Annotated in this window: 100 protein-coding genes, 1 pseudogene and 1 riboswitch (2 of these 102 only partly in view); of the genes and pseudogenes, 38 read left to right on the top strand and 63 right to left on the bottom strand. The window is 65.3% G+C overall.

Going from position 1 to position 115343, the window contains the following annotated elements:
• A protein-coding gene (gene glmS / locus BLU88_RS07005; RefSeq protein ID WP_092011728.1) for a glutamine--fructose-6-phosphate transaminase (isomerizing) crosses the window boundary here: on the bottom strand, window positions 1-234 show its 5' end (the start). The gene continues 1641 nt to the left of window position 1, outside the view; the window shows 234 of its 1875 coding nt (coding positions 1-234); its start codon is at window positions 232-234; its stop codon lies off the left edge, out of view.
• Between the two features lie 187 nt (window positions 235-421).
• On the opposite strand from glmS, the gene coaA reads away from it, so the two are divergent.
• The 3 genes from coaA (at window position 422) to BLU88_RS06990 (ending at window position 5484) form a co-directional block, all read left to right on the top strand.
• Window positions 422-1459, top strand: a complete 1038-nt coding sequence (coaA, locus tag BLU88_RS07000; protein ID WP_092011725.1) for a type I pantothenate kinase — start codon at window positions 422-424, stop codon at window positions 1457-1459.
• Window positions 1460-1696: 237 nt separating this feature from the next.
• Entirely contained in the window at window positions 1697-3559 is a 1863-nt protein-coding gene (locus BLU88_RS06995) for an ABC transporter ATP-binding protein (RefSeq protein WP_092011722.1), read from the top strand.
• A gap of 188 nt (window positions 3560-3747) precedes the next feature.
• Window positions 3748-5484, top strand: a complete 1737-nt coding sequence (locus BLU88_RS06990) for a BTAD domain-containing putative transcriptional regulator (RefSeq protein ID WP_167356877.1) — start codon at window positions 3748-3750, stop codon at window positions 5482-5484.
• Here the strand turns inward: BLU88_RS06990 and BLU88_RS06985 are convergent.
• The 5 genes from BLU88_RS06985 to rplM form a co-directional block, all read right to left on the bottom strand.
• Window positions 5417-6844, bottom strand: coding sequence for an FAD-binding oxidoreductase (locus tag BLU88_RS06985; RefSeq protein WP_197678234.1), 1428 nt, complete (start codon window positions 6842-6844; stop codon window positions 5417-5419). The two genes, BLU88_RS06990 and BLU88_RS06985, sit on opposite strands and share 68 nt — an antisense overlap.
• Window positions 6845-7249: 405 nt before the next feature.
• Window positions 7250-8257, bottom strand: a complete 1008-nt coding sequence (locus BLU88_RS06980) for a PDDEXK family nuclease (RefSeq protein WP_157689016.1) — start codon at window positions 8255-8257, stop codon at window positions 7250-7252.
• A gap of 137 nt (window positions 8258-8394) precedes the next feature.
• Window positions 8395-9747 (bottom strand): phosphoglucosamine mutase, encoded by a 1353-nt coding sequence (gene glmM / locus BLU88_RS06975; RefSeq protein WP_092011713.1) that lies wholly within the window; start codon window positions 9745-9747, stop codon window positions 8395-8397.
• Window positions 9748-9988: 241 nt separating this feature from the next.
• Entirely contained in the window at window positions 9989-10498 is a 510-nt protein-coding gene (gene rpsI / locus BLU88_RS06970; RefSeq protein ID WP_025779545.1) for a 30S ribosomal protein S9, read from the bottom strand.
• A gap of 32 nt (window positions 10499-10530) precedes the next feature.
• Window positions 10531-10974, bottom strand: a complete 444-nt coding sequence (gene rplM, locus BLU88_RS06965; protein ID WP_092011710.1) for a 50S ribosomal protein L13 — start codon at window positions 10972-10974, stop codon at window positions 10531-10533.
• A 319-nt stretch (window positions 10975-11293) separates the two neighbouring features.
• Between rplM and BLU88_RS06960 the strand changes: the two genes are divergently transcribed.
• From BLU88_RS06960 to BLU88_RS18600, 3 genes are read left to right on the top strand one after another with little or no spacing between them, the layout of a single operon-like run.
• A complete protein-coding gene (locus BLU88_RS06960) occupies window positions 11294-13693 on the top strand; it encodes a hypothetical protein (RefSeq protein ID WP_092011707.1) in 2400 nt (799 codons plus the stop codon).
• The gene (locus tag BLU88_RS18605) at window positions 13690-15006 is read left to right on the top strand and encodes a hypothetical protein (protein ID WP_231939661.1); all 1317 of its coding nucleotides are present in this window, start codon (window positions 13690-13692) and stop codon (window positions 15004-15006) included. Before BLU88_RS06960 ends, BLU88_RS18605 begins: the two co-directional genes overlap by 4 nt.
• Window positions 14985-15887: a hypothetical protein gene (locus tag BLU88_RS18600; protein WP_231939660.1), complete on the top strand. Its 903-nt coding sequence runs from the start codon at window positions 14985-14987 to the stop codon at window positions 15885-15887. The genes BLU88_RS18605 and BLU88_RS18600 overlap by 22 nt, the downstream gene beginning before the upstream one ends.
• Window positions 15888-15975: 88 nt before the next feature.
• On the opposite strand, the gene BLU88_RS06950 is transcribed toward BLU88_RS18600, so the two are convergent.
• The 3 genes from BLU88_RS06950 to BLU88_RS06940 form a co-directional block, all read right to left on the bottom strand.
• Entirely contained in the window at window positions 15976-18624 is a 2649-nt protein-coding gene (locus BLU88_RS06950) for a bifunctional metallophosphatase/5'-nucleotidase (RefSeq protein WP_092011704.1), read from the bottom strand.
• A 218-nt stretch (window positions 18625-18842) separates the two neighbouring features.
• Window positions 18843-19697 carry a tRNA pseudouridine(38-40) synthase TruA gene (truA, locus tag BLU88_RS06945; protein ID WP_092011701.1) on the bottom strand — a complete coding sequence of 285 codons (855 nt, stop codon included), beginning with the start codon at window positions 19695-19697 and terminating at the stop codon, window positions 18843-18845.
• Window positions 19694-20320 carry a LemA family protein gene (locus BLU88_RS06940; RefSeq protein WP_092011698.1) on the bottom strand — a complete coding sequence of 209 codons (627 nt, stop codon included), beginning with the start codon at window positions 20318-20320 and terminating at the stop codon, window positions 19694-19696. The genes truA and BLU88_RS06940 overlap by 4 nt, the downstream gene beginning before the upstream one ends.
• Window positions 20321-20570: 250 nt before the next feature.
• Between BLU88_RS06940 and BLU88_RS06935 the strand changes: the two genes are divergently transcribed.
• Entirely contained in the window at window positions 20571-21752 is a 1182-nt protein-coding gene (locus BLU88_RS06935; RefSeq protein WP_231939659.1) for a glycosyltransferase family 4 protein, read from the top strand.
• A gap of 17 nt (window positions 21753-21769) precedes the next feature.
• On the opposite strand, the gene BLU88_RS06930 is transcribed toward BLU88_RS06935, so the two are convergent.
• From BLU88_RS06930 to BLU88_RS06890, 9 genes are all read right to left on the bottom strand, one after another.
• Window positions 21770-22339, bottom strand: coding sequence for a cysteine hydrolase family protein (locus BLU88_RS06930; RefSeq protein WP_231939658.1), 570 nt, complete (start codon window positions 22337-22339; stop codon window positions 21770-21772).
• A 192-nt stretch (window positions 22340-22531) separates the two neighbouring features.
• Window positions 22532-23182: an energy-coupling factor transporter transmembrane component T family protein gene (locus BLU88_RS06925; RefSeq protein WP_092011692.1), complete on the bottom strand. Its 651-nt coding sequence runs from the start codon at window positions 23180-23182 to the stop codon at window positions 22532-22534.
• Window positions 23179-23907 (bottom strand): energy-coupling factor ABC transporter ATP-binding protein, encoded by a 729-nt coding sequence (locus BLU88_RS06920; RefSeq protein WP_197678204.1) that lies wholly within the window; start codon window positions 23905-23907, stop codon window positions 23179-23181. Before BLU88_RS06920 ends, BLU88_RS06925 begins: the two co-directional genes overlap by 4 nt.
• Window positions 23904-24560 carry a biotin transporter BioY gene (locus BLU88_RS06915; protein ID WP_092011689.1) on the bottom strand — a complete coding sequence of 219 codons (657 nt, stop codon included), beginning with the start codon at window positions 24558-24560 and terminating at the stop codon, window positions 23904-23906. Before BLU88_RS06915 ends, BLU88_RS06920 begins: the two co-directional genes overlap by 4 nt.
• Before the next feature lie 181 nt (window positions 24561-24741).
• A complete protein-coding gene (gene guaA, locus BLU88_RS06910; protein WP_092011686.1) occupies window positions 24742-26325 on the bottom strand; it encodes a glutamine-hydrolyzing GMP synthase in 1584 nt (527 codons plus the stop codon).
• Window positions 26326-26502: 177 nt separating this feature from the next.
• A complete protein-coding gene (locus BLU88_RS06905; RefSeq protein WP_092011683.1) occupies window positions 26503-26940 on the bottom strand; it encodes a DUF3817 domain-containing protein in 438 nt (145 codons plus the stop codon).
• Window positions 26941-26942: 2 nt separating this feature from the next.
• On the bottom strand, window positions 26943-27893 hold the full coding sequence (locus BLU88_RS06900) for an SURF1 family protein (protein ID WP_231939657.1): 951 nt from the start codon (window positions 27891-27893) through the stop codon (window positions 26943-26945).
• Window positions 27894-27924: 31 nt separating this feature from the next.
• Window positions 27925-29058 carry a GuaB3 family IMP dehydrogenase-related protein gene (locus BLU88_RS06895; protein ID WP_092011681.1) on the bottom strand — a complete coding sequence of 378 codons (1134 nt, stop codon included), beginning with the start codon at window positions 29056-29058 and terminating at the stop codon, window positions 27925-27927.
• A gap of 135 nt (window positions 29059-29193) precedes the next feature.
• The gene (locus BLU88_RS06890; protein WP_092011678.1) at window positions 29194-30096 is read right to left on the bottom strand and encodes a LysR family transcriptional regulator; all 903 of its coding nucleotides are present in this window, start codon (window positions 30094-30096) and stop codon (window positions 29194-29196) included.
• A 196-nt stretch (window positions 30097-30292) separates the two neighbouring features.
• On the opposite strand from BLU88_RS06890, the gene BLU88_RS06885 reads away from it, so the two are divergent.
• The gene (locus BLU88_RS06885) at window positions 30293-31015 is read left to right on the top strand and encodes a LysE family translocator (protein WP_092011675.1); all 723 of its coding nucleotides are present in this window, start codon (window positions 30293-30295) and stop codon (window positions 31013-31015) included.
• Window positions 31016-31150: 135 nt separating this feature from the next.
• On the opposite strand, the gene BLU88_RS06880 is transcribed toward BLU88_RS06885, so the two are convergent.
• From BLU88_RS06880 to panB, 3 genes are all read right to left on the bottom strand, one after another.
• Window positions 31151-32488 (bottom strand): mechanosensitive ion channel, encoded by a 1338-nt coding sequence (locus BLU88_RS06880; protein ID WP_092011673.1) that lies wholly within the window; start codon window positions 32486-32488, stop codon window positions 31151-31153.
• 212 nt (window positions 32489-32700) lie between these two features.
• Window positions 32701-33573: a pantoate--beta-alanine ligase gene (panC, locus tag BLU88_RS06875; RefSeq protein WP_092011670.1), complete on the bottom strand. Its 873-nt coding sequence runs from the start codon at window positions 33571-33573 to the stop codon at window positions 32701-32703.
• Window positions 33573-34523 carry a 3-methyl-2-oxobutanoate hydroxymethyltransferase gene (gene panB / locus BLU88_RS06870; RefSeq protein ID WP_092011667.1) on the bottom strand — a complete coding sequence of 317 codons (951 nt, stop codon included), beginning with the start codon at window positions 34521-34523 and terminating at the stop codon, window positions 33573-33575. The genes panC and panB overlap by 1 nt, the downstream gene beginning before the upstream one ends.
• Window positions 34524-34922: 399 nt before the next feature.
• On the opposite strand from panB, the gene nadA reads away from it, so the two are divergent.
• The 6 genes from nadA (at window position 34923) to BLU88_RS06840 (ending at window position 40776) form a co-directional block, all read left to right on the top strand.
• Window positions 34923-36206, top strand: coding sequence for a quinolinate synthase NadA (gene nadA / locus BLU88_RS06865; RefSeq protein WP_092011664.1), 1284 nt, complete (start codon window positions 34923-34925; stop codon window positions 36204-36206).
• Complete coding sequence (gene nadB, locus BLU88_RS06860; RefSeq protein WP_092011661.1) at window positions 36206-37771, top strand: L-aspartate oxidase; 1566 nt, start codon at window positions 36206-36208, stop codon at window positions 37769-37771. Before nadA ends, nadB begins: the two co-directional genes overlap by 1 nt.
• Window positions 37765-38616 (top strand): carboxylating nicotinate-nucleotide diphosphorylase, encoded by an 852-nt coding sequence (nadC, locus tag BLU88_RS06855; RefSeq protein ID WP_092011658.1) that lies wholly within the window; start codon window positions 37765-37767, stop codon window positions 38614-38616. Before nadB ends, nadC begins: the two co-directional genes overlap by 7 nt.
• A 1-nt stretch (window position 38617) precedes the next feature.
• A complete protein-coding gene (locus tag BLU88_RS06850; protein ID WP_092011655.1) occupies window positions 38618-39793 on the top strand; it encodes a cysteine desulfurase family protein in 1176 nt (391 codons plus the stop codon).
• Between the two features lie 152 nt (window positions 39794-39945).
• Entirely contained in the window at window positions 39946-40161 is a 216-nt protein-coding gene (locus BLU88_RS06845) for a hypothetical protein (RefSeq protein ID WP_092011651.1), read from the top strand.
• Between the two features lie 90 nt (window positions 40162-40251).
• Window positions 40252-40776 carry a DUF1648 domain-containing protein gene (locus BLU88_RS06840; protein WP_092011646.1) on the top strand — a complete coding sequence of 175 codons (525 nt, stop codon included), beginning with the start codon at window positions 40252-40254 and terminating at the stop codon, window positions 40774-40776.
• A gap of 110 nt (window positions 40777-40886) precedes the next feature.
• On the opposite strand, the gene BLU88_RS06835 is transcribed toward BLU88_RS06840, so the two are convergent.
• The 15 genes from BLU88_RS06835 to BLU88_RS06765 form a co-directional block, all read right to left on the bottom strand.
• On the bottom strand, window positions 40887-41627 hold the full coding sequence (locus BLU88_RS06835; RefSeq protein WP_092011641.1) for a TenA family protein: 741 nt from the start codon (window positions 41625-41627) through the stop codon (window positions 40887-40889).
• A gap of 66 nt (window positions 41628-41693) precedes the next feature.
• Window positions 41694-42644: a bifunctional hydroxymethylpyrimidine kinase/phosphomethylpyrimidine kinase gene (gene thiD, locus BLU88_RS06830; protein ID WP_231939655.1), complete on the bottom strand. Its 951-nt coding sequence runs from the start codon at window positions 42642-42644 to the stop codon at window positions 41694-41696.
• The gene (gene thiE, locus BLU88_RS06825; RefSeq protein WP_092011638.1) at window positions 42559-43317 is read right to left on the bottom strand and encodes a thiamine phosphate synthase; all 759 of its coding nucleotides are present in this window, start codon (window positions 43315-43317) and stop codon (window positions 42559-42561) included. The genes thiD and thiE overlap by 86 nt, the downstream gene beginning before the upstream one ends.
• Complete coding sequence (locus tag BLU88_RS06820) at window positions 43314-44228, bottom strand: hydroxyethylthiazole kinase (protein WP_092011635.1); 915 nt, start codon at window positions 44226-44228, stop codon at window positions 43314-43316. Before BLU88_RS06820 ends, thiE begins: the two co-directional genes overlap by 4 nt.
• Window positions 44216-44334: riboswitch (TPP riboswitch) on the bottom strand. It overlaps the preceding gene by 13 nt.
• A gap of 137 nt (window positions 44335-44471) precedes the next feature.
• Complete coding sequence (locus BLU88_RS06815) at window positions 44472-45683, bottom strand: sugar ABC transporter permease (RefSeq protein ID WP_092011632.1); 1212 nt, start codon at window positions 45681-45683, stop codon at window positions 44472-44474.
• The gene (locus BLU88_RS06810; protein ID WP_092011629.1) at window positions 45680-46504 is read right to left on the bottom strand and encodes an ATP-binding cassette domain-containing protein; all 825 of its coding nucleotides are present in this window, start codon (window positions 46502-46504) and stop codon (window positions 45680-45682) included. The genes BLU88_RS06815 and BLU88_RS06810 overlap by 4 nt, the downstream gene beginning before the upstream one ends.
• 99 nt (window positions 46505-46603) lie before the next feature.
• On the bottom strand, window positions 46604-47698 hold the full coding sequence (locus BLU88_RS06805) for a substrate-binding domain-containing protein (protein WP_092011626.1): 1095 nt from the start codon (window positions 47696-47698) through the stop codon (window positions 46604-46606).
• A 70-nt stretch (window positions 47699-47768) separates the two neighbouring features.
• Window positions 47769-48887: a LacI family DNA-binding transcriptional regulator gene (locus tag BLU88_RS06800; protein WP_092011623.1), complete on the bottom strand. Its 1119-nt coding sequence runs from the start codon at window positions 48885-48887 to the stop codon at window positions 47769-47771.
• Between the two features lie 133 nt (window positions 48888-49020).
• Window positions 49021-49368 (bottom strand): TfoX/Sxy family protein, encoded by a 348-nt coding sequence (locus tag BLU88_RS06795; protein ID WP_092011620.1) that lies wholly within the window; start codon window positions 49366-49368, stop codon window positions 49021-49023.
• A 116-nt stretch (window positions 49369-49484) separates the two neighbouring features.
• The gene (locus BLU88_RS06790) at window positions 49485-52010 is read right to left on the bottom strand and encodes a GNAT family N-acetyltransferase (protein ID WP_092011616.1); all 2526 of its coding nucleotides are present in this window, start codon (window positions 52008-52010) and stop codon (window positions 49485-49487) included.
• Window positions 52007-53473 (bottom strand): lysine N(6)-hydroxylase/L-ornithine N(5)-oxygenase family protein, encoded by a 1467-nt coding sequence (locus tag BLU88_RS06785; RefSeq protein WP_092011613.1) that lies wholly within the window; start codon window positions 53471-53473, stop codon window positions 52007-52009. The genes BLU88_RS06790 and BLU88_RS06785 overlap by 4 nt, the downstream gene beginning before the upstream one ends.
• Window positions 53470-54981, bottom strand: coding sequence for a pyridoxal phosphate-dependent decarboxylase family protein (locus BLU88_RS06780; RefSeq protein WP_167356941.1), 1512 nt, complete (start codon window positions 54979-54981; stop codon window positions 53470-53472). Before BLU88_RS06780 ends, BLU88_RS06785 begins: the two co-directional genes overlap by 4 nt.
• Window positions 54982-55602: 621 nt before the next feature.
• Window positions 55603-57129, bottom strand: coding sequence for an IMP dehydrogenase (guaB, locus tag BLU88_RS06775; RefSeq protein WP_092011609.1), 1527 nt, complete (start codon window positions 57127-57129; stop codon window positions 55603-55605).
• Between the two features lie 184 nt (window positions 57130-57313).
• Window positions 57314-57976 carry a GntR family transcriptional regulator gene (locus BLU88_RS06770; protein WP_025776861.1) on the bottom strand — a complete coding sequence of 221 codons (663 nt, stop codon included), beginning with the start codon at window positions 57974-57976 and terminating at the stop codon, window positions 57314-57316.
• Window positions 57977-57985: 9 nt separating this feature from the next.
• Entirely contained in the window at window positions 57986-58987 is a 1002-nt protein-coding gene (locus BLU88_RS06765) for a pseudouridine synthase (RefSeq protein ID WP_092011606.1), read from the bottom strand.
• Window positions 58988-59143: 156 nt separating this feature from the next.
• On the opposite strand from BLU88_RS06765, the gene BLU88_RS06760 reads away from it, so the two are divergent.
• Window positions 59144-59677 (top strand): hypothetical protein, encoded by a 534-nt coding sequence (locus tag BLU88_RS06760; RefSeq protein WP_092011603.1) that lies wholly within the window; start codon window positions 59144-59146, stop codon window positions 59675-59677.
• 95 nt (window positions 59678-59772) lie between these two features.
• Here the strand turns inward: BLU88_RS06760 and BLU88_RS06755 are convergent, their stop codons facing one another.
• Together BLU88_RS06755 and BLU88_RS06750 are read right to left on the bottom strand one after the other, a co-directional pair.
• Window positions 59773-61494: an acyl-CoA dehydrogenase family protein gene (locus BLU88_RS06755; RefSeq protein WP_092011600.1), complete on the bottom strand. Its 1722-nt coding sequence runs from the start codon at window positions 61492-61494 to the stop codon at window positions 59773-59775.
• The gene (locus tag BLU88_RS06750; protein ID WP_157689014.1) at window positions 61491-62093 is read right to left on the bottom strand and encodes a TetR/AcrR family transcriptional regulator; all 603 of its coding nucleotides are present in this window, start codon (window positions 62091-62093) and stop codon (window positions 61491-61493) included. The genes BLU88_RS06755 and BLU88_RS06750 overlap by 4 nt, the downstream gene beginning before the upstream one ends.
• A gap of 151 nt (window positions 62094-62244) precedes the next feature.
• Here BLU88_RS06750 and BLU88_RS18595 point away from each other — a divergent pair.
• From BLU88_RS18595 to BLU88_RS06735, 4 genes and pseudogenes are all read left to right on the top strand, one after another.
• Window positions 62245-63284: pseudogene (locus BLU88_RS18595) on the top strand (class I adenylate-forming enzyme family protein); the annotation flags it as partial.
• A 45-nt stretch (window positions 63285-63329) separates the two neighbouring features.
• Window positions 63330-63761: a class I adenylate-forming enzyme family protein gene (locus BLU88_RS19130; RefSeq protein ID WP_407922851.1), complete on the top strand. Its 432-nt coding sequence runs from the start codon at window positions 63330-63332 to the stop codon at window positions 63759-63761.
• A gap of 91 nt (window positions 63762-63852) precedes the next feature.
• On the top strand, window positions 63853-65067 hold the full coding sequence (locus BLU88_RS06740) for a lysophospholipid acyltransferase family protein (RefSeq protein ID WP_092011594.1): 1215 nt from the start codon (window positions 63853-63855) through the stop codon (window positions 65065-65067).
• A gap of 107 nt (window positions 65068-65174) precedes the next feature.
• Window positions 65175-67934 (top strand): PEP/pyruvate-binding domain-containing protein, encoded by a 2760-nt coding sequence (locus tag BLU88_RS06735; protein WP_092011591.1) that lies wholly within the window; start codon window positions 65175-65177, stop codon window positions 67932-67934.
• Window positions 67935-68062: 128 nt separating this feature from the next.
• Here BLU88_RS06735 and BLU88_RS06730 read toward each other — a convergent pair whose 3' ends face one another.
• The 12 genes from BLU88_RS06730 to BLU88_RS06670 form a co-directional block, all read right to left on the bottom strand.
• Window positions 68063-69484 carry an FtsX-like permease family protein gene (locus tag BLU88_RS06730; protein ID WP_092011588.1) on the bottom strand — a complete coding sequence of 474 codons (1422 nt, stop codon included), beginning with the start codon at window positions 69482-69484 and terminating at the stop codon, window positions 68063-68065.
• Window positions 69481-70257: an ABC transporter ATP-binding protein gene (locus BLU88_RS06725; protein WP_092011585.1), complete on the bottom strand. Its 777-nt coding sequence runs from the start codon at window positions 70255-70257 to the stop codon at window positions 69481-69483. Before BLU88_RS06725 ends, BLU88_RS06730 begins: the two co-directional genes overlap by 4 nt.
• Before the next feature lie 440 nt (window positions 70258-70697).
• Complete coding sequence (gene groL / locus BLU88_RS06715; RefSeq protein ID WP_092011582.1) at window positions 70698-72290, bottom strand: chaperonin GroEL; 1593 nt, start codon at window positions 72288-72290, stop codon at window positions 70698-70700.
• A 36-nt stretch (window positions 72291-72326) separates the two neighbouring features.
• Window positions 72327-72620 carry a co-chaperone GroES gene (gene groES, locus BLU88_RS06710; protein ID WP_039209993.1) on the bottom strand — a complete coding sequence of 98 codons (294 nt, stop codon included), beginning with the start codon at window positions 72618-72620 and terminating at the stop codon, window positions 72327-72329.
• A gap of 478 nt (window positions 72621-73098) precedes the next feature.
• On the bottom strand, window positions 73099-74307 hold the full coding sequence (locus BLU88_RS06705) for a resuscitation-promoting factor (RefSeq protein ID WP_092011579.1): 1209 nt from the start codon (window positions 74305-74307) through the stop codon (window positions 73099-73101).
• Between the two features lie 278 nt (window positions 74308-74585).
• On the bottom strand, window positions 74586-75572 hold the full coding sequence (locus tag BLU88_RS06700; RefSeq protein ID WP_092011576.1) for a TatD family hydrolase: 987 nt from the start codon (window positions 75570-75572) through the stop codon (window positions 74586-74588).
• Window positions 75572-77287 (bottom strand): methionine--tRNA ligase, encoded by a 1716-nt coding sequence (gene metG / locus BLU88_RS06695; protein ID WP_092011572.1) that lies wholly within the window; start codon window positions 77285-77287, stop codon window positions 75572-75574. The genes BLU88_RS06700 and metG overlap by 1 nt, the downstream gene beginning before the upstream one ends.
• A gap of 460 nt (window positions 77288-77747) precedes the next feature.
• Window positions 77748-78830 (bottom strand): hypothetical protein, encoded by a 1083-nt coding sequence (locus BLU88_RS06690; RefSeq protein WP_157689013.1) that lies wholly within the window; start codon window positions 78828-78830, stop codon window positions 77748-77750.
• Window positions 78831-79227: 397 nt separating this feature from the next.
• On the bottom strand, window positions 79228-80079 hold the full coding sequence (rsmI, locus tag BLU88_RS06685) for a 16S rRNA (cytidine(1402)-2'-O)-methyltransferase (RefSeq protein WP_092017258.1): 852 nt from the start codon (window positions 80077-80079) through the stop codon (window positions 79228-79230).
• A gap of 131 nt (window positions 80080-80210) precedes the next feature.
• A complete protein-coding gene (locus tag BLU88_RS06680) occupies window positions 80211-80642 on the bottom strand; it encodes a DUF4190 domain-containing protein (RefSeq protein WP_092011566.1) in 432 nt (143 codons plus the stop codon).
• Window positions 80643-80785: 143 nt separating this feature from the next.
• Window positions 80786-81247 carry a DUF4190 domain-containing protein gene (locus BLU88_RS06675; RefSeq protein WP_092011563.1) on the bottom strand — a complete coding sequence of 154 codons (462 nt, stop codon included), beginning with the start codon at window positions 81245-81247 and terminating at the stop codon, window positions 80786-80788.
• 245 nt (window positions 81248-81492) lie between these two features.
• Window positions 81493-82245 carry a DUF4190 domain-containing protein gene (locus BLU88_RS06670; RefSeq protein WP_231939652.1) on the bottom strand — a complete coding sequence of 251 codons (753 nt, stop codon included), beginning with the start codon at window positions 82243-82245 and terminating at the stop codon, window positions 81493-81495.
• Between the two features lie 267 nt (window positions 82246-82512).
• Between BLU88_RS06670 and BLU88_RS06665 the strand changes: the two genes are divergently transcribed.
• From BLU88_RS06665 to BLU88_RS06650, 4 genes are all read left to right on the top strand, one after another.
• On the top strand, window positions 82513-83421 hold the full coding sequence (locus tag BLU88_RS06665) for a phospholipid carrier-dependent glycosyltransferase (protein WP_092011558.1): 909 nt from the start codon (window positions 82513-82515) through the stop codon (window positions 83419-83421).
• Window positions 83418-84509 carry a dolichyl-phosphate-mannose--protein mannosyltransferase gene (locus BLU88_RS06660; protein ID WP_231939651.1) on the top strand — a complete coding sequence of 364 codons (1092 nt, stop codon included), beginning with the start codon at window positions 83418-83420 and terminating at the stop codon, window positions 84507-84509. Before BLU88_RS06665 ends, BLU88_RS06660 begins: the two co-directional genes overlap by 4 nt.
• A 432-nt stretch (window positions 84510-84941) precedes the next feature.
• Window positions 84942-86396, top strand: a complete 1455-nt coding sequence (locus BLU88_RS06655; RefSeq protein ID WP_092017254.1) for an acylneuraminate cytidylyltransferase — start codon at window positions 84942-84944, stop codon at window positions 86394-86396.
• Window positions 86393-87280, top strand: a complete 888-nt coding sequence (locus BLU88_RS06650; protein ID WP_092011555.1) for an N-acetylneuraminate synthase family protein — start codon at window positions 86393-86395, stop codon at window positions 87278-87280. Before BLU88_RS06655 ends, BLU88_RS06650 begins: the two co-directional genes overlap by 4 nt.
• Before the next feature lie 142 nt (window positions 87281-87422).
• On the opposite strand, the gene BLU88_RS06645 is transcribed toward BLU88_RS06650, so the two are convergent.
• The gene (locus tag BLU88_RS06645) at window positions 87423-89192 is read right to left on the bottom strand and encodes a polysaccharide pyruvyl transferase family protein (RefSeq protein ID WP_092011552.1); all 1770 of its coding nucleotides are present in this window, start codon (window positions 89190-89192) and stop codon (window positions 87423-87425) included.
• Between the two features lie 142 nt (window positions 89193-89334).
• Between BLU88_RS06645 and BLU88_RS06640 the strand changes: the two genes are divergently transcribed.
• Genes BLU88_RS06640 through BLU88_RS06625 form a run of 4 tightly spaced genes read left to right on the top strand, consistent with a single transcriptional unit; the run spans window position 89335 to window position 94141 of the window.
• Window positions 89335-90306, top strand: coding sequence for a glycosyltransferase family 2 protein (locus BLU88_RS06640; protein ID WP_092011549.1), 972 nt, complete (start codon window positions 89335-89337; stop codon window positions 90304-90306).
• Window positions 90306-91760, top strand: a complete 1455-nt coding sequence (locus tag BLU88_RS06635) for a polysialyltransferase family glycosyltransferase (RefSeq protein ID WP_092011546.1) — start codon at window positions 90306-90308, stop codon at window positions 91758-91760. The genes BLU88_RS06640 and BLU88_RS06635 overlap by 1 nt, the downstream gene beginning before the upstream one ends.
• Complete coding sequence (locus BLU88_RS06630; RefSeq protein WP_231939650.1) at window positions 91753-92868, top strand: hypothetical protein; 1116 nt, start codon at window positions 91753-91755, stop codon at window positions 92866-92868. Before BLU88_RS06635 ends, BLU88_RS06630 begins: the two co-directional genes overlap by 8 nt.
• The gene (locus BLU88_RS06625) at window positions 92855-94141 is read left to right on the top strand and encodes a DUF6716 putative glycosyltransferase (protein ID WP_231939649.1); all 1287 of its coding nucleotides are present in this window, start codon (window positions 92855-92857) and stop codon (window positions 94139-94141) included. Before BLU88_RS06630 ends, BLU88_RS06625 begins: the two co-directional genes overlap by 14 nt.
• A 281-nt stretch (window positions 94142-94422) precedes the next feature.
• Here BLU88_RS06625 and BLU88_RS06620 read toward each other — a convergent pair whose 3' ends face one another.
• From BLU88_RS06620 to BLU88_RS06605, 4 genes are read right to left on the bottom strand one after another with little or no spacing between them, the layout of a single operon-like run.
• On the bottom strand, window positions 94423-94974 hold the full coding sequence (locus BLU88_RS06620; protein ID WP_092011543.1) for a hypothetical protein: 552 nt from the start codon (window positions 94972-94974) through the stop codon (window positions 94423-94425).
• Window positions 94971-95555: a signal peptidase I gene (locus tag BLU88_RS06615; protein WP_197678203.1), complete on the bottom strand. Its 585-nt coding sequence runs from the start codon at window positions 95553-95555 to the stop codon at window positions 94971-94973. The genes BLU88_RS06620 and BLU88_RS06615 overlap by 4 nt, the downstream gene beginning before the upstream one ends.
• Window positions 95556-95592: 37 nt before the next feature.
• On the bottom strand, window positions 95593-96249 hold the full coding sequence (locus BLU88_RS06610; protein WP_157689011.1) for a SipW-dependent-type signal peptide-containing protein: 657 nt from the start codon (window positions 96247-96249) through the stop codon (window positions 95593-95595).
• The gene (locus tag BLU88_RS06605; RefSeq protein WP_092011537.1) at window positions 96246-96878 is read right to left on the bottom strand and encodes a SipW-dependent-type signal peptide-containing protein; all 633 of its coding nucleotides are present in this window, start codon (window positions 96876-96878) and stop codon (window positions 96246-96248) included. Before BLU88_RS06605 ends, BLU88_RS06610 begins: the two co-directional genes overlap by 4 nt.
• A 188-nt stretch (window positions 96879-97066) precedes the next feature.
• Between BLU88_RS06605 and BLU88_RS06600 the strand changes: the two genes are divergently transcribed.
• Both BLU88_RS06600 and BLU88_RS06595 read left to right on the top strand, forming a co-directional pair.
• Window positions 97067-97756, top strand: coding sequence for a response regulator transcription factor (locus BLU88_RS06600; protein WP_092017246.1), 690 nt, complete (start codon window positions 97067-97069; stop codon window positions 97754-97756).
• 17 nt (window positions 97757-97773) lie between these two features.
• The gene (locus BLU88_RS06595; protein ID WP_157689009.1) at window positions 97774-98967 is read left to right on the top strand and encodes a sensor histidine kinase; all 1194 of its coding nucleotides are present in this window, start codon (window positions 97774-97776) and stop codon (window positions 98965-98967) included.
• 36 nt (window positions 98968-99003) lie between these two features.
• Here the strand turns inward: BLU88_RS06595 and BLU88_RS06590 are convergent, their stop codons facing one another.
• The 3 genes from BLU88_RS06590 to BLU88_RS06580 are packed head-to-tail and all read right to left on the bottom strand — an operon-like array spanning window position 99004 to window position 102176.
• A complete protein-coding gene (locus tag BLU88_RS06590) occupies window positions 99004-99516 on the bottom strand; it encodes a GtrA family protein (RefSeq protein WP_092011531.1) in 513 nt (170 codons plus the stop codon).
• A gap of 21 nt (window positions 99517-99537) precedes the next feature.
• Window positions 99538-101091 carry a hypothetical protein gene (locus BLU88_RS06585; RefSeq protein WP_092011528.1) on the bottom strand — a complete coding sequence of 518 codons (1554 nt, stop codon included), beginning with the start codon at window positions 101089-101091 and terminating at the stop codon, window positions 99538-99540.
• The gene (locus tag BLU88_RS06580) at window positions 101088-102176 is read right to left on the bottom strand and encodes a glycosyltransferase (protein WP_092011526.1); all 1089 of its coding nucleotides are present in this window, start codon (window positions 102174-102176) and stop codon (window positions 101088-101090) included. Before BLU88_RS06580 ends, BLU88_RS06585 begins: the two co-directional genes overlap by 4 nt.
• A 351-nt stretch (window positions 102177-102527) precedes the next feature.
• Here BLU88_RS06580 and BLU88_RS06575 point away from each other — a divergent pair, with 351 nt between their 5' ends.
• The 3 genes from BLU88_RS06575 to BLU88_RS06565 all read left to right on the top strand — a co-directional run bounded on the left by BLU88_RS06575 (window position 102528) and on the right by BLU88_RS06565 (window position 105169).
• Window positions 102528-103496, top strand: a complete 969-nt coding sequence (locus BLU88_RS06575; protein WP_092011523.1) for a methionine ABC transporter ATP-binding protein — start codon at window positions 102528-102530, stop codon at window positions 103494-103496.
• Window positions 103496-104170, top strand: a complete 675-nt coding sequence (locus tag BLU88_RS06570; RefSeq protein ID WP_092011520.1) for a methionine ABC transporter permease — start codon at window positions 103496-103498, stop codon at window positions 104168-104170. The genes BLU88_RS06575 and BLU88_RS06570 overlap by 1 nt, the downstream gene beginning before the upstream one ends.
• 162 nt (window positions 104171-104332) lie before the next feature.
• Window positions 104333-105169, top strand: a complete 837-nt coding sequence (locus BLU88_RS06565; RefSeq protein WP_092011516.1) for a MetQ/NlpA family ABC transporter substrate-binding protein — start codon at window positions 104333-104335, stop codon at window positions 105167-105169.
• Window positions 105170-105272: 103 nt separating this feature from the next.
• On the opposite strand, the gene BLU88_RS06560 is transcribed toward BLU88_RS06565, so the two are convergent.
• Entirely contained in the window at window positions 105273-106172 is a 900-nt protein-coding gene (locus BLU88_RS06560) for a serine hydrolase (protein ID WP_092011512.1), read from the bottom strand.
• Complete coding sequence (locus tag BLU88_RS06555) at window positions 106169-107164, bottom strand: LysR family transcriptional regulator (protein ID WP_092011509.1); 996 nt, start codon at window positions 107162-107164, stop codon at window positions 106169-106171. Before BLU88_RS06555 ends, BLU88_RS06560 begins: the two co-directional genes overlap by 4 nt.
• A gap of 176 nt (window positions 107165-107340) precedes the next feature.
• Between BLU88_RS06555 and bla the strand changes: the two genes are divergently transcribed.
• Window positions 107341-108273 (top strand): class A beta-lactamase, encoded by a 933-nt coding sequence (gene bla, locus BLU88_RS06550; RefSeq protein ID WP_092011506.1) that lies wholly within the window; start codon window positions 107341-107343, stop codon window positions 108271-108273.
• Between the two features lie 21 nt (window positions 108274-108294).
• On the opposite strand, the gene BLU88_RS06545 is transcribed toward bla, so the two are convergent.
• Window positions 108295-109080 carry an SDR family NAD(P)-dependent oxidoreductase gene (locus BLU88_RS06545; protein ID WP_092011503.1) on the bottom strand — a complete coding sequence of 262 codons (786 nt, stop codon included), beginning with the start codon at window positions 109078-109080 and terminating at the stop codon, window positions 108295-108297.
• Between the two features lie 103 nt (window positions 109081-109183).
• Between BLU88_RS06545 and BLU88_RS06540 the strand changes: the two genes are divergently transcribed.
• The 4 genes from BLU88_RS06540 (at window position 109184) to BLU88_RS06525 (ending at window position 111737) form a co-directional block, all read left to right on the top strand.
• Window positions 109184-109702: a MarR family winged helix-turn-helix transcriptional regulator gene (locus BLU88_RS06540; protein ID WP_092011498.1), complete on the top strand. Its 519-nt coding sequence runs from the start codon at window positions 109184-109186 to the stop codon at window positions 109700-109702.
• Between the two features lie 96 nt (window positions 109703-109798).
• Complete coding sequence (locus BLU88_RS06535) at window positions 109799-110581, top strand: NAD(P)-binding domain-containing protein (protein WP_092011494.1); 783 nt, start codon at window positions 109799-109801, stop codon at window positions 110579-110581.
• 79 nt (window positions 110582-110660) lie between these two features.
• The gene (locus tag BLU88_RS06530) at window positions 110661-111128 is read left to right on the top strand and encodes an SRPBCC family protein (RefSeq protein WP_092017244.1); all 468 of its coding nucleotides are present in this window, start codon (window positions 110661-110663) and stop codon (window positions 111126-111128) included.
• A 48-nt stretch (window positions 111129-111176) separates the two neighbouring features.
• Window positions 111177-111737, top strand: a complete 561-nt coding sequence (locus BLU88_RS06525; protein WP_092011491.1) for an antibiotic biosynthesis monooxygenase — start codon at window positions 111177-111179, stop codon at window positions 111735-111737.
• Between the two features lie 89 nt (window positions 111738-111826).
• On the opposite strand, the gene BLU88_RS06520 is transcribed toward BLU88_RS06525, so the two are convergent.
• Window positions 111827-113629, bottom strand: a complete 1803-nt coding sequence (locus BLU88_RS06520) for a formate--tetrahydrofolate ligase (RefSeq protein WP_092011488.1) — start codon at window positions 113627-113629, stop codon at window positions 111827-111829.
• A gap of 181 nt (window positions 113630-113810) precedes the next feature.
• Between BLU88_RS06520 and BLU88_RS06515 the strand changes: the two genes are divergently transcribed.
• A complete protein-coding gene (locus BLU88_RS06515) occupies window positions 113811-114560 on the top strand; it encodes a class I SAM-dependent methyltransferase (protein WP_092011485.1) in 750 nt (249 codons plus the stop codon).
• 16 nt (window positions 114561-114576) lie between these two features.
• On the opposite strand, the gene BLU88_RS06510 is transcribed toward BLU88_RS06515, so the two are convergent.
• Window positions 114577-115343, bottom strand: the 3' portion of a protein-coding gene (locus BLU88_RS06510; RefSeq protein WP_092011482.1) for an FAD-dependent oxidoreductase. Its footprint extends 379 nt past the window's final position; the window shows 767 of its 1146 coding nt (coding positions 380-1146); its start codon lies beyond the right edge, outside the window — the gene reads right to left on this strand; it ends in the stop codon at window positions 114577-114579.

Genomic DNA, 115343 nt, shown 5'->3' with positions numbered 1-115343 from the left:
GATTCCCGTCTGCGCCGCCGGCAGCGGGTTGGCCTCGATCTCTTCGATCAGGGCGGAGAACTTTCCGGCCTTCTTCGCCGAGGCGAGCTGCCCCTCGGGCGTCACGAGCGCGACACCGGCCGAGTCATAACCGCGGTACTCAAGCCTCTTCAGGCCGCCGAGCACGACATCGAGCGCCGTGTGATCGGCGTTGTCAACGGGGGCCTGGGATACATAGCCAACGATTCCACACATGAGGGAGATTTTACGCACTGTTGGCCGATCTCGGGTATTTCGGCGAGTCACGATCGGGTCAACGTGACGAACTGCACGCGCACGCGGGCGATGGAGAGGGCTATAAGGCTGAGGCCGCCTCGGTGAGGGTGGGGCCGGTGTCCGCCCTGGCGCCGGCGACGAACATGACGCATGACACAATGGTGGAATGAGCCATGTCGACCCTCAGTTGGACCGTGCGCGCAAGCTCGCCGGCCTCAATACCGCTCGGCGCAGCGAACCGGACACGACGTCTCCGTTCTGGGAGTTCGATCGGGAGGTGTGGGGTACGCTCGCCCAGGCCACTCCGCTGCCGCTGAAGCAGCGCGATATCGAACGGCTGCGTGGTCTCGGGGATCGGATCAACCTCGACGAGGTGGCCCAGGTCTATCTGCCCCTGTCACGGCTGCTCAACCTCTACGTGTCCGCACGGCGGGCGAAACACGACCTGACCAGGGAATTCTTCTCTCCGCTGCACGATCGCGGATTGGAACCGCAGGACGCCAAGCGCACGCCCTTCGTCATCGGCGTCGCCGGATCGGTGGCCGTGGGCAAGTCGACGACGGCACGTGTGCTGCGCGAACTGCTCGCCCGCTGGCCCGATACTCCGCGCGTCGAACTCATCACCACCGACGGATTCCTCTACCCGAATGCCGAGCTCGACCGTCGCCGCCTCAACGGGCGGAAGGGTTTCCCCGAATCCTACGACCGGCGCAAGCTGCTCAAGTTCATCTCCGCCGTGAAATCCGGGGCCCCCGAGGTCCGCGCCCCCGTGTACTCGCACCACACCTATGACATCGTTCCCGGCGCCGAGGTGGTCGTGCGCTCCCCGGACGTGCTCATCGTCGAGGGCCTCAACGTCCTCCAACCCGCCCGTCCCCGTCAGGACGGAACCGTGGGCTTGGCCATCAGCGACTACTTCGACTTCTCCGTCTACGTCGACGCGCGCTCCCGTGATATCCGCCAGTGGTACATCTCGCGGTTCCTCAAACTCAAGCACGGTGCATTCCAGGACGAGGACTCCTACTTCCACCGGTACTCGCAGCTCGACGATGACGAGGCGGTCACGCTGGCCACGGAGATCTGGGACTCCATCAACTTCCCGAACCTGCGCGAGAACGTCCAGCCCAGCCGCGGCCGAGCCGACCTCGTGCTCCACAAATCCTCCGACCATACGATCCGGAAGGTGCAGCTGCGGAAGCTGTGACGGAGTCGTCGGGGCCCGGGGCCTTGGACGGCACGGCCGCCTCGGCGAGGTTGTGAGGGGACTCGCGTGGTGCTGAGGAAATAGTTTCACCCCTCCGACGGTTGCACAGTGTGCACTGACCTACTCACCGCCGGCAGGCCACCCGGCTGCGGCGGCGACCGGATGCGAGCGATCCTCGCGCCGCCACGGGAACCCCCGTGCATGCTCGGTCGTTTCGACAGCAGAAAGGGACCCGCTATGAGTGTGCCGTCCGCACATCACCTCATGTACTCCTCGGTCAAGAGCAAGAAGACTCCCGAGACGCGCATCCAGCCTGGCATCTACAAAAGGATCGCCGGCTACGCGGCCAGGCACAAGCGCAAGCTCATCGTCTTCCTCGTCCTCTCCGTTCTCACAGCCGCCATCGGCGTGCTCAACCCGGTGCTCGCCGGCGACGTCGTCAACGCGATCACCGGCGGCGGCCCCGTCTCCACCGTGGTGTGGCTGGCCGTGGCCATCGGCGGGTTGGCCATCGCCGATGCGGCCATCTCGATCACGAACCGGTACCTGTCCGCACGGATCGGTGAGGGACTCATCTTCGACCTGCGCACAGCTGTCTACGACCATGTGCAGTCGATGCCGATCGCGTTCTTCAACCGCACGCGCACCGGCGCCCTGGTCTCCCGACTGAACACGGATGTCATCGGAGCGCAGCGGGCGTTCTCGAACACGCTGTCGGGAATCGTGTCTAACTTCGTCTCCCTGGCACTGACCGTCGGCGTCATGGTCACGATCTCCTGGCAGGTGACCGTGATGTCGATCCTCCTGCTGCCGCTGTTCATCGTCCCCACCCGCATGCTCAGCGGAAAACTCGCGTCCCTGCAGTTCGAGGCCGCGAACAACTCTGCCGACATGTCGACGAGGATGACCGAGAGGTTCTCCGCGGCCGGGGCCACGCTGATCAAGCTCTTCGGCAACCCCCGCAAGGAGAACGAGGAGTTCGCCGACCGTGCGGGTCAGGTCCGCGACATCGGGGTCAAGGTGGCGATGCTGCAGTCGACGTTCGTCTCCTCGCTGACCCTCGTCTCCGCCCTGGCACTGGCTCTGGTCTACGGCGTCGGCGGTGTGCAGGCAGTCCTCGGCAACCTCAACGCCGGTCAGGTCGTGACCCTGGCGCTGCTGCTGACCAGGCTCTACACGCCGCTGACGATGCTTGCCAATGCACGCCTGGACATCCAGAGCGCGGTCGTGTCGTTCCAGCGCGTGTTCGAGATTCTCGACCTCGTGCCCTATTTCAAGGAGCCCTCGCAGCCGAAGTCCCTGCCTGCCGGCGGACTGGATGTGCAGTTCGATCACGTCGACTTCGCCTACCCCAGTGCTTCGCAGGTCAGCCTCGCCAGCCTCGAAGACGTCTCCGTGCTCGACAGTCGCGGCGGCGATCAGGTTCTCCATGACCTGAGCTTCATGATTCCCGCCGGGCACACCGTCGCCCTCGTCGGCTCCTCGGGTGCGGGAAAGTCGACGATCGCGTCCCTGCTGCCGCGGCTCTACGACGTCACGGGCGGAAAGATCACCATCGGCGGAGTCGATGTCCGCGATCTGTCGTTCGCCGACCTGCGGGAGGCCGTCGGCGTTGTCACCCAGGACGGTCACGTCTTCCACGAATCGATCCGCGCCAACCTCCAACTCGTCAGCCCCGATGCCACCGAGGAGCAGATGCTCGACGCCATCGACCGAGCGCAGCTGACCGGAGTCATCGAAGCGCTGCCCGATGGACTGGACACAGTCGTCGGCGAGCGCGGGTACCGACTCTCCGGCGGCGAGCGCCAGCGGCTGACCATCGCCCGGATGCTGCTGGCGTCTCCGGAGATCGTCGTGCTCGATGAAGCCACCTCGGCGTTGGATTCGACGAATGAGGCCGCGATCCAGCGGGCCTTGGCTCAGGCGATGCACGGGCGGACGGCTCTGGTCATCGCGCACCGTCTCTCGACCATCCGGCAGGCCGACACGATCCTCGTCGTCGAGGCCGGTCGCATCGTCGAGAAGGGCACCCATGACGAGCTTGTGGGCAGCGGCGGCCGCTATGCCGAGCTCTACGCCACCCAGTTCGCCTCGAGGTGACGAGGTCGCTCCCGCTCAGTCAACGCGAAACTCGAAAAAGACGTCACTGGCGGCGACTTTTCTGAGTTTCGCGTGACATGAGCGGCGACCGCCGGGCCGACTGGCCGGTCGTGGCCGCGACCCGCCGGAGATTTCGTGAGGTTCGTCGAGGTACTCCGCTTGATTTCGCGGGACTCTACGATGGCCGGATGGAATTGCGCGTAATGGGGCGCGTGGAGATTCTCCATGATGGTGTGGCCCGTGGGGTCCAGGGACGCACACAGCGAGCCCTTCTGTCTCTGTTGGTCCTCCGGCTCCGAACCTGGACGCCGGCGTCGCTCATCGTCGAAGCGCTGTGGCCGGATGAACGGTCCGAACGTGTCGCCACTCGCCTGCACGTCCAGATCCACCGTCTGCGCAAGCAGCTGGGCAACGGCGTTCTGCTCAGTTCTCCGAACGGCTACCGACTCGATCTCAATCAGAACTCCATCGACGTGTGGTGCTTCGAGCACAGCGCCCGGACCGCCCTCGCCGAGGATATGCCCGACCATGACCTCGAGACGCTGCGCTGCCTCGAAGCAGCCGCGGCCCAATGGGGCGGGGAACCGTTTCCCGACGTCGACCTGCCCGGTACGGCGGACTGGCAGTCCGAGCTCCGCGCTCTGTATGCCCGGATTCGGGAAAGATCCGCCGAATTCCATCTGGAGTTCGGCGACGGGAGCGCTGCCCTCAGGCTGCTCACTCGCCTGACACATGAGCATCCGGAGAACGAACATGCTCAGGTCCTCAGGCTCTCGGCCCTGCAGCACACGGGGCAGGGCACGGAACTGCCCCGCGCATTCGTCGAGGTGCACCGGGCCCTCGAGGAACTGGGGCTCGACCCGAGTCCGGACCTGCTCCACACTCAGCGAGCGCTCGTTCGCAATCGTGAGGAGGAGATCCGGTCCGACCTCGCCGTCGTCGATCCCGCTGGTGAGCTCATTCCCGACACCGAGGATGAGGCGGATCCGACGATGCGCGGATCGGTTCTGCGCCGCGAACTCGCCTATATCCTCATGGCGAAAGGGCGCCACAGCGAAGCACTGTCGCTGTTGGAGCGTTTGGAAGCGCTCCACTCCGGGTTGGGACACGAGAACCTGTGTGCGATCCTGCTCCGCGACATGGTGGCCGTCATGGCACTGACAGGAGACCTCCGCCGAGCCTTGCGCCTCCTCGGTGAGGCGTCGAGGCTCGACCAGCGAACGACGGGAACCGATGCGATGCTCCACATCATCCGTGCCCTCGTCCTCACTCATATGTCGCGCCTGCACCGGGCAGAGGAGGCGCTGGCAGCTGTGGGCGAATCAACTGGGCCCACGGCGCGCCAAGTTATGTGGTGGCGTACCCGCAGCCAGATCGACCGACGGACCGGTCGACATCACGACGCAGTCGTCGGCGCACTCACGGCCTGGAACCTTGCTCGACACGACTCCGCCGAGGCCGATGTGGGTCCGATCCTGCTCGATGTGGCCTGTTCCCTTCGTGATGACGGCAATGCGGAATGCTTCGAATGGTACCGCTCCGCACTCCGGTTCGCCCACGAGGACATGCGCTTCCCGCTGGCGGCCAGTACCCATGCGTCGATGGCGAAGGCACAGCTTCTGTGGGGCAGACCGCAGACTGCGATCGTGCACTCGCGCGCGGGCCTCGAACTCGCCCAGTGGTCAGGCTGCTGGTTGTTCGCCGGAAAGGCCGCCGCGCGCCTCGCTGAGGCAGAAGAGCAGATGGGAGTCTCCTCCTCCGCTCTCCGCCACCGGCAGGAAGCGCAGTCCTTCTACCGTCGCATCGACTTCCCGACGCCGCTCCCGGTCCGCAGCGGACAGGATGACGGTGCGTCGTTCAAGGCTGGGCAGGCGGCACAGGATGGTTCGCAGCGAATACGTTCTCCGGATCATATGCGCTCTTGACCCGGGTCAGCGTCAGCCACTCGCGATCGCCGTAGTTGTCGCCGACGTCGCCCGGTTCCTCAGCGAAGTTGAGATACTGACGACCGGTGCTCCACGGCGACATGGCCCGGACCAGATCGTTCGCATCTTTCTTTCCCCGAGCTTCGTTCTCAGGGGTGTCGGCGATTGCCGCGCCGAAGAGCAGGAAGTTCCCATCCATCCGGCTGAGCGCTCCGCCGTCGGGATGCTTCCTGGCCAGGGCGCCTCCGAGCTGTCGCAGTTCTGCCGAGAGCAGAGAGTGCTCCGTCCCGGCACCGACCTGGGCGAGGAACGCATCGACAGCCTCGCTCGTCAGTCGTCCCAGCAGCGCGGTGTCTCCGGTGACCGGGGTCGGCCCCTCTGGGTCCATGTGGAGCCGGGTGATCGAACTCGACGGCACCTGTGCGAAGGTGTCGACCCGCGGAGACAGGTCCCGCATCGGCGCTAACACGCGTCTCGCACTCTTCTGATCGGCCAGGACCGCACCGTCCATGCAGACGGCGGGGCGGCCTGCCACGGACTCGGGTATCCCCGGTATGTCGGGAAGATTGAGGATGCGCATCGATGTGGTGATCTCATGCGGCGCGGTCGGAGCCCATTCGGCCCAGGCCCGCAGCACTCGGTCGGCGTCGTCGATGTCCCAGACCATCATTCCCGCGTGCACCGTCTCCAGCGGATAGAGCGAGAATTCGAAAGCGGTGACTATGCCGAAATTGCCGCCGCCTCCGCGCAGCGCCCAGAACAGCGACTGATGCTGAGTGTGGTCGGCGCGGATGAGTTCGCCGTCAGCGAGGACGATCTCCACAGCGGTGAGGCTGCTGGTGGCCATGCCCAATCGGCGCGAGTAGAGGAAGATTCCTCCACCCAGCAGGTACCCGCCCACGCCGACGTCGGGCGACGATCCGTGCAGGCAGGCCAGTCCGTGTCGGCCGGCCGCCTCGGTGACATCGCCCCACAGCGCACCTCCTTGGACTCTCGCCATGGCCGTCGACGGGCTGATCTCGACCCCGTCCATGGCGGAGAGTTTGACCAGGACAGTCGAAGCGAGGTCGTGCTGGATGAGCGGGCCGGCGTTGTGACCGGTGCTTACCGGTGCGACTTGGAAGCCGAGCTGGCTGGAAGCCGTGACGACGGCCGACACCTCGGCGGCGGTGGTCGGTTGGGCAACGGCAACTGGATGCAGATCGACCGCAGTGTTCCACAGCGTCCGCGCCTCGTCATAGCCCGGGTCGCCCGGCAGGTGGATCACTGTCGAACCGACCATTGCCGCAAGACGGGCCGCAGAACTGACGGATTCCTCACGCCCGGCGTCGGTGAGGACCGGTTGGGATTGCAGAGTCATAGATCTCCGATCGTTGGAAGAGATGAGGTTCTCATCCGACGACAGTCGACTCTGATCCGCCGTCGGATGCCTCGATGCTCCCAACCGACGCTTACATCTCACTTACGTCTGCGCGCTCACCGACATCTGAGCCCCTAACTGACGCCCTGAGCCCTCAGCAGCGAATGCGTGATGCCGACGGGCCGCTGCAGGTCTTCCGGAGGCAACTTTTGCCTGATCCGTCGCTCAGTCAACGCGAAACTCGGAAAAGTCGTCGCTAGTGACGACTTTTCCGAGTTTCGCGTTGCCCGACGGATGCCCGGTGCGCATCGACGGACTGCGCGCCATCACTTCCCTACCCCACATCTCTTCCTGCAGGCACGTCACCACCCCACGGAGGTCCGCAGGATTCCCGCTTGAGACCGTTCATCGGCTGCGTCGTTTGACGGTGTCTTTGATCCGCAGAAAGAGGTCGCCTCGGAAAAGGTCCTTCCAAGTGATCCTGAAGACTTGAAAGCCAAGATTGCGCAGGGAATACTCCCTGCGGCGTTCAAGCTCGAAGGCGCGTTTCGGGTCGGCACCGTCGAGGTAGTACTTCCCAGCCCCGTCGAATTCAGCCACGACGTGCGCTTTGGGATTGGCAAAGTCGGTCCGCGCGACGAAGTCCCCTTTCTCATCTCGAACGACCACTTGCGGCTCGAAACCCGCAATCGAGTATTCGACGAATCGGACTGCAGCGATCGATTCGGCCACGGATTCCCGTCGCGCGTCAGCATTCGCGATGACTGCATCAACGCGCCCCTGCCGCGTTCTCACCGGATTGTGGGCACAGTAATCCGCGAATTCTCGAATCGAAATGAGCTTTCTCCGAAGCGCTTCGTCCACTGCTGCGACGGAGAACGCCAGTGGGTAGTCACGGGCGACGTCCAAGAGTGTCTGAGGCAAAGTGGTGACTCGAAAGTCGTTGACGACTTCGGTGTTTCCATCGAGCGGCCTCTTCCTGATGTGGGCGGATGAACGGCGCACTCCGAACTCCGGATGGACGAACTCCACGCAGAGAGGTGCACCGTTGTCGAAATACGGGATCGGCAAGCCGTGAATGATCAGGGCGCTGCGGTGAGAGAACGCCGCTCCATCGGGACAATCATCGACATAGGATCGTACGAGGATGTGCAGATCCTCATTGCGCTTCATAGCCCCTGCCGACTCGCACGGCAGTGTCGTCCCCGCTGCTGCACCGATATCGGCGATGAATCGATGTGTCGGTTCATCGCAGACCGACGTCACAACGTAGACGCCCCGTCGGACTCTTCTCAGACAGCAGCGCTCAGCAATTCGCAACTGGTGGGAACTCAATCCGGCTGCACTGAGCTCGGCGGAAGACAGACACGCGAACATCCCACAAGCATTCCGGAGCGGCGCGACCCACCACAACGGTCATTTCCTGGCCTGTGGATAACGGCCGACTCAGTTCCACAGGCTCAGTCAACGCGAAACGCGAAAAAGTCGTCGCTAGTGACGACTTTTTCGCGTTACGCATTGACTGACGCAGGCAGAAGCCGAAAGAGGCGTTACAGCGCGAGGTGCTCCTTGACCGACGCGGCCAGGCGCTCGGCTTGGGCGGTGGCGGCATCCTCGGTGGAGGCTTCGACCATGACGCGGATCAGCGGCTCGGTGCCCGAGGCACGCAGCAGCACGCGACCGGTGTCGGCGAGCTCGGCCTCGACCGCGGCCACCTCGGCGGCGACCAGCGGATGATCGACGTTGTTCTTGTCCACGCCCTTGACGTTGACGAGCGCCTGCGGCAGCTGCGGGATCTCTGCGGCGAGGTCAGCCAGGGTGCGCTTGGCGTCGGCCATGCGCTTCATCAGGTGCAGGGCAGTCTGCACACCGTCGCCGGTGGTGCCGTGGTCGAGCATGAGCACGTGTCCGGACTGCTCCCCGCCGAGGGAGTACCCGTCCGCGATCATCCGCTCGAGCACATAGCGGTCGCCGACGGCGGTCTGCACGGTCTTGATTCCGTACTTGCCCATCGCCTGCGTCAGCCCCAGGTTCGACATGACTGTGGTGACCAAGGTGTTCCCGCGCAGCTCACCGAGCTCCTTGAGCCCGATCGCCAGGATGCCCATGACCTGGTCGCCGTTGACGACGCGGCCCAGGGAGTCCACGGCCAGGCAGCGGTCGGCGTCGCCGTCGAAGGCCACGCCCAGGTCGGACTGGGTCTCGACGACGAGGCGCTGCAGCGGTTCGAGGTGGGTCGAGCCCACACCATCGTTGATGTTGAAGCCGTCGGGTTCGGCGGCGGAGACGATGACTTCCGCACCGGCCTGGCGCAGTGCGGCGGGTCCGACGATGGAAGCGGCACCGTGAGCGCAGTCGACGACGACCTTGAGCCCGGACAGCGGACGCACGTTGTCAGCGTCGACGCAGCGCACGAGGTGTTCGGTGTATTCGTCGGCGGCGGCCGGGTAGCGGGAGATGCGACCGACTGCCGATCCGGTCGGACGATCCCAGTCCTGGTCGAAGATCGCGAGGATCTCGTCTTCGACCGCGTCGTCGAGCTTCGTTCCGCCAGCGGCGAAGAACTTGATCCCGTTGTCGGGCATGGGGTTGTGGGAGGCGGAGATGACGACGCCGAAGGCGGCACCCGTGTCCTTGACGACCTGAGCGATGCCCGGGGTAGGCAGCATTCCCGCGTCGAGGACGTCGACTCCGGTCGAGGCGATGCCGGCGCTCAGTGCGGCGGAGAGGAATTCGCCGGACACACGGGTATCACGTCCGACCACGGCGAAGGGGCGCTTCTCGCCCGTCCAGCCGCGGCTGAGCACGCGTGAACCTGCGACCGAGAGCTGGAGCGCGAGTTTGGCCGAGATGTCGCGATTGGCCAGTCCGCGCACTCCGTCGGTGCCGAAGAGTCGTGACATGTTGGGAATCCTTTCGTCAATGTCGGAGTCGATCTTAGTCGATCCGTCGGAAGCGCCTCGGCATCCTCGCCGAGGCGGCCGGCCCTGCTGGGGGCCACGTCAGTGACCGTGTGAAATGAGTCCGGATATGAGAAATGCGGCCCCGAACCTGGTTCGGGACCGCATTCTCATGTTCATGAAGCTGAACTGTCGATGACCGCGACTCAGTGGCAGACCAGCCGCAATCGGTTCGCCAGCGAGATCAGCGCTTCGAGAACTGAGGTGCCTTACGGGCCTTCTTGAGACCGGCCTTCTTGCGCTCAGGAACGCGAGCGTCGCGGCTGAGGTATCCGGCCTTCTTCAGCTCGGCGCGGTTGGACTCCGCATCGATCTGGTTGAGCGAACGAGCCACGCCCAGGCGGACGGCGCCGGCCTGGCCGGAGGGTCCACCGCCGGAGATCCGGACGATGACGTCGAAACGTCCGCCCAGGTCCAGCAGGGTGAAGGGCTCGTTGACGAGCTGCTGGTGCAGCTTATTCGGGAAGTACTCTTCGAGAGTACGTCCGTTGATGGTCCACTCACCGGTGCCGGGAACGAGGCGCACGCGAGCAATTGCCTGCTTGCGGCGGCCGACTCCGTTGCCAGGAGCGGTCAGGGACTGTCCACGTCCGCCGGCAGTGCTTTCGCCCAGGCCAGCGGATGCGGGAGTCTCGGAAGTGTATTCGGTGATCTCTTCTTCGACAGTTTCTGTCGCGTTGGTGGTATCAGCCACGGTTCTCCTCGGGATATCTAGAGCTCAGGCGCTTACTGCGCGACCTGGCTGAGTTCGTACGGCTGCGGATTCTGAGCGGCGTGCGGGTGCTCGGCACCTGCATAGACCTTCAGCTTCTGCATCTGGGCACGTCCGAGACGAGTCTTCGGGACCATACCGGCGACAGCCTTCTCGACTGCACGCTCGGGGTGGGTGGCGAGGAGCTCGGCATAGTTCACGCTCTTGAGGCCACCGGGGTATCCGGAGTGGCGGTAAGCGCGCTTCTTCTCGAGCTTCGCACCTGTCAGCGCGACCTTGTCGGCGTTGATGATGATGACGAAGTCACCGGTGTCCGTGTTCGGAGTGAACGTGGTCTTGTGCTTGCCGCGCAGGAGGCGTGCAACCTGCGAAGCAAGGCGACCGAGCACCTGGTCAGTGGCGTCAATGACGTGCCACTGGTGCTCAATGTCACCGGGCTTAGCTGTGTACGTACGCAAAAGTAGCCTTCTTTTCGTATCTTGTTCAGTACAGCGCCGGATCCTCATCGGGTCGTGAGTCCAATAGGTCTCAAGCGCTGGTTGTCTTCAATCGGGTGAACCTATCGACGCATTCCCCTCACCTACGGGCCTGCAACGCATGAGGCTATGTAAGGGAGTGCGACAAGCACACACAACGACAATCAAATATACATGGCCCCGGGCCCAGGGAGCAAACGCCCAGAGCGGTCTCAGGACCAGCTGAAACCTGAGCCGATAGTATTGATCTGTGCCGACTCACTCCAGCCTGCCCTTCCGACTTCCCGCATTGAGAATCCTGATGCTGGGTCTCCTGGTCGGGCTCCTGATGGCAGGCCTCGGACTCGGCCCCGCCTCGGCGCGGGAATCAACGACGGGATCGTCCTCGGAGGACTCCGCGACCGGCACAGCGATCGGCACGAGCGCCTCGGCGGACGAGACACGAGCCCCGGACGGTCAGACGGTCGTCTTCGGCATTCCGGGCCTGACCATCAATGATATCGATCGCGAGCGCACTCCGAACCTCTACCGACTGCTCTCCGAAGGCGCGGCCGCGAACCTCAACGTGCGCACGATCGGCTCGGCCACCTGCCCTGCCTCCGGTTGGCTGTCCTTCGGTGCGGGCGCGCGTGCGCAGGCCGGGCCCTCCCCCGTCGCCGAGGATGCCGACCCCGATGACCCGGCCCGCTGCCCGACGATGATCGCCCCCACCACGAACGTCGACCACGATTCCGCAGACTCCGAGGCCGCCTCGGCGAAAGAGGCGGCGAAGAGTGACGAAGCTCATGACGGCGATTCCGCTGCCCGAACGACTACGGCTCAGATCGAGGACTTCGACGCGGTCAAGGAACCCAACATCGGCTCCGGGTACTCCGTCGACTATGGGATGCTCGCACGCACCATCGCCGAATCCGGCGAGGACTACCCCGCCGGCACCGACGCAGCCGATGCGGATTCCCTGCTCGAACCCTGCGTTGCGGCCGAAGGTCCCGGCGCGGCCTATGCCGCCGCGAACGAAGACGGGGTGGTGTCGAACTTCACGGAAGATGCGACCGCCACGGGCTGCCGCCTCGGCGTCGTCGACCTCGGCGCCATCGGAATCCGCTCCTGGCTGTACGATCCGATCCCGAACTACTCCTATACCGTTCCCCCGAATTTCGACCGCGAGACCCGCGTCGCCGAAGCCGACCGCCGCCTCGGTGTGCGTCTGAAGGAGGTGCGGGAGAACGCGAAGGACGGGGCCGCCGATCCGACGATCATCGTTGCGGGCCTCGGTGACAGTTCCGGTCTGCCGCAGCTGCGGGCGTTCATCGCCGCAGGTCCCGGATTCGAACCCGGGTCCCTGTCCTCGGCGACGACCCGCACCCCGGGGCTGTTGCAGATCACCGATCTGGCACCGGGCATCCTCGATGTCCTCGACGTCGATTCCCCGCGCGCCGTCGGGTTCGACTCCGCCCCCACCGATGATCACCCGCAGCAGCGCATCGACGATCTCGTCGCCGAGGCGCAGAAAGCGACGACGATCCATCAGAACCTCTCGACGTTCTCCATCACCCTCGACGTCATCTTCTACGTCCTCTTCATCGCGAGCGCGATTCTGCTCAACCGCTCTATCCTCGGTCGCCGAGGCGGCGCCACCCGGGCTCCATACGTCCACCGATTCCTCGGCCTGGTGTCCTTGGCCGTCGCGGCCCTGCCGATGGGAGCGTTCCTCGCCGGTCTCGTCCCCTGGTCGCGAATGGACGAGCCCGGACTCGGTCTGTTCCTCTCGGTCATCGGCACCGCCGCCGCTCTGTTCGTCCTCGCCTTCATCCCGCCATGGGGTAGGACCTGGCGAGGGCGAGTCGGCGCCCTGGCCGGGGCGAACGTGGTCGTCCTCGCCGCCGATCTGGCCACCGGCTCCCATCTGCAGTCGAACTCGCTGCTCGGCTACAATCCGATCGTCGGCGGCCGCTACTACGGACTCGGCAATCAGGGTGCGGCGATCTTCATCGTCAGCCTCTTCATCTTCTTAGGAATCGTGGTCTCCTGGCTGCGGACGCGCGGCCACCGCCGAGCCGTGATCATAGTGCCCGTCGTCGTCGGCCTGGCCGCAGTATTCGTCTCCGGCAACCCGTCCTGGGGTGCTAAGTTCGGCGGCACGATCGCCATCCTCGCCGGCCTCATGGTCCTGCTCGCACTGCTGTCGAAGATCCGCCTGACCCTGTTGCGCCTCGCGCTGATCGGCGTGGCATCGTTGGCGATCCTCATCGGCATCGCCTTCCTCGACTGGCTGCGCCCGACCGGGGCACGCTCGCATTTCGGCACGTTCTTCGACCAGATCGTCACGGGTGAGGCCCTGCAGGTCGTCGGCCGCAAGCTCGGCGCGAACCTCCACATCATCCAGATCAACCCGGCTCTGGCCATCGTCACCCCGCTCGCGGTCATCGCGATCCTCGTCTTCCTCCGCTACCTCCTCCACTTCCCCCGCGTCCACGCCGGCAGCCGCACCGGACGCCTGGTCAACAAATGGCGGGGACGGCTCCCCCAGATCTTCGCCGATGCCGATCTGCACTTCGGCTTCCTCGCCGCCGCCACTGGGCTCGGCGTCGGGCTCGTGCTCACCGATTCCGGTGTCGCCGTGCCCTCGACCGGAGCCATGGTCCTCCTGCCCTTCCTGCTGGCGCTCAGTGCTGAACACGCCGAGGAGGCTCACCGATGAGAGCCCCCGTGACCTCCCCCACCGCCCGGGTCCTCCTCGGGATCCTGGCTCTCGCCCTCTTCGTCCTCGGTCTCCCCCAGGCCGGGCAAGCCGCCCCGGCTGCGGGACAGGACGACGGCGAGGCCGCCTCGGCGAAATCCGGGGTCGTGTCGATCAACGTCTCCGGATTCAGCTTCGAGGACCTCGACCCGCGCACCACACCGAATCTGTGGGTGATGATGAAGGGCGGGCAGATCGGGACGATCACGCCTCGCAGCGTGCACACAACGAGCTGCCCGGTCGACGGCTGGCTGGGACTCGGATCCGGACGTCGTGCCGCCGACGAACCCCGCGACCAGTGTCGCGAACCGGCATCCCCGCTCGACGGATGGGTCGCCGATTGGGACGTCTACGCGCAGGTGGCCCGCGGCGACAACTACGATGCGTCCCTCGGAGCGCTGGCCGAGGCGGTGCCCGCTATCCGCGCCTTCGGCAACGGTGCCGCGATCGCCGCAGCCACCCCCTCCGGCCACGTCGAGAACTGGTCGCCCGTCGGCTCCGACCTGGGCGCGGACGTGGCGGAATCCGCCGAGGACGGTGAACTCACCCTCGTCGACCTCGGCAATACCGCCGCTGACGGCTACTCGTTGAAGCACCTCGATGCGCAGGTCGGGGACGTCCTCGAATCGACCGGGTGGATGAGCGCGGATCGGCCGAACCGCCTCGGCGAGGGTCGCGTTCCCGTGGTGTTCTCCTCGATCTCCGACGGCGCGCACAAAGGCTCGTCGATGCAGGCGACGATGATGGTCGAGCCGGGAGAACAGGCGGGACTGCTCACGTCATCGTCGACGCGGCAGCCCGGATTGGTGCAGGTGCCCGATCTGGCGCCGACGCTCGTGGCTCTGTCCGGGGCCGAGGAGATGGACAATGCGGCCGGGGCGCCGATGACCTCCGGGTCGCATGGGTCCGATTGGAAGGCACGCTACCAGGCGGTGCTCGACCGGCAGGTGGCGGTGAAGACGCAGAACGAGCTGTCGACGTGGTTCTTCCCCGTCGTCGCGGTGCTCATGGTCGGGTTGCTGGGGCTGGCGTGGTTCATGCGGAAGAATCACCGAGAGCTCGTCCATTCCGGGGCGTACCGCCTCGGCGTCGTGTTCGCGGCGATGCCGATCTCGACGTATCTCGTCAATACGGTGCCGTGGGAGCGAGCGACGAACCCGGACATTGCGATGCTCGGAGCCCTAGCCGGGTGGGCGCTGCTGCTGGGGTGCTGGGACTGCTCGGCCCCTGGCGGCGGCACAAGTTCGGGCCGGTGCTCTTCGTATCCACCGTGACCGTCGCCGTGCTCGCCTATGACGTCGTCACCGGGTCACAGCTGCAGATGTCGACGCTGTTGGGTGAGCCGCTGCTCATCGCCTCCCGGTTCTATGGGATCGGGAACTCAGCGCTGGCGCTCTACTGCTGTGCGCTGCTGTTGGCGGTTGCCGGGTTCGCGTCTCTGGTGACCAAGCCGCTGCATCGCGTCCTCATCGTCACTCTTCCCGTGCTCGTCTCCTGCGTCATCCTCGCCGCACCGGGGCTGGGCACGAAGTTCGGCTCGGTGCCCACGCTCATCATCGGAGTCGCCTACCTCGTGCTGACCGCAGCGAGCATCCGGTTCTCGCTCAGACGACTTGGGCTGACGGTGGGCATCGCCGGTTTCGTCATGCTCACCGTGCTGTTCCTCGACTGGCTGCGACCGGCCGATCAGCGCACGCACTTCGGGCGGTTCTTCGATTCGATCATCAGCGGTCAGGCGCTCAGTGTCCTGGCCCGTAAGATCGGGATGAACATCGACATCCTCACTCAGTCGTGGATGACTCTGGTGCTGCCGCTCATCATCATCGGCGTGTTCTGGATGGCACTCGACCCTGCGCGCTTCCGCCTGCACGGGCTGCAGGAGACCTATCGGCGGATTCCGCTGCTGCGCGCGGCGATGATCAGTCTGGCGATCCTGCTGGGAGTCGGCACCGTCATCAATGACTCAGGCATCGTGGTGCCGGCCGTCGGCATCCTCTTCCTCGTCCCGGTGCTCACTCACCTCGAGACCTTCCGCGCCACCCTCCCGCAGGCTCCCGCAAGCGGAACTGAGGCCCACGCCAAAGCCGACGAGGCTGGTGAAGCCGCCAAGGTTGAGGTCTCAGACGCCGACGATGACGGCATCACACACCAGTAGCCTCAGCACGCACTTGGGAAGAACAACGGGGCCGGAGAGAAGAACTCTCCGGCCCCGCTTGTCTGGCATCGACCTCGCTCAGCTGGAGTCAGCCTTGAAGGCTGAGCTTGCGGCGGCGGACGATCGTGACCGCTGTGGCGCCTGCGACGATGAGTGCCAGTGCCGCAGCGACGATGTTGAAGGTCTCGAAGCCGGTGCGCGGCAGGTCACCGCCGTCCTTGGAACCGTTCGCATCGGCCCCGGAGCCATCGGCCGAACCACCGTCGGACGAAGCATTCGCACCGTCGGCGTCGCCGCCGGCATTCGACGAACCATCCGATCCACCAGCCGCGTCGTCCCCGCCATCGGCGACGCCCCCGGCTGCGCTGTCTCCGCCGTCAGCGGCACCACCGTCAGCGGCACCGCCATCAGCGGAACCGCCGTCGGCCGAACCGCCATCGCCGGCCGACGCATCCGCGTCGTCACCGACCGCAGCGGTGGCTTCGAACTCGTGTGCCAGCGGCAGCGGGTTGTCGTCCCACCACGGACCTTCGGCATTCGCCTGCACGCTGACCTTGACGGTCACCTCACCCGAGGCGTCCTTGGGCGCGGTCACAGTCACAGGAGTCTCGGCCTCCCCCGCCGGGATCGAGTCGAGAGTGATCGTCTTCGCAGCCGCCTCGGCGCTGACCTCGGGGGCTTCGTCCTTGGTGGCATCGGCGGAAGCCGACTGGGCCTCGGACTGTGCGGCCGCCTCGGCGGTATAGCCTTCGGGCAGGTCGACGGTGATGTCGATGGGACCCGACACCTCGGACTTCGCATCCGTCTTGAGCGTGAACTCGGCGCTCTCACCCGGCTTGATGGTCTTCGGAGCAGTCAGCTCGGCGCTCAGCTCACCATTGTCGATGACGTCCTTGGCTGAGTCGGCCTGTCGTTCGTTCTTGTCCGGGGTGACGTCCTCGCCCTCGGCCTGGTGCTTGTTGAAGTAGTTCTCCCAGGTCTCGAAGTCGGTCAGTCCCGACTGTTCGAAGTCGCCCTTGGCGAAGGAGGAGAAGTTGTCACCACCGGCCGCGAGGAAGCTCAGCGTCGCAACCCGGTAGTCCTTGTTCGGGTCGATGTCTTTGCCATCGACCTTGACGGACTTCACGTGCTCGCCCTTGTCGGCTTCAGTGTCGTAGACGACGTCGAGGTCATCGGAGATGCCCAGGTGGAGGAACGGTCGGGACGCACCGTCGGGCTGCCACTGTTCTTCGAACAGGCCGATGACGTCTTCGCCCTTCATCGTCACGACGCCGTGGTCGTTCGCGAAGGGAAGCACGCTGTTGAGTTCGGCAACGGTGACTTCGCACTTGTCTTCAGTGTTGTAGATGTCGTCGCAGAGCAGGTCGGTGCGCAGTCCACCGGGGTTCGTGATACCGAAGTCGGCCTCCTCCAGCTGGGTCTCCTCGACGCCCTCTTTGAGTGCATCGGCGACGAGGTTGCCGAGCGTGGACTCGGCACCGCGATCCTCTTCGCCGTCCTTCTTGGCCCGGGTGATGTCCTCGCTGATCGTGCCGGTGACCTCGGAGCCGAGTTCCTTGGCCTTGTCCTCTGCGTCGCTGACGATGCCGGCGACCTTGTCGACGACCTCGGAGTCATAGCTCTTGCCCTCGGTCTCGATGAGGTCGATGCCGCTGGCCTGCCAATTGCTGTTGCCGTCGACGCGCATTGTCACCTGCCCGACGTATTCGCCGTAGCTGCCGGCCTCGATGACGGGACGGGTTCGGTCGGGCTCTCCGGGCACGGGTGCTTCGAAGGAATACGGCATGTGGGTGTGGCCGGTGAACATGGCGTCGACCGAGGCGTCGGCCTCCGTGACGAGCTTCTTGAACTCGGCATTCGACGCTTTCGCGTCCTCGAGGCTCTCGGTCGACGACGCGCCGAGGTGGGCCTCGACGACCGTCATATCCGGCTGTTCGTCTTCGGGCAGCTCCTCGAGATCCTCGGCCACGCGGTTGACTGCGTCCGTGGGGTCGCCGAAGTCGAGGTCGGCGATTCCGTCCGGTGAGACGAGCGAAGCGGTGTCCTTGGTGACGACGCCGATGACGGCGATCTTGACTCCCGCCACATCGACGATGGAGTACTCGTCGAGGCCGTCGACGACGTTCTCCGTTCCCTTGTCGTAGACGTTGGCTGCCGAGTACGGGAAGTCGGCTTCGTCGCTGACGCGTCCTGTGAGGTCGTCGATGCCTTTGTCGAATTCGTGGTTGCCGACAGCCGAAGCCTCGACGCCCATGGCGTTGAGGACGTCGAGGGTGGGCTTGTCGTTCTGCGACGAGGACGTGTAGGTCGAAGCTCCGATGTTGTCACCGGTCGACAGCAGCGCGGTACCTGCATTGTCGCCGCCCGTGCCGAACTTCGCACGCTCCTCTTCGACCACCGAGGCGACCTGAGTGCCGGCCTCGGAGATGCGTCCGTGGAAGTCGGTGACATTGAGCAGCTGGACCTTGGTGCCCTCGGGTGCCGACTGCGCTTCGCTGCCCGAGTCCTGATCAACGTCGGCATCATCCTGCGACTTCGCAGAACTGCCGCCGGCTGTCGAATCATTCGCCGTCTCATCGGGGTTCGCGGGAGCCGACTCACTCGGTGCTGTGGCGCTGCCTTCGGTCGAGTTTCCGTTTCCCAGGGAAGGCGCCGCAATGGCCGGCGAGAGCCCCGGCAGTGTCAGCATCGACACTGCGGCGCCCGTGGCCAGCACTTTGGTCACAAGTTTCGACATGTATTCAGTTCCTTCGATCGGTCAGTCAGGCGCACATCAACCGTGCTGGTGGGGATGGAGACGGATTCCATCCTGCAGTGCCAATGCGAACTAAGAGTTACTTAAGTGTGAATCTACACAGGATTCTCACACCTGGAAAGAGGAATTCTCACATAATTACGACAGGCGTCCTGTTCGACCAACCGACGCACCGGGCCGTTCAGGGCCGCGACGCCGGATTAATCCTGGTCGCGGCGGGCCATCGTCTGGGCATTCCGAGCCGCAAAATCCTCGGGTGCCGGGTAGCCGACCTCGGTGAGGACGAGGCCTTCGGCGGGGGTGACGAACATGGGCACATCCGGGGTCAACCCGGCGTCCGCCTCGGCGATGAGTTCGGCCGGGCGGGTCACCGCCCAATTGCCGGATCCGACCTTGATCAGTCCGCCGACCAGAGCCCGGACCATGTGATGACAGAATGCATCGGCGCGCAGATCGATGGTGATGACAGCGTCCTGATCACGTTCGACCCGCAGTTCGTGGAGAGTGCGGATCGTCGTCGCTCCCTCCCGGGGCTTGCAGAACGGCAGGAAGTCGTGGAGTCCCTGGACCTCGCTCGCGGCCTCGGCCATGGCTTCGGCATCGAGCTCGCCCTTATGGCGCGGGGTCACCTGGGTCAGCAGCGGATCGATGAAGGATCGGTGATCGGCCAACCGGTACTGATATGACCGCCACAGGGCGGAGAACCGCGCGTCGAAGTCCTCGGGCACCTCGGTCACCGCGTGAACGACGATGTCGTGGAACTCACCGGCGGCGAGAACTCCGCGCAGACGGGACAGGAGAGCCGCCTCGGCGGGTCGATTCGAGCGTCCGACAAGCTTGGAGATCGCCGCCTCGCTCAGATCGATGTGGACGACTTGTCGTCGAGCGTGGACGCCGGCATCGGTGCGGCCGGCGACGACGGTGGCCGCCTCGGTGCCGGTGATCCTCTCCAACCCGGACTCGACAGCGGCCTGTACGGTGCGCAATCCCGGCTGCTTGGCCCAGCCGTGGAAATCCGTGCCGCGGTAGCCCAGATCGATACGGAAACGGGTCACGGGGTCATCCTCGCCGAGGCGGGGCCTGCCGCACCGGGGCCGCCATCGCCATCGATCGCAACGGTGAACGGGTCGCGGGCTTTGAAGACTCCGCCGAAGAGGCGAGCGATCGGGCGCATCCGCTGCCGGTGATAGCGTTCGACGTTCGTGTTGTAGAAGCGGGCGCCGGCGAGGATCCGTTCGGTGAGCACCTGCAGCTGGCCGTGCAGGAGCTGGATCGTCGTGTCGATCTCTTCATTGACCGCCGCCTGCTGGGTCCGGGCATAGTCCGAGGTCAGGGACCTCTCGGTCAGCGCTGCGGGGATGAGCGCGGCATCATTGACGGCGTCGGTCAGGGCGTTCTCGGCCGCCGCACCGCGGTGGTCGAAGGGAGCCCGTTCGGCGGAGGCGAGCGCGAGTTCGAGCCTGGACAGGTCCTGTCCGGCGATCTGCTGGAGGGTGCCGATATAGGCGGGCACGAGAGCGTGGCGGGCGCGGATCTCGCCGATGAGCTGGCGTTTGGCTTCGTCGCACAGCGACCGAGCCATGGACAGCTGGTTGAAGCGCAGGACGGTGAGGACGACGAAGAGGACGATCAGGGCGGCGAGTACACAACCGCCGACGATGAACCAGACCACGGTCATTCCCCTCGTTCCATGTGCTGCGCGAGCATTTCCGACACCTCAGTTTACGCGGGGTTCAGACTCGTCGCGAACAGGTCATCATCCGGACACCGAGGTGACCGTGTGCGGTCACTGAGACGGGCTGCCACCGGTCACTGACACCGGCATTCAGCGATCACCGAAGCGGCGATGGGCCGATTTCGGCCAGATGTCGCCGACATGTCGCCTTCGGGTCATGCATTCGTCACTCGGCGGGCCTTAGCTGGAAGCCGTGAGAGTAGCGATCATTGCAGAATCCTTCCTCCCCAATATGAATGGGGTCACCCACTCACTCCTGCGGGTCCTCGACCATCTGGCCGACCGCGGCGACGAGGTCCTCGTCATCGCTCCGGGCACGCGCAGGGACGGTCCGAAGGAGGTCGCTGGCACCCGCATCGTCCGGGTCCCCTCGATCGCTTTGCCGAAGTATCGGCGCATCCGCGTGGCTCCCGGCGGCGTCACCCGCATCCGCCGGCTGCTGCAGCGTTTCGCTCCGGACGTCGTCCACCTGGCCAGCCCGTTCGTCCTCGGCTGGCGCGGGGTCCTCGCCGCCCAGACGCTCAATCTGCCGACCGTGGCGATCTACCAGACCGAGGTTCCCGCCTACGCCGCCCGGTACGGAATGCACGGCATCGAGGCCATGCTGTGGAACCACGTCCGCAATATCCACCAGCATTCCTCCCTGACGCTTGCCCCGTCGTCGTACACGATCAATCAGCTGGAAGGACTAGGTGTCGCCGAGGTGGCTCTGTGGGCCCGTGGGGTCGATTCCTCCCGCTTCGACCCGGGTCACCGCTCCGAGGCCTGGCGTCGATCCGTGGCCCCGAATGGGGAGAAGATCATCGGCTTCGTCGGCAGGTTGGCGGCGGAGAAGCAGGTCGAAGACCTTGCCGCGCTCACCGATCTGCCGGGCGCCAAGGTCGTCATCGTCGGCGACGGGCCGTGGCGGATGCGTCTGCAGCGGCTGCTGCCGGATGCCCATTTCACCGGGTTCCTCGGCGGGGATGCTCTGGCCCAGGCGGTGGCGAGCTTCGATGTCATGGTCGCTCCGGGTGAGCTCGAGACCTTCTGCCAGACGATCCAAGAGGCCATGGCCTCCGAAGTGCCGGTCATCGCTCCCGCCCGAGGCGGCCCGCTCGATCTCGTCGACTCCTCACGCACCGGGTGGCTCTACGCTCCGAAGGATCTCGGTGCCATGCGAGCGCATGCGGCCGACCTCCTCGGCGACGAGTCGAAACGGCGGGCCTTCGGAGTCGCCGGTCGTGAGCAGGTGCAGGCGCGCAGCTGGAAGAGCGTCTGCTCGCAGCTCGTCGGCCATTATTCGCGGGCGATCGAGAACCCGGCCCCGCAGGTGCTCGGCCGCGGCTTCAGCACGATGGTCAACTCCGGGCTGGAGAACCCTCTGCCCTACTGACGCAACCGCGCTGACACTCAGCCGAGACTTGACGTCCAGTCGGCGACGGTGAGGACGCTCGCCTGTTTGGGGAACACCTTCTCTGTGAGCACGGTGTGGACCTCGGGGTCGCGGTCAGCGCAGGCGTCGGAGAGCACAGTGAGTTCGAAGTCGAGGTCGGCGGCCTCACGCACCGTCGACAGGACTACTCCGCTCGTGGCCACTCCGGCGAGCACGAGGGACGATACCCCATAGCCGCGCAACAGCACCTCGAGGTCGCTGCCGGTGAAGGCGCTGATGCGCCGTTTGGTCACGATCGGCTCACCCTGACGGCGGTCGAGAGTCTCATGGATACTCGTCGAGGCATGCGTCTCGTCGATGTCTCCGTGGGCGGCGATCTGTGCGAATGAAGCTGTCGCCGCCAACTCGGGGTGTCCTTCGCGCAGCGCCACCCGCACCCAGACGACGGGGATGTCGTGGCTGCGGGCGGCAGCGACAGCGTCACGTGCGCGTTCGAGCACACCGGTCGAGGCGAAAGCGTCGTCTCCGGCGATGCCGTTCTGGAAGTCCATGGCCAACAGGACAGTGTTCTCGGCGCCGGTCATCATGTCTCCTTCGGTTCGGATGGGGTTCGTCCCCTCTTGCGCCGAGGCTACTCCTCCCACCAGGTGTTCTGCTGAGTCCCGGCTCACAACCGGCTCAGACTCCCGGAGGCGAATCGTCGACCGCTCAAGTTGGCGTCGTTGTATCAAGCTATGCGATGAGCGATCGACGGCAACTCGAGCGGTCGGTGGAGAAGTTCAGTCCACGATGCCGCGGGCATCGAGTGCCCGACCGGTGTCCTGCGCATATTTGACCGACCGCAGGATCGCCGGCACGACCCGAGCCTTGATGCTCGAGTCCAGCCCTCTGGCGCGGGCGGCGCGCTCGGCTTCCCCGAGCAGACCGGAGATATGCGAGATCGCCCGGACCATGAGGCCCGCGGTCAACGCGATCGCCTCCGTGTTCACCCCGAAGAACCGCAGCGGTGAGACGATCACAGTGAACGCGTCGAGCAGCTGCCCCACCGAGGTGGTCAGGGTGAGCATCAGCGCCGCCTGCACGCAGGCGAAGATGGTCCCGGCGACGGCCAGGCCCGAACCGGTGGACCTGAAGATGAACTGCAGCCCCATGAGGAGCGCCACGAGCACCGCGACGTAGATCCACGTGAGCAGGAAGTTCCGCAGCCGCAGCCGAGCCGTGAATCCGATGACCACAAGGACCGCGAACATCGACCAGTTCGTCGCCGCGTCCCGGAAGATGAGCGCCACGATGCCGATGACGGCGATCGCCGACAGCTTCACTCCCGTCGGCACATCATGCAGCCATCCCCGAGGATGGGCCACCTTTCCGAAGAGCTGCGGGCGGGATTTGATGCCCGCCTTCTTCCGCCATGCCTCCTGCCCGGTCATGGCGTATCGCTCATGATGATGTTCCGGTAGGCGGCGACCGCCTCGGCGGGGGTGGAATCGGCAACGATCCGACCGTCGTCGACGACGATCGCTCGCTGGGCGATCTGCGCGAACTCGAGGTCATGGGTGGTGAGGATGATGCGCACCCCGCGCCTGGCCACGAGTTCCTGCAGATGCAGTCGCAGGCGCTCCTTGTTGCGTAAGTCGAGCAGGGTCGTCGGCTCGTCGAGGACGAGGATCTGGGGATCAGCCGCAAGCACCGCGGCCAAGGCCACCAGCTGCCGCTGCCCGCCGGAGAGTTCGTAGACGCTGCGTTCGGCGAGGTCGGCGATGCCGAGTTCGTCGAGCACCGCCAGCGCCGCGGCCCGCCGCTCACGCTTGGGCACGGACTTGCGCAGGGAGAGTTCGATGTCCTCGATCGGGGTCGGCATGACCAGCTGGGCGGCCGGATCGGTGAAGACGAAACCGACGCGCGAACGCACCTTCGCCGCCTGCAACCGCGGGTCGAGACCATCGACGAGGACTTCACCGGCATTCGCGGTGACCAGGCCGTTGATCAACTGCAGCAGAGTCGACTTCCCCGAACCGTTGGCACCGATGACGGCGACGACATCCTCGGTGAGGGTGAGACTGACGCCCCGGAGGATCGGGCGCACGACATCGCCGTCGGGTCCCTCATCGAGGACTCCGACGCCGACGTCGCTCAACCGGATCTCACGTGTCACTTCGCGTCCTGCTCCTGACCGGCCGACACCGATTCGACGCTGATGCTGCGACGGCGCAGCACATCGGGGAACGCGCGGTGGATGAGCACCGCCACCGAGGCGGCCAGGATGTTCTTCACAATGTCACCGGGCCAGTAGGCGAGATCCGCGACCGCAGCCACGCCGAGCGGCAGATCGCCGTTGATCGACATGCCGAGAATGCCCAGCGGGTGGTTGAGCAGGAGGCTGCCGCCGAAGCCGCCGAGGAACAGCACCACACCGAGCTTCATTCCGCTGAAGCGACGCACAGCCCAGCGGGCGATGAGCCCGGCGAGGAGGGCGTAGAGCGCGAAGGAGAGGATGTAGCCGGCGCTCGGGCCGGCGAGGACGCCGATTCCGCCGCGCATTCCCGAGAAGATCGGGAGTCCGACGAGACCGAGGACGACGTAGAGCAGAGTGGCTGAGAATCCGCGCCAGGGACCGAGCACCATTCCGCACAGGGCGATCGCGAAGGTCTGCAGGGTGATCGGCACACCGAGAGGACCCACTGGAACAGGGGGCATCATCGCAAAGGCCGCGAGCATCGCTGCGAAGACCGCAACGAGGGCGATATCGCTGCCGGCCGAGCGAGGACGGGTGATTCCCGCCGAGGTGGTGGTGTGGGCCTGTGTCATGAGTACTCCATTGGTCGTGATCCTCCCCGATTGGGATCGGGGACGCCCGAGGCGGCCTCGAGCACCCCTCAACTGTAACTGAACGGTGTTCAGGAACAGTATTCGGGGGTCTCATTCGAGGCCGCCTCGGCGAGGGCTTCCGCACGGTCACGCGCGGGGACCCATCAACGGTCGCGGAGGATCACTCCCATTCGATGGTGCCCGGAGGCTTCGAGGTGACGTCGAGGACGACGCGGTTGATGTCATCGACCTCATTGGTGATGCGATTGGAGATCACGGAGAGCACATCGTAGGGAATGCGCGTCCAGTCAGCGGTCATCGCGTCCTCGCTGGAGACCGGGCGCAGCACGACGGGATGACCGTAGGTGCGCCCGTCGCCTTGGACGCCGACGGAGCGGACATCGGCCAGGAGAACGACAGGACACTGCCAGATCTCTCCGTCGAGGCCGGCCTTCGTCAGCTCTTCGCGGGCGATGGCGTCGGCCTTGCGCAGGATGTTCAGACGCTCTTCGGTGACCTCTCCGATGATGCGGATGCCGAGTCCTGGGCCGGGGAACGGCTGGCGGGAGACGATGACCTCGGGCACGCCGAGTTCGCGTCCGATGGCGCGGACCTCGTCCTTGAACAGGGCGCGCAGTGGCTCGATGAGCTGGAACTGAATGTCATCGGGCAGCCCGCCGACATTGTGGTGGCTCTTGATGTTCGCGGTGCCCGATCCCCCGCCGGATTCGACGACGTCGGGGTAGAGGGTGCCCTGGACGAGGAAGGCGATCTCTTCGCCTTCGCCTTCCTGAGCCTCGAGGACGAGCTCGGCGGCAGCGGTCTCGAAGGTGCGGATGAACTCGCGGCCGATGATCTTGCGCTTCTCCTCCGGGTCAGTGACGCCGGCGAGCTGGGACAGGAACTGCTCGCGGGCGTCGACGGTGACCAGGCGAACGCCGATCGAATCGACGTAGTCCTTCTCCACCTGGACGCGTTCGTCCTGACGCAGCAGACCATGGTCGACGAAGACGCAGGTGAGCTGGTCGCCGATGGCCTTGTGGACCAGGGCGGCGGCTACGGAGGAATCAACGCCGCCGGACAGGGCGCAGATGACCTTCTTGCTGCCGACGCGGGCGCGGATGAGTTCGACCTGTTCGTCGATGACGGATTCGTTCGTCCAGTCGGCGGTGAGTCCGGCGACGTTGAACAGGAAGTTCTCGAGGATCTTCTGCCCGTTCTCCGAATGGAGGACCTCGGGGTGCCACTGCACTCCGGCGAACTTCTTCGCCGGGCATTCGAAGGCCGCGACGGGGGTGTCCGGGGTGGAGGCGAGGACGTCGAAGCCGGCGGGCGCCTCGGCGACGGAGTCCCCGTGGGACATCCAGACCTTGTAGTTGTCCGGGGTCTCGGCCAGCAGTGCGCCGGTCTGGGACACGGAGACCGGGGTCGATCCGTATTCGCGCTTATCGGTCTTGGCCACGCGGCCGCCGAGTGCGGTCGACATGAGCTGGAAGCCGTAGCAGATGCCCATCGTGGGCACTCCGAGGTCGAACACGGAGGTGTCGAAGCTCGGGGCGGCGGCGTCGTTGACGCTGGACGGTCCGCCGGAGAGCACGATGGCCACCGGTTTCTTCGCCGCGAACTCGGACGCCGGCGCGTCGTGGGCGATGATCTCCGAGTACAGACCGGCTTCGCGGATGCGGCGCGCGATGAGCTGGGCGTACTGGGCGCCGAAATCGACGACGAGGACAGGGGGCACCTGCGTGCTCTGGGATTGCGTCATGATCCAATTCTAAGCGTCGGCGACCGAACGCCCGAATTCGGGGCGAACAGCCGCCTCAGCACGGTTGCGCACGTGCCGGTGGGTCGCCTCGGGGAGGACGAGGAGACGATGACCCGGCTGCCTCGGCGAGGGCGAACCGGGCCGGTCTGGCCGCCTCGGCGAGGGTGGGTTTACGTCTTATGACTTGGGCGCGACGACGACGGCGGCTTCGAGCTCCGCGTCGACCTGGCGGTGGATGCGGCGCTCGAGGATGAACGACATCACGGGCACGACGCCGGCCAGCGCGAGGATGAGGTAGCGGCCGAGCGTCCAGCGCATCTGCTGGTTGAGCCAGAAGCAGCCGATGAGGTAGACGACGTAGCACCAGCCGTGGCAGATTGCGATGGCTGCGGCGAGGTTGAAGCCGCCGAAGTTCAGGGCGGTGGCCGGGTCGGCGGCGATGAGGTACTTATAGATCATCTCGACCGTGAGGATGAGCAGCATCGTACCGGTGATGAGGGCCATCACGCGGTAGAACTTCAGCGCATTGCGCGCCGACGTGAAGCGTTTGACGCTCCACACGTCCTTCTCATCGAAGTCGGGGCGGGAGTCCAAGGACTCGTGTTCTTCGCTCACGCTCAGTTTCCTCCGGTCGTGGAAGTGTCGGTGTCGGTCGATTCGAGTTTCGTCCCGGTCTTCTTCCCGGGCTTCTTCCCACCGTGTCGATGGGTCGGCAGTCCGGTCAGTCCGGACATCACCTCGGGGTCGATAGTCGCATCACCCGCGGGCTTGACGACAACATACTCGACGCTCTTCTCCGAATCCTGGGAATCCTCGTCGAGGCGGCGCCGGACGAAGTCATCGCGCAGCAGCTGGAACCACATGTAGAGGGCCATAGCGGCGAAGAAGATCCATTCGACGGCGTAGACCGCCGACTTCAGATCGAATCCGCCTTCGTCGCGCGTCGTCGTGGTCGGAACCTGTTCGAGGCCGTCGGTGCCCACCGAGGCGGCCGCCCCGTCCGCAGTTTCGGGGATGAGGAAGCCGGAATAGGTGAGCAGGTCGGGGAACAGGTTGATGATCTGCGAGGTCGAGACCGTGTGCACCTGTCCATCGGGCAGGTCGTTGCCCTCGACGGGGCCTTCGATGGGTCCGATCCGCGCGGTCAGCTCGACCTGACCGTCCCGTGCCTCGGAGGTCATCGCCGTGTCCTCGTCGGCGGTGAAACCGCGGACAACGGGGATCGCGATGGTCTTTTCGTCGGCGTTCGCAACTTTGACGTCCTCACCGAGGTGGGCTCCGTCGGGGGCGAACATCGTCACGACCCAATACCCGGAATCCCCGTCCTGGACGCGTCCGGGGACGACGATCTGAGCATCGGGAATCCAGTGTCCTGACAGGCTGACCCGCTGATCGGCGAGAATGCCGGGCATCGGGGCCTGGGCATCCATAACGTCGTTGAAGTCCTTGAGTTCATTGACTCCGGCGGATTCAGCGACGTCATTCTTGTGTTGGGCCCGGTCGACCTGCCACGCGGAGAGACCGACGAAGCAGGTGACGAGCACCAACACGAGGAGCAGGGACCCCAACCATCTGGGGGTCAGTGCCAGGCGGAACAGATCAGACCACCGAACCAGTCTGGTAGGGCGAGACGGTGACGTCGACGCGCTGGAATTCCTTGAGGTCGAGGTAGCCGGTGGTAGCCAGCGCTCGACGCAGGGCACCGGCGAGGTTGAGTTCGCCGATCGCGGTGCGGCCGGGACCGAAGAGCACCTGCTCGAGGCTGCCGACTGTGCCGAGCTCCACGCGGTGGCCGCGCGGCAGGTCCGGGTGGTGGGCTTCGGCGCCCCAGTGCATTCCGCGGCCGGGGGCTTCGGTCGACCGGGCCAGAGCGGTGCCGAGCATGACGGCGTCGGCGCCGACCCCGAAGGCCTTGACGATGTCGCCGCTGGTGCCGAGTCCGCCGTCGGCGATGACATGGACGTAGCGGCCGCCGGATTCGTCCATATAGTCCCTCCGGGCGGCGTGGACGTCGGCGACAGCGGTGGCCATCGGGGCGTGGATGCCCAAGGTCTTGCGAGTGGTGGCAGCCGCTCCCCCGCCGAAGCCGACGAGGACGCCGGCGGCACCGGTGCGCATGAGGTGCAGCGCTGCGGTGTAGGTGGCGGCTCCGCCGACGATGACGGGCACATCGAGTTCGTAGATGAACTGCTTGAGGTTGAGCGGTTCGGTGTGGGTCGAGACGTGCTCGGCAGAAACCGTGGTGCCGCGGATGACGAAGATGTCGACTCCGGCGTCGATGACGGTCTTGTAGAACTCCTGAGTCCGCTGCGGGGTCAGGGCACCGGCCACGGTGACTCCGGCTTCACGGATCTGCTCGAGGCGAGCGGTGATGAGTTCGGCCTGGATGGGTGCGGAGTAGAGCTCCTGCATCCGGGAGGTCGCCATCTCAGCCGGCAGCTGGGCGATTTCGGCCAGCTGCGGAGTGGGATCCTCATACCGGGTCCACAGTCCTTCGAGGTCGAGGACGCCGAGGCCGCCGAATCGACCCAGGGCGATGACCGTCTCCGGGGACATGGCCGAGTCCATGGGAGCGCCGATGAAGGGCAGCTCGAACTGGTAGGCATCGATCTGCCAGCTCAACGACACGTCTTCGGGGTCACGGGTGCGCCGAGCGGGGACGATGGCGATGTCGTCGAGCGAATAGGCGCGACGGCCGCGCTTGCCTCTGCCGATTTCGATTTCAGAACTCACCCCAACAGCCTATCCCACCACCCTCCGCGCCCGGTCTCAGCCCACTATGAGGAACGGCGCATCTCCCCTCCCAGGACTACCTGACGGCGGCTCAGCAACCTGGCGCGAGGTTGCTGGGCCCCCGTCAGGTAGCAATTAGGGGGTGGGGTGGGTGTCGGCGGCGGTCTGGGTGGCGGCGGCGAAGGCGCGGACATGCGGCAAGTGGGCGACCTTGTCCCGCACGTGCATGACGACTCGACGCATCGGCACGGGGTCGGACAGGTCGACCGCGACGAGTCCCGGCGGCAGCTGCAGAGTCGAGAGCCGCGGGAGGACTGTGATGCCCATGCTCGAGGCGACGAGAGCCAACGCCGCAAAGTCGTCCTCGCAGGCAGCGAAGCTGCGGCGTTCGAATCCGGCCGCGGCACACGCATGGTCGACGACCTTGCTCGAGGGCCCGGCCCACATGTCGTAATCGACCCAATGCTCATCCTCGAGGGCGCCGAACGGCACTGACTCACGGCCTGCGAACCGGTGGCCTTCGGGGACCACGACGCGATAGTCGTCGTCGAAGAGCGGGATCCGCGTCATCTCCGGCAGGTGGATCTCACCGTCCTGCGGGACTTCCGCCCGGATCTCGATGAGGCAGTGCCCGCGCCGGTTCTTCGCCGGCTCATTGAGCTGGATGTCGAACCGCAGATTCGGATGATCCTGGGCGACGGATTCGATGATGCCCGGCAGCAGACGCGCATTGAACGAGGTGAATGCCGCGATCCGCAGGCGGGGCCTGCTGACGTTGCGGAAGCCTTCGACCAGATCGTCGAGGCGGCCGACGGCGGTGAAGACCTCCGCCGAATCGTCGGCCAGGCGCCGACCGAGCTCGGTGATCTCAATGCCGCGGCCCGAACGCTCGTAGAGCGGCGCCCCGACGGCCTTCTGCAGGGTGGTGATGTGCTGACTGACGGTCGCCGGGGTGTAGTTGAGGCTCCTCGCCGCAGCGACCACGGAACCGGTGGCCGCGACGGCGCGCCAGACCCGCAGACGATTGAGATCCCACATGCCCTCAAGAGTAGCCGCAGACGACCGGGGAAATCATTAGACACCACCTGATGATCATTCATAATCAGTTGCTTTTACCGATTGATCGATTCCGGCAGAATGGTGATCGTCTCTGTCGACGTCGGAGACCCCCTTGTGCTTCATCCCCGTTGACTGTTCGCATCTTCTCAATCACCCCACCTTTCGAAGGAGTGCCGTGACCGGACCCGAGATCCTCACCATCACCGGCGCCGCAGCCGCGCTTGCCGTCACACCCGGCCCCGAGACGATCCTGACGATCCGCCTGTCCTCGCTGCGCCGCAAGGCCGGACTCGTCTATGCCCTCGGCACTGCCACTGGCACCGTGATCTGGATGGTCCTCGCGCTCACCGGCGTCTCTGCTCTGCTGACCGTCTACCCCGCTGCCGTGCAGCTGCTCAAGATCGGCGGCGGCCTCTACCTCTGCCTCCTCGGCGTCCTCGCCGGCCGCCAGGCCCTCCGCCTGCGCCGTGAGCTGAGGGCCACCGAGACGACAGGCGAGCCCGCCGAAGTTTCCCCCGCCCCGTCGACCGGCTCCGATTCCCTCGACGGCCCCGTCTCCGAGATCGCCCATGTCATGGAATCGACCTCGTGGGGCCATCTGCGCTCGTTCGTGTCCTATCGCCGAGGCATCATCTCCTCGCTGAGCAACCCGAAGGTCGGCCTGTTCTTCCTCGCAATCCTGCCGACCCTCGTGCCCGCCTCCCCGACCGGCATCGACTACACCGTGCTCGTCGCCCTGATCCTCGGCGTGCTCCTGTCCTACCAGCTCGTCCTCGCGTGCGTGGCCAGCCTCGCCGCCTCCGCAATGGCCCACCGCAGCGCCGACTTCTTCATCGAAGCCGCCTCGACCGTCATCCTGCTCATCATCGGCATCGCCGTCATCGCGATCCCCATCTGAACTGCGGTCTCCCCGAGCTCAAGAAAGGGGCGGGGCACCGAGGTCGATCCTCGGCTGCCCCGCCCCTTCGTTTCGGTGCGCAGCCCCTCCCTCAGCTCTCATTCGCCGAGGAGGCTCCCCGCTTCCGCTGCCACCTCAGTTTCCAGTGGTGTGCGTTCCGGATCCCGGGGTGCCGCCGTCAACGGTGTCGGGATTCGTCTTCTCAGCCGCCTCGGCGAGGTCGACCTTGTTCAGCATCTTCGCGGCCGCCTCACGTCCGCCGAGGCCGAAGGCCAGAGCGGCCGCCGCCGCGCCGCCGATGACGACGGCGCCGAAGGCGAGGTTGATGATCGAATCGGCCAGACCCATGTAGCGCAGGCCCATCGCGATGAACAGCGCGATCGCCGAGTAGCGCAGCACCTTGCTGGCAAGGTTGTTCGTGATGAACTTGCCGATGAGCGCGGCGATGAGGAATCCTGCGGCGATGATCGCAGCGCCGAAGAGCACGCTCCCGCCGAGGTCGAGGATCTCATTGAGGATGTTCGTGATCTCCGGGAATCCGAGCATCTTGGTGGCCATGATCGCGAAGAAGATCATGATGGCCACCTGCACGATGCGGGTGATCACGTTGGAGGCGCTGGTGCCTTCGGGCACAATACCGATCTCATTGATGGCCTTGTCGGTGCCGATGCCCTGGAGGATCTGCTCGAGCAGATTGCCGAGGAACTTGGCGATGACGAAGCCGATGGCCAGCAGGATGCCGGCGGCGATGATGAGCGGGATCGCGTTGAGGAAGATCTGGAGCATCTGTTGGGCAGGATCCGAGATCGCCTTGATGCCGAGGACCTGCAGCGCCGAGATCGCGACGACGATGATGATGATCCCGAAGACCAGGTTGCCGACGAGGTTCGAGATCTTCGCGTTCGCCTCAGCGTTCGGGTTCTGTGCATGACCGGGATGGCCGCCCTGTGGAGGCATGCCCTGCTGACCCTGCGCAGCGTACTGCTGGGTGGCTTCGGGATGCGGCTGAGCATTTCCGGCGCCTTCGGCCACTCCGGTGGCCTTGTCGCCGAGCGATCGGAACTTTGAAGTCAGCTTCGTCAGATCCACGGCATTGAGCGCGGTCTGGACGAGCTGCTTGGCGATCTTCGCGAAGACGTAGCCGATGAAGAAGATGAATCCTGCGCCGATGATATTCGGCAGGAACCCGAAGATTCCATCTAGGAGACCCTGCAGCGGAGTCAGAACCTGATCGAGGTTGAACAGCTGGAGAACGGCGATGAGTCCAAGCAGCCAGATGACGAGACCGGCGATCTGCCCGACCGATTTCCCGATCTGCTGACCATTGCTTCCGTCACGCTGAAGTGCCGGAACCTTTGTGACCAATTTGCCTATCGCCCATTTGACGATGGCGGCGATAATCCAGGTGACAATGAGAATGACGATTGCCAGCCCGACTTTCGTCAGGACCGACCAGATATCCATACCTTGCATGTCGCTTATCTCCTTCGAACTCAACGAATCGGCAAGCTTCATTTGCTCTTGCTGATTTTGAGTCTATTCTCAGCGAACACCGAGAACAAGAGTCCAGCAATCAATTGCAGACAATTGAAATCATAGATATCGACATAATCTCTGTCGATTACATATTTATATGTCGATCGCTCATCAGAATCTTCATAAACCAATCACAATTGCATATCGCGTCAGAATTCCAGCGGCAGATTGTCGATGAGATGAGTCCCGCCGACCGTCGCGGAGACCAGCAGCAGAGCCGGTCCCGTGAAGTCCGGCGGGCACGGCCGCAGGGTCGCGGACTCGACGAGGCTGCAGTAGACGATCTCGAGGTCCCCGCGTTCGGCGGCGGGTTCCAACTCGGCAAGCGCGGCCGCCTCGACGGCGGCGGACAGCCCCGCACCAGCACCGGAACCCGCCGTTCCGCAGCCTCGCTCGGCCACCTCGGCGGCGGCATTGAGAGCCCGCGGAATCGCCAGGGCACGGGCACGCTCATCCGGGGCCAGGTAGGAGTTGCGGCTCGACATGGCCAGGCCGTCGGCATCCCGAACCACGGGCAGGCCGATGAGCTCGATATCGAAGTTGAGGTCGGCGATCATGCGTTTGACCAGGACGAACTGCTGGATGTCCTTGAGCCCGAACACCGTGACATCGGGGTCGATGAGGGTGAAGAGCTTCGCCACGACGGTGAGCACGCCGTCGAAGTGCCCGGGCCTGGCCGCGCCCTCGAACACGGCTCCCATGCGCCCGGCGACGACCCTCACCTCCGGCGCGGACGGATACATCTCTGCCAGCGCCGGCGCGAAGACGAAGTCGACCCCAGCCTCCTCGCACTTCTTCAGATCCTCCTCGATCGGCCGCGGGTACTGGACGAAATCCTCGTCGGCGCCGAACTGGAGCGGATTGACGAAGATCGAGGCCACGACAAGGTCGGATTCTGAGCGAGCACGGGTCATCAGCGCCTGATGCCCCGAATGCAGGGCTCCCATCGTCGGGACGAGACCGGTGCGGCCTGGCTGACCTGCCCGCCACCGACGCAGCGCCTGGATGCCGCCGACCTCCATCAGTCGAAGCTCCTCTCCGGTTCGGGGAAGGCCCCGGACTTCACTTCTTCGACATAGGTGCCGACCGCCTCGGTGAGCACGGAATGCAGGTCGGCGTAGCGCTTGACGAAACGCGGGGCGCGGCCCGTGCGCAGGCCCGCCATGTCCTGCCACACGAGGACCTGGGCGTCGCAGTCCGCACCGGCACCGATGCCCACGGTAGGGATCGTCAGCTCGGCGGTGACCTGGCCGGCCAGTCCGGAGGGCACCATCTCCATGACCACGGAGAAGGCTCCGGCCTCGGCCACGGCACGGGCGTCGTCGAGCAGCGCCTCCCCTGCTTCGCCGCGGCCCTGGACCTTGTAGCCGCCGAGGTTGTGCTCGGCCTGCGGAGTGAAGCCGATGTGCGCCATGACGGGGATGCCCGCCGTCGTGATCGCCTTGATCCGGGCGGCCATCCGTGCCCCGCCTTCGAGTTTGACCGCGTGGACTCCTGATTCCTTCATGAAGCGCACGGCCGTGGCCACAGCCTGCTCGTCGGAGACCTCGTAGCTGCCGAAGGGCAGGTCGGCGACGATGAGTGCGCGGCTCGTGGCTGAGGAGACAGCTCGAGCAAGAGGGATGAGCTCATCGACGGTGACCGGCAGGGTGGTCGCGTGGCCGTAGACGTTGTTCGCCGCCGAATCGCCGATAAGCAGGGCCTCGACGCCGGCCTGCTCGAACAGGGCCGCCGTGTACTGGTCGTAGCTGGTCAGCATCGCCCACCGCCGGCCTTCCGCCTTGGCCTTGATGAGGTCGAGGGTCCGGATTCGCCGGGGCGGCGCCGCGTGTGCCGAAACCGGACCGCCATACGGGGCCGGCTGTTCCGCCGAGGCGATACCCGCCGTGGCATTGCCGCCGCCAGTCGCGTTGTCGGCTGGGGTGGTACTGGAGGTAGACGTGAACTGGTTCGTTTGTGCCGCTTCGGGCATGAGAATCCTTCGGATATGCGATGTCGTCGGTGCCGGCGCGGGCGGGGCGAGATCGATGCTCCGGTCCGAAGCCTCGGTGTCTCTCACGGGGGCGCCCACCGCAGCGCGCATCGACTCGGATTGCGAGCCAGACCACAGCCTATTGCATCCTCCGGCGCAGAGCCATCGACAGCGATACGACCTGGGCTGCAGCACCGCCCTCCCACCGCTCGCAGTCTGCACATTGATCACTTCCGACGCCGCGCTCGCGTTAAGAGAGTTGTACATTGCCCGCCCACAGGATTAAGCTCAAATCTGCGCAAAGAAATAAACGCACGAATGCGCAAAAGATTTCGGGCGGCTCGCACCATCGGTGAAGCACCTCAGGAACGGGCGCCGCCCACCGAGCGAAGGACGATGATGACCACGACAGCTTCGATCGAACTCACCCTCAAAGACATCTCTGCCTCGGGCGCGAACGACGACATGTGCACGACGGAGCTGCTCGATGCCCCATGGGACGTCGACGAACGACCCGGCTACGGCCCCGGCTCCTCGATGGCCGACCCGATTCCGGTCGCCGCCCCACGTCAGGGCGACATTCCCGACGAATACAAGCAGGCATCGCCGGAGGAGCTCGATGCCCGCATCCGTGCCGCCAAGGCCACCCTCGGCGATCGCGTCGTCATGCTCGGCCACCACTACCAGCGGGTCGAGGTCGTCGAACACGCCGACTACATCGGCGACTCGTTCATGCTCGCCCGGGCCGCCCAGAACCATCCGGAGGCCGAGGCGATCGTCTTCTGCGGCGTCCACTTCATGGCAGAGACCGCCGACCTGCTGTCGAAACCGGAGCAGTCGGTCATTCTGCCCAACCTCGCCGCTGGCTGTTCGATGGCTGATATGGCCAGCATCGATCAGGTCGAGGACTGCTGGGAGCAGCTCGCGGAGATCTTCGGCACCGAACCCGACGCCGACGGTCGCGTCCCGGTCATCCCCGTCACGTACATGAATTCCTCGGCCGCGATCAAAGGCTTCTGCGGTCGCAACGGTGGAATCGTGTGCACCTCGTCGAACGCCGAGGTGGTCCTGGAATGGGCGTTCGAACGAGGGCAGCGGGTCCTGTTCTTTCCCGACCAGCACCTCGGTCGCAACACTGCGGTGAACATGGGCATCGGACTCGACGAAATGCCGTTGTGGAATCCCGCACGACCGCTAGGCAACAACGACGAGCAGACGCTGACCGATGCCCGTGTCATCCTGTGGCAGGGCTTCTGCTCCGTGCACAAACGCTTCACCCCCGCTCAGATCGACAAGGCCCGCGCCGACCACCCGGACGTGCGCGTCATCGTCCACCCCGAATGTCCGCGTAAGACCGTCGAAGCCGCCGATGAGTCCGGGTCGACCGCGTACATCACGAAGGCAATCGCCGAGGCCGCCGAACCGACCACGTTCGCCATCGGCACCGAGATCAACCTCGTCCAGCGGCTGGCTGCCGAGCACCCGCAGCACGAGATCTTCTGCCTCGATCCCGTCATCTGCCCGTGCTCGACGATGTACCGCATCCATCCCGGCTATATCGCATGGGTCCTCGAATCCCTCATCGACGGTCAGGTCGTCAACCAGATCTCAGTCGACGCCGAGGTGGCCGATCCCGCACGTGTGTCCCTGGAGCGGATGCTCACCGCAAGGCCGCGCACCTGATGAGCCGCGTCATCGTCGCAGGCTCCGGTATCGCGGGGCTGACCACGGCACTGCGCCTGTCCGGCCGCCACACGGTCACTCTCGTGACGAAGGACCGCCTCGGCGAGTCGAATACCGAATGGGCGCAGGGCGGCATCGCCGGTGTCATCGGCCCCGATGACACGGTCGCCTCCCATGTCTCCGATACGCTCACGGCAGGTGCCGGGCACTGTGACCCAGAGTCCGTGCGCATTCTGTGCGAGGCAAGTGGGGACGCGATCGTCTCCCTCGCCGAGGCGGGGGTGGACTTCGACACCGATGCGACCGGGGTCTGGGCCCGCGGAATGGAGGGGGCGCATTCATTTCCGCGCATCTTCCATTCCGGAGGCGATGCGACCGGTCGGGCGATCAGCACCGCGCTGGCGGAGAAGCTGCGCGCCGAAGTTGCCGCAGGTCGCGTCACTCTGCTCGAAGACACGATGTTCGTCGACATCCTCACCAGTGACGACGAATCCCGAGCGGTTCGAGCCACGGGAATCACTGTGCTCAGTAATGGAATTGCCAAGACCCTGAGCGCCGATGCGATAGTGCTGGCCACCGGCGGGGCCGGGCAGGTCTTCGCGCACACGACGAACCCGGCTGCCGCGACCGGAGACGGTCTGGCCGCCGCCATCCGCGCCGGTGCCGAAGTCGCTGATCTCGAGTTCTTCCAGTTCCATCCCACCACCCTTTCTGGTCACGGCTTCCTCATCTCCGAGGCCGTTCGCGGGGCCGGCGCACTGCTGCTCGATGAGCGGGGTCGCCGGTTCATGTGTGGGGTCGACGATCGTGCCGAGCTCGCCTCCCGAGATGTCGTAGCTCTTGCCCTGCATCGCCGCCAGGCAGCTCAGGACGGACGTCCCTGCTTCCTCGATGCGCGGGCCATCCCGGATGTGGCGGCCAGGTTCCCGAGCATCACCGCAGGACTGGCCGCGCATGGCCTCGATCTGTCCCGGGATCTCATTCCCGTCACTCCCGCCGCCCACTACTTCATGGGCGGGGTGGCTGCGGATCGCGATGGTCGCACGAACGTCGAAAGGCTCTTCGCCATCGGCGAGGTCGCGTGCACCGGAGTGCACGGCGCCAACCGGCTGGCCTCGAACTCCCTGCTCGAGGGCGCAGTCTTCGCCACCCGCGCCGTCGCAGCGATCGACGCACTGCCGGACCTCGACTTCGAGGATTCCGATTCCATGGACCATGAGCTCCCACTCCCCCAGTTCGGTTCATTCCATCAGACGGCACTGACACGGACCGAATTGCAGGCTCTGACCTGGGCTCATCTGGGGGTCGAGCGCACGGCCAAGGGTCTGCGGACCCTGCTCGACCGCCTCGGCGACGGTGCCCGCAACACCGCCCCTTCTGCGACCAACGTCGAGGCGTTCGAGACCGCGAACCTCGCGCTCATCGCCGAGCACATGGCTCGGCATGCGCTGGCCCGGGAGCACAGCCTCGGCGCACATACCCGCACCGACGCTCGCACCAACACGCGCACCGACACCACGCTCGCTAAGCCCACCGCTCTGCTTCAGGAGGCCACCGCATGCTGACCGCTGCGACCATCGATTCCGCGCTGCGCACTGCCCTCGACGAGGACGCTCCCTGGGGCGACATCACCGGCGAGGTGTTCATCCCCGCCACCGCCTCGGCGAAGGCCGATCTGCGTGCCCGCGAAGACGGAGTGCTCGCCGGGATCGAGGTCTTCGCCCGCGCCTTCACCCTCGTCGACCCGAGCGTCACGGTCGATCCCGTCGCCGCCGATGGTGCGGCTTTCACCGCAGGTCAGGTGCTGGCCACGGTTGCCGGTCCCGCTCGCGCGGTGCTGCAGGCCGAGCGGATCGCGTTGAACTTCTGCCAGCGGATGAGCGGAATCGCCACCCAGACCCGTGCCTTCGTCGATGCTGCGGCCGGGCGAGCGCGCATCGTCGACACTCGCAAGACGACTCCGGGCCTGCGGGCGTTTGAGAAGCACGCCGTGGTCTGCGGCGGCGGGCACAATCATCGCTTCGGACTCTCCGATGCCGCCATGGCCAAGGACAACCACCTGGCCGTGCTCACCGGCGAGGGGCTCAGCGTCGCCGAGGCGATCCGGTCCGCCCGTGCCCGACTGCCGCATACGACGATGATCGAGGTCGAGGTCGACCGGCTCGACCAGGTGCCCGCTGTGCTCGACGGCGGCGCCGATATCGTCATGCTCGACAACTTCACTCCGGCTCAGCTGCGCGAAGGGGTCGAACTCGTGGGCGGCCGCGCCGTCGTCGAAGCCAGCGGCAATGTCACGCTGGAGACGATCCCGGAGATCTCGGCCACCGGCGTCGACGTCATCTCATCCGGCGCGCTGACCCACAGTGTCCGTTCGATCGATCTCGGCCTCGATCTTTCCCTCGAGGCTTGAGATGACCGGTCGCCTCTACCTCGACACCGCGGCCGCGGCCCCCGTGCGCAGGGAGGCACTCGAGGCAGCCTGGCCATATCTGGCCGGTGCGTTCGGCAACCCGTCGAGCCATCACGAATTCGGGCGCGGACCAGCCGACGCCCTCGCCGACGCCCGCGCCCGGGTGGCGAAGGTGCTGGGCATGCGGGCCACCGACATCACGTTCACCAGCGGCGGCACCGAGGCGGACAACCTCGCGATCATCGGTATGGCCCTCGGGCGCCGGACTCAGGCTCGGGCCGGGAGCGCGGCGCCGCCTCAGCGACATATCGTCACCTCGCCCATCGAACACGAAGCTGTGCTCGCCGCGGTGGAATTCCTCACCCGCGTCCACGGATTCACCGTCACCGAGGTGGCCCCGACCTCCGATGGGACCGTGACCGGAGAGGCCCTGGCCGCGGCCGTGCGACCGGATACCGTGCTCGTGACCTTGGGTTATGCGAACAATGAGATCGGCACCGTTGCCGACATTCCGACCCTGGCCGGAATCGCCCATGAGGCCGGTGCCCTCTTCCACACGGATGCGGTGCAGGCGGCCGGGTGGCTGCCGCTGACAGGGCTGGGCGTCGATGCACTCAGCTTGGCCGGGCACAAGGTCGGAGCACCGAAGGGCATCGGCATCGCCGCGATCCGCGCCCGCGTCCCCGTCGAGCCCCTCATCCACGGCGGCGGTCAGGAGTCGGGACGGCGCTCGGGCACGGAGAATGTGGCCCTGGCCGTCGCGTTCGCCACGGCCCTCGAACTCGCCGAGGCGGAGCGGACCGGAGCCGCCGATCGTGTCCGGGCCATCCGCGATGAGTTCACCACCACAGTGCTCGAAGCCGTGCCCGGAGCGTTCCTCACCGGCAGCGCCGACGCACGGACTCCGAACCACGCGTCATTCTGCTTCTCGAACACCTCCGGTGAGGCGGTGCTGCTCGAACTCGAACACCGCGGAGTGACGGCTTCGAGCGGCTCGGCCTGCGCGGTCGGCTCCGACGAACCCTCGCATGTGCTCACGGCCCTGGGCATCGCCGACGAGATCGCGCAGACGAGTGTGCGCTTCACCTTCCCGTCCTCGATCACCCTCGAACAGGGAAGAGCGGCCGCGCAGTCAGTCATTGCTGCGGCCGAGAGTCTCGCCACAAGCTTCACCTGAGACCTCTCGAGCCTGCGAACGCGAGCTTCGTCTCACACCTAAGTTGATTTTGATCACCTTTGCGCTCACCAGATGGGATACCCCTTTCATTCTCCGTATTTTGGGGCGAGACTGAAAGAGAAGCATTCGCATCAGAGTGTGAGGGGGCCGCCATGGATCTGCTGATTCTGTTCATGATCGCAGTGATGTTCTCGACGATCGTTTTCTTCATCGGACGATACGCCTGCCCGAAGCATGATCGAGTGCCCCTCATCGAGGTCGACCACGTGCTCCTGTGGACCACCCTGCGCCGCGGCTGGCATGTGCTCGGATCCTTCGGTCCGCTCACTCACTACCCGGACGGTCCTGCGGGAGCCTCCCACGCCTGAAGCTGGACCGACGGCGCCGGACGGAGTCGGTTCGAGTCGAAACGCAGCGGGACCACTGCTGCTGACTGCCGCTGTTGTTAGAGTGGCAGGGTGACTTCCTCCGAACCTATTCGTCAAAGCCCTTTCGCGTCCTTCGCGGCGCTCGTGTTCGCAGTCCTGTCGATCCTTATTTTCATCGGCACTGCCGTGTGGTTTTGGATCCAGGCTCCAGACACTGTGGCCAGCCACTTCGATTCCTCGGGACAGCCCGATGACTGGTCCTCGAAGGCGGGCACGCTGGGCTGGCTTGTGCCGATCGGCGTGGGAATTCCCGTGCTCTTCTCGATCCGCTGGATCTGGGAGAAGCTGCCGATCAGCCTCATCAACATTCCGTTCAAGGACTATTGGCTCGAACGCGGGGAGCGCGCCTATCTCTTCGACTGCGTCATGGAATTCATGCGCATCGTCGGCGGGACTACGGCACTGCTGTTGACGTCAGTACTCGTGATGATCATGCGCGAGGGACGCGGAGCGACAATGCCGACGGGGATGACGTTCCTTCCCACAGGTGTATTCCTCATCATCACCGCCGCATCCCTGATCAACCTCGTCCGCCGCCTACGCCCGCCGAGGTGACCGCGCGGTCGGAGACGAATGCAGGGTCGGGAATGCTCCCGCCCTTTCACCGACGTGACCGACTCAAGGTCAGGGTCGCCTCGGCGAAGGAGATCTGATGATCCCTGGGATCAGACGGTGACGTTCTCGGGGAGGAACACGGAAACGTCCCAGTTCTGCATGGCGTGTGCCGAGGCCCAGAAGTGGAGCTCGAAGACGCAGGCCTGTTCGAAGGCGGCACGCATGCGGGCAGCTTCCTCACTCGGGGCCTTCGCGAGCTCCTGTTCGAGGACCTGCACGGCGTGGCGGGTCGATTCGTCGAAGTCCGGTGAGTCGTAGGTCTGCACCCAGGTGCGGTAGGGGTGGTCGTCGGCCATCTGGCCTGCCTGGTCGACAAGCACCTTGCCCATATGGGCGTAGACCCAGAAGCAGGGCAGGACGGAGGCAACTCCTTCGCCGTAGGAGCGGCTGGCGGCCGTGGCGACGAGGAATGACACATAGCCCAGCGTCGTCGGGGAGGCCTTGAAACGAGAACCTTCCGCGGTGAGTTCCTCGAGCGCCGAGGCGAGTCGGGTGTCGGCGAGCAGCTCTCCGTGCATCTCCTCTTCGACGGTGATCGCCTCGGCCGCGGATCCGGCCCAGAATCGGGATTCGTCACGGTCAACGGTCTTCGCGGCGAGGAACGACATCGCCTTGGCATAGCCGTTGAGGTACAGGCTGTCCTGCGAAATGTAGTTGACGAACGCCTTCGGGTCGAGGCTGCCGTCGGCGAGCTGGGCGAGGAAGGGCAGAGCCTCGATCTGCTTGACGATGGGGCGGACGCGGTCCCACAGCTGAGTGGTCAGAGGGCCTGCAGCGAAATTGACGGTCATGGGAACTCCTTTGTGCTCGTGTGATGTCGCGATTCGTGTGACGTTGCGGTGCGTGCGAAGCAGCGGTCAGGCTGGTCGGCCGCGGACGATGTCGACCTGGTGATCGACGGGCCCGTGGGCGCCTTCCGGATCCAGGCTCAGCTGCCAGTCCGCAGCCGAGTTGAGTGCGCGGGCGAGGAAGTCGAGGGCATTGCCGACGGCATCGCCGAGGAGGTCGGACCCGATCGCTGCGCGTTCGCGGGCGAGGACGGCCACCTCGGCGGTGACAGCGGCCGACAGGGTGCACCCGGTTCCGTGCGTATTCGTGGTGATCACGCGGGGGTGGGTGAACTCTCGGACCTGGCCGTCGGCGGTGGCGAGGATGTCGACGACCTCGTCCTCGCTGCCGTGTCCGCCCTTGAGCAGGACCGCGCCGGGGCCTCGTTCAAGGAGGCGTCCGGCCTGGTCACGCATGGCTTCAGCCGTCTGCGCTTCGGGTTCGTCATCGGAGATCAGCAGGGCCGCCTCGGGGAGGTTGGGGGTGATGAGATCGGCGACGGGCAGCAGCCGGTTGCGAACGGCGTCGATCGCCTCGGTCTCGAGGAGGCGGTGGCCGGAGGTCGCGATCATCACAGGGTCGACGGTATAGAAGCCGAGACGACCTTCGGCGGCACGGGCGACGACGAGTTCGACGAGTTCACGGCTGCCGAGCATCCCCGATTTCGACGCGTCGACGGGCAGATCGTCGAGTACGGAGTCGAATTGGTCGGAGACGAAGTCGACGTCGATCGGGTAGACGCGAGACACCCCATGTGTATTCTGTGCGACGAGGGCCGTGATGACGGTCGTGCCCATCGTCCCCCGCGCGGTGAAGGTCTTGAGATCGGCATGGATTCCGGCACCGCCGGAGGGGTCGGTGCCGGCGATGGACAGGGTGATCGGGGGCGGGCCGTCACTGATCGCTCCCGGTGAATGCGGTGAGCAGCTCCTCGGCTGCCGCCTGCGGGTCGTCGGCCATGCAGATCGCCGAGACGACACAGATCCCGATCAGCCCACGCCCTCGCAGGTCAGGGGCGCGCCCGGCGTTGATGCCGCCGATTGCGACCGCGGGGATGCCGGCTTCTTCGACCAACTCGCCGAGGCGGTCCGGTCCGATTCCGTCGGGTGCGTCGGCTTTCGTGGAGGTGTCATAGACGGGCCCGATGCCGACGACGTCGACGACTCCGGAGTCACGGGCGGCGGCGAATTCGTCGCTGTTCGCGGCTGAGAGCCCGATGAGCGGTGCCGCACCCAGGGCGGCACGCACCTCGGCGACGGTGGCGTCGGTCTGGCCGACGTGGATGTGCACGTTCTCGCCTTCGTCGATGAGGCGGCGGGCCACCTCGACGCGGTCGTTGAGGACGACGGGGACCGTGCGGTCGGTGCCGCGGGTGGCGGCGTCGACGGCGGCGATGACTTGGCGGGTGAGCGAGTAGAAGTCACCGTCGTCGATGTCCTTGTCGCGGACCTGGACGATGCCCACTCCCCCGGCGACGGCGGCCTGCGCAGTCTCGGCGACGCTGCGCCCGGCTGCTTCGCATTGGGCGGAGTCGGTGACGAGGTAGAGGCGCGTGTCGATTCCGGCGAAGCGGTCGGTCGCGCCGTCTCGGTCGTTCACGGTCGCGCCGTCGTCAGCCGGGTTGTCAGCGATGTGCGCGGATCCGGCGGTCATGCCTGGACGCCTTCGCCGAGAGGAAGGGTGTCGAGGCTGATCGCGGCCCGTGCGAGTCGGTCGCCGTCGACGGTGTGGAGTGCGTCGAGGAAGTTCACCGAGTAGCTGCCCGGTCCCTTCGCGCCGTCGGCCGCGAGTTCCCCCGCGACAGCGAAGTGGGCGTGGGCTGCGACGACGGCCTCGAACCTCGCCGAGGCGGCTCCACCGTTCGCGGACTGTTCAGTGGCGTTGACGGTTGAGGCATCGGCTGCGGGGTCGGCGAGGCCCGCGCGGACGGAGGCCAGGTAGGCGACGGTGACGGCGCCGAGTGAGCAGCCGGTCCCGATGACCAGCGGCATGAACTCGTGGCCGCCTGAGATGCGGGCGACGTGGTCGGTCCCGTCGATGTGGGCGACGACGGCGTCGGTGGGTCCGGACACGGCAACGATGGCGCCGGTTTCTCGTGCCAGCTTTGCTGCGGCGGGAAGGACGGCATCGACATCATCGGTGGAGTCGACTCCGCGTCCGCCGAGTCCGACTCCGGCGAGCGCGGCGACCTCGGAGGCGTTGCCGCGGACTGCGGTGGGGTGATCGGCTGCGGCGCGGCGGATGCGGGAGGTGCGGAAGTCGACGGCGCCGATGCTCACGGGGTCGAGGACCCAGGGTTTGCCGGCGGCATACGCGACGTCGATGGCGGCGTCGGCGGCGAGCAGCTGGTGGTTCGAGGCGGTTCCGAAGTTGACGAGGACTCCGCTGGCGATGCCGGCGAACTGTCCGGCGTCGGCTTCATGGTCGAGCATCGCCGGGGAGGCGCCGATGGCCAGGAGCACATTCGCGCTGAACTGCTGCACGACGGTGTTCGTGATGCATTGGATGAGTGGATTGCTGGCGCGCAGTCGCGCATTCGCAGAACGCAGGTCGAAGTCAACCATGACGATCCCTTCGCTAGTATGGCCCAGATCAGGTTCGATGGGTGTTCTCTCAGCCTCGCCGATCTCCGCCTGGGCGGATCCTCATGAGGCACCCCATGTCAATGGCTCCGACTGTATCAGCCCGCCCGGACACGGGCGACTCCTCCAACCTGCAGAACCGCCGAGCGGACCCCGTCGCGGTGAAACCACCTCCGGTTCACGGTGGTTTCACCGCGACGGGGTCCGCTGAGCGAAGAGTCACCGCTACCCCCGCCCGACGTACCTCTGGCCGCGGCGGCTGAGCGCATCGATGACGACGGCGGTGAGCAGGACGAGTGCGGTGATGATCTGCTGCGCATCGGAGTTGAAGCCGATGAGGTAGAGACCGTTGTTGATCGCGCCGACGACCAGAGCACCGAGCACAGCAGCCCAAGCGGTACCGCGACCGCCGAAGAGCGAGGTGCCGCCGATGACGGCTGCGGCGATCGCGTTGAGCAGATCCTGCGTGCTCACCAGCGTCGATCCCGCATTCGTCGTCACGCCGGTCTTGATGAATCCGAACAGCGCGGCCAGCACACCGGCGGCCATGAACACGCTGATGCGCACCCACGTGACGCGGATACCGGCACGCCGAGCGGCTTCGACCTTGCCGCCGACGGCGTAGATCGAACGGCCGTAGCGGGTCTTGCGCAGGACGAGGTCGATGATGATCGCGATGACGATCATGAGGAAGAACGGCATCGCCAGACCGAAGTCCTGGTTGACGAGGATGAGGAAGCCGAACACGATCGCGGCCAGCAGCACGATGCGCACGATCACGGAGGTCCAGCTCGGAGCGTTGAGACCCTCGCGGTGGCGGCGCATCTTCGAATAGATGATTCCGCCGCCGAAGCCGATGATCGCGATCGCTCCGAAGATATAGGCCCAGATCGCTGGGAAGTAGAAGCTCGCGAAGTCGAAGGCGAAAGTGTCCGACATCGACAGGTTCTTCTGCGTGCCCAGGGTCGTCAGCGTCAGACCGGTGAAGGCAAGCAGACCGGCTAGGGTGACGACGAAGGCGGGAATGCCGACGACTGCGAAGAACCAACCTTGGATCGCGCCGACGATCAGCCCGAGCAGCAGCATGATGATCAGAGCCATCACCGGTGGCACACCTTGCCGCACCACCAGGACACCGAGCAACGAGGCGGCCAGACCACCCAACTGCGCCAAGGACAGGTCGATCTCACCGAGGAGCAGGATGAGGTTGATGCCCAGTGCGAGGATCGCAAGGAACGCGACCTGGGTGGAGAGGTTGACGAGGTTGGCCGGTGAGATGAAGTTCGAGTCGGCCGATTGGAAGACGATGACGATGACGACGAGGGCGAGGATGACGGGGAACGAGCCCAGCTGCCCCTCTTTGACCCGTCGGACGAACGTCCCCACGATGCCTTCGGACGAGATCCGCTCATCGGTGATGAAGGAATTGCGGGTCATCGGCGCTCACCCCTCCGTGCGGCGCGTTTGGTCACGACATTGTCGCTGGCTCCGGTGATCGCGGCGACCAGCACATCGGTTCGTTCGTCTCCGGGGAAGTCACCGGCGTCCTTGCCCAGGCGCAGCACGTGCACCCGGTCGCACACGGCCTGCACATCGGCCATATTGTGGCTGACGAGCAGCACGCCGAGATCCCGTTCCTTCAGCCGTTCGATGAGGTTGAGCACCTCGGCCGTCTGGGCGACACCGAGGGCGGCCGTCGGCTCATCGAGCATGACCAAGGACGGTTCGCCGAGGAGGGACCGGGCGATGGCGACGGTCTGACGTTGGCCGCCGGACAGGGCCGCGATCGGTACGCGCACGCTCGGGATCTTCGCCGACAGACTCCGCAGCAGCTCCCATGATTTGGCTTCCATCGAGACTTCGTCGAGCACCCCGCCGCGAGTCTTCTCATGCCCGAGGAACAGGTTGGCCACGACGTCGAGGTTCTCGCACAGTGCCAGATCCTGGAACACGGTGGCCACTCCGGCCCTCTGCGCATCCTTCGGGGACGAGAATCTCTGCGCCGTCCCGTTCATGATGAGCTCGCCATCATCGGCGGCGTGGACTCCGGCGATGACCTTGATAAGTGTCGATTTGCCGGCGCCGTTGTCGCCGACGAGGCCGACGACTTCGCCGCGACCGACGCTGAGGTGGATGTCGGTCAGTGCTTGGACGGCGCCGAACCGTTTGTTGATTCCGCGCAGTTCGAGCACTGGCTCGCTGTCACTGCCCGGCGTCCGCGTCGCTGCGGATTCCGGGTCGGGTGTCTCTGATGTCATCTGTTCCTACTTGTCGCAGTCGTTGAACCCGGCAGCCGGCGACCGGTGAAGGTCGCCGGCTCAAGGTCGGTCACGTCAGATCATGAACGCGCATGCGCTCTACTTCACGCCGGCATCGGCACAGAGCTTCTCCACCTTGCCGGTGCAGATGTCCTCGGCCTTGATCTGATCGCCGACGATGTCCTTGATGGTGTCGGTGGTGACGACCTTGGCTTCGACGAAGTCCGTGGGGGTGTCTTTGTAGGTCGTTCCTGCATCGACCTCTTCACCCGCGGCCAGTGCCACGGCGGCCTTGGCTGCGAACTCGGCCTGCGGCGGAATCGACTTGTAGATCGTGGCGTACTGGTCACCCTTGAGGATGTTCTGCAGTCCGTCCACCTCGGCGTCCTGACCGGTCACGACGGGGTCGACCTTGGCCTTCTTCGTTGCGGCGATGACACCGCCGGCGGTGCCGTCGTTGGCCGAGTAGATCGCGATCGGCTTCTCACCCTTGCCCTGCAGCTGACCTTCGACCCACTGGCGGGCGTCGTCGGGGTTCCAGTCGAGGGTGTCATGGCTGGCGGCGATGTCGACGCCTGCACCCTTGAGCGTCTCTTCCGCGCCGGCCTTGAAGTCCGCGGCGTTCGGGTCCTTCGGATCGCCGTTGACCATCCAGACCGGTCCCGACTTCGGATCGACCCCGGCGTCCTTGAGACCGTCGAGGACCGCTTGGCCCTGGAGGTTGCCGATCTTCTTGTTGTCGAACGAGGTGTAGTAGTCGGCGCCTTCGAAGAAGCGGTCGTACGAGATGACCGGGATCTTCTTCGCTTCGGCCTTCGACAGCGCGGATGAGACGGCGGAGGCGTCGACGGGGTCGAGGACGATGGCATCGACGCCCTCGGTCACGGCTGCCTCGACCTGTTGCTGCTGTTGGGTCGCATCCTGATTCGCGTTGCGGTATTCGACCTTCGCATCCGGGTTGGCCTCTTTGACGTATTTCTCGAAGTTCGGTTTGTCGAGCGACTCGTACCGGGTGGTCTTCGACTCGGGCAGGAGCAGCGCGATGGTGACGTCCCCGTCGCCGCCGGATCCGCTGTCGGCCTCGTCGTTACCTTGGCCTTTCTGATTGCCGCAGCCGCTGAGCGCAAGAGCGCCGATCGCGACGGAGGCACCGAGGAGCGCCAGCTTCTTGTGGGACGTAAGGTTGTGCCTCATTGTGAACCTTTCACTCATTCTGACAACGTTGTCAGGCTGTTGAATATGATTCGCTGAACGTCGCCTGCTGTCAACTGTTTCGGCAAAAGTTTTCAACGGGTGTCTGGAGGCTCCTCACCGCTGCCACGAGCGATGACGCGCAGCTCATAGTCGAAATCGGACGCTCCCACTTCGATACGATCGCGCCCGCTCGGCCCCGCCGCGGTCGACCCCTTCCCCTCGCCGAGGCGGCCCCGCTTCTCCCGGAATTGCTGGGTTCCGCGCCGGCCCTCAGTCGTCGGACCGCCGCGGCGGCGAGGGATTCGACGTTGCGATCGACGACGGTGACGTCGAGGAGTTCGGCCGTGGGGAAATCGTCAATACCCACCAGGGCCGGCCATTCGCCGAGGCGGCGGCAGGCGTCGATGGCACCTTGGGTCACAGTGGACGACAAGGTGATGAGGGCGCCGGGAGCGTTGCGAGTTCCGAGCCAGGCGGCAACGACGTTCTTCGCGCTGGCTTCGTCGTGGGTGTCTTCGCGCATATAGGCGCGCCAGCCGACGCCGCGGCGACCGGCGATGGCGTCCTGGATTCCCTGCAGTCGGCGGGTGGTGATGAGGCTGGGCGAATGGTCGCCGATGACGCCGAGTGCCATGTGTCCGTGAGCGAGCAGCTGTTCGGCCGCGAGGCGTCCCGCTTCACGGTCGTCACCTGCAACGATGCTGATTCCGGGGCCGTCGACGGCGGGGTCGAGGGAGACGATCCGGGTACCCGGAGCCGAGGCGGCTCGGGCGTAGGTCTCGGCCGCCTCGGGGTGGGCGCGGATGACGATGAACCCGGTCAGGTCATTGGCGAGGCATTCGTCGAGGAAGGCTTCCTCCCGGTCGGGGTCGTCACCGACCACTGTCACCACCGGGCGCAGATCGAGGGCCGCAAGCTCGGCTTCCACGGCGGCGAAAGCACGCGCCTGGAAGGCGTCCCCCGCATCGGAGAGGACGACGCCGATATAGGGTGAGCGGCCCCCGGCACGCAGGCGCCGGGCCGTGGAATTGAGACGGAATCCGAGTTCCTCCGCGGCGGTTTCGACCTTCTCAGCGGTCGAAGCGGCCACGTGCTTTTCGCCGTTGAGGACGCGGGAGGCGGTCTTGATGCTCACACCGGCACGTTCGGCGACCGTGGCCAGGGTCGGCCGGTCGTTTCGCTTCGCCATGTGCGCACCTTTGAGTCTGAGAACCGGTCCGTGGGTCTGCGCCTCGACGCGCAGGCAACCGTTGGAATGATACTAACCGCTGAAGTGAGGGATGAACGCAGTCACCGAGGCGAGGTTCAGTTCCGCTGGCCCGTCACCGCCCGGTTGAAGTCACTTTCCGGTTGAAGTCCATCGCTGCCTCGACCCAGAACGCCAATGCCACTTCGTCCTCGATGGCCTCAGCGGAGGCCTCGATCCAGCCCGGTCCCATCTCACGCCCGGTTCCCATCTCGGCCTGACGCGCACCCGGTGACTCAAGAAGTTCATCGTGCCGATCTGCATCGACTCGCACCAGCAGATCGCCCGTCTTGCCCGCGCTGACGATCATCTTCCCGTTGACCATGACTGCTCGGCCGCCGAACATCGAGACCTCTCGGACACCTGGCTCGTCGGCAACGAGCGCACGAACGCGTTCGACGAGGTCAGACTGGGCAGGAGTCATTGCGTGCTCTTCTCTGGTCTGTGCTGCAGCAATGGTCGACTTCACTGTGAATAGTACTCGCCGAGGTGGGACATCCTTCCGGAGTCCCACCTCGGCGAGGTTGTTGTCAGTTCGGCTCAGCCGGCCACGGGGTTGGGCATGGTGCCCGCGTAGAGCAGAGATTCAGCTTGGTTGCCGATGTCGACCATCTGCTTCGTGTTCTTCAGCTGCAGCCGGTTGAGGCACGAATGAGCAAAGTGTTCGGCGTGCAGATCGACGTCGCCGCTGACCCCGCGTGCAGACTCCGGGTGCTCTGCTTCGTAGTCGTCGAGGCTCTCGGCGACGATCGCCCAGAACCGATCGACCGGCAGCAGTCCGTCGGTGTCGAGGATGCCCGACAGGTGGCGCAGCACCCCGTCGAACATGTCGGTGAAGACCGACAGCGCTTTCTCTTCCCCCGACACCACGGCGCGGATGCGTTCGACGTCGGCAGGCAGTTCGCGATGGCCGAGCACGGCGACCTCCTCACCGATGTCCTTCATGAATGCCCCGGTCACCGTGTGTTCGTCGAGGACGAGGATGAGGTTCTCCCCATGCGGCATGAACACTAGATCGTGCGCGAGCAGAGCATGTACAAGCGGCTTCAGATAGGCCCGCAGGTAGCTGCGCACCCACGCCGCGGCGCTCAACCCCGAGGCATTGATCAGCTCGGAGGCCAAGGACACGCCTTGGTGATCCCGATGCAGCAGCGCAGCCATTGTGATGAGCCTCTGGCCTGGAGCGATCTTCTCGACGGGGTTTTCCCGCCACAACGCAGCGAGCATCTTCCGGTGCGGGTTCGTCTCCTTCGTCCGGTGGTACACATCGCCGGTGTAGCCGAGTGCCGCACGCTCCCGCAGCACTCGGAAGCCGGCCGCGGTGAAGGTGTCGTCGGAGGCGATGAGGTCAGCGACCCAGTCGTTGATGGCCGGGGTGTCGCGCATGTACTTCGGCGACAGCCCGCGCAAGAATCCCATGTTCTGCACGGCGAGCGCAACCTTGACGTAGGGCGCCCCGGTCCGCGAATGATTGAAGAACGTGCGCAGGGACTGCTGCGCCTGGTGCTTGTCGAGCCCCTCACCGAGCGGCAGCAGATCACCGCGGGCGATGTCAGCGGCGAAGGTGATCGCCAGTCGGTGATCGGCCTGCCACGGGTGTATCGGCATGAGGTGGAAGTCCGCCGGGTCCTGCCCCGCCGCCCGGATCCGGGAACCGAAGAGGTCCCTTTCGGCTTCGCTGAGCGCCTCACCGAGGTGGCCCTCCTCGTCGAGTCCCGAACCTAAGGAGAGATGGCTGAGTTCGCGCCGCACCGCCACCCATTCGATGCGATTGAGTTCGCCGTTCTCCGGTGCCCACGTGCGGAAGTCGCTGAGGCCGAAGCCGATCCGACCGTTGTTCGCGAGGAACCCGGGGTGGCCTTCGGTCATGGCCGCCTCGGTGGTCTGGAAGTCCGCGTCAACGAGTGTCTGTGCATCCGGTCTGCGCCCGGCTCGGGCGTCTTCGAGTTTGAACGCGGCCCCGGCCAGGGTCGATGCGAGTTCCTCGAGGTAGGTGGAGATGAGGTCCTCTGGGATGGAGAGTGCGTCTTGGAGTTCGACGACGAGTTCCTGCGCGTCGAGCGGAATCTCGGATCCGTCGCGCCACCGGGTGATGCTGGCTTCGTCGATGACCCAATGTTCGAGCGGCAGCACACGCGCGGTGAAGCTGTATCGGCTGGCCCCGTCGATGCTCAGTTCCCAGGTCTGGTCTTCCTCATTCGCCGAGGCTGCTCCCCCGCCCGCATGTGCGTGGCCGTTCGCGCCGGCTCCCTCACTCGCGCCCACGCTCACCGGATGGATGAGTCGTTCGTGGGCGAATTCGGACAGGGCTTTGGCGACGAGGTGGCGCTGCACGACGGCGAACGCATCGGAGTTGAGATGGGCGTACGGTGCCGGTGGCGTTGCGGACTTCCGGCCCGGGCGCGGTCCGGTGGGCCCCTGGACACTGTCCGATTCCCCGGCCTCAGCGACGAACGGCGTCAGTGCGCTGGCCTCGAAATCCGCGCGGGTGCATACGCTGACGAGCGCGCGTTTCTCGATCTCGCCCATCATGATGGTCGCCTCGGTGATAGGAGTGAATCCAGCTGCCCGGTTCTTCTCAATGATCGCGTCATTTCGCGCATCGGGTTCGACGACAACGCACTCGGCACCTCGTCCTCCCTGGTCAACGGGCTTCAAGCAGAAGTCGATGACCTCTGCCATGATGCGGTCGGTGAGTCCGTGCACGGCAGGCCCTGCCGGTGGCGCGACGAGCAGGTGCATCCCGATGTCGCCGGGCCCGGTAGCCAGGACGTTCTGCGGGATGAGGCTGTCGGGAGTGTAGGTCTCGACGTAGAAGCAGTCGTCTCCGTCGACGGATCCGACCCAGCCGGCGTCGTCTGCGGAGTCTCGGATGCCTTCCAGGTAGGCTCGGATTTCGGCCTCGTCGAGCTCGGTCATCATCCAGTAGTGCGCACGCGGATGAGTCAGCCATTCGTGGATTCGGGCGGCGTCCCGGTCGACGTCGAGCGCGCGGATGGACACTGTCGCCGAGGCGGCCGTGAGCTTCACGTCGGTGCGCGATTCGGTGATGAGTTCGGTGGTCATGCGTGTGTCATCTCCTTGGAGTCGTCGAGTGCGAAGGCGGCGGAACCGGCCGCGGAATCATGGTCGATTGAACCAGCCGCGGAGCCGGCGTCAGTCGAGTCCGCGGCTGTCAGCGCGGAGGCGTCGGATTCGTCGGCAGGCACTCCGAAGGTCTGGAAAGCGATGGTCCGTTCGATCGGATAGGGTTCTCGACCGGTCACCGCGGCCAGCACCACCGAGGCCCTCCACGGCCCGAAGCCCAGGTCAGGGGCGGTGACGCCGTGGGTGTGCTCTTCGCCGCCCACGACGTGGATGGTGCCCTCGTCGTTGATCGTGTAGTGGCGGCTGACGTCGAGGCGGCCTCGGGAGTCCAGACGGATATCGTCGCCGAGGGGGCTGAGGAAGTCAGGCACCTGCGACTTAAACCCGGTGGCCGCGACGACCGATCCGGACCGCCTGGTGAAGGTCTTGTCCAGCGCCGTGTTGCGGAAGCCGAGCAGAAATTCGCCGCTGATCGGATCGATGTCGGCGGTTTCGAGTTCGGCTTCGGAGATGAGGTTCGTCAGCAGCCGCCGACCGCATCGGCTGAGTCGATAGAGAGTGTCGTGGATGTCGTCGACGAGGTCGGCCGAGATGCCTTTGTACAGGGTGCGCTGTTCCCGACCGACGCGTTCGCGCAGCTCATCGGGCAGGGCTCGGAAGTGGTCGGTATATTCCGGGGAGGTCATCTCCAGCGTGAGCTTCGTGTACTCCATCGGGAAGAACCGCGGCGAGCGGGTCACCCAGTCCAGCCGCACGCCTCTGTCTTCGGCATCGTCGATGAGGTCGCGGTAGATTTCGGCGGCGGACTGGCCGCTGCCGACGATCGTGATCGCCCCCGATTCGAGCAGCGCCTCTCGATTCTCGAGGTAGTCGGCGGTGTGGATGAGCGGGCCGGCCGTGTCAGCGTTGCCGTCTCCGCTCACCCCCTGCAGCGCGGGCGGCAGCACCGGCTGCGTTCCCACTCCGAGAACAAGGTGCCGGGCTCGGTAGGTCTCGGTCGTCACGATCGATCCGGAGTCGTCGGCCACCTCGGTGAGGGCGGTGAACACACCGTCCTCCTTGGTTACGGACACGACGCGGCGGTTCCATCGGAGCGAATCCAATTGGGCTGCGACCCACCGGCAGTACTCGTCGAATTCGGCGCGCAGGGGGTAGAACGATTCGCGGATGTAGAAGGGGTAGAGTCGCCGGCGTTCCTTGAGGAAGTTGAGGAATGAGTACGGCGAGGTGGGATCGGCCATGGTGACGAGGTCGGCGAGGAACGGCACTTGGATGGTCGAGCCTTCGATCATCATTCCCGGATGCCAGCGGAATTCCGGCCGCTGGTCGACGAAGATCGCGTCGACGTCGTTCAGCGGTTCCGACAGTGCAGCCAGGCCGAGGCCGAAGGGCCCGATGCCGACTCCGAGGATGTCGTGGATGTGCGTGGAATCTGCGCTCATGCTGCGCCTCCTTCTGTTGCTGCACACTCGACGTCCGCGGCGCCCTCGAGTTCTCGGCCGGCGAGGATGCCGTGACCGGTGGCGCGGACGAGGTCGAGCACGGCGGTGATGTCATCGATGCTGGTGTCGGGGTTGAGCAGAGTGAGTTTGAGCCATGGTCGGTCGTCGATGACGGTGCGGGCGATGGCGGCGCGGCCGGAGCGGAAGAGGACGCGGCGGATGAGTGGCACGAGTTCGTCGCAGGTGACCTGGTCCGCGGTCGCCGGGGTGAATCGGAAGAGCACCGTGGACAGGTCCGAGGCGCCGAGCACCTCGAAGTCCGGCTGGTCTTCGAGCAGCGCCCGGACGTCGGTCGCGAGATCGCAGACGGTGTCGATCATCGCTCCGATCTCGCGTGCGCCACGGGCCCGCAGCGTCGTCCAGAGCTTGAGCGCGTCGAAGCGCCGAGTGGTCTGCAGCGACTTGTCGACTTGGTTCGGTTCGGCGTCGGCGGTCTGCGCTTCGGCTTCGGGATTGAGGTAGTCGTGGTGGTGGATCGTCGGTGCGAACAGGCTCGCGTCCCTGATCAGAAGCGCTGAGGAGGACACGGGCTGGAAGAACGTCTTGTGGAAGTCGATGGTCACCGAGGTGGCTTCGGAGATCCCGTCGAGCAGGTGGGCTCGTTGTGGGGCCCAGAGCAGTCCGCCGCCGTATGCGGCGTCGATGTGCAGCCACACGTTCGCCGATGCGCAGACTTCGGCGATGGCCTTCAGCGGGTCGATGACTCCGAGGTCGGTGGTTCCGGCGGTGGCGACGACGGCCATGGGGATCTGGTCGTTCGCTTCGATGGCGAGCAGGCTCGCGTTGAGCGCTTCGGCGTCCATGCGGCCGGCCTGGTCGGTCGGGACGGTCACGACCGCCTCGACATCGAGGCCGAGGAGGAATGCTGCGCGGGACACGGAGAAGTGGGCCTGATCGGTCGCGAGGATCCGTAGCCGGGACAGTTGGTCACGGCGAGTGGGCCCGCCCAGGCCAGAGCCGCCTCGGCGAGGTTCGGAATCGTCGGGTTCGTTGGCGCGATCGGTCAGCCCGGCGAGGACGTTTTCGCGGGCGAGGAACAGCGCCTGGAGGTTCGACTGGGTGCCTCCAGAGGTGAAGATTCCGTCGCCGCCGGCGAAGCCGAGGTGCCCGCAGGTCCAGTCGATGAGGCGGCGTTCCATGAGGGTGGCGACTTCGGATTGGTCGTAGGTGTCGACCGAGGTGTTGATGGCGGCGAGCATCGCTTCAGCGGCGACAGCGGGCACGGCCACGGGGCAGTTGAGGTGGGCGACGTAGCTGGGGTGGTGGAACCACACGGCGTTCTCGGCGTAGAGGGCGTCGACTTCGCGCAGGGCTTCGGCGTTGCCGACTCCGGCGGTGTCGAGGTCGACGGCGTCGACTGCGGCCTGCAGTCCGGAGCGATCCTTCGCCGAGGCGGCGCGCTCAGTGGTGCGGAACCGTTCGCCGAGTGCGTCGACGACGTTGTGCATGAGCGACGTGTATTCGTCTGCGCTGTGCGCGCCGAGGAGCGCATCAGTGTGGGGAATTTCGGGGGCCTGAAGGGGTGCTGAGGTGGGTGTCTCTTCGGTGTCGTAGAGCAGAGAAGTCGTCACTGTGAGGTTTCCTCCTTCGATGATGCGCACCGCGAAGCGCGGCTCGCATTAGGGAAACCTACCCTAACTTTCTGCACTGACGAAGAGAGTATTCGCAGGCACAACGACTACGGGCATCGTGTCTTCACCGGGCCGGGCAGTGCCCGCGCCCAGGTTTCACGCGGCAAGGAGGCTGTTCGCACTACGGGTGTATCGGACCGAATAGCATCGAGTGGTCTTCGTCACATCGGGGCGTGTCATCCAGCATCGTGAGACAACCGAGGGCGATCGCCGCCCGAGCAAACATAGGTCACCTTCGGATACTTCTGTCGCCGGAAAGTATCCGATAGCGACCTATTCTCGGCTCCCCAGTGTCCGAAAACGACCGACTCTCCACACACTCCGCCACCCACACCACCGGCCAGAGACCTCCACAGCAAAGCCACACACCAGAAAAGCCGCAGCCTCCGCGCACTCGCGGAAACTGCGGCTTCTCACTGACTGGAGAACCTCCCTACGTCACTTCACGACGTAGTTCGGGGCCTCAACGGTCATCTGGATATCGTGCGGGTGGCTTTCCTTCAGCCCTGCCGTGGTCAGACGGACGAACTTGCCCTTGGCCTTGAGCTCATTGACGGTGCGTGCGCCGACGTAGAACATCGTCTGGCGCAGACCGCCGGTGAGCTGGTGGGCGACCTGCTTGAGGTGACCGCGGTAGGCGACGCGGCCTTCGATGCCCTCGGGAATGAGGTCCGTGTCGGTGGCGATATCGGCCTGGAAGTAGCGGTCTTTCGAGTACGACTTGCCCTTGCGCGGAGCCATGGCTCCCAGCGAGCCCATGCCACGGTAAGCCTTGTACTGCTTGCCGTTGACGAAGATGAGTTCGCCCGGTGATTCGTTGCAGCCGGCCAGCAGGGAGCCGAGCATGACGGTGTCGGCACCGGCGACCAAGGCCTTGCCGATGTCACCGGAGTACTGGAGTCCGCCATCGGCGATGACCGGAACTCCGGCGGCACGGGCGGCCTGAGCTGCAAGGTGGACGGCTGTGACCTGCGGGACGCCGACACCGGCGACGACGCGGGTGGTGCAGATCGATCCGGGTCCTACGCCGACCTTGACGGCGTCGACTCCGGCTTCGACGAGCGCCTGCGCGCCCTCCTTCGTAGCGACGTTTCCACCGATGATCTGCACGGCGGAAAACGCCGGGTCTGACTTGATCTTCTTGATCATGTCGGTGACTCCGCGGGCGTGACCGTTGGCGGTGTCGACGACGAGGACGTCGGCTCCCGCCTCGGCGAGCATTCCCGCACGCTCGTAGGCGTCACCGTAGAAACCGACGGCGGCGCCGACGCGCAGACGACCCTCGTCGTCCTTGGTGGCCAGCGGATATTCTTCGGTCTTGACGAAGTCCTTGACGGTGATGAGGCCCTGGATGACGTTGTTGTCGTCGACCAGGGGCAGCTTCTCGACCTTGTGTTCGGCGAGCAGTTCGAAGGCCTTCTCGGCGGCCACGCCGACGGGTGCGGTGACCAGCGGCATCTTCGTCATCGTCTCGGCGACGGTGCGAGTGGGGAATTCGCTGCGGGTGACGAAGCGCAGGTCGCGGTTCGTCACGATGCCGACGAGCACATTGTTCTCATCGACGACGGGCAGGCCGGAGATGCGGTACTTGCCGCAGATCTCGTCGAGTTCTTCGAGCGTCTTGTCCGCGGTGATCGTCAGCGGGTCGTTGATCATGCCCGATTCGGAGCGCTTGACGTAGTCGACCTGGTTCGCCTGATCTTCGGCGGAGAGGTTGCGGTGGATGATGCCCAGGCCGCCGATGCGGGCCATGGCGATCGCCATCCGGGATTCGGTCACGGTGTCCATCGCCGCGGAGACGAGCGGGATGTTGAGCTCGATCTCCTTGGTCAGTCGGGAGGCCGTGGAGGCTTCGGAAGGGATGACATCGGTGTCGCCTGGCAGGAGGAGGACATCGTCATACGTGAGTCCCGTCAGCGAGAACGGATCGTTTGCGGCCTGTGATTCCTGCTCGAGGTTTCCCATGAAGACAGCCTTTCGACGCGAAGATACGGTGGCTCAATGTTATCGGAGCGAGAGAGTCGACCGCTATGGGTTCAAGCACCGGGCACTGTGAGACTGGCTACACAGGACGTGCTGTCGGATTCGCCTTGGAGCAGGGCGTCAAGGCGCTTGGGGTTCGAAGCGAGATGGCGTCGACCGAAGCGCTTCAGCGCCCTTCCCCCACTGACCGTGCGAGGTCGAGCGTCGAGGCTTCGGAGTCGTCGAGGTGGATGCGCAGCAGTCCTTCGGCACCCTGGCGATCTCCGGACTTCATCTTCTCGAGGATGTCCCGATGCGGATTCGCCCAGTGCGAGTGGTACTTGCCGGGCTCGGGCGAGCGGGAGAACGTCGTCGACAGCCGGGCCATGAGGTTGAGGTAGAACTCGTCGAGCAGCGGGGAGCCCAGCAGTCCGACGATCGCCCGATGGAACGATGCCGAGTGCTCCTGGGCGTCGGCCCAGGTTTCGTTCTTCGGTGCGGTTTCGGCTCGGACCACGGAGGCTTCGACGGCGGCCATCGCCTCGTCGGTGGCGTCCTGCGATTCCTGGACGGCGCGGATCTCGAAGACTCGACGGGCACGGTAGAGGTCCTTGAGTTCGTCGATGCCGAAGGTGGAGACGAAGAAGCCTCGGTTGGGTTCCTGAGTCAGCAGCCCGGCGTGGCGCAGCAGGCTCAGCGATTCGCGGGCGGTGTTGCGCGAAACGTTGAACTCCTTGGCCAGGGCACCATCGCGGACCGGGCTTCCTGCCGGGTACTCACCGTCGGTGATGCGGGTGCGGACAAGGGCGACGATGGCCTCTGATGTGCATCCGGGGGCGTGTGGACTCATAACACCAGGCTACCGGGTTTCGCCTGGATCGGAGCTGACCGCGGCGGGATCGAGCTCGAGTCCGGTCTCGAATCGTCGGCTCAGCCCGGTGAGCGGATCGTCGAATGAGATCTCCGCGGCCAAGAGCTGCAGCGGTGATGTGAAGTCGTAGGGGTCCGGGGCGAGGTCGACCGGGTAGACCGGATCACCGAGGATGGGCAGCCCAAGCGCGTTCATGTGCACCCGCAGCTGGTGTGTCTTCCCTGTGACCGGCTCGAGCTCATATTCGGCAACCCCTCCCCGAGGCGGCGCCGTGGTATCTGTGTCACCGTGCGGTGGGGAGATGATCCGGAGGAGGCGGATCCGGCTGTTCGCGTTCGGTTCCCCTGCGACTTCGAGGACTTGGCGTCCGCCGACCGGCTTGACCAGACGTGATTCGCGGACGACGGGAAATTCCATGCCTGCAGGTGGTGCCGGGGCCAGAGCGCGGTAGGTTTTGTGCACTTTGCGGTCTTGGAACAGGCGCTGGTAGCGGCCGCGTGTCTCGGGCCGTTTCGACAGGACCAGCAGACCGGCGGTGATCCGGTCGAGGCGGTGGATTGCGACGAGATCGGGCTGGTCGAGGTCGACGCGCAGACGGGTGACGACGCATTCGCGGACGAAGCGTCCGTTCGGAGTGCTGGCGAGGAAATGGGGTTTGTCGACGACGAGGAGGTCCTCATCCTCGAACACGATGCCGACCTCGAACGGGATCCGCTCTTCGGGTGGGACGGGGCGATGGAAGAAGTAGAACCCGCCGGGGACGACCGGATCGCCCCAGGTCACCGGGCGCCCTGCCTCGTCGCGCAGGTCCCCGTCGGTCAGCAGCGCCCGTCGAGATTCGGGGGCCGCCTCGGGGAATTCGGATTCGAGCCACTGACCGATCGAGTCGGGAACGGGCAGGTGATTCTTCGCGTGGGTGGCCTTGCCGCCGGGGGCGCGCAGCGCGGTCGCCGAGATTCCCTCTCGAGGCGGAAGCGGACTGCGGGGCATGGGACCAAGTCTATGCGGTGCCGCTTTCGTCGCGGTCGCGAGAGGGCTGGCGCGGGACCGCACGAAGTCCGCCGGATACCGCAGGTCGGCCGCAGTTTCCGCAAAACTCCGAGACGCCTTCGAATTCCCGGCGGATGAGGACCTATGGTGGGAGTTATGAACCGCATCGAGCTCACGCAGGATGTCCTCTGCGAGAAGGTCGTCACGCCGATTGTTCTCGGAATGTTCGCCAACTACGAGTGGGAAAGCATAGCGATGCTTCGCGACACCGACGATGAGCGCCGACTCATCGCACGGATCGTCGTCGCCGGGGAGGCCATTGAAGTCCTCCTCGATTTCCCCGGCAATGATGAGAGCCTCTATGACATGCAGGAGCGACTGGTCGAGGAGTTCCGGGCATTCATCGAAACGTCCGAATTCGGAGCGCGCCGCACCCCGAGTGGGAGGCCGACTCGTTCGCCCTCGAGCAGAAACCGGCAGTCGTCACCCGCACTCCGCGACCGGACTTCGACGGCCCACCTGACTGCGTTCAGCGGCACCTGCGCAACCGCGGCCGGGTCATGCGCGTCGACCGCCGCCGCTGCGTCTCCGCCCACCGCCGCAGCTGAGTCCACAGGTATTCCGAGGACTGCCGCACTTCCCATCGCGCCCCAGCCGCCGGCCGGCCGACATTGGTATCGTCCTCTCTGAAATGCCCGCCTTCCTCGCTGTGTAATTCAGAGAAACCTATACCGAAACCTGGAACGAATGCGCTACGGTCAATGCGCTTCGCCGCGCGTTGCCGCTCACGCCCGGTTGATGAGGAAGTCGATGTCGACTCCATCCGGCAGGGCGCCGTATTCGCGGCCCCGGTCGGCACCGAGCCGGGCCGCGGCAAAGCTGGCCGCCACCTCGTCGGGGGCGGATTCGAAGAGGATCGCCGCCTGCATGAGCAGCGCCATCTTCTCCACCAGCACTCGTCCACGCACCTGCAACTTCGCCTGTGCGGCCGCATCCCCGGCATCCAGGTCCTGCACCGCATCCTGCAGAGACCGGGACAGCGACTCATAGGCCGCATCGAAGTCCGCGTGCTTGCCCAATCCGGTCTCGAGGAAGCCGAGGAACGTCTTGGCACTCCGCGGTTCGCGGCCAAGGGCGCGCAGCACATCGAGGACGATGACGTTGCCGGAGCCTTCCCACACCGCCATCACCGGCTGCTCCCGGTAGCGGCGGGCCAGGGGGAAGGACTCGGTGTAGCCGTTGCCGCCGAGGCATTCGAGCGCCTCGTAGGCATGCTCGGGTCCGCGTTTGCAGATCCAGTATTTGGCGACGGCCGTCGCCAGACGGCGGAAGTCGGCCGACTCGGCGCTGTCATCGTCGTACGTGGCAGCCAGGTGCAGCGCCGTATAGGCAGCCGCTTCGGCCTCGAGCTGGAGGTCGGCGATGACAGCACGCATGAGCGGCTGGTCGATGAGCGTGGCACCGAACGCCGCGCGCCCACGGGCATGCCAGGCCGCTTCGGCGACGCATTGGCGCATCCCCGCGGCCGAACCGAGAACACAGTCGAGGCGAGTCTGGGCCACCATCTCGATGATCGTGCGCACGCCCTTGCCCGGCTGACCGAGAAGCCATCCGTGTGTGGCGTCGAACTCGACCTCCGAGGAGGCATTGGACTTGTTCCCGAGCTTGTCCTTGAGCCGCTGGATCCGGAACGTATTCCGTTCTCCGCCAGGCAGAACACGGGGTACGACGAAGCAGCTCGGGCCCTCATCGAGTTGGGCGATGACGAGGAATGCGTCGGACTGCGGAGCCGAACAGAACCATTTGTGGCCGGTGATGAGGTAGTGGTCGCCGAACACAACCGCGTACGTGGTGTTCGCGCGGATGTCCGATCCACCTTGTTTCTCCGTCATGGCCATGCCGAAGGTCACGGCCGACTTCATCGCCGGGTCGATCCGCCGCGGATCGTAGCCGGCGGCGGCAGCACGCGGCTCCCAGAAGTCGGCAAGCGCGGGGTCGGCGCGCAGGGACGGCACGACCGCGTGCGTCATCGACACCGGGCAGGCGTGACCGGGTTCGATCTGGGAGAAGAGCATGAACCGCACGGCACGTTCGACATTGGCCCCCGGCCCGGGATGAGTCCAGGCGTACGAGTGCGCTTCCGCGTCGAGCGCGTCGCCGATGATCCGGTGGTAGGCCGGGTGGAATTCGATTTCGTCGATGCGGTTGCCCCAGTCGTCGTGGGTGCGCAGCACGGGTCCGTGGACGTTGGCCAGGCGGGCGTCGTTGATGAAGTCCGCACTGCCGACGAGCGCTCCGATACGTTCGAGTTCGTCGTGAGAGGCGCTCGGCGCATAGTGGGCGAGCGCATCCTTCAGTGCCGTATTCAGCGCGAATTCGTTGATATCACGCCGAGGCGGCGCTTGGTTGAACACCAAATGCGTCGTCCGCGGGGACGACGGTTCCGAAGCGGGCCCTGCGAAGTGAGTGACCGCAGTTTTCGCGGCGGTGTCGGGTGTCGTGGTCATGGTTCTCCTAATGCGGATCGGGTGAACGTGGTCAGTGCCTTGATGAGAGTCGCGATCTCCGTCGGACTCGGAATCGGGGTGGCCGGGTCGAGGATGTCGACGAGGTTCTCTCCGACGCTTCCGACGATCGACCGGGCGACCACCTCGGCGGGGATCTGCGTGCCGCCCACCCGGTCCAGGGCTGCCGCGATGGCGGCGACATAACCGCGACGCAGCCGCAGTCGCTCGCTCTGGACAGGTTCGGGAACCTCTTCGAACAGCAGGGCATGGGCGAGCCTGCGACCGGCCACGGCGCGCCGAACGAAGACTTCGACAGTCGACTCCGCGACCTCGGAGGCGGTGGCCGCCTCGGCGACGGTGCCGGCGATGACGTCCAATTCGTGACCGGCGGCCTGAGCGAAGACCAGCCGCAGCAGCTCGTCACGGTTGCTGAAATACGTGTAGATCGACCCGGCGCTGCAGTCGGCCTCGGCGGCGACCGCGGCCACACTCGCCGCGGCGAATCCCCCACGGGCGATGACATGACGGGTGGCACGCTCGATGCCGGCCCGGCGCGCCTCGGCGTTGGCCCGGGTTCGTCTCGTCTCGCGATAAGCCATTCTCACCTCGGTTCGTCGAATGGTCGCCCACGGATCGCCCGGAAACCGTCGGAACCCTCCGCTTGTCATCGCCTGTGGAGAAGTCACTTCCCCAAAGAAATGAATCGTGGTTCAATTGTTATCAGTATGACATCCGTCACAAGGAGAAGCAATGAAGCTTGGAACCATGCTCGACACCACTGCCCTGCGAACCCCGGACAAAGAGGCTGTGGTCTATGAGGATCAGCGCTTCACCTACGCCGAGCTGCGGCACCGGGCACTCAAGGCCGCACAGGTGCTCGCCGACAACGGAATCCGCCCCGGCGACGCCGTGGGCATCATGACATTGAACGTTCCGGGTTTCGTCTTCGCAGCGTTCGGCGCTTGGTATCACGGTGCCACGGTGGTGCCGGTCAACCACAAGTTCCAAGCTCCAGAGGTCAAGTACACGATCGAGCACTCGGGAGCGAAGCTCGGCATCGTCAGCACCGAACTCGCCGAGGTCGCGCGAGCCGGGGCACCGGACATCACCTGGCTGGAGACCGAACCCAGCGCTCCGGGCAGCTTCGACGCCCGGCTCGATGCCGCTGCCGAGGCCGAGCCCGGCAGCTTCACCGATGAGCACGTCGCGCAGATCCTTTACACCTCGGGCACCACGAGCTCGCCGAAAGGATGTGTGCATTCGCATCGCAGCATCTTCCAGGTCGGTACGCTCATCAATCTCAACATGGGCTACCAAAGCGATGACCGATACCTCATCTGCATGCCGATCTGGCACTCAGCGCCGCTGAATATCGCGCTCATCCCGACCATCCAGATGGGCGGAACCGTCGTCCTCCAGCGGGCGTATCACCCGGTAGAGTCGATGCAGATCATCGCGACGGAGCAGATCACGACATTCTTCGGACCCACCGTCGCCTATGTCGCTCCGATCATGACCGCGAAAAAGCTCGGCATCGACTTCTCCGACTTCGACTTCTCATCCATTCGGCGGTGGAACTACGGCGGCGCCCCATCGACCGCTCGACGGCCGCCATGCTCATCGAGGCCTATGGCACGAACCAGTTCTACAATCTCTTCGGCATGTCCGAAATGGGTCCGACCGGATGCCTCCTCGGTCCCGAGGATCAGCTGCGCAAAGCCGGATCCGTCGGCCGGCACGCCATGCTCGGCAATGCCATGCGCGTGGTCAAGGCCGACGGCACCGAGGCGGGCCCTGGGGAGACCGGAGAGATCTGGTTCGCTGGTGACACCCGGATGCGCGAATACCTCGGCAATTCCCAAGCCACCGAGGCGGCCTTCGAGGGAGAATGGTACAAGACCGGTGATCTCGCCCGGCTCGATGAGGACGGCTACCTCTATATCGTCGACCGGTCGAAGGACGTCATCATCGTCGGCGGCGAGAACGTATTCTCCCTCGAGGTCGAAGAGGCCATCATCGCCCACGAGCGGGTCGCCGACGTCGCAGTCGTTGCGAAGCCCGATCCGCAGTGGGGCGAACAGGTCGTCGCCTTCATCACGACCACCGATGGTGAGGACTTCGGTGTCGAAGAGCTGCGAGACTTCCTCGCCGACAAGCTGGCCCGCTATAAGCTGCCGCGCGAAGTCCTCACCATCAATGAACTGCCGCGCAACCCTTCGGGCAAACTGCTCAAGCACAAGCTCCGCAGCGAGTTGGCTGCCGGCTGACGACGGCCGAGGGCACTCCCTGGATTGCGGAAGTCATGGGCAGTCGCCGAGGACGCTCCCATCCCACCCGAACCTGTGGTGGACTGGTGACATGAGCGATGCCTCACTGAGCCTGCGTCACCGGATCATCAACGCGGCAATGCGCACCGTGTACTTCGGCCGCATCCGCGTGCTCGACCTCAGCAAGAACCCGGACTCCCAGTCGCCGAGGTCGGCATCATCTCCCGCCGAGGCGGCCCCCGCCTCAGGTGCCGACCATCCCGCCGCATCCGCTGACTCTCCTTCCGCGCCCGGTGGAGGTCCCGCCCGGCGCCCGCGCCTCATCATCGCCAGCCACCGCAACGGCGCGATCGACGGCCACCAGGTGCTCGCGGCGTTCCCGCACGCCCAGTTCCTCGTCTCGATCCAGCTGCTGCGCCACTGGTTCCTCCGCCTCTTCATAGCCGGCATCCCCGTCGTCCGCCCGAAAGACGTCGAGCGCTACGGACTCGATCCCGCCTCCGTGGCCAACCCCGTCGAGGCCGGACTCGCCCACCTGCGCCGAGGCGGCGACCTCGGCATCTTTCCCGAGGCCAGCAGCGAGTGGGGCCACAGTCCGCAGCCGTACAAGCCCGGTGCCGCCCGGATAGCGTGCGCCCTCATCGACGGCGGCATCAACGTCGAGGTCATCCCCCTGGGCCTGTTCTATTCGACCCCTGACCGGTTCCGCTCCCGCGCCGAGGTGGTCCGCGGTCCTGCAGTCACGGTTCCCGACCGCGATGGCCGGGAGGACAAGGAATGGGAGGCGGCGGTCGCCTCGGCAATGGGATCGGCCCTCGACGCGGTCTCAGTGAACTGCCCGGACGAGGCGACGTTCACCGCCGTCGAAGCCTGTGCCCTCGATCGGGCGCGGAAGACTTCGGGCGGCGAGGCGAGCTATGCGCGGGCGTTTCTGGATCTGCAGAACGCGGCCGGATCGGCAGTTCCCGACGGCGATCGGTCCGCAACGGCGGATCGCACGGACGGCGGCCCCACCTCGGCGAATGTGCCAGCGACGCCGCGGGCCTATCCGGTCATCCGGTGTCTCGGATTCTTGGCTCTGTGGCTCTTCGCGCCGATCCTCGTGGCCGCGGCGATCGCCGGGTCACGCGCGGACGGTCGCAATACTGTCACATTCTTTCGCATCCTCGTGGGCTTCGCAGCAGTTATGGTCTGGGTACCGGTGCTGATAATCGCGGCGTTCTTCTGGCCCGCGGTCATCGGCGCGGGTGTCGTCAGTGGGGTGCTCGGCTGGCTGCTGCTGGGAGTCCGCCGCATCCGGCTGTGAACCCCAGCCAGCCATCAACCGCACCGATCCCGCAATCGCACCACCCTCGACGATCCGCACCACACCCGCGGAACAGCGTCGTGAACCTCAGATCCGAAGGAGCCCCAATGAGCCTCACACTCCGCTTCACCGATCCCCTCGCCACCGAGCTGGCACGCAGCGGCGGCAAAGGCGCCAGCCTGGCGAAGTCCGCGCAGAACCTGCCCGTTCCCGGCGGCTTCATCGTCACCGCCGACGCCTATTCCCAGTTCATCGCGCCGCTCCAATCACGGATCACCGAGCTCATCGGCACCGACTCCCCCGCCGAGGCGATCGCCGACTTCATCCGCGCCACCCCGATTCCCGCAGCATGGCTGTCCGAATTCGACGAAGCCGTCGCCGAGGCGGGCCTGACCGGGCATGCCGTGGCCGTGCGGTCCTCGGGCACGATGGAAGACCTGCCGGGTGCCGCATTCGCCGGACAGCACGACACCTACCTCGGTGTGCGCGGGACCGCCGCCATCGCCGAGGCGGTGCGTGACTGCTATGCCTCCCTGTGGAACGAGCACGCCTTCCGCTACCGCCGGCAGCTCGGCGTCGATCAACTCGAGGCGAAGATGGCCGTGGTCGTTCAGCTCATGGTCTCCGTCGGCGCCGATGAAGCCGCTGGAGTCGCGTTCTCCGTCGATCCGGTGCGCGGCAACACCGATGAGGTGCTCATCAATGCGGCCTTCGGACTCGGCGAAACGGTCGTCGGCGGGGAGGACCCCGTCGACGAATTCCGGGTTCACCGCGATTCCGGCGATCAGGTCGCCGCAGAGATCGCCGAGAAGCCCACCGCACTGATCATGCGCGGCGCTGGCGACGGCCTCAGCACTGGCTTTGGCGACGGGGGCGACCGCCTCGGTGAGGGTGGCGACCGCCTCGGCGAGGGGGACGGTCGGGGTGACGGCCGCCTCGGCGTGGGGGATGACGCGCGGACGACGGTCGTCGATCTCGGCGAGGAACAGCGGACGCGCCCGGCTCTGACGGCAGAGCAGACGCGGGCGGTCGCCGAGCTTGCGGTGGCTGCGGAGAACCATTTCGGGTTCGCGCAGGACATCGAATGGGCTCTGCACGACGGTGATCTCTACCTGCTGCAGTCGCGGCCGATCACGCGGGTGGCTCCGCGATGGACCCGCGACGAATCCGCGGAGCGGTTCCCCACTCCGGTCACTCCGCTGACCTGGGACCTTGTGGAGGCCGGGTTCCATCATTCGCTCAACCACAGCTTCGACCTCATGGGGCTGCCGCCGTTCGACGACAAGTGGTTCGTCATGCGCGATTTCTACATCTACGGCAATCAGACCGCGGTCGACCTCTATGCCGGGCGACTGCCGACGGCCATGCTCTCCAGCGTCGAGGCGATCACCGAATCGCTGCCGCAGATCGCCCAGCAGTTCGGGTGGGTGCAGGAGCTGCCGGTGCAGTGGATGCGTGACCTCGACACTTATCTCATCGGGATCGGCAGGCTTTCGCACGAACCCCTGGAGGAGAAGACGCTGGGGCAGGTGTGGGATCACGTCATTGCGATCAGTGACCTCGGAACCGAGTACTTCCGACCGAACATCGCGATCTCGCTGACGCAGGGCACGCTTTATGCGGCCCTGCAGCACATGCTCTCGCTCGCTCTCGACGAGGATCAGGCACAGGTCGTGTTCGAACGCCTCATGGCGTCGACGGAGACGAAGACGTCCCAGGTCAACGCCGAACTGCGCGAACTGTCGCAGCTTGTGGCCGCCGATGCCGATCTGCTCGCCGCACTCGAGGCCCACCATGGAGAGGCCGGAGTCTCGGAGCTGGAGAGATTCCCGCAGTTCAAGGCTGTCTTCGACCGGTTCCTCGCACAGCATGGACACCGTGAACTCGACTTCGACGCCTATTATCCGACGTGGGTCGAGGCTCCGCACATCGTGCTCGACCAGATCCGACTCCTCGCCGCCCGGACCGTGGCCGAGGCAGAGGCGAAGGCGTCGGACGCCGAGGGCGGTCCGAACGGGGCAGGAGACGGCGCGCCGAAATCGGGCGCGGGCGCAGCGCCGATGACGGACATGGAGCGCAAGGTCATCCAGGCGGAAACCGAACTCGCCGTGGTCAACGCGGCGCCGGAGAAGCTGCGATACCTCGTCCAAGAAGTCATCCGCCTGGCCCGGACCTACACGGCACTCGATGACCTCGAGCACTATCAGACGACACGGCTGACTCTGCCAATGCGTCGGGCACTGCGGGAACTCGGCGGCAGGCTCGTCGACGCCGGTGTCCTCGACGAAGCCTCAGATGTGTACTTCATCGACTTCGAGCATCTCGACACGGCGATCCGAGCCGACGCCGCGAACCGCGAGGCGGACACCACCGACGCCGCCGCTGGCACCTCAACGAGCACGGCCACAGGCTCCACGGGAACAGGACATGCTCTGACGAGTCTCACCGAGATCGCCGCGCAGAACAAAGCAGCCTACCAGGCCGCGGTCGAACGCACGCCCGAGTGGGAGTACGGCAGAGCAACAGCTGCAGTCGACTCCGACACCGATCACATCAGCGGCACTGCGGGCAGCCCGGGGACCGTCGAAGGTGAGGTCTTCGTCGTCCACTCCCCCGCTGACTTCTCCTCGTTCCCCGATGGTGCGATCCTCGTCGCTCGCACCACGAACCCGGCATGGACGGCGCTGTTCTACCAGGCCGGCGGTGTGATCACCGAAAGCGGCGGGGCACTCTCGCACGGTGCGGTCACCGCTCGTGAACTCGGACTGCCCGCAGTCATGGCCGTTCGCGACGCGACGAGCCGCTTCACCTCCGGCCAGCGAGTCCGCGTCGACGGATCGAATGGAACCGTCGTCGAACTCGACTGAGTCTCGGAACCCGGTCCCGCCTCGGCGGGGATCGACGTCGGCCACCTCTGACCGGGGATAGGCGAACCACGGCGCCGCCTCGGCGAGGCGATCCGCCAAGTTACGGAACCGTCCTCGGTTCCCGAGCCTCACACGGCTTCGAGCGCCTCGACGGGGCTGATCGAGGTGGCCGCGCGGGCAGGTTCGCGGCTGGCGACGAACACGGCGATGAGGGTGCCGACGATGACGGCGATGACGACCGACCAGGGCACGCTCGGTGCGAAGAGGCCGAGCAGGGGCGAGAGCAGGGTCAGCGCGCCGACCCAGCCGAAGCCGATGCCCAGCGGGACGGCGACCGCGCAGGCGGTCAGGCTCAGCTGCAGGCCTTCGGCCGTGATCATCCGACGCACGCGCTTCGGGGTCTGGCCGAGCGCCATGAGCAGCCCGATCTCCTGAGTGCGCTGACGCACGGAGAGCATGAGTGTGTTCGCGACGCCGATGACGGCGATGATGACGGAGAAGAGGATGAGTGCCAACGCGAACAGCATCGACTTGTCGATGACGGTGGCCAGCGCGTCCTCGAGGCCACCCCACCCTTCCTCGCCGAGCGACCTGGCATACCGCAGCAGCTGATCGCGGAAGGTCGTCATGGCGGTGGCGAACATGACGATGAGCGTGATGCCGATGACGAGTCCGATGACCGTGCGCGCGTTCCGGGTGGGATGGCGGGCGATCGTCGAGGCGGCCAACCGGGACACTGCGGTGCGCCCGCACAGCCAGCCGATCGCCGCCTGCAGGGGCGGCAGGATCCACGGGTGGCCGATGATGACGCCGAGGAAGGTCAGGCTCGAGCCGAATGCGGTGAGCACCACGCTCATCAGGCTGATCCGATGATCGGCGGCCCCGATCACGGCGTTGACGAGGAACGTCAGCCCCATGGACAGCAGAATCAGCGAGGCGGTGAGCCCGCCGAGCGAGGCGCGGGCATCCTCGGGCCGGGCCTCCACCGCCTGCGAGGTCGCCTCAATCGGTGAGATCCCCGTGATGCGGCGCGCGCCCAGATATGCCGACAGCCAGGTCACGATGATTGTGGCGAGCGCGGGAACGGCCATGGTCGGGGTGAGGAGGGCGGCCTCCTCGGTGATGGCCTTGCCCAGGTAGTTCTGTGCCGCCCTCGCCAGACCGGTCGACGCCGCAAAGGCGAGCACCGCGGCGGGGACGGAGATGATCAGTCCCTCCACCGAGGCGGCCCTGCGCAACCGTTTCGACGACGCCCCGATGAGGCGCAGCAGAGCCAGCTGGCGGCTGCGACCGGCGATGATGATCGAGAACGTGTTCGCGATGACGATCGCGGAGACGAAGAGAGCGATGAGGAAGAAGGTGACACCGAGCATCGAGAGGAAGTTCTGCGCGGTCTCGGATTCGGCGATGATCTTCTCAGACGACAGCCACGCGGTCAGGATCGCGATGCCCTGCATGATCGCGGTGCCGAAGAGGGCGGCGATGAAGACGACGAGGATGCTGGGAAAGAACTGCCGCGGGTTGGTTCGGATCTCGCGCAGCGGGTTCATCGACTCACCGCGGATTCGGCGCGTTCGTCGATGTCGAGCATGGTCGAGGCGATCGCTTCGGCGGTGATGGTGTCGTTCAGTTCCGTCACCGGGGTGCCGTCGGCGATGAAGATCACGCGGTCGGCATGGGCGGCGACGATCGGGTCGTGGGTGACGAGCACGATCGATTGGCCGAAGTCGCGGACGGCTTCGACCATGATCGCCATGACTTCGCGACCGGACTTCGCATCGAGGTTGCCGGTCGGTTCGTCGGCGAAGAGGATGTCGGGGCGGGTTGCGAGCGCCCGGGCGATGGCGGTGCGCTGCTGTTGACCGCCGGAGAGCTCATTGGGTCGGTGTTTGAGTCTGTCTTCCAGTCCCAGTCGATGGACGACCGTGGTGATCCAGGCGCGTTCGTCGGCACCCGGCCGACGGTCGTCGAGTTCGAAGGGCAGGCGGATGTTCTCTTTGACGGTGAGCGTGGGCACGAGGTTGAACGCTTGGAAGACGAAACCGATCCGGCGTCGACGCAGGGCGGTGAGATCGTCGTCGCGCAACTTCGTGATCTCCTGTTCGCCGAGGTGGACCGTGCCTGAGGTGGGCCGGTCGAGTCCGGCGAGGATATGCATGAGTGTCGATTTCCCCGAGCCCGAGGGCCCCATCACCGCGGTCAGCTTGGCCGGTGCGATGTCGAGACTGACTCCGCTGAGAGCCGTGACCGCGGCCCCTTTCGGATCGAAGACCTTCGAAACGTCGCGGAGTCGGGCGATGGGCATCGCTGGGCCGGTGGTCATAGATTCCTCATGCGTCGGTGCAAGCTGTCATTTCCAGACTAACGAGGATCAGCGCTCAGCAACATGAAAAGCGACTGGCCAGTAGGTGTGAGCCAGCTGTATGCGGCGGGTGCTCTGGCCGCTTGCGCCCGGTTGTGATCCACTGGAGAGATGACCTATGACGCGCTCCACCTCTCGACGTCCATCGACGCCTCCCCCCCCCCGCCGAGGTGGTCTTCACCCTCTATCGTCTGCCGGGTGTCGATGATGCCGAGTTCGACCGCGACGCGGACATGGTCCGCGCCGACCTCGCCCGTCTCCGCACTCAGCTCGAGACCGACCGCGGGTGATCGTCGGGTCGGTCTGGCCGCCTCGGCGAGGGTGAATACAGCAGTGGCCCGGAACGTGATGTTCCGGGCCACTGGCGTTGGTCAGAGGTGACTGACGTCCGAGCGGGTCGCTCAGGCCTCGTCTTCCTCTTCCTTCTTCTCGACGACCAGAGTCTCGGTGGTGAGAACCAGGGCGGCGATCGAAGCGGCATTGCGCAGGGCCGAACGGGTGACCTTGACGGGGTCGATGATTCCGGCGCCGATGAGGTCGCCGTACTCGTCGATGGCGGCGTTGTAGCCCTGGCCGGACTCGAGGTCCTGGACCTTGGCGACGACGACGTAGCCGTCCTGGCCGGCGTTCTCGGCGATCCAGCGCAGCGGCTGGACGACTCCGCGCTTGACGATCTCGGCACCGGTGAGTGCGTCACCGGTCAGGCCGAGGTCATTGCCGTCGAGGACCTTCGCTGCGTGGATCAGAGCTGATCCGCCACCGGCGACGACGCCCTCTTCGATGGCGGCACGAGTAGCGGACACGGCGTCTTCGACGCGGTGCTTACGCTCCTTGAGCTCCACCTCGGTGGCGGCGCCGACCTTGATGACTGCGACTCCGCCGGAGAGCTTGGCCAAGCGCTCCTGCAGCTTCTCGCGGTCCCAGTCGGAGTCGGTGTTCTCGACCTCGGCACGGATCTGTGCGACACGACCGGCAACAGCATCGTCGGAACCTGCACCATCGATGATGGTGGTGTTGTCCTTGGTGACGGTGATGGTGCGGGCGTTGCCGAGCTCTTCCAGGGTGACCTGGTCGAGCTTCATGCCCATGTCCGGGGTGACGACCTGGCCACCGGTGAGGACGGCGAGGTCCTCGAGGATGGCCTTGCGGCGGTCACCGAAGCCGGGAGCCTTGACGGCGGCGACGTTGATGATTCCGCGCAGCTTGTTGACGACCAGGGTCGACAGAGCTTCGCCCTCGATGTCCTCGGCGATGATGAACAGCGGCTTGCCGGCCTGCTGCACCTTCTCGAGGACAGGCAGGAGCTCCTGGATGTTGGAGATCTTGCTCTGGTTGATGAGGATGAGAGCGTCGGAGAGCACAGCCTCCTGGCGATCGGCGTCGGTCACGAAGTGCGGCGACAGGAAGCCCTTGTCGAACTGCATTCCTTCGGTGATCTCGAGTTCGACGGACGCGGCCTGCGACTCATCGATCGTGATGACGCCGTCCTTGCCGACCTTGTCGAAGGCATCGGCGATGAGCTTGCCGATCTCAGGCGACTGAGCCGACAGACCAGCGACGTGTGCGATCTCCGAGGAGTCGGCGACGTCGCGGGCGATGGTGCCCAGCTGCTCGGAGACGGCCTCGACGGCAGTCTCGATGCCGCGCTTGAGCTGTCCGGGTGCGGCACCTGCGGCAACGTTGCGCAGTCCCTCGTTGACGAAGGCTTGAGCAAGCACGGTCGCGGTGGTGGTTCCGTCACCGGCGATGTCGTTGGTCTTGGTGGCGACTTCCTTGGCCAGCTGTGCGCCGAGGTTCTCGTAAGCGTCGTCGACCTCGACCTCACGGGCGATGGTCACACCATCGTTCGTGATCGTGGGAGCGCCCCACTTCTTGTCGAGCACGACGTTGCGGCCCTTGGGTCCCAGCGTCACCTTGACGGTGTCGGCCAGGGTGTTGACACCCTTTTCGAGTGCACGACGAGCTTCGTCGTTGAATTCCAATGATTTAGGCATTCGTCCTCCTGTCAGTGAAGTAGTTGTTCAGGGGATTCAGCCGATGACTGCGAGCACGTCGCGAGCCGAGAGCACGAGGAACTCTTCGCCTGCGTACTTGACTTCGGTGCCTCCGTACTTGGAGTAGATGACCTTGTCGCCGACGGCGACGTCGACCGGCACGCGGTTTCCGTTGTCAGCAACGCGGCCCGGGCCCACTGCGACAACTTCGCCTTCCTGAGGCTTTTCCTTGGCGGTTTCGGGAATGACCAGACCACTGGCGGTAGTCTGTTCTGCTTCGACCTGACGGATGACAATCCGATCTTCGAGTGGCTTGATGGAGACCGACATATCGGGCCCTCTCCCTTCGCTGGGTTCTATTTCATCGAGTCAGACGGCGGCTGCTGCCATGAACCTCTCGTCGTCGCGGGTGCCGAGCGATTCGACCGTCTCATGAAACTGGCACTCAATGAGTGCTAGTGCTAATTCGACTCTAGATCGCTCTTAGCACTCGGTCAACTTGAGTGCCAGAAATTCGTCATGCTCTGGGCGAAAGTTCAGATTGGGTGCCACGCGGGGATGGTGCCGGTGTCGAGTTCCGGACGATCCGTGCGGGAATCCGTAGCCCTTTCCAGCACGGATCGTCCGGAACTCGCCCCTCCACGCTGACCCCGACAGGCACCAAAAAGCGTGGGCCCCGAGGATCTCTCCTCGGGGCCCACGCTCCTTGCTGACCGCCTCAGCTCAGTTGTCGATATCTGTTGTCAATGGCGGCCAGAGTTCATTGCCTATCAGGTGCCCAAGCGGCGACTGCGGCTCTGATCTCGGATCAGGCGCAGGTCCACTGACCCCAGCCGGCTTCGGCCTGCAGCTTCTTGGCGCGCTGGAACTGCTCCTGCGGGCTGGCGTCGGCCGGGTTGCCGCTGCCTCCCATGTTGTGCCAGGTCTGCGGAAGGAACTGGAACAGGCCGAAGTGAGTGCCGTTCGACGCCTTGGGGTCGAAGTTCGACTCGCATTCGACGACCTGATACCACTTGGAGCCGGGTCCGCCGAGCATGTCCTTGATCTCCTGGGTGCTCATGGTGCCACCGCTGGAGCCGGAGCCGCCGCCGGCGCTCGAGCCACCGGAGTCGCCCGAACCGGAATCGCCGGAGTCACCCGAGTCGGAGCCGCCGGTGTCAGCCGGCTCTTCCTTCTTCTTGGTGCCCTGGATGACGACCTTGGCCTTGGGTTCGGAGAGGACCTTCTCGTCCTTCTTCTCCTTCTTGACCTCTTCACCGTTGATCGTCTTGACCTTGTAGGTGACCTGCTTCTCGCCGTCCCTGCCTTCAGCCTCGACCTTGGTCTCGCCCTCATAGAGCGAATCGGACTTCTTGGTCTGAACCTCGGCCTTGATGGCCTGCTTGTCCTTGACGGTGTCGTTCTTCACGCGGTTGACGGTCAGCACCTGGCCGTCGGAGACCTCCGCGGACATCGGCACGGACAGGAAGTCGTCCTTGTCGAGCTTGACGCCCGTGTCCTTGAGCGCTTCCTTCGCGGTGCCCACAGCGGCCGAGACCTTGTGGTCCTTGCCATCGGCGACGACGGTGAGGTCCTTCGCCGTGGTCACCTCGATGTCATTGCCCTTGTCCTTCAGACGCTGGCTGGCCTTCGCGTTGAGGTCGGCACCCTTCGCGTCCACCCCGAGGTCAGCCAGAGCCTGACCCACAGTGTTCGCGTTGGTCCATTCATTCGTCTTCTTGCCATCGACGGACAGCGCAACCTTCTTCGCCGTGTTGACGGTGATCGTCATATCACGGTCGACCTTGGTGCCCACACCGGGCTTGACCTGGTCGCGCTTATCGACTTCGATTTCGTGGCTGTCGAGGATGTCCCCGACCGTTCCACCGAAGGTTCGGATCTCTTCAGCCTGTCCGTTGACCTCCAAGGTCACAGGCTTGTTCATAGTCACAACTGCGCCCGTGCCACCGACGAGTCCGGTGATCACGACCGCCTGTGCAGCGATCTGAACCTTGCGGTTCTTCAGAAAATCAATCACAAAAATATCCCTGAGCAGATTTCATCGACCCGATCACTGTAACCGATTCGTTACACGGTTCGCAAAATATCACGGAAATGTAACGGTGTGAGTTTCCTGAGGGCGTGTCTGACCTGGAGTTCCCCGTGTTTCAGGGGCATTCCCGACCGTGATATTTCCCCGCCGAGGCGGCCCCACGTCCCGTTATCTCGCTCACCGAACGTGGGGCTGAGTCCAGCCCACCGGTCGCTGTGCGACACCTGCCGGAGCGTCGTTACCGGACCTCCACCGGCTGGGTCTCAGTCCCAGCTTCCGAGGGCGCGCTCCGCGTTGTTCCACACGGCAGCGCACAGGTCCTCTTCACTCATCCCGCGCACTTCGGCGAGTTTCCGCGCCGTGATCGCGGTGAGGTAGGGACCTCCCGGCTTGCCGCGATGCGGGTGCGGAGTGAGGAACGGTGCGTCGGTCTCGGTCAGCAGCAGCTCCAGCGGAGCGGCCGCCGCGGCCCGCCGCAGCTCGTCGGCGTTCTTGAACGTGAGGTTGCCGGCGAAGGACATGAAATAGCCTTCGGCCGCGCATTCGCGGGCCATCGCTTCGTCACCGGAGTAGCAGTGGAAGATCGTGACCTCGGGAGCGCCTTCCTCCTTGAGGATGCGCAGCACATCCGCGTGTGCTTCACGATCGTGGATCTGCAGGGCACGTCCGGTGCGCTTGGCGATCTCGATATGGGCGCGGAAGGAGCGCTGCTGTTCGGCGACGCCCTCCTCTGCCGTGCGGAAGTAGTCGAGCCCGGTCTCCCCCACCACACGCATACGATCGTGCGAACTCACGAGCGATTCGATCTCGGACAGCGCATCGTCGAGCAGGCCGCGCTCGGCCAGGCGCGGAGCCTCATTCGGATGCAGGGCCGCTCCGCCGATCATCCACGTCCGCCCACTGGAAGGAGGAGTCGGCACGGTGCGGGTGTCGGCCGCCTCGGCGGGAGAACCTGCCCCGGCGGCACCGGCATATTGCGAAGCCACGAGCGTCGTCGTCCATCGGGCCGCCGGAAGGTCGCAGCCGATCTGGACGATGCGACGGACCCCCGCCTCGGCAGCGGTGTCATGGAAGAAGTCCAACGACGGGAACTCTTCGTCTGAGTCCGGAGTCACCTCGGGTTCAGGTTCTCCGGCACCCAGCGGCAGGCGCACACCCGTACAGATGTCGAGGTGGGTGTGGGTGTCGACGACAGGATGAGCCAGCGGTTCGGGCACAGGTGGATAGGTTCCGGCGGCGCGCGAGGCCATTATTCGGTCTCCTCCACAAACTTCGGGAACACAGGTTCGGGCTTCGGCAGAGGTGTGCCCGGCTCGAGCGGGAACTCGACGGCCGCGAACGACCGGGGATCTGCCTCGGCGGCGGCCATGCCATCGGCAGCGGCCTCGGCGACATTCGGCGCCAGGGCGGCCGAAGCATAGGCGGCACCGGCGGCGACACCGATGGCCGCACTCGCGGATACGGCTCCCATCGCCTCGGCGCCGGACCCGGAATCGACGGCGGTCGGCAGAACCTTCGCACCGGCCTCACCGACGCCGGCGGGCACACCGAGGAGGTCGAGGATCTTGCCCGCGGAATCGGGCATGACCGGCTGGATGAGGATGGAGATGATGCGCACGACCTCGATCGTCACCCACAGCACAGTGGCCATGCGGTCCGGATCGGTCTTCTTCAGCTTCCACGGCTCCTGAGCGGAGAAGTAGCGGTTGGCCTCGGACAGCACCTTCCAGCAGGCCTCGACGTAGAGGTGGAGGGCCTGGGTGTCGACGTGGCGTCGGGCAGTGTCGGGTACGGCACGGGCGAGGGCGAGGAGCTTCTCGTCCGCCTCGGTGAGAACGCCTGGCTGCGGGACCTGGACGTCGCAGTTCTTCTGGATCATCGACAGCGAACGCTGGGCGAGGTTGCCGTATTCGTTGGCGAGGTCGGAGTTCTTGCGGGTGATGATCGAGTCCTTCGTGTACGAGCCGTCGTGGCCGTAGGAGAACTCGCGGAAGAGGAAGAAGCGCAGGGTGTCCAGGCCGAAGGCGTCGACGAGGTCGAGGGGGTCGACGACGTTGCCGACGGACTTCGACATCTTCTCACCGGAGTTGAAGAGGAAGCCGTGGGCGTGGACGCGCTTGGGCAGTTCGATGCCGGCGGACATGAGGAACGCGGGCCAGTAGACGCTGTGGAAGCGGATGATGTCCTTGCCGATGATGTGGACGTCGGCGGGCCACCACTTCGCGAACTTCTCTTCGTCGTCCGGGAAGCCGGCGGCGGTGATGTAGTTCGTCAGGGCGTCGATCCACACGTACATCACGTGCTTGTCGTTGCCGGGCACCGGCACACCCCAGTCGAAGGTGGTGCGGGAGACCGAGAGGTCCTTGAGCCCGGAGGCGACGAACGAGGCGATCTCGTTGCGGCGGGAGTCGGGGCCGATGAACTCGGGGTGGTTCTTGTACAGGTCGAGCAGCTTGTCCTGGTACTTCGAGAGGCGGAAGAAGTAGGACTCCTCTTCCGTCCAGGTCACCTCGGTGCGGGTCTCCTTGGACAGGCGGACACCATCGACGACTTCGGTTTCGTCGTCGGTGTAGAAGGCTTCGTCGCGCACGGAGTACCAGCCGGAGTACGTGTCGAGGTAGATGTCGCCGGCTTCTTCGAGCTTACGCCAGATGGCCTGCGAGGCAGTGTAGTGGTCTTCGTCCGTGGTGCGGATGAACCGGTCGAAGGTAGAACCGAGGGCGAGCTGGGTGTCGCGGAAGTTCTTCGCGTTGTCGTCAGCGAGCTCCTTGGGCGTGATGCCGAGTTTGTTCGCCGCCTGCAGCATCTTCAGTCCGTGCTCGTCCGTGCCGGTGCAGAAGAAGACATCATGATTGTCCAGTCGCTTGAACCGGGCGATCGTGTCGGCCGCAATGTACTCATAGGCATGCCCGATGTGAATGGCCCCGTTGGGGTAGGCAATCGCTGTCGTCAAGTAGTAACCCATAGGGAACTCAGTCTAAGGGACACCACCGCGCAGGCCCGCATGGGCGGGTGCGGGAGGGTTCACGGGGACACGTCGAGGCGGTGTACAAGGTCTGCCGGTGGCCGGTCCGGGGACTTTCAACCGTTGCGGCTTTTACACCCCGGTGGTGTCCGGTAAGTGTGTGGGAATACTGTCGGATAGGAATGTAGACACCACATTGGCTGGGTCCGGTTTTCACATATGTCGCGCGCCTGAAACAGTACTGTTGCCGCTCTTGGCTCTGATAAGAGGCATCGGCCTGGCACTGCGCAGCCCCAATAGACCACGTTCAAAGCCAATCTCCGTTTTGGTACGGATTTCTCTGAAAAGCTCCCTGAACAACAAATTGAGCAATTCAGAGTGGAGCGCACCATTCATTCCTTTCTGCACGAGCTATTAACCGCGCGACAAGCTACCCACCGGGCCGATCAACTGTTCAGACCTATCCCAGCGTCGGCTTGCCTCTGAATTCCAGCAGTTGCGGAGCCTGGCCGAACACCTTCATCTCAAACCGATTCAGATTGGTGACGTCACGGAATTGCAGATGCACGATTCTGAACCCCATATTCATCAGCTCGTTCTGCTGACGGCCTTCGTGTTTGAGTCTCTCACCGCCGAAGTCGGCATACTTCTGGCCTCCGTCGAATGCGAGAACCGTGTTTGTGGGCCTGTGCAGAAAGTCGAGCCGCGCGAGAAGCGAGCCGTCATAACCAACGTTCCACTGCTGAGTGAAGTCGTGCAGACCCATCTGGTGAAGGGCAAACGAAGTCCGACTCTCAGCGTAGCTCTCAGAGAGCGGACTGATGATCGTCAAGATGCGCAGAGCGCGTCCCCTCCCCCGACTCAGGCGCATTGCCGCGGGAACGAAGTCACGATCCACGATCTCGCGACCGATCGCGTGCATGCGCCGTGGATCGTTCATCCCGATCTTTGAGTCGCCGGATTCTCGTTCAACCTGGGCTCGCAGTCCCCCTTCCAGCGCGGCCATTCCGTCTGCAGGGCCCTTGTCTGCGATCAGATCCAGCCCGGCGCGGACAGACGTGAATGTTCTGACTCCATGGACCGTGCATAGGTCCTCGGCGCTGAATCGTCGTCTCCGCCTGATGACCTCGGGGCTGGACGAATATGCCGTCGGATTCGACACTATGATCTGCTCAAGCTCTGGTTTGAACAATGGCAATTCGTGGAGGATCGCCGCGGACACTCCGCTCACAGCGTCTTCCGTCCTGAAGTGGCGGTAGTGCACGATTCCCAGTCGGGCTAGGTGTTCACCGAACCGGTGGTCACCTGAGCGACTCGCAGCAGTCGTCGAACGGAAGTATTCGATCCAGTCTTCATCATTGATCAATACCATCGCCGACCGATGCTTCTTCAGGTTACAGACGCGAATGATCGAATAGATTCCGCGCGTGAGCTTCAGCATGCAGCAGTTCACTGCGCTGGCAATCGCTGCATGGGTCATCCCGACTGCTCTGAGAGTTCTGTAATCGACGACGTTGTACCTGTGCAGATATTCGAGGCTCATCTGCCGATCGTGCGACTTCACCGAGGTCATGTCACCGCGTGGGACCTCCCCTGTGGAAAACTTTGCTCTGCCCACAAGCAGTAATGTCGAAGTCATCAGCGCTGTGCACATGGGGCGGCTGTCGAGTCGCCCCGAACGGTGCGCCTCATATTCGCGGACTGATCCCGATTCCGGTATGGGATCTTCTGAGTTGCTCACTTTCCTCTGTGTGCATTTCAGAGGAAGGCGTACCGAAACTTTCAACATAGTCAGTGTGTAAGTGGATTCGTCTGTGCCCGCTCTTCCGGAACGCGGTTCACCTGCCATCGCTAGGTCGCTCACCTGCCAGGTGCTCCGTCCTGGCCCCGTCATTCGCGGCCAGCGACTCACGAGTCCGCCCGAGCGCTGGGACTCTGAGTCACTCGCGGTGGAGCCAGGCCTCGTAGACGTCGCGCTTCGACAGGCCGAACTTCTTCGCCACCTGCCCGGCCGCATCCTTGGCGCGCACACCGGTGTCGACCAGCGCACTGACCTCGCCGAGGTGGTCCCCCGGAGCTGTTTCGACCTCGGTGGCACCGGCGAGCACCAGAGTCAGTTCCCCGCGCAGTCCGTCGGCGGCCAGGTCGCGCAGGGATCCGACGGTCCCGCGCAGCGTCTCCTCGTACGTCTTCGTCAGTTCGCGGCTGATCGCCATCGGCCGGTTGATGCCGATGATCTCGGCGAAATCGTCCATCGCGTCGGCGATGCGGTGCGGGCTTTCGAAGAACACCATCGTCCGCTTCTCGGCCTTGAGCTCGGTCAGCAGGGTCTTGCGCTGCCCGGACTTGCGCGGCAGGAACCCTTCGAAGCTGAAGCGGTCACTGGGCAGCCCCGAGACCGCGAGGGCCATGAGCACCGCGGACGGACCCGGCGTCGACGTGATCGGAAGTTCCGCCTCGGCGCAGGCCCTGACCACGCGGTAGCCGGGATCGGAAACGGCGGGCATCCCCGCGTCGGAGAGCAGGACGACGGTCTCACCTGCGGCGATGTTGTCGACGAGTTCGGGCGCTCGGTGGCCTTCGTTGTGATCGAAGACGCTGATGACCCGCTTCGTATGCGTGAGATCGAGTCGTTGCGCCAGTGACAGGAACCGGCGCGTGTCCTCGGCGGCGATGACGTCGGCGGCTTCGATGGCCTCCCGCATCCGCGGGCTGGCATCACCGAGGTTGCCGATCGGGGTCCCGACCAGGATCAGTCGACCGCCGGTGACGTTCGGACCGGATCCCAGCACCGCGTCATCGGTCCGGTCGAATTCGTCGGACGGCGTCGCCTCGGTGAGGTTGTCGTCGGTTCGGGGATCGGCCGCCTCGGTGAGGTCCTCGTCCGAGGTGAACTCAGAGTTCGGATTCGAGGAATCCTCGGTCACGAAGCGCCTTCAGCCGCGAAGATCAACGCGAACATGCCGAGGTAGAGAAGGACGAAGAAGACCCAGAAGAGGATCCAGAGTGCGGTGCCGATGTAGCCCACCCACAGGGCTGCGATCGCCATGCCGTCGCCGCGTTCTCCGCGTTCACGGATCTGCTTTCGAGCGATGTGGCCCATGATGATGCCGGCGATGCCGCCGATGAAGACAGACGAGACGACACCGAAGATCGAGGCGCACATGCCGACGATGGCGAGCACATTCGTCGGCGGAAGCTGTTGGTACACGTAACCGGGTCCGCCGGCGTACTGCGCATTGGCTGCGTAGGCGCTGTTCTGACTGTAGGACTGGGCACCGTATGAGCCTCCCGAGTTCGACTGGGGCTGCTGGTAGTACATGTCCGGGTTGTTCCAGTTGTTCTGGCTGCTCATGGCGAAGTCTCCTTGTGGTTGCCTTCAACGGTACAGAGTCGTCGGTGGCGGCAAAAGGTGGGGCGGTTACAGGTCAATCACAGTTGGCGGGGCGGGCACCTTGCGGTGTGATGCCGGGGAGGGCTCCTCGACGTTGCGCCGTCTCAGCTGACAGTTGCGTTTCCGGCGGCGATGGACGTGCCGATCACGAGTGCGATGACTCCGAAGTAGATCAGCCAGAACACGACCCAGAAGAGCACGCTGAGGTATCCCAGCCACAGTCCAGCCACTGCCATTCCGTTGCCGCGTTCTCCTCGAGCTTTGATCTGCGACCGGGCGATGTGGCCGAAGATGATGCCGACGATGCCGAGGAAGAAGAACGAGGAGATGAACGAAATGAGGCCGAGCACCAGCGCGACGATCGACGAGGAATTCGTCGGCGCCACCTGCTGGTAGACGACGACCGGCGCCCGGTTTCCGTAGGTCATGGGCATCGATACCACTGCCGGCGCCTGGACCAAGGCGGGCGAACGAACCGGTGCGGACGTATGGAGCGCGCCGGGAGCGTGGACCGAACCGTTCGATGCCGTGTAGGTGTTCCCGAGGGGCAGTACGCGAGTGTTCATGTCCGTGTCCGTTCCGCTGGCTGTCGTTGATCGTCAGGGCTGTTCCGGGCCGTCCTCGACGGCTGTCCCGATGTCTGAGATCAACGCTACCCAGGTGCGGCGAGCGCGGTGGTCGAATCGTGTTGCAGTCCTGCACCACAGGTTGCAGAATCCCCTCGCCGAGGCGACCCGACCGTCTCGAAACCGCGTGACCTCGGCAGTCGTGTGAGGTCACCCGGGGCAGTGCCGATGTCACGCGGGGCAGCTCAGTAGCTGCTCATCATGCCCAAGAAGCCGATGCCGAGGAAGCCGATCACGACGATCGCCATGATGAGTCCCAGGGCGATGGTCACGTAGCCGATGATGAGGCCGGCGATCGCCTGTCCGCGGCCTTCTTCGCCGGTGCGTTTGATCTGGCCGAGGCCGACATGGCCGAATATGACGGCAAGGACCGGTGCGATCCACAGGAGCATCGCGATGATGCTGAAGATGACGCCGATGAACGGAATCATCGACAGCAGACCGCAGACGAATCCGCCGCCGATTCCGGCGATGCCCATCCACATCGACCACACGGCCATCTTGTTGGGTGCGGGCCGGACGAATACCGGCTGCGCGCCGTAGGTCATCGGCTGGCTGTACGCGCTCGGCTGGCTGTAGGCGTCGTAAGCGCCGGGCTGGCTGTAACCACCCGACTGGCTGTAGGCATCGTAGACGTTCGGCTGGCTGTACGCGCCGGGCTGGCTGTAACCGCCGGACTGTCCGTACGCGTTCTGCTGTCCGTACGACTGTCCCTGCGAATACTGCCCGGCACCCGCCCCGTACTGTCCTGCACCGGAACCGTACTGCCCGGCACCGGATCCATACTGACCAGCACCAGCCCCATACTGCCCAGCTCCTGATCCGGACTGGCCCGATTGTCCCTGTCCGTGCTGAGGCTGGGATCCATAGTTGTTGTTGAACTGCTGCGAGCCGACCTGGGGAGGATCGCTCGGGCGGTAGTTGGGGTTGTTCGACACGTTGCGCACCATTTTCGCTCGGACTCCGGATGTCTCCCACTACTCTAGTGATGCACGCTGCCGAATGCCCAAGAATCCTGCTCAAGGTGCCGAACCTCATGCAGAGTCGGCCATCCGACCGCCGCCAGCCTGCCCCGCAGCCGCCGCAAACCCACCCGGCACACCCTCGCTCCCCACCTCCCCTGCCAGTCCGCACCTCCACTACCGCTCCCTTCCCTGCGGGTCGCATGAGAGCCCCGCCCGCCGAGATCTCTAAACTGGACTTCGATGACACACACCGCAGACTCCCCGGCCCCCGCCAGGCGCATCACCCGCGAGCGCCTGGCGCGGAAACGCGAAAAAGTGCGAGCCGGCGCCGCTGCGATGCGTCGCGAGACCTTCCATGCCGGCATGTGGGCCACCCGTGCGCCAGTGTGGATGTGGCCCGCCCTACTCGTCATCACCGGAATCGGTGCGGCCCTGCGACTCTTCCGCCTCAACTTCCCGCACCGCCTGATCTTCGACGAAACCTATTACGTCAAGGACGGCTATTCGGTCTTCAACTTCGGCTACGAACGTTCCTGGCCAGATAAGGCCGACGACTCCTTCAACGCCGGCGACCCCAGCGTCATCGAACCCGCCCCCGAATACGTCGTCCACCCTCCCTTAGGCAAATGGCTCATCGGGTGGGGCATCGACTTCTTCGGTGCCGACGATTCGTTCGGGTGGCGCTTCACCGTGGCGATCATCGGCACCCTGACGATCTTCCTCCTCGGCGTCATCGCGTGGAAGCTCTTCCGCTCGGCGTTCTTCGCCTGTGTCGCGGCCGGTCTGCTCGCCGTCGACGGCGAGCACTTCGTCCACTCCCGCACGAGCCTGCTCGACATAGTCCTCATGGCCTTCGTCCTCCTCGCGTTCTACTTCATCCTCCTCGACCGCGAGCAGGTGACGAAGCGCCTGGCCACCTGGACCCGATCGACGACGAATCCCCCGTCCCCATCCACTCCCGCAGAGGCGGCTTCGACGACCACGTCTTCCCTCGCCGAGGCGACCGCCACCGCTCCCGCCGACCCCGACGAGGCCCCCGAACCTTCCCGACCGAACTCAGAGAGTCGTTGTCCTCCACCCCCGTCACCGAGGCGGCCCCACCCACCGCGGCAGCCCGACGTCGGCGTCGGACCAAGTCCAGGGACGTGATCAACTTCGGGCCCCGCCTCGGCGTGCGTCCCTGGATCTTCGCCGCGGGTATCAGCCTCGGCCTGGCTACGGGAGTGAAGTGGTCGGGTCTGTACGCGCTGGCGGCGTTCGGAATTCTGCTCGTCCTGTGGGATGTGCATTCGCGTCATCGGGCCGGGGTCGTGCATCCGTGGCTGGGCATGTTCATCCGCGACAGCATCCCTTCGTTCCTCAAGCTCGTGCCGATCGCACTCGTGACCTATGTGGCGTGCTGGACCGGATGGATCCGGTCGGACGGCGCGTGGGATCGGCAGTGGGCTGCGGAGAATTTCGGCTGGTGGCGTGCGCTGCCGGAGTGGTTGGACTGGCTGCCGTCGCTGGCGCACTACCATTACACGGCGTATTCGTTCCACGTCGGACTGGACTCGGAGCATCCGTACATGTCGAATCCGTGGGGTTGGATCGTGCAGTGGAGGCCGACCTCGTTCTACTACGAGTCCTTCGACAAGGGCGAGATGGGCTGCACGGTCGCGAAGTGCTCCTCGGCGATCACCTCGGTGGGCAACCCCGTGATCTGGGGCTTGGCCGCTGTGGCTGTGCTCGTCTGCCTCATCGTGTGGATCATCCGCCGGGACGTCCGCCCGGCCGTCATCCTCGCCGGCCTCGCAGCGACCTGGCTGCCGTGGTTCGCCTACCAGGAGCGGACGATCTTCACCTTCTACACGATCGTCATGGTGCCTTTCGTGGTGCTGGCAGTGACGTACTGCCTGACCCTCGTCTGGGGCCGGGTGCCCGATCGCGGTCGCTCGGTCAGCGGGGCCGGAGAGACTGTCAGCAACTTCGGCGGCAGTCGCGCTGCTGAAGGTGCGGCTTCTGTTGATACCGCCCCATCGGGTTCCTCAGGCTCAGGCGACTCCACTGCACTTGTCCGCTCGAGCAGGCAACGGTTCGCCCGGATCTCGGCCGCGCTGTTCGCCAGGCGGCTGAGCGTCGGCCTCGTCCTCGTCGCAGCGATCCTCGCTTTCGCCTACTTCTGGCCGATCTACACCGGCGAGGTCATCCCGTTCTCGGCCTGGAACAACCGCATGTGGAACATCACCTGGCGCTGACCGGCTTCACCAGCGGGCCGACCGCCGGGCGGCGTCGCTCGGTGAGTGACCACATTTCGTACACTCGCTGCCACTTTGCGTTCACTTGTGACCACTTCGCGTACAACCACGACCACTCTGCGTGCGACACATCAGGACGCGTCCTGATGATTTGAACCAAATGTGGTCCGGGAGCTGTCCGACCCGCCATCACTCGGGCTCACGGACTGCGTGCAGCCATCTACCGGACCGCCCCCGCCGGCCACCCATAACCCGCTCCCGCTCAGCCACCCACGGACCCCACCAGGGCATCCGTCACGGGTTCGCCATCGAAGGGTCGCTTCGGCGACATGGCGTGTTCACCTTGAGGTAACACCCCGTCGTTAGCGTCGAATCATTGTGAATGACCAATCGACGACCTACGAACCCAACGCAACCGAGTTTCAGTCAGAAATGAAGCCGGATGCGCGCAACACCGTGGCCGCGAATCAGGCGGCAGAAAGCCCCACCGCACCAACTGGTTCCACCCCAAGCACCACTTCCCACAACGCCTCCCCCACTCCCCACCGCACCGTCGCGATCATTCCCGCGCGCGGAGGATCCAAGGGCATCCCGCTGAAGAACCTGCAGAAGGTCGCCGGAATCTCCCTGCTCGCCCGCGCCATCAATGCCGCCCAGGCCAGCCCCAGCATCGACCGCGTGATCGTCTCGACCGACCACGACGGAATCGCAGCCGAAGCCCTGCGCGCCGGCGCCGAGGTGGCCCACCGCCCCGCCGAGATCGCCGGCGACACCGCCACCAGCGAATCCGCACTCATCCACACACTGTCGACCCTCGACGAGGACTTCGACATCACCGTGTTCATGCAGTGCACCTCCCCGTTCATCGACTCCGCCTCGATCGAGAACGCGGTGCGCACGGTCCGCGACGGCGACGCCGATGTCGTCTTCTCCGCCGTCGAAGACCACTCCTTCCTGTGGCGCCTCGACGACGACATCCACGCCGTGGCCGTCGGCCACGAAGCCAGCTTCCGCCCGCGCCGCCAGGACCGCGCCAAGCACTTCAACGAAACCGGCGCGTTCTACGTCATGCGCACCTCCGGCCTCATCGAACACGAGCACCGCTTCTTCGGCCGCATCGGCATCGAAGAGGTCCCGCCCGAGCACGCCCGCGAGATCGACGACATGTCCGACCTCACCCTCGTCCGCGCCATCGCCTCGACGCAGGAGACCGCGCAGGTCATCGACGTCGACGCCCTGGTCACCGACTTCGACGGCGTCCACACCGACGACGGCGCCTACGTCGACGAAGACGGAAACGAACAGGTCCGCGTCCACCGCGGCGACGGCATGGGCGTCTCCCGCCTCGTGAAGTCCGGGGTGCCCATGATGATCCTGTCGAAGGAACGCAACCCGGTCGTCACCCGCCGCGCGGAGAAGCTGGGCGTCGATGTCGCCCAGGGAATCGATAACAAGGCCAGCATCCTCGACGCGTGGATCACCGCCAACGACCTCGACCCGGCCCGCGTGGCCTACGTCGGCAACGACATCAACGACCTCGAGGCCTTCGACGTCGTCGGCTGGCCCATCGCCGTCGCCGATGCCCACCCGCGGGTCCTCGCTGCCGCCCGCGTCATCCTCGACCGGCCCGGCGGCCGGGGTGCGGTGCGAGAGGTCTGCGACCTCATCCCGATCCCCGCCGAGGCGGCCGAACCACTTCCGAATCCGACCCTGACCTCACTGCGGTCGCCCACCGGACACCCATCGACCTTGGCCGGCCACCAGTCGGCGGCCATGTCCGGCCACGCATCCGCCTTCCCCGACCAGCAACCGTCCATCCCGCGGCACCAGCCGCAGTTCACCAACCGCGCGGATGTTTCGCGTGCCAACCGAAAGCAGGTTTCATGACTGATCAACTCGCCCCCGTGGCCATCGGAGAACACCTCGTCGGCCCGAACCAGCCCGTGTACATGATCGGTGAGATCGGCATCAACCACAACGGCGACGTCGACATCGCCAAGCAGCTCATGGATGTCGCCGTCACCGCCGGTGCGCAGGCAGTGAAGTTCCAGAAGCGCAACCCCGAGGTGGCCGTCCCCGAACACCAGAAGTCGAAGATGCGCTCGACCCCATGGGGCGAGATGACCTACATCGACTACAAGCACCGCGTCGAGTTCGGCATCGAAGAGTATGCCGAGATCGACCGCTACGCCAAGGAAGTCGGACTCCAGTGGTTCGCCTCCCCGTGGGACACCGACTCCGTCGACTTCCTCGAGAACGAATTCGATGCACTGACTTATAAAGTGGCCTCGGCCTCGCTGACGGATCTCACACTGCTGCGCGCGATCGCCGCCACCGGCAAGCCCGTCCTCTGCTCCTCGGGTATGTCCGACTGGGAGACCCTGGATCGGGCCGTCGAGGTCTTCGATCCCGCCTTGCTCGTGCTCATGCACGCCACCTCCACGTACCCGCTGCCGCCCGAAGAGGTCAACCTCAAGGCGATCCCGGCCATGCGCGAACGCTACGGAGTCCCCGTCGGCTACTCCGGACACGAGCTCGGGCTCGAGATCTCGTTCGCCGCAGCCGCACTGGGCGCCGTGACCATCGAACGCCACATCACCCTCGATTCCTCCATGTGGGGATCCGACCAGTCCGCATCGATGGAACCGCGCGAGTTCGCCTCCCTCGTCAAGGGCGTCCGCGTCCTCGAAACCGCGTTCGGCGACGGACAGAAGCGCGTCATGCCGGGCGAGGAGTCGAAGATCGATTCCCTGCGCAAGGTCACTGCCTGATCCGCAGCAGACACCGGGCCCGACCCCGGACCTGAGCGCTGAGTCGGCGCCATCACCTCACCGAGGTGGTGGCGCCGTTTCGCTGTTCCCGCACCGAGGCGGCGCAACCCGACCGTATCCCCTCACCGAGGCGACCAGGTCGTCAACGTCGAAAATGACGTTTCAGCCGGCGGAGTCTCCACCGGATTCCGTGCCGAACCTTGTCGGCGAGCACACGTGCCTCCTCCCTCGCAGTGCGGCTGTTCGCGGCTTCGAGGTCCCGCGCGTTGCGTGCCGCTTCGTCGGACAGCTGGGCGATCCGCTTGTCCCGCTCTTCAGATTCACTGCGCTGCCGTTCGGCCTCGGCCAGTGCGTCATCGCGTTCTGATTCGAGGGCGTTCAGTCTTGTCTCCGTTCGTGCCTGGATCTCACCCATGGTTCGATCGTGGTCGCGGCGAGACCGGATGAGCTCCCGATCGGCTCGAGCCAGGGCACGGGTCTGCTGAGCCGCAACCTCCTCGGATTCGGCGATGGCCGCAACATGGAACTCTTCGGCCAGGATATCTTCGGCCAAGCGCAGTCGTGACTCCCCTGTCCGGCGCTCAATGGCGGTACCCCGTTGTGGCCCGTCATCGGACGGAGGATCCGAGGAGTCCGTGTCCGGGAGCTCACCCGAACCGGCCATCGGCGACCCGACTGAGCCCGCCCCTACATGCGAGCACACCGAGTCGCTGATCCCCTCGAGGTTGTCCGCGGTGATGTCGGCGAATCGGGCACGGGTCTCTGCCAGGTCGACTTGCAGATCGGGACCGCGAGAATACGCGTCCTCGAGTGCCGCGACCATCCTGTCCGCCAGGGCGTCCGCTGCTTCGACGCGGTCCCCGTCAGAGCTGACGCCCTCCGCCGCTTCAAAGCGGTCGCCGTCAGAATGGGCAGCCTCGGCAGCATCCGCACTCATCCCGTCCGCACCGACGGGCACCACGAACTCCGGGTGACCGATATCGGTGGCGAAGTAGCCGAGCTTCGCATGCAGATCCACGGAGATCGGAATGGACCCGACCCCGAACGGGATCATCTGCGCATGCCCACGCCCGCCGAGCACATACGGCACGGACGAGAAGAACTCGACGCCGGAGAAGAACCCGACATCATGACCGTACAGTCGCACCGCTTCGACACCGGCCACCTCGGCGACAATCCGGCGGGAGACCTGCGCATCATCGGGATGGAACGGAGTGCTCAGCACCCTCCACCCCTGGGCCACGAGGATTCGAGCGGCACGCACGGTCGCCTCGTGGATGGTGTCAGCGTCGAATCCGGCGGCGATCTGCCGCGGGTGGACGAGCATCTGGATGGCCACGGTCTTCTGCTTCGGGTCCGGTCGCCTGCCGGCCAAGGGCGCATACAGGTGGTCGAGGATCGTCGTCGGGCAGGGTTGGAAGGCGATGCGATCCTGCCTGCCCAGCAGTGCTCCGATCGTCGACATGCTCCCGGTGTTGCGCAGCCCGAAGAACGCCGACTGGTCGAGCACCTGGCTCACATGGGAGCGCATGAGGTCATCGAACTCCGGCTGCCCGGGGAACCTGTTGTCACCGAGCGCATAGACGATGAGGGGAACCTCGAGGGCACCGAGCGCCTCGGTCGAGATCTTCCACTGCCATCCGGACAGACGATTCGGATTCGTATCCTGGAGGAACAGCCCTCCCCCGCCGATGACAACGGCATCGGCGGTGGCGTTGATCCGGGCCACGGCCGCCTCGTCGACTTCGCGACGCAGCGCCGCCGCCGAGGCGAACGTGAAGTTCGGCTCCCCACTGACCCCGTCCGTACCGCCCAGGACGCGGAAGGCGTCCCTGACGACAGGGAAAAGGGCCTTATCGCCGAAGTTGCCCCAGGTCGGGATGTCGAAGTGGAAGAGTCTCAGGCTCCGCATCGGCCAAGACTAAAGGCGGCGGACGAACTCCGGATGAACGACGGTGAACATTCCCGGACACCTCTACGCAACTTTCTGTTCTCCTCTCACCCCTACGATCGATCGGACGCGCACAGCAACCGAGAACACGCGGAAGGACCACATGCCCCAACCAGTCGTCAGCGTCGTCATCGCGGCGAAGAACGCCGAGGAGACGATCGGCGGAAGTCTTACGAGTCTGGTCAACCAGAACTTCGCCGCCAGCGAACTCGAGGTCATCGTCGTCAACGACGGCTCGACCGATGACACGGCCGGGGTGATCGCCGACTATTCCGCTCGGCTCAATCTCATCGAGATCCACAACGCGGAATCACGCGGGGTCTCCACCGCCCGCAATGCGGCGCTCGAAGCCTCGACCGGTGCCAATATCACCTACCTCGACGCCGACGACTGGTACGCCCCGGGTCACCTGCGCTCGCTCACCGACGCCATCACCGGACTCGGCGTGGACTTCGTGAAGACGAACTACCTCATCGTCAACGGCTTCAACCGGAAGCTGCGCCGCGCACCGTGCGCTGAACACAACACGGCCCTGAACCCGCGGGATCACATCCTGCCCCACGACGCCTCGACGATGGTCGACTTCCCGGAATGCTGGACGGGCATCTACTCCCGGTCCATGGCCGATCGCGGACTGCTCGAATTCAACCCGTCACTGCGCACCTGCGAGGACCGTCCCTGGACGTGGCGCCACCACCTCGAAGCCGATTCCTTCGCCGTCGTCGACACGGCGGGGCTGTGCTACCGGAAGGGCAGCACCACCTCGTTGACGGCGATATTCGACGAACGTCAGCTCGACTTCATCCCCGCCTTCCGCTCGGTCTTCGCGATGCTCGAGGCCACCCCTGACAACCGCGACTTCGAACAGAAGGCCGTGCGCAACTTCCTCTCCATCCTCTACTTCCAGATCTTCAACCGGGGATCGTCGATGTCGCGGACCGTGCGCGAACAGCTCAACCTCGGCGCGGTGAACACCTTGAAGAACGTCGGCAACGACGTCATCGATCTCGCACTGACGAACTACGGTGAACGCCGACTGCCCGTGATCGAACCGATCGTCAGGAGGGCCCGCTGATGACGCAGATCATCGAGATCTCCACCCAGTACCAGCTCGCGAACATCTCCGCGCTCATCCGGGCGGGCCGCCTCGGCGAGGCGAATGAACGACGGATCCTCGTCGTGGCGAACAACTCCTTCGCCCCCGAGCTCACCCCGGCCGCCGATGCGATGCCCGGGTCGACCGGGCTGTTGGCCGACTTCGATGCAGTCGTGGATTGGAATGCCACGATCTGGCCCAACCATCCGAAGGCCTTCGGCATCTCAGGCGAGCGCGCCCCGATCATGGAACGCGCCCTGCTCCGGGAGTGGGACATCGACGATCCCGAAGAGCTTGAGCTCATCGTCGAATCCCTGCCCAGCCACCCCGCCGGCGCACTCACGCAGATCTTCGCTACGGCCGATATCAGCGTCCATTCCGACGGGCTGATGAGTTACGGGCCGATCCGCAATCCGCTCAGCCTGCCGCAGTGGCAGCGGCTGACAACGATCTACTACACGGATCTGCTGCCCGGCATCACCCCACGTCAGCTGGCCGAACACAACCCGAACCGGGTGGTGCTGCCGACCGCCGATCTCGCTGGGGTCATCGATGAGATGACCGCCGAGGTGGCCGATGAGCTGGCGAGCGCCCACCTCGATGCCCCGATCGAGGGCAGTGCGCTCGTGCTCGGGCAGTACCTCGCACAACTCGACCTCATCACGGCCGACGAAGAGCTCGATCTGCACATGCAGATGCTCGATGTGGTCAAGGCCGCGGGTCTGACCACGGTGATCTTCAAACCGCATCCCACCTCGGCGCGGACGACGACCGGTCCGCTGCGTCGACGCAGCGAGGAGCTCGGCCTCGACTTCGTCCTCGCCGATGTGCCCCTGCTGGCCGAAATCGTCGTCTCCGCCATCCGACCCGAACTCGTCGTCTCCTGCTTCTCGACAGGTCTGGCGACGGCGAAGGGCCTCTTCGGGTGTGAGACCGCGGCCGTCGGGACCACGCAGCTGCTGGACGCGCTCGCTCCGTATCAGAACAGCAACCGCATCCCGCTGACCATCATCGATGCCCTGCACTCTGGTCGGTATTCCCTGACGGACGACCTCGCCGAGGCGGGGGCGTCGTCCCGTGGGGCTGCCGGGTCAGGCGCGGCGGCCAGTGCGGGTACGCGAGCGGGCTCGGCGAAGGACCTCAATCCGCTCATCGATGCGGTCACCTACTGCATGCAGTCGGACTCGGCATCGTATCTGCGGCAGAACGCGGTCGACTTCCTCGTCGGCGCCGTGGGCGGTCCCGATATGAAGTACTTCAAGCGCAAACGACTGACCAAGCTCGATCTGCCTGGGCAGCAGGAGATCCCCCTGCACAGGAAGACCCTCAGTGCTGCCAAGCAGCGGCTGGTCTCGAAGGCGAAGCGCACCCAGCACGTGCTCAAGGACTACGGCATCACCGTCGATCCATCGAAGCTGAGAAAGAATGGCTGAATTGCTGATGGCTGAGAAGACGAAGTCGAACTCGAAGAAGGCCAAGAAGTCGAGTGACACGGCCGTCAAGAACGAGACGGCCGAGAACGGTGCCGACAAGAATGGAGCGGGCAAGAAGAGCACCCGAATGACCTCGGTGGCCTTCGTCGAATCCCCGCTGCAGTTCCTCTCCGCGCTCGAATCCCATGAGCCCACGGAGGACCTGCTCATTCGGGCTCGAGCGAGCGCGAAGGGCATGACGTCCTTCCTCGACGCCTTCGATCCGGCCTGGCTGCCGACGAACGTCCGACTCGAACGGGACGGGGCGAAACCCGGACTGCTGCGCAAGACAGCATTCGATCGGATCTACCTCGGCGATACCTGCTCCGGTCAGGTGCACAAGTCTCTGGCCCTGGCGTATCTGGAGCGTCGCATGCCGGAGGTCGTCATCCTCGACGACGGTCTGGCCACGTATTCGGCGATCGAGATCCTCACTGCCAAGCGCGGTCCCCTCGTCCGTCCCCGGCAGAAGCTCAAGGCTTCGCGCACGGTCATGGCCGCGCACGTCGCCGACCGGCTTCGCCACCTGGCGACGGTCGGCAAACTGCGTTGGCACACCGCTCTGCCGGTGGCGAAGCCGCTGCGCAAGGCGTTCCTCAAGTCCGGTGGCGAGATCACCCGCCACCGGTTCGAACACCTCCAGACCCTGCCCACCGGCGGCAGCCACCCGCGGGACAACCCGGTCATCGGTTCGTCCCTGGCCGCCGACGGACTCATCGACGCCTTCGCCTACAGGGCCTGGGTCGACGACATCATCGAAACCCACGGGTCGATCACGTACTACCCGCATCGGCGTGAGACCGAAGAGTTCCTCGCCGACCTCGGCCGAGATAAGCGGGTACGGATCAAGAACCTCGGGCTGCCGATCGAGCTGCGTCTGATCAACTTGCCGCCGGACTCGACGATCCGCAGCCTGCCGTCGACCGCGGCGGTGTCCCTCGCGGTGCTCAACCCAGATGTGACCATCGACGTCACCGAGATCCCCGCTAAGTGGTGGACCGGGGCCTCACCCGATAGTCTGCGAAAGTCCCTCAACGCCCAGTCGGTCAAGGCAGATGACGATTCCTGAACCAGGCGATCCCCACTACAGCGGGCCGATGCTGCCTCCGTCGCTATCAGTCGCCCCGCCTCGGCGATCGGCCGGGCTCGCCCCGATCCGCATCCTCTCGGTCTCCGACAGCGAGTCGTACCTCAAATGGGCGACGCAGATGTTGTCGTCGTTGCCGGATGTCGAAGGACGTGTGTTCCTCGTCGACAATCCGATCCTGCCGACGGACGAGCAGATCGCCAGCGCCGTCGCCGGCACCGATTGGGAGCACCGCGAGATCCCCGTCATCGCCCGGTCCGACCTCGCCCAGGTCATCGCCGACCACTCCCCCGATATCGTCCTCGGCGCCGCCACCGGTCCGATCGTCGCCCAGGTCTTCCTCACCGCGCACACCCGCACGAACCGGCCGGCGTTGGTCTCGGGGCTGCCCGGGATGGGCCTGCCGGCCAGCGGCAAGGGGATGAACTATCGCCGCCTGATGGATGCGTTCATCGCCCATTCCGCCGCCGAGGTGGCCGCCTACACCGAAGCGAGTACCAAGTCGCAGGTGCCGTGCGAGGTGATGTTGGCGCGACTGCCGATGCTGCGCTCGGAAGGCATTCCGCAGTTGAAGAGCACCACCCCCGAGGCGGCCCCGCACACTCTGGTATTCGCCCCGCAGGCGAAGGTCCCGGCCGAACGAGTCGACCGTGAGGCGATCATCGCTGCCCTGGCCAAGTTCGCCGACAGGAACCCGGACTCGACGGCAGTCGTCAAGATGCGGTCGCGTCCTGGCGAGTTCGAGACCCACCACGAGCAGCATTCCTACTTCGAGATCCTCGAAGACTTCCGCACTCGCAGAATCCCCAGTTCGTCACGCATCGAGCTCGGATACGGCCCCCTCAGCGACTTCCTCACAGAGGGTTCGGCTCTGGTCACAGTGTCCTCGACTGCGGCTCTTGAATCCATCGATCGCGGCATTCCGACCCTGCTCATCTCGGACTTCGGCTTCGACGACGAGCTGCTCAATGAGGTCTTCGAAGACTCGGGTGCCACCGGCACCTTGGCCGATGTCGCTGCCGGAGCGATCGGGTTCCCTGACCCGGAATGGCTGACCGAGAACTACTTCCACCCTGTCGACGGACAGCTGCGCCGTGACCTCGGGCTGGTGGCCACCCGGGCACGGGCCGGTCAGCTGCCGAACCGTCGGGCCGCGCTGCTCAAGCAGAAACGGATGCTGCTCCGTGCCGAGTTGCGCACCGTCACCCCAGCCCCCGTAGTCAGCGCCTACCGCAGGCTGCGCGGCACCCGCTGACACGAGATGCCGGTTGCTGACTCGACGGTGCGGATAGAGAGCGCAGGCAACAGAGCGGACCATTTTCTCCCGCCCAGCGCCACACCCTGACGGCTCGTCCAACAGCCGGCCCTGCCGAACCGATGTCGTGCCCGTCTCACGTCACTTCACGTCAGCCTCGGCATCAGGTTTCAATCCCTCTGCCGTCACGTTCCGTCCCCGCCGTCGGTCCGGGCGATGATGCTTAGTCCTATACCTGATGACGGGCCGGAACGTCATTCACCCGGCCGCCGATCCGTCGATCAGTCAGCGGCCGAGCAGTCTCCGTAGCCCATTCCGAGCCAGTCGAAGCCGATCTTCCATGTGTACCGCACCGGCTGCGAGGTCCACCCGCCCGGGCCCACGGATCGGACGACGACGTCTCCGTTCCATGTGTGATTCCATTCGCCGGTGATTCCCCAGGCGACGGCCGAGGTCGACGCGGGCACCCGTACCGGCTGAGCGTCGGAGATGAGTGGATATCCTTCGGGGGTCGTACCGGTGTCCCACGAGCCGACGGCCTCGTCGGAGGTCAGCGTGACGAGGTACTCGGTCACTTCGAGCCCCTCGCCCGGGGCCGCGAGATGGAGCAGATTCGGGGCGGCGTTGCGCCCTTCGCACCGGGTGTCGGGAATCTCGACGGTCTCGGCCGTCATCGCGATCGACCCGGATTCCTCGGTCATCCATGCGGCGTCAGTCATCCCCACGATGCACTGCTCACCGCCGCCGAATGCCGCGGCTGCGCCGAAGCCCGTGGCCATCGACAGAGCAAAGGCTGCGAGCAGCACCCGACGGAATCGCAGCGAGGCGCTCATCGTCCCTCACCCCGCTCCCTCTTCCGGGGCCACAGACCCCAGACAACGAATCCGGCGGCAGCGACTCCCAACGGAGCGAGCACCGTGGGGCGTCCCAGTGCGGCGATGGTTGAGGCGACACCCGGCACCGAGGTGACGACACGTCCGACCTGCGATACGGCATACGGCGTGGGATCGTTCTCCGCATTGGCATCGCCGCGCAGCGTGAGCAGCCGCTCCTCGGACACCGCCCCCGGTTCCACTGCGACGACTCGGTGAGTCACCGGCAAGGATCCTTCGCCCCGGTCGACCGTGACGACATCGCCGACCCGGACATCAGGGGCATCGACAAGGGCGACGAGTGCGGCAGAACCCGCGGGAATCGTCGGGCTCATCGAGCCGGTGGCGAAGAGCATCACTCGGAAGCCCATCAGCATCGTGAGGACCGCGAGCACTGCGAAGAGCACCCCCGCCGAGGCGGTCACCCACAGCAGCAGATCGCCGAGGATGTGCATCCGCCTGCGCAGCCGGGACCGAGCAGCCTTCGGGGCTTCGGCCGTCGCTTCCCGCCGAGTTCGCGGAGCGGCGTCGAGAGTCGACATCATCGGGTCCTTTCCGATCGTGGTGTGCTTTCCTGATTCAGTTCTGAGTGACAGCGACGGTGAGAACGGCCGTGGCCGCCGCGCCTTGGACATCGTCGCCGGAGTCGGTGCCGCTCGGAGCTGCGATGCGCAGGTCCAGGCACAGTTCGGCGGGATCGCTGCCATGTGCGCCGATCGTCACCTCGGTGTCGCTTCCCGCCGACGAGGATGCCGGCTGGTAACTCTGCGGTCCGCCGACGAGGAGCTCCGAGGCGGGGTCGTCGGCGGCAACCTCACAGTCGCGTCCGTCTCCGACGACGACCCTGTATTCGAGGGCCCGGGCCAGCGCCCCATCGATGTTCACCGCGCTGACTCGGACCGTTCCGCCGCGACTGCTGTCCTCCGAGGTCCGGATGCGGAATGCGCTGTAGTGCGACTGTCCCGCAGCCGGTTCCGAGGCCGTACCGCCCGGCGCGAGACCGGTGATCTCGGCCCCGAGCGAAGCGGGGGAAGCCGCCTCGTGGTGGGTCCATCCGTCACCGGTCCCCTGTGACTGAGTGTCGAAGGTGCCGGCGGCGAAGCTCGCTACGGTGGACTCCTCGTCCTGCCAGGCCGCAAGAGTCGTGCCGGTGATCGCACCGAAGGCGCACCCGCCGATGACGATCGACACAACCGCTGCGGCGGCCCGCGCGTTCGAGCTTCGCCGACCGGTCATAGCGAGTCGACCGACGTGCCGGTGAGGTTCCATGTGACATCGGCGCTCTCACCTTGACCGAGGTCGGAGTCGGCCTTGACCGTCACCTTGAGGAAGACGACGTCACCGAGGGAGCTGACGGAGAACATGTCCTCATGCACATTCGTCGATGTCACCGGCTCGGCGCTGACGAGAGCGCCGCCGACGGGGGTGCCGCCGGAGATGTCGGAGACCCTCTGCACCGAATAGCTGAGATTGTCCGCCGCGCTTCCGGTGGCCTCGACCGCGCCCGACACGGAGGCCGAGTAGGTCGAGGACCGGTCGAGACGGATCGCATAGACCGAGCTCGCCGTATCGGTCGGAGACAGATTCTCAGCCATATCGTCGAACGTGAGGACGAGTGCATCGCCCGCTCCCGAGGTGTCGGTGAAGTTCGCGCCGTCCAGGCTGCTTTCGAGGGCGAAGGACCCGGAGGCGAAGTCACCCTTCGCCGCTTCTCTGTCCGTCCACGCGGCGAGAGTGACGGCCGCGCCGATGCCGAGCACGATTCCGCCGGAGGTGATCGCCAGCAGCTTGCGCCGGCGCCTGCGCGGAGCGGAGGTTCCGTCGGCGGTCATGGTCTGGTCTGTGGTGGGGTACTTCTCGGACATCTCTGCTCCTCGCTCTGACTCTGCTCGCCGGCTGCCTGCCGGTGATTCAAGTGAACCTCCGCGCGCACCGCCCGCCCGCACAATCTGCGTGGAAACTCGTAGAATGACTGGTGGCAGCGTCCGTGTTCAGGGCCGAGACGAGCTGTCGACGGATGCACCGAGACACCGATGGAGGGAATCGCGGATCGATGACTGCCACAACGATCGCTTCGAAGCGCCCGCGCCCCATCCGCGTCAGCATCGTCGAGGACGAGGCATTCATGCGCTCGATGCTCGTCAGGACGGTCGACGAAGCCGAAGATCTGCGAGTTGTCCATGCCGTCGACAGCGTTTCCGCAGCCAGACTCGCGATCAGCGCGCACAGCACCGATGTCGCCCTGCTCGACGTCAACCTCGGCGACGGCAACGGGGTGGCACTGGGACTCGAGCTGCAGCGCAGGGACCCGCGGATCGCGGTGATGCTGCTCTCGAGCCTCGACGTCATGGGACTCTTCCTCTCCGTCCAGGACGAGACGAGCGAACCCTGGAGCTATCTGTCCAAACGGTCGTCGTTCACGAGCAGCGTCCTCGTCGGAGCGATCGCGGCCGCCGCCGACGGTGACGTCGTCATCGATCCGTCGCTCGTCCAGCGATCGACGCCGCGGGCCGGAACCGAGGTCGCCGGGCTGACGAAGGCCCAATTCGAGGTCCTCCGGCTGGTCGCGGAGGGCCTGTCGAACGAAGCAGTGGCGGGGCGCCTCCACATCTCCGAGAGATCGGTCGAAAGTCACCTGCTCTCGATCTACCGCCGTCTCGGGATCGAGAAGGCGGGCACCAACCGTCGGGTCCACGCGGTGCTGGCGTTCCTCGAGCAGACGGGTCGCTCATGGCGCAGATGACGACAGGCTCGCCTGGGATGACGACTGGGTTGTCGCGGAGGCTGCGGCTGCGCTGGCCCCGGTCGAGGGTCGCAGGCATCGTCGCCCTCGCCAACGTCTTCGCATTCTCCATCCTCGTCGCCGAGCAGGCGACCGAGTGGAGCAGCAGGTGGGAGCCGGCCGCCCTGCTGTGGTGGGTCGGCGGCCTCACCGTCGTCATCGGAGTCGTGCTCGTCGTCGTGACGATCGTCGTCAGCGCTCTCGCCCGGTCCTGGTGGGCACGCGCGGTCATCGCCGTCGTCGTCACTGCGATCCAAGCGTCTGTGCGGACGGTGTTTCTGCTCCCGTCGACGATCCTCGACGGGGATTCCCGCGGCGGCCTCATCATCTGGGTGACAGGGGCTAGCGGGTATCTCATGGCGATCGCCACCGGGTTCCTCGTCGCTGCACTGATCGAGCGTGAAGACCGGGAGAGAGCCCGCCGCCGGGCCGAAGAGGAACGCACACGAGACGCCGTCGCCGAACTCGAGCGAGAAGAGCTGCGTGTGCGCCGCCTCGTGGCCGATCGGCTCCACGGCACGGTCCAGCATCGCCTCGTCGTCGTCGCCAGCGGCCTCGACCAGATCGCAGATCGGCTCACGGCCGGGGACGAGGATCCCGCCCGATGGGCACCCACTCTGCGCGACTGGGCACTCGACCTCGACGAGTTGCGCGAGGAGCATGTGCGCGCACTCAGTCACAGTCTCTTCCCTTCGGGTGCGGATCTCGGCACGTATGAGGCGATCCGGGCGCTGCTCGATCGTCTTCCTCCCACCGTGGCGACGACCGTCGAACTCGGGCCGACGATGAAGGAGCTGGTCCGGAGACTGCATGCTCCGCTGCCGCTGCGTGATCGCCTCGTCGTCGTTTACACCACCGAAGAGGCGGTGACGAACGCAATCAAGCACGGCAGCGCCGACCGTGTCACCGTGTGGGTCGAGGCTCGCAACCACGGCGGGAGTTGGGAGCTCGAGGTCTGCGTCGACGACAACGGGACAGGGCCCGTCTCCGATACTCCGCCGCTCTCCGGCCTTGCACGCCACCGGGCCCGTGCAGAAGCGCGCGGCGGCTCACTGCATCTTGAGCGCAACGAGGACGGCGGAGGTCGTCTGCGCCTGCTGCTTCCATTCGTCCCGGAGGAGTCACATCAGGGCGAGGGAGGTCGGCAGGCGTCGGACGCACTCCGCGACTGAATCGCTGCGCAATCAGCACCTGCCCTCGATATTCACTCAGCCGCGGTCGCCGGGGACTCGGCTCGACTCTTCCAAGGGAACGACCACCTCGGCGTGGGGTGACTCGTCTTTGAACACCCAAGTGCGGTAGGCGTAGAAGCGGAAGATCATTGCCAGCCCGATGCCGATGACATTCGTCGAGATGTTGTAGGTGAGCTGGTCGCGCATATCGAGCAGATACCAGGTCACGCCGAGCGGGATGACGGTGATGACCATGCCGGCGAGGTTGACCGCGACGAACAGGACGATGCCGCGCATATTCGAGTTCGTGGTCCGGTCGCCGTAGGTCCAGAGTCTGTTGCCGATCCATACGACGACCATCGATAGAATCGTCGAGATGATCTTCGACTTGATCGGGCTGCCCTCAAGAAGGGCGGGGATCGGACCGAATCCGTAGGCCAGCAGGTTCGACAGGCCGACATCGACGATATAGCCGAGCCCGCCGACGGTGAGGAACTTGAAGGCTTCCACCGCCAGGCGCCGGAGACGGTCCGAGAATGACTCTTTCATAACTGCTACCAGTCTATGGCCCTAGGATTCGGACTTGCTGGAAGCCGCGCTCGACGACGTCGCCGCGTCCCGGTCCGGACCTCGCCGCCACATGGCGATCGCGAGCACGACGGCCATGGTCAGTCCCAGGGCCGGCCAGAACGTGTACCGGAAATGGTTCGCCGGCACGATCGGAAAATAGCCGAAGATATAGCACAGCGCCGAGGCGGCCAGCGTCGTGATCTCGGGCCAGAAGGATCGCCGATGAGCCGGTCCCCCGCGCTCCCACGGGTGCGCCCGATGGGCCAGGCCGAGCAGAACGACAGCTGCCAGCGTCCAGAACCAGGGAGTGAACAGCATCGGGAATGTGCCGAGAGCGAAGTCCTCCACATATGGACGGACGATGAAGTCGGCCTTGGGGTCCCCCTGCTCGATGCCTGCCTTCGTCGCTTCGCCATGCCATTCAGCCGGCCAGTACTCGACACCGGAGGTGAAGAAGTAGTAGGAGAACACCGCGGCCCGGTATTCGACGTAGCGCAGCGGGTGAGTGATGACATGGTCGAGCCACAGTTGCTTGAGCGCGTCCTGATGAGCGATCGGGGAGAAGTCCTCTCCGCTCTTTCCCTTGCCGAAGCAGTTCCAGTACGCATCCCAGATCTCGCCCTTGTCCAGGCACTCCTCGCGCGCGGAGCTGATGTGGTCGGTGAGTTCCTTCGGGGCTCCTGATTCCCTGAGCTCGGCGTCGGGGACGGAGAACATCACATCGTCGAGGAAGATCTGTGAGATCTGGCCGGTCTTCGTCACTCCCATCTGCGAGTCGATGACCGCATCGGTGACCTTGACGCCTCCGCCGATGAGCACGAGTACGATGAGTGACGAGGCTGCCGCAAGCAGAATCGGGCGTCCTCGGCGTTTCCGCCACAGCTGCACCAGGCACCATCCGCCGTACACGGCGATCGGCACGACCGCGAACACCGCGTTCTTCCGGACTCCCACCGCGTAGACGAGGAGGACCAGCGCCGGAAGCCACAGCAGCCACGTCTTCGGGACGAAGCGGGTGATCATGATGAGGACGACTGCCAGCAGGAGGGCTACGGCCATCTGGGTGTCCTTCCACAGCGTCGTCATCTGAGACACGACCCAGGGCGTGACCATGATGCTCGGGCCCAGAAGCGACACCCACCTCGGAGCCCCGGACCTGTGGACGAGCACACCGATCCCCCACCCGGCGGCGGCCAGCAGACCGACCTGCAGCAGGAGCAGGCTTCCCGGATCTCCCGTGATGCCGATGAGAATTCGCCATACCGCGCTCATCACCGGCGGATGCCAATCGGAGTACGGAATCTTCCCGGTGGCCTGCAGGTACTGGTTGGCGATATCGACATTGACCCGACCGGGCCAGAACAGACGCAGGAAGATCGCCGACCAGGCCGCGGTGAGAGCTCCGAGCAGCAGATCCCACAGCAGGGGCCGCTTCAGCAGGGAACGCACTGACGAGCCGGAGAGTCGTGGGGATGTCGTCGGCGTCGTCGCGCTCGGCTTCGGTGAGTCTCTGTGACGTGGATCCGGGTCGGTCGGCGGTTGTGGGTCGGTCATGAAGCGAAGCGTGCCCGCACCTGCCGACTCGGCTCCAACCGTGCGGCCTCGGCGAAGAGCCCTGCCTCCGGAGCTGAGAACTCGTCGTCCGCGGGACCGGTCTGTCTCGGGTCCCGGTCCTGCGTGAGGTCCCGGCGCTGTGTGAGGGGTCGACCGCTGACGGCGGGCAGGCTGAGGTAGACCAGGCGCGAGGTCTCGCGGCGGGCCCTGCGCAGACCGTCCAAGGTCAGGCCGACGCTGCCGAGCAGGAACGCCAGCCCCATGAGCGCGGCGGCAAGGATCGCGGTGGGGAACCTGGGCACGAGCCCGGTCTGCCAGAACTCCCACACCACGGGAAGGCCGAGGGCCAGCGACAGGGCAGCGAGCACGGTGGTGAGCGTGCCGTAGAACAGGCGGGGTCGTTCGTGCCGGACGAGGGCGGAGATCAGCCCGAGGATGCGGAACCCATCCTTGAAGGTCGAGAGCTTCGACTCGCTTCCGGCGGGTCGGTCACGGAAGTCCACGGCCACCTCGGTGGTGGGAAGGCGGAGGGACATCGTGTGCACGGTCAGCTCGGTTTCGATCTCGAACCGGCGGCTGATGGCGGGGAACGACTTGACGAAGCGGCGGGAGAAGACGCGGTAGCCCGAAAGCATGTCGGACACGTGCGAACCGAAGAGCCACCCGGTCAGCCGGTTGAACATCTTGTTCCCGGCTTCGTGGCCCGGCCGGTAGGACGTGGTCTCCTGGTTGTCCTGGCGAACGCCGAGCACATGGTCGTACGGGCCGGAGAGCAGGGTGTCGATCATCTCGGGAAGGTGGGCCGCCTCGTAGGTGTCGTCGCCGTCGATCATCACGTAGATGTCGGCGTCGATGTCGGCGAAGGCGCGGCGGACGACATTGCCCTTGCCGGGAACGTTCTCCTTGCGCACGATGGCACCGGCTTCGGCAGCACGCTGCGAGGTGCGATCACTCGAGCAGTTGTCGTAGACGTAGACCGTGATGCCCGGGACGGCGGCCTTGAGGTCGCCGACGACCTTGGCGACGGTGATCTCCTCGTTGTGGCAGGGAACGATCGCCGCGATCCTGCTCGACTCTTCGTACATTCACCGGTCCCGTCGTGGAGCTCGTCCGCCCGCCGGATACACCGGACACGCGAATCTGTCGATCATCCACAGCTACGCCCCGGACATGGACATCGGGTTACGTCGGAGGAAAATGCTGCTGGATTCTGCCCCGACTTCGACCGGCGTTCACCGTCTCGTCATCTCTGTCGCAGTGAGTTCTCCGTCACGATGGACCGCCAATGCGTCCTTTTATGACATTCCATGACGACGCCGAGGCGATACCTTGTCATCCTGAATCGTCGGCCCTACTGGACCGTAGACCGGCCCATCCCTGATTCTCTGCCGTCCACCACCGTGTGCGGCATTCGTCAACCACACGAGGAGGCGCCTGTGATCGAACTGCGCGCACTGCGGAAGGTGTTCGGAGGCACCGTCGCCCTGGAGGAGATCGACCTCTCGGTCCCTGCTGGAGAGATCCACGGCATCGTCGGCCGCTCCGGTGCCGGAAAGTCCACGCTCATCCGCTGCCTGACCGGACTCGAGTCCCCCACCTCCGGGACGGTGTCGATCGACGGCGTCGACCTCACGAACCAGTCCGGTGCCGGACTGCGCGAGGCCCGTCGCAGCATCGGCATGGTCTTCCAGCACGTCAACCTCCTCGATTCGAGCACGGCGCTGAAGAACGTCGCTCACCCGCTCAAGATCGCCGAAGTGCCGAAGGCCGAACGTCTGGCCAAGGCCCGTGAACTCCTCGATTTCGTCGGCCTCGGCGACCGCGTCGACAACTACCCTGCTCAGCTTTCAGGCGGACAGAAACAGCGCGTCGGCATCGCCCGGGCGCTGGCCGCAGAGCCGAAGGTGCTGCTGTGCGATGAGCCCACCTCGGCGCTGGATTCGACGACGACGGATCAGATCCTCGGCCTCATCCGCTCTCTGCGCGACCGTCTGGGCATCACCGTCCTCATCATCACCCACGAGATGTCCGTCATCCGCGAGATCTGCGACTCCGTGACACTCCTCGCCGACGGCCGCGTGGCCAAGACCGGGAAGCTCGCCGAGGTCATCGCCGAACCCGGATCGGTTCTGGCCAAGGATCTCGTCCCCCTGCCTCCGGTCAGCCTCGATGACGGGGCCGGCAGCCTCGTCGAGGTGTCCCTGGCCGACACCGACCTGCCCACAGTGCTCGCCGCCGCACGGAATGCCGGAGCGAGCGCTGAGGCGATCCTCGCCGGTGCCGTGGAGACGATCGAGGGCCGTCAGGTCGGTCGTCTGCGCTTCTCCGTCGACTCGGCCGAACAGGCGCAAGACCTGATCGGCGCCCTGAAAGCCGATGGAATCCATGCGGAGGAGGCTGCCTGATGAACGATCCCACATGGTTCGACAACCCGGCGATCACCGATCAGATGTGGCCGGCAACCATCGAGACCCTGTTGATGACGGCCTGGTCGACCGGACTGGCCGTGCTCTTCGGACTGCCCTTGGGCATCTGGCTGTTCACCGCGTCGAAGGGCGGGCTGAAATCGAACCCGGTCGTCTATCGGGTGCTGTCCTTCATCGTCGACATCACTCGCTCGATCCCCTTCATCATCCTCATCATCGCCCTCATCCCCTTCGCCCGATTCGTCGTCGGCTCGGCGCTGGGCTGGCAGGCGACCGTGGTGTCGCTGACGATCGGCGCAATCCCCTTCTACGCCCGTCTGGTCGAGAACTCGCTGCGCGAGGTCTCCGAGGGCAAGATCGAAGCAGCACTGATGATGGGCGCCTCAGACGGCCAGGTCGTCCGCCAGGTCTACGTTCCCGAAGCTCTGCCCGGTCTCATCGGAGCCGCCACGGTCACCTCGGTGACCCTGGTCTCCTACACCGCGATGGCCGGTGCCGTCGGCGGCGGCGGTCTCGGCGCGCTGGCGATCTCCTACGGCTACCAGCGCTACCAGGCGGACACGATGATCGCCTGCATCATCGTCCTCGTCCTCATCGTCACGCTCATCCAGTTCATCGGCGACCGGCTGGCCCGCGCGGTCGACCACCGCTGAGCCACCTCGGCGAAGGCGATCGCGTCCGGCCCAGCGGCGAAACGTCGAGTCGAGTGGGTTCAGATTGTCCGAATCGGCGAACGAATCCGACAATCTGAACCCACTCAAAGGCCCCCACTGTCCACCCCACTGCGCACCACACAACACACATCGAGGAGAACCATGAAGACCAAGCTCATTGCGATCGCGGCCAGCGCGACCCTGCTGCTCTCGGGCTGCGGGCTCGTCGGCGGCGGCACCGATTCCGTCGGTGAGAAGGACGGCGACATCACGAAGCTCACCGTGGGTGCGACCCCGGTGCCGCAGGGCGACATACTGCGCTACGTGGATGAGAACCTCGCCGAGGATGCCGGCCTCGACATCGAGGTCACCGAGTACACGGACTACACGCTGCCGAACAAGGCGCTCAACGACGGCGACATCGACGCGAACTACTTCCAGCACAAGCCGTACCTCGATTCCGAGGTCGAGGGCCAGGGCTACGAGATCACCGGCTTCAAGCCCATCAACCTCGAGCCCTTCGCACTGTTCTCGAAGGACATCAAGGACGTGGGTGACATCCCGAAGAACGCGAAGATCGGCATCAACAACGATCCGTCGAACCAGGGTCGCGCGCTGAAGATGCTCGAAGACGCAGAGCTCATCACTCTCAAGGACGGCGTGGACGCGGTCGACGCGAAGCTCTCCGACGTCGAGGACAACCCGAAGAACGTGAAGTTCGTCGAGGCCGACGCCGCACAGCTGGCTCGCACCCTCGAAGACGTCGATGCTTCGGTGATCAACGGCAACAACGCCTTGGAAGCCGGACTGAGCCCGGCCAAGGACGGCATCCTGCTGGAGAAGGCCGAGGACAACCCGTACGGCAACTTCCTTGCCGTACGCACGGAGAACAAGAATGACGAGAACATCAAGAAGCTCGACGAGCTGCTCCACTCCCCCGAAGTGAAGAAGTTCATCGAGAAGAAGTGGGCCGACGGCTCCGTCCTCCCCAGCTTCTGACCCCAATTACTACCCGACGGCGGCCCAGCAACCTTGCGCGAGGTTGCTGGGCCGCCGTCGGGTAGTTCTGGAGGGAAAGAGTGTCTGCGGACCGACGTTCCCCTCACCTCAGCAGATCGTGAAGGGCACGGGCGGCGGCACCCAGAGCAGCCTCCGCGGCGGGCTGAACCGAGGCGGGATTGCTCGATTCGCTGAGCACGACGATGGCGATCGACTGACCGTCGGCGTGGTCGACGACACCGATCTCGTGCCTGAGATGGAGCAAGGTGCCCGTCTTCGACGACCACCGAGCCGAATCGGACATCAGGTCGGGCGCAAGTCGGTGGCGAACGACGTTCCCGGACATCAGCTCCCGCAGCCGGGCGGCAACGCCGTGGTCGAGCCTCGCGGGGCGCCAGACCTCGGAGAGGAGGCCCATCAGCCCACGAGCAGTGGCGGAGTTGGCGCGGGAGACGTCGAGCTGCCAGATCCGATGCCCGTCGCCCTGGGACGTTCGAGTCTGTGCGAGGTCGTAGGCCAGGTGCGCTTCGGCTCTGTCAAGGCTCTCCAGCGGTGTCATCGTCAGCGCGTCGAGCCGGTGGCGGATATCGATGGTCCGCAGCCCGAGAGCATTGAGATCCCTCTGCACTTCGGCTGGCGGAACAAGGTCAAGCAGTGTATCGGCGGCAGTGTTGTCGCTGAAGCACACGGCCAAGGTGAGAAGATCCTCGACCGCGATCCGCGCCGGGTGCCGAAAGCGTGCAGCACTTGTCGGACTCGCAGATCCGGCAGCTGCCGGCTCGACTCGGACCTGCTCGCCGGCGGCAAGGTCCCCCGCCACAATCCGACTGAGCACTGCCAGTGCGATCGGCACTTTGACCAGCGACGCCAGCGGCAGAGCTCCGTCGGGCGCGAGTGCAACCTCGGCGTTCGTATCGAGATCACGGGCGATGATTCTGGCGCTCAGGCCCGCCTGTTCAAGCTCTGCTTCGGCCGCCCTGATGACTCTCTTCCGTTCGATCATGGCGCTTCGCGCCTCGACCGCGTGGTCCGCGGAACGAGCGCCGAGGCGGCACTGCTGGACAGCGATCGTCGCCTCCCCGATCTCGATGTCCGCCTGTTCGCCTCGGAGGCGACCGATCCGCCGAGGCAATCAGCGACCTCCTCGGCGAAGTCGGCAAGCAGCATTATGTCCTCATCCGCGGCGGCCGCCAATTCATAGCCCCGAGAAATCGTCGGGTCGATGAGCGGCGCCCAAGGAAGATCCAAGTCCGCGGCTTCGGCCTCGCTGCACAGCAGCAGATCACCGTCACCGAGCACCGCCGCGACCGCGTCAGGATCTGAGGTGTCCACAATGACTTGGTAGGGAAGCAGGCCCGCGGTCTCGGCGGATCGTCGGACCCGGTCGCGAATATGCGGAACGTTGTCCTCGCTCATCACTCGCAGGCGTCGACCTGCAAGTTCGAGATCATCGCCGGGGACCCGCGCCCGAGATCTCCGCAGGTCGGCGATCCGCACCGGTGCCGACAGCGGAGAGCGATGAGCACACCCCAACGCGACAGCCCATGTGCCTTCGTCTGCGGGAACGGTCTGCACCGAAGCGCGCACTCGTCTCCCAGCGAGATCGTCGGATCGCCTGCCCGGCGGACTCGAGTGGAAGTCGACCCGAAGCCCCCGGCCCTTCATCGATGCCGCCAGCACTGCAAGATTCCGTGTCGAACAGGAAGTCGGGACTGCCAGAGAGATGGGCCGCAACTTTGCCCGGTCGGCACCGATCAGAAGCTCGTCTGCCAGCTCGACCAGGCGCGTTGCCGGGACCAGCATGTCGCGACCGAACGGTGTGAGACTCACTCCCCGTCCGGTCCGTTCGAGAAGCCGCGCACCGAGCTGCTTTTCAAGCCCGGCGATACGCCGACTGGCCACCGGCTGCGGGATTCCGTCGGCGGCAGCACCGAGTGTCATGCTGCCGAGTTCGCTGACAGCGGTGAATGTCCGACAAGCGTCAACCAGGTCCATGACCTCATGGTATGCGTTCTCGATATGACAACGAGGATTTCAGTCTTCGACCGCATGGCAGCAGTGGAGAAAGATGTTCAGCAGCGAGCATCGCAAACACATCGCACTCGAGACAGTGCTCGGCACGCAGATCCACCTCAAATCGACTCCTGTAGGGGAGAGAACGGAACGAATCGATGAACGCCCGTATCCTGCCGCGTATCGCCGCGTCGACACTGGCAGCCATAGCATTGGCCGGCTGCACTCCGAGTGAGGCTCAGTCGCCGGACCCGTCCAACACACAGACCGAAACCTCAAACAGCCCGGCTGGCGACAACGACCACCAGCGACTCGACGAGCAGCTTACGAACCTCGAAGATCGCTACGACGCGCGGGTCGGAGTCAGCGCACTCGATACCGAAACCGGTGAGGCGGTCGACCATCGTGCCGACGAGCGCTTCGGTTTCGCCTCCACGCTCAAAGTGTTCGCCGTCGCCGAACTCCTGGACCGCACGAAGCCGGACGATCTCGAGAAGAACGTGACGTGGACACAGGCCGATGTCGACGAGGCCGGCTGGACACCCGTGACGGAGAAGCACGTCGACGACGGACTGCCGCTCGACGACGTCGCCGAAAGCGCACTGAGAGTCAGCGACAACCTGGCGATGAACATCGTGCTCGATGAGCTCGGCGGACCCGAAGCCCTCGATGATGCACTGGAGAAGGCCGGAGACACGACCACCGAAGTCACAGACGAAGAGCCGGCCCTCAACGACGTCGAAGATGGCAGTACGGACAACACCACCACCCCGGCCGCTTTCTCCGCAGGACTCCGGGACCTCCTCGACCCGCAGCGGCTCTCGGACGAGGATCGCGAAGTGCTCCTCAACTGGATGTCGGCGAACGAGACCGGTGACTCGCTCATCCGCGCAGGTGCACCCGACGGCTGGGTGGTCAGAGACAAATCGGGGCATTCGGATGCGATTCAGAACGACATCGCAGTGGTCACGCCTCCCGATCGCCAACCCATCGTCATCTCCGTCATGACAGAAACCGACGACCCCGAATCGGAGGACGGACCTGCCTTGGTCGCCGCCGTCGCCGAGGTTGTGCTCGACAGCTTCCAATGAGGACGAATGACCCCGCCTCCCTCACACGACAGTCGGCAGCACTCCCCCATCCGCGCGCAAGGCTGCACCGTTCGTCGCCGAGGACAGCGGGCTGGCCAGATAGGCCACGAGGTTGGCAATCTCGTCAGGTTCGATGAAACGCTGCAGCAGTGAGGTATCGCGGACGAGTGAGTCCCTCAGGTCCGCAGCGGGCATCGATTCCGCGGCAGCGATCTGCTCGACGGCAGCCGCGACGCCGTCCGAATACGTCGGCCCACCGAGCACGGTATTCACCGTCACCTCAGTACCGAGGGTGAGTTTCGCCAGGCCATTGCTCAACGCCAGAGCGGCGGCCTTCGTCACGCCATAGTGGATCATGTTCTCTGGCACATCGACGGCCGACTCCGTACCGATGAAGACGATTCGCCCCCACCCGTTCTCGAGCATCTGCGGGAGCAGCGTCCGGGACAGGCGAACCGCGCCCATGAGGTTGATCTCCAAGTATCGCGTCCACTCCGCGTCGCCTATCTCGGTGAACGCCGCCACATCGAAGAGGCCGACATTGTTGATGAGGACGTCCACGTCGCCGAGGCAGTCGAGCAGTCCGTCGACCTGCCCGACGTCGCCGAAGTCCGCCGCGATTCCCCTCGCCGAGGCGGCCGGATTCTGTTCGCGCAGACGTGCGACAGCCGCATCGACTCCTTCTTTGCGGCGACCGTTGATGATGACCGTCGCTCCTTCGTGCGCGCACAGAGCGGCAATCGCCAAGCCGATCCCTTTCGTTGAGCCCGAGATGAAGACGGTCTTGCCCGCCAGTTGAAGATCCATGTGATTCCCGTCCTTATGTCTCAGATCCATATTCACTTGCTCAGGAAAGTCAACACTAGGTTAATTGAGTTTCCCGGGCAAGTAATCGACTAGACTGTTCTGCATGCAAAGTCCCTCGAGCAGTGCCACAGAACGAAACTCTCCGCTCTCTGATCCGCCTGCCTTCACCGCGGACGAGCTCGAGACCTGGTCGTCGGTCGCGACCTTGCTGGAGTGGCTTCCGGCCGCACTCGATGCGCAGATGCAGCGCGATTCGCAGATCAGCCATTTCGAATACGGGATCCTCTTCGCGCTCTCGCACGCGAACGAAGACACCTTGGCAATGAAGGAACTGGCAGGCTTCGCCAACAGCACTCTCTCCCGACTGTCACGCGCAGTCGGACGGCTCGAGCGCCAGGGGTGGGTGACTCGACATCCCGACCCCGATGACGGGCGTACGACGATCGCTTCCCTCACCGATTCCGGTCTCTCAGCCTTGCACGCGGCCACTCCGAAACACGTGGCCTTCGTGCGACGCGTGATCTTCGAATCCCTGACGCCCGACCAGGCTCGTGAGCTCGGTTCGGCCAGTCGCCGAATCACCTCGGCGATCAGAGACGAGGGCAGCTGGCGCCCGCATTAGGCGACATCACGGTCGTCTGTTTTCACCATCATCACCAGTGGACTCCTCAGCCGATGACAGAATACGAACAGGTACACACCACTCGAGGAGGAGCACATGACACGCATCGGTTTCATCGGAGTCGGAGAGATCGCCTCGGCGATGGTCGAGGGCCTTGCCGCCAGCGAAGCGAAAACCGACCTCGAGATCTTCCTCTCCCCGCGCAATGCCGCACGTGCATCGAGACTCGCCGATTCCCTCGAGTCCGCCACGATCTGCCAGAGCAATCAGGACGTCGTCGACCGCAGTGACCTCATCGTTCTCGCGGTGCTGCCGCAGCAGACGGATTCAGTCCTGGACGTTCTCGACATTCCCGTCGCGAAGACCCTGGTCAGCGCGGTCGCCGGCGTCGCAACGGACCGACTCGCCGATCACCTTCCGCACTCCCCGACGATCGTGCGCATCATCCCGCTACCCGCCGTCCGCGAGCGCAAGGGCGTCACCGCCGTATTCCCAGCCGATGACGCGGTCGAAGAGCTCCTGAGCCACCTCGGCGGATCGGTGACCGCTGAGGATGAGACGATGTTCTCCACGCTCTCGGCGGTAACGGCGACGATGTCGGCGCACTTCGCGTTCCTGCAGACGATCACCGCGTGGCTCGTCGACCGCGGCTGGAACGAGGCAGACGCCGATCACTTCATCCGCGGCCAGTTCGTCGGCCTTGGCACCACACTCGCCCAGACGGATGATCCCATCCACGACCTCGTCGCCGCCCATGAAACCCCGGGCGGTCTCAACGAGATGTTCAATCACGAGTGGATGGACGAGGCCAACCGCAACTCACTGACCGAGTCCCTCGACCACGTGTTCGCCCGCGTCACCGGTCCCACCGAAGACTGACCCTGACCGGTCATATGCCGGCCCGACCGCGGCTTGAGAGGTCTCTCGCGCGGGCCCGAAGATCACTATGATGACCGGCATGACTGAGTCTCTCACCTTCGCAGATTCCATCCACATCGACGCCGACCCGATGACGGTCTACCGGACCGTTGCGGACGTGACCAGAACCGGAGAATGGTCGCCGGTCTGCCGAGAGTGCTGGTGGGACGACGGCGACGGCCCACGGGCAGGTGCCTGGTTCACCGGGCGCAACGTCACCCCTGGCCGAGAATGGCAGACCCGCAGCCGCGTCGTCGTCGCCGACGAAGGACGGAGGTTCGGATGGAGCGTGGGACCCGGCCGAGTCATCTGGACCTACAGTGTGCAGGAGGCAGACGGAGGCACGCTGCTCACCGAATCGTGGGAGTTCCTGCCGGAGGGGCAGGAGTTCTTCGCAGAGAAGTACGGTGAACGAGCGTCCGAGGAGATTGCCGCACGGACGGCCTCTGCGCACACCGGCATTCCCCAGACCCTCGCTGCGATCAAGCAGGTCATCGAAGCGCGCTAGGGCATCCGAGGAATCTGCTGCGGCAGACGGTCACATAGGATTTCCACCATGCCTCAACATACTGCCATCACTGTCTCGATCGCCCGCACGGTCCGCCCGGACAGCCACCGGCGTTTCAACGCCTGGGTGCAGGCTGGCCAGGAGCTGGCCCGTGAACGCGACGGCTACCTGGGATCGGGGTGGGTGCGAACCTCACCGGACTCCAACGAATGGCACGTGCTGTATCGGTTCTCCGATGCGACATCGCTGCGGGCGTGGGACGAATCCGAAGACCGTCGGTGGTGGATCGAAAGCGCAGCCGAAATCGTCGAGACCACTCGGGTCGAGCACAGAACCGGCATCGAAGGCTGGTTCGAACCGCACGGGGAGGGGTCCATCACCATCCCGGAGACGAACGTCCCGCCGAGGTGGAAGCAGGCTGTGAGCATCTTCCTGCCGTTCTTCCCGCTCAGCCTGCTCTCGGCTTTCCTCCTTATGCCTCATCTGGAGAGCTGGCCGAAAGTGCTCGCCGTCCTCCTCAACATCTGCATTCTCACGCCGCTGATGACCTACATCTTCCTGCCGGTGAGCACTCGACTGCTGCGCTCCTGGTTGCACAGACCTCGCTGACACGCCGCCAACACCCCAATTACTACCTGACGGCGGCTCAGCAACCTCGCGCGAGGTTGCTGAGCCGCCGTCAGGTAGTAAGGGAGGGGTCAGAAGAGGCCGGTGATGTTGCCGTCCGCGGTGACGTCGATCTTCAGCGCTGAGGGTTCGCGCGGCAGGCCCGGCATCGTCATGATGTCGCCGGCGATGACGACGATGAACCCGGCTCCGGCCGAGAGCCGCACATCCTTGACCTCGATGATGTGGTCGGTAGGCGCCCCGCGCAGGCTCGCATCCGTCGACAGCGAATACTGTGTCTTCGCTATGCACACGGGAGCATCGCCGTAGCCCTCTTCGGTGAACTGACGCAGCTTCCGCTTGACCTTCGCCGGCAGATCGACATCTTTCGCCTGATAGATCCGCTGCGCAATGGTTCGGATCTTGTCTTCGAGCGGCAGGTCGAGGTCGTAGCTGTAACGCGCACGCGACGCAGGATCGACAACAGGAGCCTCGGCATCCCCGGAGGCGGTGCCGGCGACGAAGACCGAACCGTCGTCGACGGCAGGTCCGGCCGTACCATCGCCACCGCCGTCGCCGGCGCGTCCGACCGCGGCCTCGACGACCGCCTCGGCCAGGGCAAGTGCACCCTTGCCGCCATCGGCCCAGTGCGTCGACTCGACGGCCGCAACCCCGATCCCGTTCAAATGCGAGATCGCCGCGGACATCTCCTCGTCGGTGTCCGTGGGGAACCGGTTGAAGCACACGACCGGTGTCAGTCCGTAGATCTCGCGCAGGTTCCGACAGTGCAGCTCGAGGTTGCTCATTCCGCCCAGCACCGCTGACACATTCGTTGAGTTCACATCGGCAACGTCGACTCCCCCGTGGTACTTCAGTGCTCGCAGCGTCGCGACGACGACCACGGCGGAGGGCCAGATCCCGGCGGTACGGCACTTGATGTCGAGGAACTTCTCGGCCCCGAGGTCGGCACCGAAGCCGGCCTCCGTGACGACCCAGTCGCCCAGCGCCAGCCCGGCCTTCGTCGCAAGGAGGCTGTTGCATCCGTGAGCGATGTTCGCGAACGGCCCGCCGTGGATGAATGCCGGCGAATGCTCCAGGGTCTGCACGAGGTTCGGCGCCAGAGCATTGCGCAGCAGTGCGGTCATCGCACCCGCTGCCCCGATGTCGGCCACGGTGATGGGTTCGCGCGATCGGCTGTGAGCGAGCACGATCCGTCCCAACCGTTCCTTGAGGTCAGCCAACGAGGTGGCCAGGCAGAACACCGCCATGACCTCGCTGGCCACGACGATGTCGAAGGCATCCTCGCGGGGCACGCCCCCGTTGAGTCCGCCGAGTCCGACGACGACTCCGCGCAGCGCCCGGTCGTTGAGGTCGACGACGCGGCGGAGGTGGATCCGCCGTGGGTCGACATCGAGGCTGTTGCCGAAGTGGATGTGGTTATCGAGCATCGTCGCGGCGAGGTTGTTCGCCGCCGCGATGGCTGCGAAGTCGCCGGTGAAGTGGAGGTTGATGTCCTCCATCGGCACAACTTGGGCGTATCCGCCGCCGGCTGCCCCGCCCTTCATCCCGAAGACCGGGCCCATGCTCGGTTCCCGCAGCGCCAGCACGGCCTTGCCGACCTCGGGTTTCGACCGTGCGAGCTCGTTGAGTCCGTCGGCCAAGCCGATACTCGTCGTGGTCTTTCCTTCGCCGGCCGGAGTCGGGCTCATGGCCGTGACGAGGATGAGTCGACCGTCGGTGGCGGACTCGGCCGCCCGGTCGAGGACGTCGATGGGCACCTTCGCCTTCGTCCATCCGTGGGGAATGATGTCCTGCGCGTCGAGACCCAGCCCAGCGGCGATGTCGACGATGGGATCGAGCTCGGCGCTGAGCGCAATATCCATATCTGTGGTCATAAGGCCATCATGCCCGTTCTATGCGATTTTGTGACCATCACCGACCCGAGAATTCGTGCAATGTGCACTGAGTTCCGCCCACCGCAACATCGACCCCGCCGAGGCGGCCCCCATATCGTCTCTTCACGTACGGCCCCAGCGTGGCTCGACGAGTGAGAGACGTGTGCGCGAGGATGGGAACATGCGCGCATTCGACGAGCTCGTCACCGAAGCACAATCCGCCGATGTCACCGGCTGGGGATTCGACTGGCTCGATGGACGCGCCACCGAGGAGCGTCCGCCGTGGAGGTACTCGGCGCTGCTCGCCGGGCGGCTGTCGACGGCGACCGCGGCACTCGACATCGACACCGGCGGCGGTGAGGTCGTCGATGAGGCGCCGGTGCTGCCGCCGCGCATGGCTGTGACCGAATCGCACCGCCCCAACGTCGCCGCGGCTCGGCACCGGCTCGGTCCGCGAGGCGTCGATGTAGTCGAGGCCGAACCGCGCCGACTGCCCTTCGCCAACGGCAGCTTCGATCTCGTCACCTCGCGGCATCCCGTGAGCCCCGCATGGTCGGAGATCAGCCGTGTGCTCGTCCCCGGCGGCACCTACCTCGCCCAGCATGTCGGACCGGCCTCGGCATTCGAACTCATCGAGTTCTTCCTCGGGCCGCTGCCGGAGAATCGCAGAGCGCGGCATCCGCGTACCGAATCGGACGCCGCCGAGGCGGCCGGACTCACGGTCGAGACGCTGCGCACCGTGCGTTGCCGCATGGAGTTCTTCGACATCGGCGCGATCGTGTGGATCCTGCGCAAATGCCCATGGTGGGTGCCCGATTTCGCGGTCGCCGACTACCTTCCGCAGCTGCGTGAGCTCGACGCTGCAATGCGCAGCGGCGAACCGTTCGTCGCCCATTCGACGCGGCACCTCATCATCGCCTCCAAGCGCTGAGCTTCCTCATCGCGCCTCACGAACTCACCCCTGACACTCGGAACCGATCCGGAACTTCGCCGGCCCCCATGGCGAGGTCGGCTGCGAACTCGCCGAGCAGCGGAGCGAACTTCGCCCCGTGCCCCGAACAGGCTGAGACGATGACGAGACCATTGACCTCGTCGATGACGAAATCCTCGTTCGGTGTGTTCGTGAACAGGCACGTAGTCTCCGCGTACGGTTCAGGAATGAGGCCCGGCAGGTTCCGCTTCGCATAGTCGATCATCCGGGCCCGCATCTGCCCGGTGATCTGCCCGTCCTGGTCGAGCGCCGAACGAATCACTTCCCCACCGTTGAATTGTGCGAGCTTCTGCCCGGCGAAACCGGCATCCCGGCCGCCGGGCAGTCCGTAGGTGAACATCTCACCGGATTTATGGATGAACGTCGGCCAGGGCGTGGTCAGCCGCCCGACCTCACCGGCGTCACGGTAGGGCATGTGGAAGGCCTGCTCCTGCCGCACTTCGAACCTCGGCAGCGCATCCAGGAAGCCTTCCGGAAGCCCAAGATCGCCGAGGAGGTCGGGCAGCCACCCACCCGCTGCGACGATGACGCGGTCGCCTTCGACAATGTCCCCCTTTCCCGAGGTGACACGGAAGCCGCCCGCGGATCGTCGGGTCACCTCGGCGACCGTCCAATCGCTGAGGATCCGCGCCCGCCCAGTGTCCACCGCACGCTCAAGCATGGTCGTCACCGTGGTTTCAGCATCGATGACCCCGGCGTCAGGGTGCCACAGCACGTCGGTGT

This window comes from Brevibacterium siliguriense (assembly GCF_900105315.1).
Taxonomy (GTDB): Bacteria; Actinomycetota; Actinomycetes; order Actinomycetales; family Brevibacteriaceae; genus Brevibacterium; species Brevibacterium siliguriense.
Note: the sequence above shows the minus strand (reverse complement) of the source record. Positions and strands in the feature narration are given on the sequence as shown.

What these genes read in the sequence shown, in the direction of transcription:
- BLU88_RS06725 (WP_092011585.1), bottom strand. Translation starts at nt 70,257, where the DNA reads ATGACCACCGGCCCAGCGATGCCCATCGCCCGACTCCGCGACGTTTCG.
- BLU88_RS06570 (WP_092011520.1), top strand. Translation starts at nt 103,496, where the DNA reads ATGAACGATCCCACATGGTTCGACAACCCGGCGATCACCGATCAGATG.
- BLU88_RS06645 (WP_092011552.1), bottom strand. Translation starts at nt 89,192, where the DNA reads ATGCGGAGCCTGAGACTCTTCCACTTCGACATCCCGACCTGGGGCAAC.
- BLU88_RS06930 (WP_231939658.1), bottom strand. Translation starts at nt 22,339, where the DNA reads ATGATGACCGGCGCCGAGAACACTGTCCTGTTGGCCATGGACTTCCAG.
- BLU88_RS06635 (WP_092011546.1), top strand. Translation starts at nt 90,306, where the DNA reads ATGACGCAGATCATCGAGATCTCCACCCAGTACCAGCTCGCGAACATC.
- BLU88_RS06850 (WP_092011655.1), top strand. Translation starts at nt 38,618, where the DNA reads ATGACCGGTCGCCTCTACCTCGACACCGCGGCCGCGGCCCCCGTGCGC.
- nadB (WP_092011661.1), top strand. Translation starts at nt 36,206, where the DNA reads ATGAGCCGCGTCATCGTCGCAGGCTCCGGTATCGCGGGGCTGACCACG.
- BLU88_RS06650 (WP_092011555.1), top strand. Translation starts at nt 86,393, where the DNA reads ATGACTGATCAACTCGCCCCCGTGGCCATCGGAGAACACCTCGTCGGC.
- coaA (WP_092011725.1), top strand. Translation starts at nt 422, where the DNA reads ATGAGCCATGTCGACCCTCAGTTGGACCGTGCGCGCAAGCTCGCCGGC.
- BLU88_RS06525 (WP_092011491.1), top strand. Translation starts at nt 111,177, where the DNA reads ATGCCTCAACATACTGCCATCACTGTCTCGATCGCCCGCACGGTCCGC.
- BLU88_RS06620 (WP_092011543.1), bottom strand. Translation starts at nt 94,974, where the DNA reads ATGAGCGCCTCGCTGCGATTCCGTCGGGTGCTGCTCGCAGCCTTTGCT.
- BLU88_RS06880 (WP_092011673.1), bottom strand. Translation starts at nt 32,488, where the DNA reads ATGCAAGGTATGGATATCTGGTCGGTCCTGACGAAAGTCGGGCTGGCA.
- BLU88_RS06655 (WP_092017254.1), top strand. Translation starts at nt 84,942, where the DNA reads ATGAAGCCGGATGCGCGCAACACCGTGGCCGCGAATCAGGCGGCAGAA.
- BLU88_RS06610 (WP_157689011.1), bottom strand. Translation starts at nt 96,249, where the DNA reads ATGACCGGTCGGCGAAGCTCGAACGCGCGGGCCGCCGCAGCGGTTGTG.
- BLU88_RS06770 (WP_025776861.1), bottom strand. Translation starts at nt 57,976, where the DNA reads ATGAGTCCACACGCCCCCGGATGCACATCAGAGGCCATCGTCGCCCTT.
- BLU88_RS06690 (WP_157689013.1), bottom strand. Translation starts at nt 78,830, where the DNA reads ATGAGCCTCGAATATCTGCACAGGTACAACGTCGTCGATTACAGAACT.
- BLU88_RS06680 (WP_092011566.1), bottom strand. Translation starts at nt 80,642, where the DNA reads ATGAGCAGCCAGAACAACTGGAACAACCCGGACATGTACTACCAGCAG.
- BLU88_RS06530 (WP_092017244.1), top strand. Translation starts at nt 110,661, where the DNA reads ATGACTGAGTCTCTCACCTTCGCAGATTCCATCCACATCGACGCCGAC.
- metG (WP_092011572.1), bottom strand. Translation starts at nt 77,287, where the DNA reads ATGGGTTACTACTTGACGACAGCGATTGCCTACCCCAACGGGGCCATT.
- BLU88_RS06755 (WP_092011600.1), bottom strand. Translation starts at nt 61,494, where the DNA reads ATGACCACGACACCCGACACCGCCGCGAAAACTGCGGTCACTCACTTC.
- BLU88_RS06995 (WP_092011722.1), top strand. Translation starts at nt 1,697, where the DNA reads ATGAGTGTGCCGTCCGCACATCACCTCATGTACTCCTCGGTCAAGAGC.
- BLU88_RS06820 (WP_092011635.1), bottom strand. Translation starts at nt 44,228, where the DNA reads ATGGTTGACTTCGACCTGCGTTCTGCGAATGCGCGACTGCGCGCCAGC.
- BLU88_RS06990 (WP_167356877.1), top strand. Translation starts at nt 3,748, where the DNA reads ATGGAATTGCGCGTAATGGGGCGCGTGGAGATTCTCCATGATGGTGTG.
- BLU88_RS06950 (WP_092011704.1), bottom strand. Translation starts at nt 18,624, where the DNA reads ATGTCGAAACTTGTGACCAAAGTGCTGGCCACGGGCGCCGCAGTGTCG.
- BLU88_RS19130 (WP_407922851.1), top strand. Translation starts at nt 63,330, where the DNA reads ATGCGCGAATACCTCGGCAATTCCCAAGCCACCGAGGCGGCCTTCGAG.
- BLU88_RS06615 (WP_197678203.1), bottom strand. Translation starts at nt 95,555, where the DNA reads ATGTCGACTCTCGACGCCGCTCCGCGAACTCGGCGGGAAGCGACGGCC.
- BLU88_RS06515 (WP_092011485.1), top strand. Translation starts at nt 113,811, where the DNA reads ATGCGCGCATTCGACGAGCTCGTCACCGAAGCACAATCCGCCGATGTC.
- BLU88_RS06640 (WP_092011549.1), top strand. Translation starts at nt 89,335, where the DNA reads ATGCCCCAACCAGTCGTCAGCGTCGTCATCGCGGCGAAGAACGCCGAG.
- guaB (WP_092011609.1), bottom strand. Translation starts at nt 57,129, where the DNA reads ATGGGAAACCTCGAGCAGGAATCACAGGCCGCAAACGATCCGTTCTCG.
- groL (WP_092011582.1), bottom strand. Translation starts at nt 72,290, where the DNA reads ATGCCTAAATCATTGGAATTCAACGACGAAGCTCGTCGTGCACTCGAA.
- BLU88_RS06520 (WP_092011488.1), bottom strand. Translation starts at nt 113,629, where the DNA reads ATGACCACAGATATGGATATTGCGCTCAGCGCCGAGCTCGATCCCATC.
- BLU88_RS06730 (WP_092011588.1), bottom strand. Translation starts at nt 69,484, where the DNA reads ATGAACCCGCTGCGCGAGATCCGAACCAACCCGCGGCAGTTCTTTCCC.
- BLU88_RS06735 (WP_092011591.1), top strand. Translation starts at nt 65,175, where the DNA reads ATGAGCCTCACACTCCGCTTCACCGATCCCCTCGCCACCGAGCTGGCA.
- BLU88_RS06545 (WP_092011503.1), bottom strand. Translation starts at nt 109,080, where the DNA reads ATGGATCTTCAACTGGCGGGCAAGACCGTCTTCATCTCGGGCTCAACG.
- BLU88_RS06940 (WP_092011698.1), bottom strand. Translation starts at nt 20,320, where the DNA reads ATGACCGTGGTCTGGTTCATCGTCGGCGGTTGTGTACTCGCCGCCCTG.
- BLU88_RS06985 (WP_197678234.1), bottom strand. Translation starts at nt 6,844, where the DNA reads ATGACTCTGCAATCCCAACCGGTCCTCACCGACGCCGGGCGTGAGGAA.
- BLU88_RS06785 (WP_092011613.1), bottom strand. Translation starts at nt 53,473, where the DNA reads ATGAGCGCAGATTCCACGCACATCCACGACATCCTCGGAGTCGGCATC.
- nadC (WP_092011658.1), top strand. Translation starts at nt 37,765, where the DNA reads ATGCTGACCGCTGCGACCATCGATTCCGCGCTGCGCACTGCCCTCGAC.
- BLU88_RS06675 (WP_092011563.1), bottom strand. Translation starts at nt 81,247, where the DNA reads ATGAACACTCGCGTACTGCCCCTCGGGAACACCTACACGGCATCGAAC.
- BLU88_RS06810 (WP_092011629.1), bottom strand. Translation starts at nt 46,504, where the DNA reads ATGACATCAGAGACACCCGACCCGGAATCCGCAGCGACGCGGACGCCG.
- BLU88_RS06835 (WP_092011641.1), bottom strand. Translation starts at nt 41,627, where the DNA reads ATGACCGTCAATTTCGCTGCAGGCCCTCTGACCACTCAGCTGTGGGAC.
- groES (WP_039209993.1), bottom strand. Translation starts at nt 72,620, where the DNA reads ATGTCGGTCTCCATCAAGCCACTCGAAGATCGGATTGTCATCCGTCAG.
- BLU88_RS06915 (WP_092011689.1), bottom strand. Translation starts at nt 24,560, where the DNA reads ATGACACAGGCCCACACCACCACCTCGGCGGGAATCACCCGTCCTCGC.
- panB (WP_092011667.1), bottom strand. Translation starts at nt 34,523, where the DNA reads ATGCCCGAAGCGGCACAAACGAACCAGTTCACGTCTACCTCCAGTACC.
- bla (WP_092011506.1), top strand. Translation starts at nt 107,341, where the DNA reads ATGAACGCCCGTATCCTGCCGCGTATCGCCGCGTCGACACTGGCAGCC.
- BLU88_RS06765 (WP_092011606.1), bottom strand. Translation starts at nt 58,987, where the DNA reads ATGCCCCGCAGTCCGCTTCCGCCTCGAGAGGGAATCTCGGCGACCGCG.
- BLU88_RS06605 (WP_092011537.1), bottom strand. Translation starts at nt 96,878, where the DNA reads ATGTCCGAGAAGTACCCCACCACAGACCAGACCATGACCGCCGACGGA.
- BLU88_RS06960 (WP_092011707.1), top strand. Translation starts at nt 11,294, where the DNA reads ATGCTGGGTCTCCTGGTCGGGCTCCTGATGGCAGGCCTCGGACTCGGC.
- BLU88_RS06805 (WP_092011626.1), bottom strand. Translation starts at nt 47,698, where the DNA reads ATGAGGCACAACCTTACGTCCCACAAGAAGCTGGCGCTCCTCGGTGCC.
- BLU88_RS06565 (WP_092011516.1), top strand. Translation starts at nt 104,333, where the DNA reads ATGAAGACCAAGCTCATTGCGATCGCGGCCAGCGCGACCCTGCTGCTC.
- BLU88_RS06925 (WP_092011692.1), bottom strand. Translation starts at nt 23,182, where the DNA reads ATGACCGGGCAGGAGGCATGGCGGAAGAAGGCGGGCATCAAATCCCGC.
- BLU88_RS06540 (WP_092011498.1), top strand. Translation starts at nt 109,184, where the DNA reads ATGCAAAGTCCCTCGAGCAGTGCCACAGAACGAAACTCTCCGCTCTCT.
- guaA (WP_092011686.1), bottom strand. Translation starts at nt 26,325, where the DNA reads ATGACGCAATCCCAGAGCACGCAGGTGCCCCCTGTCCTCGTCGTCGAT.
- panC (WP_092011670.1), bottom strand. Translation starts at nt 33,573, where the DNA reads ATGGAGGTCGGCGGCATCCAGGCGCTGCGTCGGTGGCGGGCAGGTCAG.
- BLU88_RS06700 (WP_092011576.1), bottom strand. Translation starts at nt 75,572, where the DNA reads ATGGCCTCGCGCGCCGCCGGAACCTATCCACCTGTGCCCGAACCGCTG.
- nadA (WP_092011664.1), top strand. Translation starts at nt 34,923, where the DNA reads ATGACCACGACAGCTTCGATCGAACTCACCCTCAAAGACATCTCTGCC.
- BLU88_RS06580 (WP_092011526.1), bottom strand. Translation starts at nt 102,176, where the DNA reads ATGTACGAAGAGTCGAGCAGGATCGCGGCGATCGTTCCCTGCCACAAC.
- BLU88_RS06590 (WP_092011531.1), bottom strand. Translation starts at nt 99,516, where the DNA reads ATGAAAGAGTCATTCTCGGACCGTCTCCGGCGCCTGGCGGTGGAAGCC.
- BLU88_RS06600 (WP_092017246.1), top strand. Translation starts at nt 97,067, where the DNA reads ATGACTGCCACAACGATCGCTTCGAAGCGCCCGCGCCCCATCCGCGTC.
- BLU88_RS06560 (WP_092011512.1), bottom strand. Translation starts at nt 106,172, where the DNA reads ATGATCGAACGGAAGAGAGTCATCAGGGCGGCCGAAGCAGAGCTTGAA.
- BLU88_RS06585 (WP_092011528.1), bottom strand. Translation starts at nt 101,091, where the DNA reads ATGACCGACCCACAACCGCCGACCGACCCGGATCCACGTCACAGAGAC.
- BLU88_RS06790 (WP_092011616.1), bottom strand. Translation starts at nt 52,010, where the DNA reads ATGACCACCGAACTCATCACCGAATCGCGCACCGACGTGAAGCTCACG.
- thiE (WP_092011638.1), bottom strand. Translation starts at nt 43,317, where the DNA reads ATGACCGCCGGATCCGCGCACATCGCTGACAACCCGGCTGACGACGGC.
- BLU88_RS06890 (WP_092011678.1), bottom strand. Translation starts at nt 30,096, where the DNA reads ATGTGGGATCTCAATCGTCTGCGGGTCTGGCGCGCCGTCGCGGCCACC.
- BLU88_RS06740 (WP_092011594.1), top strand. Translation starts at nt 63,853, where the DNA reads ATGAGCGATGCCTCACTGAGCCTGCGTCACCGGATCATCAACGCGGCA.
- BLU88_RS18605 (WP_231939661.1), top strand. Translation starts at nt 13,690, where the DNA reads ATGAGAGCCCCCGTGACCTCCCCCACCGCCCGGGTCCTCCTCGGGATC.
- BLU88_RS06815 (WP_092011632.1), bottom strand. Translation starts at nt 45,683, where the DNA reads ATGACCCGCAATTCCTTCATCACCGATGAGCGGATCTCGTCCGAAGGC.
- BLU88_RS06665 (WP_092011558.1), top strand. Translation starts at nt 82,513, where the DNA reads ATGACACACACCGCAGACTCCCCGGCCCCCGCCAGGCGCATCACCCGC.
- BLU88_RS06630 (WP_231939650.1), top strand. Translation starts at nt 91,753, where the DNA reads ATGGCTGAATTGCTGATGGCTGAGAAGACGAAGTCGAACTCGAAGAAG.
- BLU88_RS06795 (WP_092011620.1), bottom strand. Translation starts at nt 49,368, where the DNA reads ATGACTCCTGCCCAGTCTGACCTCGTCGAACGCGTTCGTGCGCTCGTT.
- BLU88_RS06845 (WP_092011651.1), top strand. Translation starts at nt 39,946, where the DNA reads ATGGATCTGCTGATTCTGTTCATGATCGCAGTGATGTTCTCGACGATC.
- BLU88_RS06595 (WP_157689009.1), top strand. Translation starts at nt 97,774, where the DNA reads ATGACGACTGGGTTGTCGCGGAGGCTGCGGCTGCGCTGGCCCCGGTCG.
- BLU88_RS06555 (WP_092011509.1), bottom strand. Translation starts at nt 107,164, where the DNA reads ATGGACCTGGTTGACGCTTGTCGGACATTCACCGCTGTCAGCGAACTC.
- BLU88_RS06800 (WP_092011623.1), bottom strand. Translation starts at nt 48,887, where the DNA reads ATGGCGAAGCGAAACGACCGGCCGACCCTGGCCACGGTCGCCGAACGT.
- BLU88_RS06750 (WP_157689014.1), bottom strand. Translation starts at nt 62,093, where the DNA reads ATGGCTTATCGCGAGACGAGACGAACCCGGGCCAACGCCGAGGCGCGC.
- glmM (WP_092011713.1), bottom strand. Translation starts at nt 9,747, where the DNA reads ATGTCACGACTCTTCGGCACCGACGGAGTGCGCGGACTGGCCAATCGC.
- BLU88_RS06760 (WP_092011603.1), top strand. Translation starts at nt 59,144, where the DNA reads ATGAACCGCATCGAGCTCACGCAGGATGTCCTCTGCGAGAAGGTCGTC.
- BLU88_RS06535 (WP_092011494.1), top strand. Translation starts at nt 109,799, where the DNA reads ATGACACGCATCGGTTTCATCGGAGTCGGAGAGATCGCCTCGGCGATG.
- BLU88_RS06780 (WP_167356941.1), bottom strand. Translation starts at nt 54,981, where the DNA reads ATGCACAACGTCGTCGACGCACTCGGCGAACGGTTCCGCACCACTGAG.
- BLU88_RS06625 (WP_231939649.1), top strand. Translation starts at nt 92,855, where the DNA reads ATGACGATTCCTGAACCAGGCGATCCCCACTACAGCGGGCCGATGCTG.